Origin of the sequence: Streptomyces sp. NPDC048254 (genome assembly GCF_043201895.1) — a bacterium.
Taxonomy (GTDB): domain Bacteria; phylum Actinomycetota; class Actinomycetes; order Streptomycetales; family Streptomycetaceae; genus Streptomyces.
This window is the reverse complement of record NZ_JBICZJ010000023.1, coordinates 56,033-167,719: the sequence shown is the minus strand read 5'-3', so window position 1 is coordinate 167,719 and position 111,687 is coordinate 56,033. Positions and strand designations below refer to the sequence as shown.

Annotated in this window: 101 protein-coding genes and 5 pseudogenes (2 of these 106 only partly in view); 69 read left to right on the top strand and 37 right to left on the bottom strand. The window is 70.0% G+C overall.

All coding sequences use genetic code 11. The features are described from left to right. Positions 1 to 1,756, top strand: the 3' portion of a protein-coding gene (locus ACGFZQ_RS44200; protein WP_393845218.1) for a tetratricopeptide repeat protein. 527 nt of this gene lie to the left of the window's left edge; 1,756 of the gene's 2,283 nt are visible here — the last part of the coding sequence; its start codon lies beyond the left edge, outside the window; the stop codon is at positions 1,754 to 1,756. A gap of 244 nt (positions 1,757 to 2,000) precedes the next feature. On the opposite strand, the pseudogene ACGFZQ_RS44195 reads toward ACGFZQ_RS44200, so the two are convergent. Beyond that, positions 2,001 to 2,165 (bottom strand): annotated as a pseudogene (locus ACGFZQ_RS44195) (pirin family protein); the annotation flags it as partial. 94 nt (positions 2,166 to 2,259) lie between these two features. Here ACGFZQ_RS44195 and ACGFZQ_RS44190 point away from each other — a divergent pair. Then, positions 2,260 to 3,414 carry a tyrosine-type recombinase/integrase gene (locus ACGFZQ_RS44190; protein WP_393845217.1) on the top strand — a complete coding sequence of 385 codons (1,155 nt, stop codon included), beginning with the start codon at positions 2,260 to 2,262 and terminating at the stop codon, positions 3,412 to 3,414. A gap of 291 nt (positions 3,415 to 3,705) precedes the next feature. On the opposite strand, the gene ACGFZQ_RS44185 is transcribed toward ACGFZQ_RS44190, so the two are convergent. The 3 genes from ACGFZQ_RS44185 to ACGFZQ_RS44175 form a co-directional block, all read right to left on the bottom strand. After that, positions 3,706 to 4,617: a tyrosine-type recombinase/integrase gene (locus ACGFZQ_RS44185; protein WP_393845216.1), complete on the bottom strand. Its 912-nt coding sequence runs from the start codon at positions 4,615 to 4,617 to the stop codon at positions 3,706 to 3,708. Positions 4,618 to 4,942: 325 nt separating this feature from the next. Beyond that, a complete protein-coding gene (locus tag ACGFZQ_RS44180; protein WP_393845229.1) occupies positions 4,943 to 5,113 on the bottom strand; it encodes a helix-turn-helix domain-containing protein in 171 nt (56 codons plus the stop codon). Between the two features lie 590 nt (positions 5,114 to 5,703). After that, positions 5,704 to 5,934: a hypothetical protein gene (locus tag ACGFZQ_RS44175; RefSeq protein ID WP_393845215.1), complete on the bottom strand. Its 231-nt coding sequence runs from the start codon at positions 5,932 to 5,934 to the stop codon at positions 5,704 to 5,706. A gap of 736 nt (positions 5,935 to 6,670) precedes the next feature. Here ACGFZQ_RS44175 and ACGFZQ_RS44170 point away from each other — a divergent pair. Together ACGFZQ_RS44170 and ACGFZQ_RS44165 are read left to right on the top strand one after the other, a co-directional pair. Further along, complete coding sequence (locus tag ACGFZQ_RS44170) at positions 6,671 to 6,838, top strand: hypothetical protein (protein WP_393845214.1); 168 nt, start codon at positions 6,671 to 6,673, stop codon at positions 6,836 to 6,838. 6 nt (positions 6,839 to 6,844) lie between these two features. Next, positions 6,845 to 7,624, top strand: coding sequence for a reverse transcriptase domain-containing protein (locus ACGFZQ_RS44165; RefSeq protein ID WP_393845213.1), 780 nt, complete (start codon positions 6,845 to 6,847; stop codon positions 7,622 to 7,624). Here the strand turns inward: ACGFZQ_RS44165 and ACGFZQ_RS44160 are convergent. Continuing rightward, positions 7,530 to 8,624 (bottom strand): annotated as a pseudogene (locus ACGFZQ_RS44160) (ISAzo13 family transposase); the annotation flags it as partial. The gene ACGFZQ_RS44165 and the pseudogene ACGFZQ_RS44160 overlap by 95 nt on opposite strands. Before the next feature lie 44 nt (positions 8,625 to 8,668). On the opposite strand from ACGFZQ_RS44160, the gene ACGFZQ_RS44155 reads away from it, so the two are divergent. From ACGFZQ_RS44155 to ACGFZQ_RS44135, 5 genes and pseudogenes are all read left to right on the top strand, one after another. Continuing rightward, positions 8,669 to 9,550, top strand: a complete 882-nt coding sequence (locus tag ACGFZQ_RS44155; protein WP_393845212.1) for an IS701 family transposase — start codon at positions 8,669 to 8,671, stop codon at positions 9,548 to 9,550. 358 nt (positions 9,551 to 9,908) lie between these two features. Then, a pseudogene (locus ACGFZQ_RS44150) lies at positions 9,909 to 10,085 on the top strand (aldehyde dehydrogenase family protein); the annotation flags it as partial. After that, positions 10,085 to 11,335 (top strand): 3,4-dihydroxyphenylacetate 2,3-dioxygenase, encoded by a 1,251-nt coding sequence (gene hpaD / locus ACGFZQ_RS44145; RefSeq protein WP_393845211.1) that lies wholly within the window; start codon positions 10,085 to 10,087, stop codon positions 11,333 to 11,335. The pseudogene ACGFZQ_RS44150 and the gene hpaD, both read left to right, overlap by 1 nt. A 227-nt stretch (positions 11,336 to 11,562) precedes the next feature. Further along, positions 11,563 to 11,961, top strand: coding sequence for a 2,4'-dihydroxyacetophenone dioxygenase family protein (locus ACGFZQ_RS44140; RefSeq protein WP_393845210.1), 399 nt, complete (start codon positions 11,563 to 11,565; stop codon positions 11,959 to 11,961). Further along, the gene (locus tag ACGFZQ_RS44135) at positions 11,961 to 12,287 is read left to right on the top strand and encodes a hypothetical protein (protein ID WP_393845209.1); all 327 of its coding nucleotides are present in this window, start codon (positions 11,961 to 11,963) and stop codon (positions 12,285 to 12,287) included. The genes ACGFZQ_RS44140 and ACGFZQ_RS44135 overlap by 1 nt, the downstream gene beginning before the upstream one ends. 40 nt (positions 12,288 to 12,327) lie before the next feature. On the opposite strand, the gene ACGFZQ_RS44130 is transcribed toward ACGFZQ_RS44135, so the two are convergent. The 4 genes and pseudogenes from ACGFZQ_RS44130 to ACGFZQ_RS44115 all read right to left on the bottom strand — a co-directional run bounded on the left by ACGFZQ_RS44130 (position 12,328) and on the right by ACGFZQ_RS44115 (position 17,616). Beyond that, a complete protein-coding gene (locus tag ACGFZQ_RS44130) occupies positions 12,328 to 12,981 on the bottom strand; it encodes a LuxR C-terminal-related transcriptional regulator (RefSeq protein ID WP_393845208.1) in 654 nt (217 codons plus the stop codon). After that, positions 12,969 to 14,120: a histidine kinase gene (locus tag ACGFZQ_RS44125; protein ID WP_393845207.1), complete on the bottom strand. Its 1,152-nt coding sequence runs from the start codon at positions 14,118 to 14,120 to the stop codon at positions 12,969 to 12,971. The genes ACGFZQ_RS44130 and ACGFZQ_RS44125 overlap by 13 nt, the downstream gene beginning before the upstream one ends. Before the next feature lie 395 nt (positions 14,121 to 14,515). Next, a pseudogene (locus ACGFZQ_RS44120) lies at positions 14,516 to 15,269 on the bottom strand (threonine/serine dehydratase); the annotation flags it as partial. A gap of 1,639 nt (positions 15,270 to 16,908) precedes the next feature. Further along, positions 16,909 to 17,616 carry a TetR/AcrR family transcriptional regulator gene (locus ACGFZQ_RS44115; protein ID WP_393845206.1) on the bottom strand — a complete coding sequence of 236 codons (708 nt, stop codon included), beginning with the start codon at positions 17,614 to 17,616 and terminating at the stop codon, positions 16,909 to 16,911. A gap of 777 nt (positions 17,617 to 18,393) precedes the next feature. On the opposite strand from ACGFZQ_RS44115, the gene ACGFZQ_RS44110 reads away from it, so the two are divergent. Next, positions 18,394 to 20,748, top strand: coding sequence for a SpoIIE family protein phosphatase (locus tag ACGFZQ_RS44110; RefSeq protein WP_393845205.1), 2,355 nt, complete (start codon positions 18,394 to 18,396; stop codon positions 20,746 to 20,748). A gap of 661 nt (positions 20,749 to 21,409) precedes the next feature. Beyond that, positions 21,410 to 22,234 carry an SDR family oxidoreductase gene (locus ACGFZQ_RS44105; protein ID WP_393845204.1) on the top strand — a complete coding sequence of 275 codons (825 nt, stop codon included), beginning with the start codon at positions 21,410 to 21,412 and terminating at the stop codon, positions 22,232 to 22,234. 9 nt (positions 22,235 to 22,243) lie between these two features. On the opposite strand, the gene ACGFZQ_RS44100 is transcribed toward ACGFZQ_RS44105, so the two are convergent. Continuing rightward, positions 22,244 to 23,491, bottom strand: a complete 1,248-nt coding sequence (locus ACGFZQ_RS44100; protein ID WP_393845203.1) for an LLM class F420-dependent oxidoreductase — start codon at positions 23,489 to 23,491, stop codon at positions 22,244 to 22,246. A gap of 175 nt (positions 23,492 to 23,666) precedes the next feature. Here ACGFZQ_RS44100 and ACGFZQ_RS44095 point away from each other — a divergent pair, with 175 nt between their 5' ends. The 3 genes from ACGFZQ_RS44095 to ACGFZQ_RS44085 all read left to right on the top strand — a co-directional run bounded on the left by ACGFZQ_RS44095 (position 23,667) and on the right by ACGFZQ_RS44085 (position 26,041). Continuing rightward, the gene (locus ACGFZQ_RS44095) at positions 23,667 to 24,239 is read left to right on the top strand and encodes a DoxX family protein (RefSeq protein ID WP_393845202.1); all 573 of its coding nucleotides are present in this window, start codon (positions 23,667 to 23,669) and stop codon (positions 24,237 to 24,239) included. 162 nt (positions 24,240 to 24,401) lie between these two features. Beyond that, entirely contained in the window at positions 24,402 to 24,683 is a 282-nt protein-coding gene (locus ACGFZQ_RS44090) for a hypothetical protein (RefSeq protein ID WP_393845201.1), read from the top strand. Next, positions 24,683 to 26,041 carry a CoA transferase gene (locus tag ACGFZQ_RS44085; RefSeq protein WP_393845200.1) on the top strand — a complete coding sequence of 453 codons (1,359 nt, stop codon included), beginning with the start codon at positions 24,683 to 24,685 and terminating at the stop codon, positions 26,039 to 26,041. The genes ACGFZQ_RS44090 and ACGFZQ_RS44085 overlap by 1 nt, the downstream gene beginning before the upstream one ends. Here ACGFZQ_RS44085 and ACGFZQ_RS44080 read toward each other — a convergent pair. The 4 genes from ACGFZQ_RS44080 to mftG all read right to left on the bottom strand — a co-directional run bounded on the left by ACGFZQ_RS44080 (position 25,998) and on the right by mftG (position 30,764). Further along, complete coding sequence (locus tag ACGFZQ_RS44080) at positions 25,998 to 27,398, bottom strand: amidohydrolase family protein (protein ID WP_393845199.1); 1,401 nt, start codon at positions 27,396 to 27,398, stop codon at positions 25,998 to 26,000. The genes ACGFZQ_RS44085 and ACGFZQ_RS44080 overlap by 44 nt on opposite strands. Further along, complete coding sequence (locus ACGFZQ_RS44075; protein WP_393845198.1) at positions 27,388 to 28,431, bottom strand: enoyl-CoA hydratase/isomerase family protein; 1,044 nt, start codon at positions 28,429 to 28,431, stop codon at positions 27,388 to 27,390. Before ACGFZQ_RS44075 ends, ACGFZQ_RS44080 begins: the two co-directional genes overlap by 11 nt. Positions 28,432 to 28,512: 81 nt before the next feature. Further along, positions 28,513 to 28,815: a hypothetical protein gene (locus ACGFZQ_RS44070; RefSeq protein ID WP_393845197.1), complete on the bottom strand. Its 303-nt coding sequence runs from the start codon at positions 28,813 to 28,815 to the stop codon at positions 28,513 to 28,515. Positions 28,816 to 29,189: 374 nt separating this feature from the next. Continuing rightward, positions 29,190 to 30,764 (bottom strand): mycofactocin system GMC family oxidoreductase MftG, encoded by a 1,575-nt coding sequence (mftG, locus tag ACGFZQ_RS44065; protein WP_393845196.1) that lies wholly within the window; start codon positions 30,762 to 30,764, stop codon positions 29,190 to 29,192. Positions 30,765 to 30,900: 136 nt separating this feature from the next. Here mftG and mftA point away from each other — a divergent pair, with 136 nt between their 5' ends. From mftA to ACGFZQ_RS44020, 9 genes are all read left to right on the top strand, one after another. Continuing rightward, a complete protein-coding gene (gene mftA, locus ACGFZQ_RS44060; protein ID WP_393845195.1) occupies positions 30,901 to 31,047 on the top strand; it encodes a mycofactocin precursor MftA in 147 nt (48 codons plus the stop codon). 10 nt (positions 31,048 to 31,057) lie between these two features. Further along, positions 31,058 to 31,333: a mycofactocin biosynthesis chaperone MftB gene (mftB, locus tag ACGFZQ_RS44055; protein WP_393845194.1), complete on the top strand. Its 276-nt coding sequence runs from the start codon at positions 31,058 to 31,060 to the stop codon at positions 31,331 to 31,333. Continuing rightward, positions 31,330 to 32,532, top strand: coding sequence for a mycofactocin radical SAM maturase (gene mftC / locus ACGFZQ_RS44050; protein WP_393845193.1), 1,203 nt, complete (start codon positions 31,330 to 31,332; stop codon positions 32,530 to 32,532). The genes mftB and mftC overlap by 4 nt, the downstream gene beginning before the upstream one ends. Next, a complete protein-coding gene (gene mftD, locus ACGFZQ_RS44045) occupies positions 32,525 to 33,724 on the top strand; it encodes a pre-mycofactocin synthase MftD (protein WP_393845192.1) in 1,200 nt (399 codons plus the stop codon). The genes mftC and mftD overlap by 8 nt, the downstream gene beginning before the upstream one ends. Positions 33,725 to 33,732: 8 nt before the next feature. Then, positions 33,733 to 34,449 carry a mycofactocin biosynthesis peptidyl-dipeptidase MftE gene (mftE, locus tag ACGFZQ_RS44040; protein ID WP_393845191.1) on the top strand — a complete coding sequence of 239 codons (717 nt, stop codon included), beginning with the start codon at positions 33,733 to 33,735 and terminating at the stop codon, positions 34,447 to 34,449. Further along, positions 34,446 to 35,831, top strand: coding sequence for a mycofactocin biosynthesis glycosyltransferase MftF (gene mftF / locus ACGFZQ_RS44035; protein ID WP_393845190.1), 1,386 nt, complete (start codon positions 34,446 to 34,448; stop codon positions 35,829 to 35,831). Before mftE ends, mftF begins: the two co-directional genes overlap by 4 nt. 125 nt (positions 35,832 to 35,956) lie before the next feature. Continuing rightward, positions 35,957 to 37,138 carry a hydroxylase gene (locus ACGFZQ_RS44030; RefSeq protein ID WP_393845189.1) on the top strand — a complete coding sequence of 394 codons (1,182 nt, stop codon included), beginning with the start codon at positions 35,957 to 35,959 and terminating at the stop codon, positions 37,136 to 37,138. Beyond that, positions 37,135 to 37,707, top strand: coding sequence for a flavin reductase family protein (locus ACGFZQ_RS44025; protein ID WP_393845188.1), 573 nt, complete (start codon positions 37,135 to 37,137; stop codon positions 37,705 to 37,707). Before ACGFZQ_RS44030 ends, ACGFZQ_RS44025 begins: the two co-directional genes overlap by 4 nt. A gap of 29 nt (positions 37,708 to 37,736) precedes the next feature. After that, positions 37,737 to 38,477 carry a hypothetical protein gene (locus ACGFZQ_RS44020; protein WP_393845187.1) on the top strand — a complete coding sequence of 247 codons (741 nt, stop codon included), beginning with the start codon at positions 37,737 to 37,739 and terminating at the stop codon, positions 38,475 to 38,477. 52 nt (positions 38,478 to 38,529) lie between these two features. On the opposite strand, the gene ACGFZQ_RS44015 is transcribed toward ACGFZQ_RS44020, so the two are convergent. Genes ACGFZQ_RS44015 through ACGFZQ_RS44005 form a run of 3 tightly spaced genes read right to left on the bottom strand, consistent with a single transcriptional unit; the run spans position 38,530 to position 41,200 of the window. Continuing rightward, positions 38,530 to 39,276: an SDR family NAD(P)-dependent oxidoreductase gene (locus ACGFZQ_RS44015; protein WP_393845186.1), complete on the bottom strand. Its 747-nt coding sequence runs from the start codon at positions 39,274 to 39,276 to the stop codon at positions 38,530 to 38,532. 10 nt (positions 39,277 to 39,286) lie between these two features. Beyond that, on the bottom strand, positions 39,287 to 40,051 hold the full coding sequence (locus tag ACGFZQ_RS44010; protein WP_393845185.1) for an SDR family NAD(P)-dependent oxidoreductase: 765 nt from the start codon (positions 40,049 to 40,051) through the stop codon (positions 39,287 to 39,289). Positions 40,052 to 40,075: 24 nt separating this feature from the next. Next, complete coding sequence (locus tag ACGFZQ_RS44005) at positions 40,076 to 41,200, bottom strand: acyl-CoA dehydrogenase family protein (protein ID WP_393845184.1); 1,125 nt, start codon at positions 41,198 to 41,200, stop codon at positions 40,076 to 40,078. 98 nt (positions 41,201 to 41,298) lie between these two features. Here ACGFZQ_RS44005 and ACGFZQ_RS44000 point away from each other — a divergent pair, with 98 nt between their 5' ends. Together ACGFZQ_RS44000 and ACGFZQ_RS43995 are read left to right on the top strand one after the other, a co-directional pair. Continuing rightward, the gene (locus ACGFZQ_RS44000) at positions 41,299 to 42,471 is read left to right on the top strand and encodes a thiolase family protein (RefSeq protein ID WP_393845183.1); all 1,173 of its coding nucleotides are present in this window, start codon (positions 41,299 to 41,301) and stop codon (positions 42,469 to 42,471) included. Positions 42,472 to 42,477: 6 nt separating this feature from the next. Then, entirely contained in the window at positions 42,478 to 43,239 is a 762-nt protein-coding gene (locus ACGFZQ_RS43995; protein WP_393845182.1) for an enoyl-CoA hydratase-related protein, read from the top strand. 14 nt (positions 43,240 to 43,253) lie between these two features. Here ACGFZQ_RS43995 and ACGFZQ_RS43990 read toward each other — a convergent pair whose 3' ends face one another. From ACGFZQ_RS43990 to ACGFZQ_RS43980, 3 genes are read right to left on the bottom strand one after another with little or no spacing between them, the layout of a single operon-like run. Next, positions 43,254 to 43,979, bottom strand: coding sequence for an ABC transporter ATP-binding protein (locus tag ACGFZQ_RS43990; protein WP_393845181.1), 726 nt, complete (start codon positions 43,977 to 43,979; stop codon positions 43,254 to 43,256). Beyond that, positions 43,976 to 44,788, bottom strand: coding sequence for an ABC transporter ATP-binding protein (locus ACGFZQ_RS43985; RefSeq protein WP_393845180.1), 813 nt, complete (start codon positions 44,786 to 44,788; stop codon positions 43,976 to 43,978). The genes ACGFZQ_RS43990 and ACGFZQ_RS43985 overlap by 4 nt, the downstream gene beginning before the upstream one ends. Next, complete coding sequence (locus tag ACGFZQ_RS43980) at positions 44,785 to 46,719, bottom strand: ABC transporter permease (RefSeq protein WP_393845179.1); 1,935 nt, start codon at positions 46,717 to 46,719, stop codon at positions 44,785 to 44,787. The genes ACGFZQ_RS43985 and ACGFZQ_RS43980 overlap by 4 nt, the downstream gene beginning before the upstream one ends. Before the next feature lie 196 nt (positions 46,720 to 46,915). Between ACGFZQ_RS43980 and ACGFZQ_RS43975 the strand changes: the two genes are divergently transcribed. Continuing rightward, complete coding sequence (locus ACGFZQ_RS43975; protein ID WP_393845178.1) at positions 46,916 to 48,169, top strand: ABC transporter substrate-binding protein; 1,254 nt, start codon at positions 46,916 to 46,918, stop codon at positions 48,167 to 48,169. A 19-nt stretch (positions 48,170 to 48,188) separates the two neighbouring features. Here the strand turns inward: ACGFZQ_RS43975 and ACGFZQ_RS43970 are convergent, their stop codons facing one another. Next, positions 48,189 to 49,667 carry an aldehyde dehydrogenase family protein gene (locus tag ACGFZQ_RS43970; protein WP_393845177.1) on the bottom strand — a complete coding sequence of 493 codons (1,479 nt, stop codon included), beginning with the start codon at positions 49,665 to 49,667 and terminating at the stop codon, positions 48,189 to 48,191. 253 nt (positions 49,668 to 49,920) lie between these two features. Between ACGFZQ_RS43970 and ACGFZQ_RS43965 the strand changes: the two genes are divergently transcribed. Next, positions 49,921 to 51,180, top strand: coding sequence for an amidohydrolase family protein (locus ACGFZQ_RS43965; protein ID WP_393845176.1), 1,260 nt, complete (start codon positions 49,921 to 49,923; stop codon positions 51,178 to 51,180). Between the two features lie 84 nt (positions 51,181 to 51,264). Here ACGFZQ_RS43965 and ACGFZQ_RS43960 read toward each other — a convergent pair whose 3' ends face one another. Beyond that, complete coding sequence (locus tag ACGFZQ_RS43960; RefSeq protein ID WP_393845175.1) at positions 51,265 to 52,275, bottom strand: LLM class flavin-dependent oxidoreductase; 1,011 nt, start codon at positions 52,273 to 52,275, stop codon at positions 51,265 to 51,267. A gap of 62 nt (positions 52,276 to 52,337) precedes the next feature. Further along, positions 52,338 to 53,111 (bottom strand): enoyl-CoA hydratase/isomerase family protein, encoded by a 774-nt coding sequence (locus tag ACGFZQ_RS43955; RefSeq protein WP_393845174.1) that lies wholly within the window; start codon positions 53,109 to 53,111, stop codon positions 52,338 to 52,340. Positions 53,112 to 53,224: 113 nt separating this feature from the next. Between ACGFZQ_RS43955 and ACGFZQ_RS43950 the strand changes: the two genes are divergently transcribed. Genes ACGFZQ_RS43950 through ACGFZQ_RS43940 form a run of 3 tightly spaced genes read left to right on the top strand, consistent with a single transcriptional unit; the run spans position 53,225 to position 56,087 of the window. Continuing rightward, positions 53,225 to 53,530, top strand: coding sequence for a hypothetical protein (locus ACGFZQ_RS43950; protein ID WP_393845173.1), 306 nt, complete (start codon positions 53,225 to 53,227; stop codon positions 53,528 to 53,530). Between the two features lie 15 nt (positions 53,531 to 53,545). After that, on the top strand, positions 53,546 to 55,057 hold the full coding sequence (locus ACGFZQ_RS43945; protein ID WP_393845172.1) for a class I adenylate-forming enzyme family protein: 1,512 nt from the start codon (positions 53,546 to 53,548) through the stop codon (positions 55,055 to 55,057). A gap of 4 nt (positions 55,058 to 55,061) precedes the next feature. After that, the gene (locus ACGFZQ_RS43940; protein ID WP_393845171.1) at positions 55,062 to 56,087 is read left to right on the top strand and encodes a phosphotransferase family protein; all 1,026 of its coding nucleotides are present in this window, start codon (positions 55,062 to 55,064) and stop codon (positions 56,085 to 56,087) included. A 40-nt stretch (positions 56,088 to 56,127) separates the two neighbouring features. Here the strand turns inward: ACGFZQ_RS43940 and ACGFZQ_RS43935 are convergent, their stop codons facing one another. After that, on the bottom strand, positions 56,128 to 56,895 hold the full coding sequence (locus ACGFZQ_RS43935) for an SDR family NAD(P)-dependent oxidoreductase (RefSeq protein ID WP_393845170.1): 768 nt from the start codon (positions 56,893 to 56,895) through the stop codon (positions 56,128 to 56,130). Continuing rightward, positions 56,892 to 58,211 (bottom strand): acyl-CoA dehydrogenase family protein, encoded by a 1,320-nt coding sequence (locus ACGFZQ_RS43930; protein ID WP_393845169.1) that lies wholly within the window; start codon positions 58,209 to 58,211, stop codon positions 56,892 to 56,894. The genes ACGFZQ_RS43935 and ACGFZQ_RS43930 overlap by 4 nt, the downstream gene beginning before the upstream one ends. A gap of 104 nt (positions 58,212 to 58,315) precedes the next feature. Between ACGFZQ_RS43930 and ACGFZQ_RS43925 the strand changes: the two genes are divergently transcribed. The 10 genes from ACGFZQ_RS43925 to ACGFZQ_RS43880 all read left to right on the top strand — a co-directional run bounded on the left by ACGFZQ_RS43925 (position 58,316) and on the right by ACGFZQ_RS43880 (position 69,944). Continuing rightward, complete coding sequence (locus ACGFZQ_RS43925; protein ID WP_393845168.1) at positions 58,316 to 59,548, top strand: CaiB/BaiF CoA transferase family protein; 1,233 nt, start codon at positions 58,316 to 58,318, stop codon at positions 59,546 to 59,548. Positions 59,549 to 59,651: 103 nt separating this feature from the next. Further along, positions 59,652 to 60,851, top strand: coding sequence for a cytochrome P450 (locus ACGFZQ_RS43920; RefSeq protein ID WP_393845167.1), 1,200 nt, complete (start codon positions 59,652 to 59,654; stop codon positions 60,849 to 60,851). A 6-nt stretch (positions 60,852 to 60,857) separates the two neighbouring features. Next, on the top strand, positions 60,858 to 61,331 hold the full coding sequence (locus ACGFZQ_RS43915; protein ID WP_393845166.1) for a VOC family protein: 474 nt from the start codon (positions 60,858 to 60,860) through the stop codon (positions 61,329 to 61,331). Next, positions 61,322 to 62,467, top strand: a complete 1,146-nt coding sequence (locus ACGFZQ_RS43910) for an acyl-CoA dehydrogenase family protein (RefSeq protein WP_393845165.1) — start codon at positions 61,322 to 61,324, stop codon at positions 62,465 to 62,467. Before ACGFZQ_RS43915 ends, ACGFZQ_RS43910 begins: the two co-directional genes overlap by 10 nt. A gap of 4 nt (positions 62,468 to 62,471) precedes the next feature. Further along, positions 62,472 to 63,968 carry a class I adenylate-forming enzyme family protein gene (locus tag ACGFZQ_RS43905; RefSeq protein WP_393845164.1) on the top strand — a complete coding sequence of 499 codons (1,497 nt, stop codon included), beginning with the start codon at positions 62,472 to 62,474 and terminating at the stop codon, positions 63,966 to 63,968. After that, positions 63,965 to 65,230 carry a MaoC family dehydratase N-terminal domain-containing protein gene (locus ACGFZQ_RS43900; RefSeq protein ID WP_393845163.1) on the top strand — a complete coding sequence of 422 codons (1,266 nt, stop codon included), beginning with the start codon at positions 63,965 to 63,967 and terminating at the stop codon, positions 65,228 to 65,230. The genes ACGFZQ_RS43905 and ACGFZQ_RS43900 overlap by 4 nt, the downstream gene beginning before the upstream one ends. A gap of 2 nt (positions 65,231 to 65,232) precedes the next feature. Then, a complete protein-coding gene (locus ACGFZQ_RS43895) occupies positions 65,233 to 65,997 on the top strand; it encodes a crotonase/enoyl-CoA hydratase family protein (RefSeq protein ID WP_393845162.1) in 765 nt (254 codons plus the stop codon). A 2-nt stretch (positions 65,998 to 65,999) separates the two neighbouring features. Next, complete coding sequence (locus tag ACGFZQ_RS43890; protein WP_393845161.1) at positions 66,000 to 67,145, top strand: CaiB/BaiF CoA transferase family protein; 1,146 nt, start codon at positions 66,000 to 66,002, stop codon at positions 67,143 to 67,145. Between the two features lie 22 nt (positions 67,146 to 67,167). Continuing rightward, positions 67,168 to 68,313, top strand: coding sequence for a thiolase family protein (locus tag ACGFZQ_RS43885; protein WP_393845160.1), 1,146 nt, complete (start codon positions 67,168 to 67,170; stop codon positions 68,311 to 68,313). After that, positions 68,310 to 69,944 (top strand): OB-fold domain-containing protein, encoded by a 1,635-nt coding sequence (locus ACGFZQ_RS43880; RefSeq protein WP_393845159.1) that lies wholly within the window; start codon positions 68,310 to 68,312, stop codon positions 69,942 to 69,944. Before ACGFZQ_RS43885 ends, ACGFZQ_RS43880 begins: the two co-directional genes overlap by 4 nt. Positions 69,945 to 69,948: 4 nt before the next feature. Here ACGFZQ_RS43880 and ACGFZQ_RS43875 read toward each other — a convergent pair whose 3' ends face one another. From ACGFZQ_RS43875 to ACGFZQ_RS43865, 3 genes are all read right to left on the bottom strand, one after another. Then, positions 69,949 to 70,992, bottom strand: coding sequence for a zinc-binding dehydrogenase (locus ACGFZQ_RS43875; protein ID WP_393845158.1), 1,044 nt, complete (start codon positions 70,990 to 70,992; stop codon positions 69,949 to 69,951). A gap of 28 nt (positions 70,993 to 71,020) precedes the next feature. Further along, complete coding sequence (locus ACGFZQ_RS43870; RefSeq protein WP_393845157.1) at positions 71,021 to 72,262, bottom strand: cytochrome P450; 1,242 nt, start codon at positions 72,260 to 72,262, stop codon at positions 71,021 to 71,023. Positions 72,263 to 72,354: 92 nt separating this feature from the next. Continuing rightward, complete coding sequence (locus ACGFZQ_RS43865; RefSeq protein WP_393845156.1) at positions 72,355 to 73,542, bottom strand: acyl-CoA dehydrogenase family protein; 1,188 nt, start codon at positions 73,540 to 73,542, stop codon at positions 72,355 to 72,357. Positions 73,543 to 73,704: 162 nt separating this feature from the next. Here ACGFZQ_RS43865 and ACGFZQ_RS43860 point away from each other — a divergent pair, with 162 nt between their 5' ends. From ACGFZQ_RS43860 to ACGFZQ_RS43840, 5 genes are all read left to right on the top strand, one after another. Beyond that, positions 73,705 to 75,177, top strand: coding sequence for a FadR/GntR family transcriptional regulator (locus ACGFZQ_RS43860; protein ID WP_393845155.1), 1,473 nt, complete (start codon positions 73,705 to 73,707; stop codon positions 75,175 to 75,177). Positions 75,178 to 75,261: 84 nt separating this feature from the next. Beyond that, entirely contained in the window at positions 75,262 to 76,410 is a 1,149-nt protein-coding gene (locus ACGFZQ_RS43855; protein WP_393845154.1) for an acyl-CoA dehydrogenase family protein, read from the top strand. Between the two features lie 10 nt (positions 76,411 to 76,420). Further along, positions 76,421 to 77,188 carry an SDR family NAD(P)-dependent oxidoreductase gene (locus tag ACGFZQ_RS43850; protein WP_393845153.1) on the top strand — a complete coding sequence of 256 codons (768 nt, stop codon included), beginning with the start codon at positions 76,421 to 76,423 and terminating at the stop codon, positions 77,186 to 77,188. After that, positions 77,185 to 78,363 (top strand): acyl-CoA dehydrogenase family protein, encoded by a 1,179-nt coding sequence (locus ACGFZQ_RS43845; protein WP_393845152.1) that lies wholly within the window; start codon positions 77,185 to 77,187, stop codon positions 78,361 to 78,363. The genes ACGFZQ_RS43850 and ACGFZQ_RS43845 overlap by 4 nt, the downstream gene beginning before the upstream one ends. Beyond that, a complete protein-coding gene (locus tag ACGFZQ_RS43840; protein ID WP_393845151.1) occupies positions 78,360 to 79,343 on the top strand; it encodes an NADPH:quinone oxidoreductase family protein in 984 nt (327 codons plus the stop codon). The genes ACGFZQ_RS43845 and ACGFZQ_RS43840 overlap by 4 nt, the downstream gene beginning before the upstream one ends. A 7-nt stretch (positions 79,344 to 79,350) precedes the next feature. On the opposite strand, the gene ACGFZQ_RS43835 is transcribed toward ACGFZQ_RS43840, so the two are convergent. Continuing rightward, positions 79,351 to 80,214, bottom strand: a complete 864-nt coding sequence (locus tag ACGFZQ_RS43835) for a mycofactocin-coupled SDR family oxidoreductase (RefSeq protein WP_393845150.1) — start codon at positions 80,212 to 80,214, stop codon at positions 79,351 to 79,353. 176 nt (positions 80,215 to 80,390) lie between these two features. Here ACGFZQ_RS43835 and ACGFZQ_RS43830 point away from each other — a divergent pair, with 176 nt between their 5' ends. Genes ACGFZQ_RS43830 through ACGFZQ_RS43815 form a run of 4 tightly spaced genes read left to right on the top strand, consistent with a single transcriptional unit; the run spans position 80,391 to position 82,783 of the window. Continuing rightward, positions 80,391 to 81,536 (top strand): amidohydrolase family protein, encoded by a 1,146-nt coding sequence (locus tag ACGFZQ_RS43830; protein WP_393845149.1) that lies wholly within the window; start codon positions 80,391 to 80,393, stop codon positions 81,534 to 81,536. Further along, a complete protein-coding gene (locus tag ACGFZQ_RS43825; RefSeq protein ID WP_393845148.1) occupies positions 81,533 to 81,760 on the top strand; it encodes a hypothetical protein in 228 nt (75 codons plus the stop codon). The genes ACGFZQ_RS43830 and ACGFZQ_RS43825 overlap by 4 nt, the downstream gene beginning before the upstream one ends. A 6-nt stretch (positions 81,761 to 81,766) precedes the next feature. Continuing rightward, positions 81,767 to 82,579, top strand: a complete 813-nt coding sequence (locus tag ACGFZQ_RS43820; protein ID WP_393845147.1) for a mycofactocin-coupled SDR family oxidoreductase — start codon at positions 81,767 to 81,769, stop codon at positions 82,577 to 82,579. Positions 82,580 to 82,594: 15 nt separating this feature from the next. Beyond that, a complete protein-coding gene (locus tag ACGFZQ_RS43815; RefSeq protein WP_393845146.1) occupies positions 82,595 to 82,783 on the top strand; it encodes a ferredoxin in 189 nt (62 codons plus the stop codon). Between the two features lie 54 nt (positions 82,784 to 82,837). Here ACGFZQ_RS43815 and ACGFZQ_RS43810 read toward each other — a convergent pair whose 3' ends face one another. Continuing rightward, a complete protein-coding gene (locus tag ACGFZQ_RS43810; protein ID WP_393845145.1) occupies positions 82,838 to 83,710 on the bottom strand; it encodes a VOC family protein in 873 nt (290 codons plus the stop codon). Positions 83,711 to 83,874: 164 nt separating this feature from the next. Here ACGFZQ_RS43810 and ACGFZQ_RS43805 point away from each other — a divergent pair, with 164 nt between their 5' ends. Together ACGFZQ_RS43805 and ACGFZQ_RS43800 are read left to right on the top strand one after the other, a co-directional pair. After that, the gene (locus tag ACGFZQ_RS43805; protein WP_393845144.1) at positions 83,875 to 84,735 is read left to right on the top strand and encodes an alpha/beta fold hydrolase; all 861 of its coding nucleotides are present in this window, start codon (positions 83,875 to 83,877) and stop codon (positions 84,733 to 84,735) included. A 39-nt stretch (positions 84,736 to 84,774) separates the two neighbouring features. After that, the gene (locus tag ACGFZQ_RS43800; RefSeq protein WP_393845143.1) at positions 84,775 to 85,383 is read left to right on the top strand and encodes a TetR/AcrR family transcriptional regulator; all 609 of its coding nucleotides are present in this window, start codon (positions 84,775 to 84,777) and stop codon (positions 85,381 to 85,383) included. 53 nt (positions 85,384 to 85,436) lie between these two features. Here the strand turns inward: ACGFZQ_RS43800 and ACGFZQ_RS43795 are convergent, their stop codons facing one another. Beyond that, the gene (locus ACGFZQ_RS43795) at positions 85,437 to 87,035 is read right to left on the bottom strand and encodes an FAD-binding protein (RefSeq protein WP_393845142.1); all 1,599 of its coding nucleotides are present in this window, start codon (positions 87,033 to 87,035) and stop codon (positions 85,437 to 85,439) included. 227 nt (positions 87,036 to 87,262) lie between these two features. Between ACGFZQ_RS43795 and ACGFZQ_RS43790 the strand changes: the two genes are divergently transcribed. The 4 genes from ACGFZQ_RS43790 (at position 87,263) to ACGFZQ_RS43775 (ending at position 91,082) form a co-directional block, all read left to right on the top strand. Continuing rightward, positions 87,263 to 88,096: a 2-keto-4-pentenoate hydratase gene (locus tag ACGFZQ_RS43790; protein ID WP_393845141.1), complete on the top strand. Its 834-nt coding sequence runs from the start codon at positions 87,263 to 87,265 to the stop codon at positions 88,094 to 88,096. After that, positions 88,093 to 89,055: an acetaldehyde dehydrogenase (acetylating) gene (locus tag ACGFZQ_RS43785; RefSeq protein WP_393845140.1), complete on the top strand. Its 963-nt coding sequence runs from the start codon at positions 88,093 to 88,095 to the stop codon at positions 89,053 to 89,055. Before ACGFZQ_RS43790 ends, ACGFZQ_RS43785 begins: the two co-directional genes overlap by 4 nt. After that, the gene (dmpG, locus tag ACGFZQ_RS43780) at positions 89,052 to 90,068 is read left to right on the top strand and encodes a 4-hydroxy-2-oxovalerate aldolase (protein WP_393845139.1); all 1,017 of its coding nucleotides are present in this window, start codon (positions 89,052 to 89,054) and stop codon (positions 90,066 to 90,068) included. The genes ACGFZQ_RS43785 and dmpG overlap by 4 nt, the downstream gene beginning before the upstream one ends. Positions 90,069 to 90,281: 213 nt before the next feature. Then, on the top strand, positions 90,282 to 91,082 hold the full coding sequence (locus tag ACGFZQ_RS43775; RefSeq protein ID WP_393845138.1) for an IclR family transcriptional regulator: 801 nt from the start codon (positions 90,282 to 90,284) through the stop codon (positions 91,080 to 91,082). 84 nt (positions 91,083 to 91,166) lie between these two features. Here ACGFZQ_RS43775 and ACGFZQ_RS43770 read toward each other — a convergent pair whose 3' ends face one another. Beyond that, positions 91,167 to 91,937, bottom strand: a complete 771-nt coding sequence (locus tag ACGFZQ_RS43770) for an SDR family NAD(P)-dependent oxidoreductase (RefSeq protein WP_393845137.1) — start codon at positions 91,935 to 91,937, stop codon at positions 91,167 to 91,169. 3 nt (positions 91,938 to 91,940) lie between these two features. Further along, positions 91,941 to 93,473 (bottom strand): long-chain fatty acid--CoA ligase, encoded by a 1,533-nt coding sequence (locus tag ACGFZQ_RS43765; RefSeq protein ID WP_393845136.1) that lies wholly within the window; start codon positions 93,471 to 93,473, stop codon positions 91,941 to 91,943. Between the two features lie 172 nt (positions 93,474 to 93,645). Between ACGFZQ_RS43765 and ACGFZQ_RS43760 the strand changes: the two genes are divergently transcribed. Genes ACGFZQ_RS43760 through ACGFZQ_RS43750 form a run of 3 tightly spaced genes read left to right on the top strand, consistent with a single transcriptional unit; the run spans position 93,646 to position 96,690 of the window. Further along, positions 93,646 to 94,434, top strand: coding sequence for an enoyl-CoA hydratase/isomerase family protein (locus ACGFZQ_RS43760; protein ID WP_393845135.1), 789 nt, complete (start codon positions 93,646 to 93,648; stop codon positions 94,432 to 94,434). A gap of 41 nt (positions 94,435 to 94,475) precedes the next feature. After that, entirely contained in the window at positions 94,476 to 95,534 is a 1,059-nt protein-coding gene (locus ACGFZQ_RS43755; protein WP_393845134.1) for an alcohol dehydrogenase catalytic domain-containing protein, read from the top strand. Between the two features lies 1 nt (position 95,535). Next, the gene (locus tag ACGFZQ_RS43750; protein ID WP_393845133.1) at positions 95,536 to 96,690 is read left to right on the top strand and encodes an acyl-CoA dehydrogenase family protein; all 1,155 of its coding nucleotides are present in this window, start codon (positions 95,536 to 95,538) and stop codon (positions 96,688 to 96,690) included. 40 nt (positions 96,691 to 96,730) lie between these two features. On the opposite strand, the gene ACGFZQ_RS43745 is transcribed toward ACGFZQ_RS43750, so the two are convergent. Further along, complete coding sequence (locus tag ACGFZQ_RS43745; protein ID WP_393845132.1) at positions 96,731 to 97,438, bottom strand: TetR family transcriptional regulator; 708 nt, start codon at positions 97,436 to 97,438, stop codon at positions 96,731 to 96,733. 108 nt (positions 97,439 to 97,546) lie between these two features. Here ACGFZQ_RS43745 and ACGFZQ_RS43740 point away from each other — a divergent pair, with 108 nt between their 5' ends. Further along, positions 97,547 to 99,547, top strand: a complete 2,001-nt coding sequence (locus tag ACGFZQ_RS43740) for a pyruvate dehydrogenase complex E1 component subunit beta (protein WP_393845131.1) — start codon at positions 97,547 to 97,549, stop codon at positions 99,545 to 99,547. Positions 99,548 to 99,719: 172 nt separating this feature from the next. On the opposite strand, the gene ACGFZQ_RS43735 is transcribed toward ACGFZQ_RS43740, so the two are convergent. Further along, positions 99,720 to 100,769 carry a cyclase family protein gene (locus tag ACGFZQ_RS43735; protein WP_393845130.1) on the bottom strand — a complete coding sequence of 350 codons (1,050 nt, stop codon included), beginning with the start codon at positions 100,767 to 100,769 and terminating at the stop codon, positions 99,720 to 99,722. 160 nt (positions 100,770 to 100,929) lie between these two features. Here ACGFZQ_RS43735 and ACGFZQ_RS43730 point away from each other — a divergent pair, with 160 nt between their 5' ends. Both ACGFZQ_RS43730 and ACGFZQ_RS43725 read left to right on the top strand, forming a co-directional pair. Further along, the gene (locus tag ACGFZQ_RS43730; protein ID WP_393845129.1) at positions 100,930 to 101,328 is read left to right on the top strand and encodes a nuclear transport factor 2 family protein; all 399 of its coding nucleotides are present in this window, start codon (positions 100,930 to 100,932) and stop codon (positions 101,326 to 101,328) included. A gap of 51 nt (positions 101,329 to 101,379) precedes the next feature. Beyond that, positions 101,380 to 101,787: a nuclear transport factor 2 family protein gene (locus ACGFZQ_RS43725; RefSeq protein WP_393845128.1), complete on the top strand. Its 408-nt coding sequence runs from the start codon at positions 101,380 to 101,382 to the stop codon at positions 101,785 to 101,787. A 68-nt stretch (positions 101,788 to 101,855) separates the two neighbouring features. Here ACGFZQ_RS43725 and ACGFZQ_RS43720 read toward each other — a convergent pair whose 3' ends face one another. Then, positions 101,856 to 103,499 carry a flavin-containing monooxygenase gene (locus ACGFZQ_RS43720; RefSeq protein ID WP_393845127.1) on the bottom strand — a complete coding sequence of 548 codons (1,644 nt, stop codon included), beginning with the start codon at positions 103,497 to 103,499 and terminating at the stop codon, positions 101,856 to 101,858. Positions 103,500 to 103,677: 178 nt separating this feature from the next. Here ACGFZQ_RS43720 and ACGFZQ_RS43715 point away from each other — a divergent pair, with 178 nt between their 5' ends. The 6 genes from ACGFZQ_RS43715 to ACGFZQ_RS43690 all read left to right on the top strand — a co-directional run bounded on the left by ACGFZQ_RS43715 (position 103,678) and on the right by ACGFZQ_RS43690 (position 108,682). Then, complete coding sequence (locus tag ACGFZQ_RS43715; protein ID WP_393845126.1) at positions 103,678 to 104,070, top strand: carboxymuconolactone decarboxylase family protein; 393 nt, start codon at positions 103,678 to 103,680, stop codon at positions 104,068 to 104,070. A gap of 63 nt (positions 104,071 to 104,133) precedes the next feature. Next, a complete protein-coding gene (locus tag ACGFZQ_RS43710; RefSeq protein ID WP_393845125.1) occupies positions 104,134 to 104,874 on the top strand; it encodes an SDR family NAD(P)-dependent oxidoreductase in 741 nt (246 codons plus the stop codon). Positions 104,875 to 104,928: 54 nt separating this feature from the next. Further along, positions 104,929 to 106,125 carry an NAD(P)/FAD-dependent oxidoreductase gene (locus ACGFZQ_RS43705; RefSeq protein ID WP_393845124.1) on the top strand — a complete coding sequence of 399 codons (1,197 nt, stop codon included), beginning with the start codon at positions 104,929 to 104,931 and terminating at the stop codon, positions 106,123 to 106,125. Between the two features lie 40 nt (positions 106,126 to 106,165). Continuing rightward, positions 106,166 to 106,360, top strand: a complete 195-nt coding sequence (locus ACGFZQ_RS43700) for a ferredoxin (RefSeq protein WP_393845123.1) — start codon at positions 106,166 to 106,168, stop codon at positions 106,358 to 106,360. 51 nt (positions 106,361 to 106,411) lie between these two features. After that, entirely contained in the window at positions 106,412 to 107,650 is a 1,239-nt protein-coding gene (locus ACGFZQ_RS43695; protein ID WP_393845122.1) for a cytochrome P450, read from the top strand. Positions 107,651 to 107,740: 90 nt separating this feature from the next. Then, positions 107,741 to 108,682 (top strand): SDR family NAD(P)-dependent oxidoreductase, encoded by a 942-nt coding sequence (locus ACGFZQ_RS43690; RefSeq protein ID WP_393845121.1) that lies wholly within the window; start codon positions 107,741 to 107,743, stop codon positions 108,680 to 108,682. 413 nt (positions 108,683 to 109,095) lie between these two features. Here the strand turns inward: ACGFZQ_RS43690 and ACGFZQ_RS43685 are convergent, their stop codons facing one another. Then, positions 109,096 to 110,553: an MFS transporter gene (locus tag ACGFZQ_RS43685; RefSeq protein ID WP_393845120.1), complete on the bottom strand. Its 1,458-nt coding sequence runs from the start codon at positions 110,551 to 110,553 to the stop codon at positions 109,096 to 109,098. A gap of 397 nt (positions 110,554 to 110,950) precedes the next feature. Between ACGFZQ_RS43685 and ACGFZQ_RS43680 the strand changes: the two genes are divergently transcribed. Beyond that, positions 110,951 to 111,190 (top strand): hypothetical protein, encoded by a 240-nt coding sequence (locus ACGFZQ_RS43680; protein WP_393845119.1) that lies wholly within the window; start codon positions 110,951 to 110,953, stop codon positions 111,188 to 111,190. Positions 111,191 to 111,256: 66 nt separating this feature from the next. Next, positions 111,257 to 111,687, top strand: a pseudogene (locus ACGFZQ_RS43675) (dienelactone hydrolase family protein) (its annotated part continues 187 nt past the right edge of the window); the annotation flags it as partial.

The window sequence follows — 111,687 nt, the reverse complement described above, 5'->3', positions numbered from 1 at the left end:
CGCCATGGCCCTGGCGCAGGCACCCGTCGGAGACACCTACACGTCCTTCACCGGCGCCCTGTTGAATGTCCTCGAACGCGGCATCCCGGGCGGTCCCGACCTGCTGGCCGTGGGAGCCGTCTACACAGAGTTGCGCCGACTGTTCAGTTCAGCGGGACTGCCCCTGCCGCAGCAGGCCTCCGAACGTACGGCGGCGATGATCGCAATCAGCCGCAACCGCACGGGGACGGCCGGCACTCCCGCAGACGACGAGAGCTCTCTCGCCTCCGTGGAGGAACTGACCGAACAGATCCGGGAAGCCGGTGCGGCCGATGCCCGCGCTGCCGTCGAGCTGGCCCGCGAAGCCGTATCGCGCCGCACTCTGCGTCTGGGCGCCGACCACGTGGAAACCCTGGACCTGCGGCAGACACTGGCGAACTGGCTGGGACAGGACGACCAATCGGACCCCTCCGTCGCCATCAACCAGTCCCGCGAGGTGGTCGCCGACTGCACCCGCGTGCTCGGCCCCGAGGACTCAGGCACCCTGCGCAGCCGCATCACTCTGGCGCACAACCTCTTCCGCGGTAAGGAGGACGAGGAGGCATTCGCCATCCTGACCGACGTCCACTCCATTCGTGCACGCATCCTGTCCCCCAACCACGAGGACACCCTCCGAGCCAGGGAGAGCCTCGCCTACCTCAAGAGCATGGCAGGACAGATCGACGAATCGAGCGCTCTCTATGAGGAACTCATCGACGGTTACACCCACACGCTCGGCAGAGAATCCTTTCGCGTCCTGGTCTGTCTGAACTCCCTGGCGGGCAACACGCTCGCGAAGGGCGAGGCCTCCACCGCCGCTCACCTGTACCGCCAGGCGGTGGAGGTCGCAGAGCATCTTTTCGGGCCGGACGACCCGGCGACGCTGCGTGAACGCAAGAACCACATGGACGCGATTGGTCAGACAGGGGACTTCACCGCGGCCGCCGAGTTCTCCCGTACACTCCTCGCCGACATGGAGCGCGTCTGCGGTCCGGACGTACCCGAATCCGTGGACGTTCGCCACTACCACGCCTCCCACCTGTCCAACTCGGGCGACAGGACAACGGCCATCAGGCTGTTCCGATCGGTCTGCCAGGCATTGGAAGCCCGAACGGGACGCCGGGACACCAGCACCTTCATCCCTCGAAGAAACCTGGCCTTAACGCTTCACGACGACGGACAGAACCAGGAAGCCGCCAACCTTCTGCAAGGTCTGCTGGAGGACATGACCGACGTCCTGGGGGCCGAGCACAACGACACCCTCAACTGTCACCGGTGGCTGGCCGAGTGGACGGGCGCGTTGGGTCATCCGTCCCGCGCGCATCGGCTCTACCGCGACCTCGTGGAGATCGAGGCGCGAGTCCTGCCTCGCGAGAACCTGGACGCCCTGCAAAGCCGCCTGAACTTCGCCACATACACCAACCAGATCGGTGACCACGCGGCGGCGGCCCAGATCTACTCCGAGGTCGGTGACGACCTCGCCTGGGTACTAGGTCAGGACCACCGCGCCACTCTCAGCGCGCGAGTGGGACATGCCGTCTCCATCGGGCAGTTGGGCGACACCGTCCGGGCCACCAACCTCCTGCACCAGGTCGCGGCCGATCAAGCGCGCAGTCTCGGGGAGGACCACCCCGACACCTCCGACACCCGTGTCAAGATCGCCTACTGGCTCCACTCCATGCCCAAGGGACCCTACGCCCCTCCCCCACCCCCTGGGTGGCTTCCACCGGCCCACTGACAACCGGAACGTACAGCGTCATGTCCCGTGGATGGGCATGTCGGGTCACCAGGGGGGCGGGCGGCGCCGAGGCGGTCTCGACGGCCGGCCGCCACGCCGATCCCGCTGCTGGGCCGGCGCCACACTCCATGGCCCCACGAACAGAGCGCCGGTCCTCGCCGCCTGAGGCAGCCAGGTAATCGAAGCCGGACAATCCCGCCGTCGTCGCGCGAAAACACCAGGTGCTGCTTTGGAAAGTGTCAGCTCAGCGCACTCGACCCCGTGGTTTCAGCGGCACCGGCGGCAGTTCGGGGGCAGGGAGAGGCGCTCCGTCGTAACCCTTCACCTCCCCGAATCGCGACCCGCCCATCCAGTCCTCGCGGGCCTGTTTGATGTCGTCCTGGGTACGTCCGACGAAGTTCCACCACATATCGAACCCCATCGCTGTTCCTGCTGGTCAGGCGGGATCGAGACCCCTGCTGGCCAGCAAAAGGTCAGCATCGGTCGTGGGGAGTCGGTTCGACGTGGCACAGAGTTCGTTGCCCAGGGGGATGGGGTCGTTCTTCAAGGAGTGCGGGCATCCGCAGTTGCGGTGGGCGAAGTGCCCCCACCCCTATGCGATCCGGTACCGGTCGGCCGCCGGTAAACAGGTAGAAGAGTCCGGGTTTGCGAACAAGGACTTGGCCATCGAGCGTTTGACCGAGGTCTACAAAGAGAAGCAGACGGCGAAGCATGGGCAGCCGAGGGCGGAGCGTATCCGCAGGTACGGGGCGATGCGTTTCGCGGACTATGCCGAGGAGTGGAAGGCCGGCCAGCGGCATTTGGCCGTCCAGTCGGTCAAGCACCTCGACTCGCTGCTGGAGCATCACCTCTACCCCGCGCTCGGCAGCCGGCGTATGAACTCCTTCGACCACAAGGTCGTCGACGGATTCATCCGCACCATGGAGCGCAACGGTGCCGGGCTGGCCACCCAGTCCAACGCCTTCGATAAACTGCGCTCCATCCTGCTCGATGCCCAACGTCTCGGTATCTACCCCGAAAACCCCATGGCGGGGGTGAAAGCGCCGCAGTACGACCCGGCCCGGGCTGTCATCCCCTCCCCGGAACAGCTGCGCGCGATACGCACCGCCGGCGACGACGCGTTCATGCTGATCGTCGACTTGATGAGCGGATGCGGCCTGCGCAACGGCGAAGCGGCCGCGGTGAACCTCGACAACATCGTGGCCGACGACGTGTACCGGGTCAGCGAGCAGGTCATCATGGCCACCCGGCAGTACGGGCCGCTCAAACACCGGAAGCCCGGGGAGTACCGCGACGTTCCCCTGCCCGTCCGGGTCAGGGAGACGATCGAGTGGTACGCCGAGAAGCACGGAACGGTCGGCGGCTACCTGCTGCGCCAGGCAACCGATCCCAGCAGGCCGTACCAGCACTACGCGATGGACAATCAGTGGCGGCGGATCAGGGCTGCGGGCACGGTGGACGTTCCGGAGGGGATGGTGCTCTACGGGAACCGTCACTTCTTCGCGTCGAACTGTCTCAGCAACGGCATTCCGATTACGGACGTTGCCGAGTGGATGGGCCACAGGAGCATCGACGTCACCTTCAAGATCTACCGGCATCTCATGCCGGGCTCGATCAGCTCCGCCGCACAGCTCCTCAATGTGGGCCTTGCTGCTTGAGCTTTGTGATGGGGAGGAAGGTGCCGCTGCAGAAGCGCTTGGGCGCATCAGCTGGTTGGGTGATTACCTGTGCGTCTGGGGCCAGATCGAGAACATGCGCTGCACGGACCTGCAGATGCCGATACTGGAGTCTCGGCCCACGTGCCGTTGCTGTCGGGCTCTCGTGAGTTGGTGGGGCGGAGGGTGCTTGCGGATGGCCTCTGGCACAGGTGCATCGTGCTTCGTGTACCTGGGCTGGGGTCGCAGAACGTGGGGGAGTCCCGGGCAAACGTTGGTTCGCCTTGGCCGCGGTCAGGTTGCCAAGACGAGATTCTGGTTGAGGGCCTGGGCGGCGGAGCTGATCGAGCCCGGCATGAGATGCCGGTAGATCTTGAAGGTCACGTCGATGCTCCTATGTCCCATCCACTCGGCGACGTCGGTGATGGGGATCCCCTGGGCCAAACAGTTGGAGGCGAAGAAGTGCCGAAAGCTGTAAAGCACCATCCCTGGGGGGATTTCCACCCGTTCCCGCACTTTAATACGCCTCCATTGGTTGCTGAGGCTGTAATGGGGGAACGGCCGTGAAGGATCGTTAGGGTGGCGCAGTAGATAGCCGTCTGTCGTCCCATACTTCTCGGCGTACCATTCGACCGTCTTCCGGATCACGGCAGGCAGCGGAACGTCGCGGTACTCGCTGGACTTGCGGTGCTTTAGGGGCGCGTAATGGCCAGTGGTCTGGTTCACCTGCTCGCTGATCCGGTAGACATCATCGGCCACGATATTGCGGAGATTCACTGCGGTCGCCTCGGCGTTGCGCAGGCCGCAGCCGCTCATCAAGTCGGCGATCAGCCGGAATTGATCATTGCCGGCGGCGCGTATCGTTTGTAGTTGCCCGGGAGACGGGATCACGGCGCGTTTTGGGTCGTAGAGCGGGGCCTTCACGCCGGCCAGGGGACTCTCGTCGAACAACCCAAGTCTGTGGGCGTCTAGCAGAATTGCCTTGAGTTTATCGAACGCGTTGGACTGAGTTGCCAGACCAGTACCATTTCGCTCCATGGCGTGCATGAAGTTCTCGACGACCTTGTGGTCAAACGTGCTCATCCGCCGACTACCCAGCAGAGGGAAGAGGTGCTGCTGCAGCAATGATTCAAGATGACGCACCGAGGCTGATCCCAGGTTCCTCTGGCCAGATTTCCACTCGATGGCATATTCTTTGAAGCGCATAGTCCCGTACCTTTGGACGCGTTCCGATTTGGACCGTGACCTGTTTGCAGAACGCTTCTCTTTGTATATCTCTGCTAGCCGCCCCAGAGCCTTTTCCTGGGTTGCAAATCCCGATTCCTGTACCTGCTTTCCTGTAGTCGAACGGTAGCGGACCTTGTAGAGGTGGGGGCATTTCGACCATCGAGATTGCGGATGCTCGCAATCCTTGAAGAATGATCCCATGCCGCGAACCGGTGAAGAAGGCAAAAGTGCAAAATCCGTTCAATGTGGCCTGTCTGAATGGCGGTTCCGGTGACCCGAATTCCCGTTTGTCTTCGGTGCGGCCCTAGTGGAGGCGTTGTTGTCGAATCCAAGCCTCGACCTCCGAAACCCTGAATCGAATCTTTGCGTTGGTGCCTGCAGCGAATCTGTAAGGCGTGAGTCCAGAGCGGGTGGCATTTCGGTATATCCAGGAAGTCGATACATTTAGATATTCGGCGGTTTCTTGGACGGTCATAAATTCTCCAGACATTTTCCTCCGGGTGTCGGGCATATTTATTTCGGTTGCTGTTTTTCTGGACCGTCGGCGGCCTCTCGTTGCACCCACAATGGTGCGCATGTTCGCCGGTTTGGCCAACCGTCGATCCTGGGCTATGTTGCGGGCCCTCTTCTCTCGAAGGCTGCTCGTTGGGTGACGGGACGCGAAGGTGCCGAGTGTGCCCCGCTGGCTTGCACACGCCGCTGGTCAGAGCCTCCGCCTCTTCAAGGGGCGAGGCGGGTGACCTGGAGCTCTGCGCTGTCACGGCGCATACACCGCCGCAAGGGCGGTCGACCAGCAGGTTCTTCGTCTGCTGGTGGTACACGCTCACCGTCGCCTCTGACCTACGACAAAGGGTGGATTCATCTGCTGCTGAGCCGACTTGGTCCGCACCTGGTCCGGATCTCGGTCCGTGATCTGTGGTGTTGGCGTGCGAGTCCTGCGGTACGACATGGCACAGGTTGTCCGAAGCGTCTGCTGGCGTCCATGTGGTCTCTAGTATTCCAGTTGCAGTTCGCTATTTCTGCTGGTCAGGGGTGTGTTCGTGAGTGTAGTTGGCTGATGTGTCGTCAGGTGGCGGGAGTTCGTGACTTCGGGTGCGGCGGGCCGTTGTGTTTGTCGTGCAAGATGATGTGCGGCCCGATGTCTGGTCGGCGGAACTGGAAGAGCTGCTGGTGCGGATCGGTCACCGCTTCGGGCGGGTGGATCTTCGGCGGCGGATGCGGGCCTACGTGCACGGCCTGCTCGGACCGGTGGGCCGGAAGAACAGCTGGCAGCTGGCCGAGCACGCCGGTCACCACACCCCCGCAGGGTTGCAGCACCTGCTGAGCCGGCTTGCTGGGATCCCGATGAGGTCCGCGATGACCTGCAGGAATACGTCGCCGAGAAGCTCGGGACACGGCCGGGGTGCTGATCATCGACGACCCCGGGTGTGCGCCACGAGGCGCTGAGGAATCGAGCGGGAGGGAGAACCCGCCGCTGGTCATCGCAGTGACTGGTTGAAGCTGGAGGCAGGCTGAGCCCCGGGTGTGGGGTGAAGCTGGAAGCGGCCTCGACAACGTAGGGGCGAACCGACACCACCAGGCGGTTCGTGCCCGCAAGCGAAGACGGAATGGGTGTAAGGAGACTGAACCGGTGGTTGAAGCCCCGTGAGTCGTCAGCGGTCTGCCGAATCTGGTGGATGGGCCGCGCCGCAGTGCTGGAGAGTGCTCTATCCGGTGGCCTCTCCTCTTCCGGTGTCTTTATCGTGTGGGCGCCGGGAGGCCCGGACCAAGACTGCGATGTGCGGTCCGTGGCGATACTGCCGGGGTAAAGCCGGCCACCGAAGCCGTCGCAGAGATTCTCAGTGAACGTGGGAAGCGATCTGGCATCGCCCTTCCCGTCCGGCAGCCGGCTGGACGGCGGGCAGGCGCGACGCCCGCTGATGACGCCAGATCGTGGCGGAGTTGCCGTAGTACTCAGAGGCCGGGAAAGCCGGTCGCACGGGAAAGGGCGACAGCGTGATAGCAGCAGGGCTGCTGCCGGGGAGGGACGTTGTTGAATAACGACGCGCCGCCGATACCTTGGCCGGGCATCATGACGGCCGAGCGGCGGGTACTCGATCATCAGCTCAAGCTGCACCAATGGGCCAGAAATGAACCGGAGCGCCGGTTCAGCGATGTATTCAACTTGATCTGTGATCGGGCCACCTTGCTGGTGGCCTGAGAACGGGTGTCCGGCAACCGGGGTGCCAGGACAGTGGGTGTGGACGGGGTAACCCGGTACCACATCGAGGAACGTCACGGAGTGATTCCATTCCTGGACGAGATTCGCTCTTCTCTCAAGGTCGGGTCCCTCACGGCACTTCCGGTCAAGCAGGCGGTGATCCCCAAGAAGAACGGAAAGGTTCGCTACTTGGGTATCCCGACCCTGCGCGACCGGATTGTGCAGATGGCCCTCAAGCTGATCCTGGAGCCGATCTTCGAAGTCGATTTCTATCCGTCCAGCTACGGGTATCGGCCTGCTCGGCGGGCTCAGGATGCCATCGCCGAAATCCACCACTGCACGAGCAAGCCGTCGAACTACGAGTGGGTCGTCGAGGGCGACATCAAGGCTTGCTTCGACAACATCGACCACCACGTCCTGATGGACCTGGTGGCCGAACGCATCAAGGACCGCAAGGTCCTGCGGATGGTCAGCGCGTTTCTGCGGGCCGGAGTTGTCGAGCTGCACGGTGGGTTCGCGGAGACCCTCACGGGCACTCCGCAAGGAGGAGTCGCCTCCCCGCTGCTGGCCAACATCTATCTCTCTGTCCTGGACCGGTACTTCTCGCGGATCTGGGACACCGAGATGACCCCAGCCCGGCGTCGGCAGCATCGACGTCAAAAAGGGGCTGCCGAAGTTCCGGCTGGTGCCCCCCGATGGTCAGGCCGGTCCTGGTGGTTGTGGCGGCGATGGTGTCGTGGACGACCTGGTAGCTGGTCAGCGGCCGCCCCCGCCAGTTCGCGGTGATGTGACAGAACATCCAGTGCTCTTCCTTGTTCCACTTCGAAGTCCCCGGCGGTAGGTGACAGACCGTGATCTCCAGGCCGCTGTCTCGTGCGAAGGTGGCGAGGTTGCTTTTCCAGGTCCAGCGGCGGGGGTGGTTGGAGCCGCCGGAGTCGGCGGTGATCAGGAGCCGGGTGGCATTCGGGTGGTCCGCCCGTCCGCGGTGTTGCCACCAGCGTCGGATGGACTCCACTGCGAACTGGGCGGTGTCGTGGTCGGTGCCGACGTTGACCCATCCGCTGTTGTTGGCAATGTCGTAGATCCCGTAGGGGATCGCCATGGGCTGGTCGTTGGTGGTGAACGTGTGGCAGTCCACCTTGATGGCGTTCTTCCCCGGCCGCCCGGTGCGACCGGGCCGGTCCCGGTTGCCGAGCCATTCCTTGGCCTTGGTGTCGACGCTGATCACCGGCTGGGCATCGTCGAGGAACGCGGCGGCGGTGGCATTCAGGTCGGTGAACTGGGCATCGCGGTCCGGATGGCTGATGCCCTCTGTTGTCTTCGCGGTTCCCTGCAGGCTGTAGCCCAGGGTGTGCAGCAGGTGTCCGACGGTCGAAGCGCTGATCGGGTGGCCCTGTGCGGTGAGGGTTGAGGCCAGGGCCCGTAACGACAGCGTGGTCCACCGCAACGGGGAGACGGGGTCGCCTCGGGTATGCGGCTCGATCAGCGACTCCAGCGCAGGCAGCAGACCAGGGTCGGTGTCAGTCAGCCGCTTGCGGCCCGCACCCGGAGCCCGGACCCGCAGGGTCGGCGAGGAGCAGCCGGCCAACTCGGCCATACCTCGCGCGATGGTTGCAGTGCTGGTGCCGGAGGCGGCGGCGACCCGGACGATCCCGCTGCGGCCGAGGGCCGTCGCCTCACTGGCCAGGTACAACCGACGGCGGCGCTCATCGAGGTGCGGCAGGATCTGATCGAACTTGGCCCGCAGAACACGAGCAGCAACGCGGTCTGACAGACACGGGGTCATATCTCAGATTCCCACCAACGCCCCTATGTCGAGCACTTATTGGAATGCGGGCCCCGGGCCGCACGGAGGACTGCCAGATCGGCGTGTTCGCCGCCTATGCCCCCTCCAGGGGCCGCGCGCTGGTGGACCGTGAGCTGTATCTGCCGAAGTCCTGGACCTGCGATCCGGACCGCTGCGCAGAGGCGAAGATTCCCGACGGGCGTGCGTTCGCCACCAAGGGCGATCTCGCGAAGGCCGTCATCATGCGGGCTCTGGCCTCGCCGCTGCCGATCGCCAGGGTGACCGCGGACTCGGCCTACGGCCAGGAGTGGCGGCTGCGCCGCATGCTGGAGGAGGCCGGCGTCGGCTATGTCCTGGCCGTGCCGAAGTCCCAGCACGTACAAGCTGTCGGCCGTATCGACTTCGCCATCGCCCAGGCACCCGAGGATGCCTGGGAACGCCACTCCTGCGGGGCCGGCGCGAAGGGGCCGCGCGTCTACGACTGGGCCGCAGCCCGGCTGCCCGCCATCGACGACTTCGACGGTGATGAGCCCACCCATGACCGGTGGGTGCTGGCCCGCCGCAGCCTGGCCCGCCCGGACGAGATCGCCTACTACCTCGCCTACGCGCCGGCCGGCACTCCCGTCGCCGAGCTGGTACGGATCGCCGGGGCGCGCTGGGCGATCGAAGAGGCATTCCAGGCCGCGAAGAACGAGTGCGGCCTGGATCAGTACGAGGTCCGCCGGTATCCCGGCTGGTACCGGCACATCACCCTGGCCATGCTCGCCCACGCCTTCCTCGCCGCGACGGCCGCCGCCGCGGGGACCGAAGGGGGGGCAGAAACGGTTCCGACGCCCTCGCACCGCTCACCGTGGCGGAAATCCGGCGACTCCTGGCAACTGGCCACCCCACGACGACGCACCTGCGGCACACCGGCCACGCGCTGAACTGGTCCCGCTGGCGCCGCCGTCACCAAGCCACGGCCCGCCGCTGCCACTACCACCGTCGCACCCAAGGTCACGAACTCCCGCCACCTGACGATGCGTCAGCCGAGTACACTCCAAATGAGGGCTCTGAGCAGCGGCGATAGCGAACTGCGACTGGAGTATTAGGCGGGGACGACGGTCTGTACGTACGCGGTCAGGGCCGCGCGGGCGGGACCTCTCCGCACCCCGTTCCGGCGCAACCCGCGGGCGCGGTTCACCTCTGCGTCGGCGGGGAGCACGCCATCATCATCGGCAGCGTCGACCGGCAGATCGAACCACCCCCGCGTCGGCGGGAAGCACTACGCGCGGGACTTCACCGGGAGCTCCGAGGATCAACTCCCACAACGTGCGCGACCTGCGCACCCCCTTCGGCGGAGTGAAGGCGTCCGGCGTCGGCCGCGAGGGCGGCGCCCACTCCATCGACTTCTACACCGAGTCGAAGATCGTCCATGTCGCCCTCGGTGAGGTGCACACCCCCCGCTTCGGAGTCGCCTGATGACCACCGCGCACCCCGACGCCCCGGACGTCATCCGGTCCGCCTACGCCCAACTGGCCGTCACCGACCTCGCCGCATCCCGCTGGTTCTGGGTCGAGATGCTCGGTTTCCACATCCAGCACGAGGACGCCGGCACCCTGTGCCTGCGCGGCACCGACGAGTTGACCCGCCACTCCCTCGTCCTGCGCAAGGGCGAGCCCGCCGCCCTCGACCACATCGCCTACCGAGTTCGCACCCCCGAGGACGTCGACAGGGCGGAGAAGTTCTTCCGCCAACTCGGCCGCCCGGTACGGCGCATCCCGAAGGGGGAGGGCACGCCTGGTGTCGGCGACGCCGTCCGCGTCGTCGACCCGCTCGGCTTCCCCGTCGAGTTCTTCCACGACATCGAGCACGCCGAGCGGTTGATTCAGTGCTACGACCTGCGCCACGGCGCCGAGATGGCCCGCCTGGACCACTTCAACATCTGTACCCCCGACATACCCGCCGCCTACGCCCACTACAAGCCGCTGGGTTTCGGCTGCTCGGAGACCATCGAGGGCGACGAGCACGAGCTGTACGCGGCCTGGATGTACCGCAAGCAGACCGTCCACGACGTCGCCTTCACCTGTAGCTCCGGACCCCGCCTGCACCACCTCGGCATAGCCACCCACGTGTCCCATCAGGTCCTGCGCTGCGCCGACCTGTTCGGCTCGATACGCAAGGAACACCACATCGAACGCGGCCCGGGACGTCACGGCGTCTCCAACGCCTTCTACCTCTACCTGCGCGACCCCGACGGGCACCGCGTGGAGATCTACACCTCCGGCTACTACACCGGTGACCCCGACCACGAGACGTACCGCTGGAACGTCCACGACGACGCCGACGCGACTTCTGGGACAACGCCGTCATCGAGTCCTGGTACAGGAGGCCACGCCCGTCCTCGGCCTCGACGGGAGTCCACAGCTCGTCTCCGACGCCGTACTGGACGAGTCCGCCGTGCAGGTCGGAGCGGACGGCCTCGGCTGACCCGCCGGGCCCCGGTGCGCCATGCCCGGACCAGGACGCCGGGTGGAGAGACCAGCAGCCGACCGTCCGTCACGCTCGTGCAGATCTTGGAGTGTGTACGTCACGGGCCTCGTGATGGGAGAGCCCGCGGACCCTCGCCGCGCCTGGGCAAGGGCAGTTGCAGCAGCGGTGTCCCCGACGACGTACGTACCACCCCGCACTCCTGCAAAGGCGGCAGGTCCTCTTCGTCAAGGCCATGCTGATCTCAATGCCGACGGCACCTCGCACACGGTCGTCACCAGGCCGGACGAGGCTGGACCGCCACGGACACGAGCTCGTACGAGCATGACGGTCATGACGGTGCGAGCCTGGTCGTGCCCACCACGGGCGGATGTCCGGAATCTGCAAACGCTGAGGTCTGCCGCGGGAAAGACGCCACCGGTCCTTCCGGGATTCACTCCGAGAAATCCCGACGAAGGAGGCCGTTCACATGCCCGACATGCCCACCGGAGAGTTCTGGAAGGACCTCAGGCCGATCGAGAACTCCTTCCGCCCCGACGCTCTCCCCGAGGTCCATCTGCCCAAGGTGGCCACGGACGACGACCGCTACTACGTGCCCTTCACCGAGACCGTCAGCTCGCGCCCGCTGTGGATCAACGTCAAGGACAACTCGTGGGCCGACATCCTGCGGGCCAAGGAGGCGGGGCTGGTCAACCGGCACTACCATCCGCACGAGGTGTTCGCGTACACGATCTCCGGCAAGTGGGGCTACCTGGAGCGGCCCTGGACGGCGACCGCGGGCGACTTCGTCTACGAGGCCCCGGGCGAGGGGCACATGCTGGTCGCCTACGACAGCGACGAGCCGATGAATCACGACGGGACGCCTTGATGACGACTCAGCTCCGGACCCTGACCGCCGGACTCCAGCTCGCCTGCGGCACCGGGCGGTCTCGGTGGGAGTCAGTCGTACGGCACGACCACGGTGATCCGGCCGGCTGCGCCCGCTCCGACCGCGACCACTCCGATGTCCGCGACGTCAGATGCACCGGCGCCACCGTCGCCCACCTGACCAGGTCACCCGTGATCCTGCAGTCCGACAGCCGTGACTGCGGCACCCACATGTCCCTCGCGCCATCACCTTCGGGAGAAAGAGCGGCAGCTCAGTCGCGGGTGATGCGGACATCGCTGTGGACGCTCCGGCGGACACCGCAGTGACGTGGTACCGAGTCGGGCAGGTGCCGGACTCGGTACCACGTCATGCGTGCGGTGCGTGGGCCAAGTAGGCCAGGACGGCGAGGACCCTGCGGTGGCCGCTGTCGCTGGGCGGCAGGCCCAGTTTCAGGAAGATGTTGCCGATGTGCTTGTGCACGGCGCGTTCGGTGACCACGAGCGTCTTGGCGATGGTGGCGTTGTCGTGGCCCTCTGCCATGAGTTTCAGCACCTCCCGCTCGCGCGGGGTGAGTGTGTCCAGCGGCGAGTCGCGGCGACGGGTGAGGAGTTCGGTGACCACCTCGGGGTCGAGGGCCGTGCCACCGGCCGCGACGCGTTCCAGCGCGTCGAGGAACTCGTCCACGCGGCCGACCCGGTCCTTGAGCAGATAACCGATCCCGCTGGTCCCGCCGCTGAGCAGCTCGGTGGCGTAGGACTCCTCGACGTACTGCGAGAGCACCAGCACAGGCAGACCGGGAATCTTCTCCCGTGCTTCGAGAGCGGCCCGCAGGCCCTCGTCGCGGAAGCCCGGCGGCATCCGCACATCGAGGACGGCGGCGTCCGGGTGGTGCTCCAGCAGCGCGGGCATGATCTCGGGTCCGCTGCCGACGACGGCTACGACCTCGTGCCCGGCCGAGGTCAGCAGCAGCACGAGCCCTTCCCGCAGCAGGGCGTTGTCCTCAGCGATCACCACACGCATGGCAACTCCACTTCGATCACTGTCGGCCCGCCGACGGGGCTGGACACCTTCATGGTCCCGTCGAGTGCGGCGACCCGTCGCCGCATGCCGAGCAGTCCCGAGCCGGCGGACTCGTCGGCGCCGCCCCGGCCCTGGTCCCCGACCCACACCCGCAGACCGCGGCGGACGCGGACGAGCCGCACCTCGGCCCGCGTCACGCCACTGTACTTGGCGATGTTGGTCAGCGATTCGGCCACCACGAAGTAGGCGGCCGCCTCCACTGCCGCGGGCGCCCGCACCCCCTGGTCGAGGCTGCCGTCGTCCAGGGCCACGTCCAGCCCGCTGCCGCCCGCCAGTGCCCGCACCGCGCCGACGAGGCCACGGTCGGCCAGGATCGGCGGGTGGATGCCGCGCACCACGTGCCGTAGCTCCGTCAGCGCCTTCTCGGCCTGCTCCTGGGCCTCGTCCAGCAGCTTGCGAGCGGTCTCAGGATCACGTTCGTAGGCGCGCTTGGCGAGTCCGATCCGCATGGACAGCGCCACCAGCTGCGCTTGCGCCCCGTCGTGCAGGTCCCGCTCGATACGGCGCAGTTCGGCGCCGTGCGCGGCGATCGCGTCGGCGCGGGTCGCCGCCAACTCCGCGACCCGGGCGGTCAGCTGTGCCTGCGGAGACGGCTTGAGCAGAGCGGTCGACCAGTCGGCCTCCAGGTCCGCGAGCCGCACGATCAGCGGCAGGACGACCGCCTCGCGGCGCAGCAGCCCGCACCACACTCCGTCGATGACCAGACCCACCGGCCACAGCGGCAGCGTGAGGGCGAACAGCGCGCCGTAGAACCAGTAGGCGACCATCCAGCGCACATCGGTGTGGGTGCCGGGGTCGCGCACGGCCTTGACGAACCGCTCGCGCATCGTCCCGGTCAGGGGCTGGTACACCTCGGGGATCTTCACGCCGGTCCACGCGGCGGTCAGGCTCCGCTTGGCCGCCGCGATCCGCCGGATCAGCAGCACCGTCTCGGGCAGCAACCAGGCACCGACGACCGCCACCGTACCGATCGCGGTGATCAGCAGCACGGTGATGAAGATCCACATACCGAACGCCATTGCCGCGGCCACAAAGAGATGGACTGTGGCCCAGGCGGCGCGGCGCACCGTTTTCCACATGCGACAACGCTAGACGGTCTCGGCCCTGGCCATGGTGGAGCATGCTCCCCATTTCAGGTGTAGCGCACTACACCACACCTGCCGCCGGTCGTGGAGCGGCGGTCGAGCACACGGGCGAGTCTGAGGTGGGCGCTCTCCCGTGCACCGTCACCGCTGCCGACGTCAGTCATCGAGTCCCCTCGTGACGCAAGCCGCGTTCAGGCGGCACCCCTACTTGGCGATTTGTGCCAGCTCCGTGAGCTGCGACTTCCCTGACCGCCGGATGCTCCATGGGAAGGGTGCACACGATGTCGACGCCTTGTGCGCACCAATGTGGTGAGCCCTTGAGTGCGCCGCTGGACTTTAAAGGATTGCATGAATTTTGCTTGAGTTACACAATTATTTTACCGTGCGTGCGACGCCTCCTGGACCAGGACGGCGTCGTCAGCGACCAGGAGGAGATCGTGCAGGAAGGCCGGGATGGGACGACGGCCGGCGATGCCGTCAGCGATGGTGTGGGTCGAGTTGGTGGTGACGACGCGGCGTTGGCGCCACGAGTGGGTCATCGCCGGTGCGCCCAGCGGCTGGACGCAGATCACCTCGACTTCGGGTGCCAGTGCCTTCATGACATGGCCCACGCCGGTGGCCCGCGCCCCGCCGCCAAGAGCGATCAGGACGGTGTCGAACGACGGCGCAGTGCCCACCAGTTCCAGGCCGATAGTCGCCGCGCCCTCGCACGGGCTCGATGTCCAGGCTGTCCTCGAGCAGCCGGATGCCGTCGTACCGCGCGATGGCCGCCGCCCGTTCGCGAGCCATCGCGTGGTCGCCGTCCACCAGTTCCAACCTGGCATCCAACGCGCGGATGCGATCAAGCTTGGCCACCGTCGCAGAGCGGGATGCCACGACGGTCACGTCGAACCCCCGGCAGCGGCCGGACCATGCGAGGGCTTGGCCGAGGTTGCCCGCGCTGGCGCACACCACCGCCCGGGGGCCATCGTCGGCGAGCAGGCTCGTGACCACCTCGGTGCCGCGGGCCTTGAAGCTGCGGACCGGGTTCGCCGTTTCGAGCTTGATGCTCACCGTGCACCCGAGTCCGGGTTCCAGCGCCGCGCAGCGGTACAGCGGAGTGTCGAGAAAAATCGGGTCGATCACCTGGCGAGCCGCCCGGATCCGAGCAGTGTCGAGCCGCGTCTCCAGCGCGACCTAGCAGCGTAGCGCCGCCAGCAGCTTTGCCGGGAGGCTCGGGACGACACTGCGCAGCACCAAGCCCTCGCGGTCTGGTGACGTCACTTCTTCGACCGGGAAGGACGGCGGGTCATCTGTCCGCAAGGGCATTGCAGCGGGGCGACATCGAGGGCTCTCTCGAGCAGGGACTACGCTCTGGAGGTCGTCCGCCTCGCGGGCAGGTCGTTTTCGGGGCGGAGTCACGCACCTGAAAGGGCTGTTCACGGAGCCACTGTCGCTCTGCTGAGCCCGTGACACGCCAGGGAGCCTTTGGGCCGGTCGCATCATCGCCTGCGTCGTCGGCGTTGCAGGCGGCGCTCTGTTCGTCGTGCGGGCGACGGTGTTCGACCGCTGACGCCGCCGAAGCCGGACAGGGCATCGGCGGGCCAGGGCGTCGGCTCAAATTCCGTCCAAGCGCGCCACGCTGAACTGCGTCTCCGGTACTCCCGGCCCGAACGCCCGCCCTTGTCGAACTGGGAGCGGACGACGAGGAGGCCGCCCCGGCTGCGCGCGAGCGTGGTCGGAATCTGTAGCGCGGGGTCCGCGACGCTGTGCTCCAAGGTGGGCAGAGCAGCCGTCCGTCGCGAGCCGCCAGCGGCTGACGGTGTTGGTCCTGTTCTGCGCGAAAGCGTCCGAACGCCTCGGTTCCCACCTCAAGCGGGCCGAGCAGGCTCTCAGCGCAACTAAGTCCGCCGTCTTGAAACCGGCGGGCCTGACCGTCGCGCAGTACTCGGCGCTGCTCTGCCTCGCGGGGAGCCCCGGCATCTCGGCGGCGGCCCTGGCCCGGCTGTGCGGGGTCACATTCCCCGACCATGAACACTGTCCTGAAGAACCTTCAGGGCCGCGCCCTGATCGAACGCACCCCCCCACGAATGGCACCGCAACGTCCTGGAGACACGCGTCACGGACCGGGGCCGTGCCGTTCTCGCCGACGCGGACGCCAGGGCTGTACGGACGGAGCGGGCACTGGCCGCCGCGTTCACGGAGGAGGAGCGGGCGACGCTGGTCGCGCTGCTGGGCCGGTGCGTGAGCGTCCTGGAACGGGAGAAGCAGAGCGCCGGGTCATGAGAACCATGACGGCTCCGCCCTGCCACGGGTGCGCGCGCCGATTCAGCCGGGCGGGGGGCACGCCTTCGAGAAGAAGAGGCGGTTCCGTGACGACTTCGAATCCGCCCTGCGGGCGCGGGCCCGCGTGCATGCGGCCGCCGACCGAACGGGCCCGCTCGTTCATGCCAATGAGCCCGTAACCGCCGTCCGTCGCGGTGGAGGCGGTCCGCACCGCGCTGCCGCCGTTGGGGACGGTGAAGAAGCCGTGGTGCAGGCGAGCCGCACCTCGGCGGAGCGAGTGGAGGCGTGCTTGGTCACGTTCGTGGGCGCCTCCTGCGGGACCGTCTCACATCCGATCCGATGCGGCGGCTACGGCTACCTACGGGGGGCGGGTATATCCCTCTCCTGCGCTGATGCCAAGATCCTTGAGGTCCGGGAGGGGATGAACCCGATCCAGCGCTATGTCCAGGCCGGGAAACGGGTCGAGGAGACATGACGAAGGCCCCCGGTGCGCAGTAACGCATCGTGGGCCCGTTCGTCATTCCGCGGCGGAGAGGGACTTCCACTCCGCCTCGGGGTCGAGCGGCCGGTCGGGCCGATCGCGCTTGAACGCCGCAGCCTGTTTCTCTACCTTCGGCAGGGCGTGGTCGGGCGCACCGAATCCGCGGAACAGGGTCGCGCAGTACTCGCGGGACAGGAATGCCGCGTCCCACTGCCCATCCTGTCGCACCCATTGATAGGTGTGATTGTGGAGGTTGAGGAACTGCAGGGTGGCCAGCCGCGGTGGCATCGCACGGAAGGTGCCCTGCTCGACGGCCTCCGCGAGCAGCCCCGAGATCAACTGTTCGAATTCGGAACGCTGGCCCAGCAGGGTCTTCAGCTCCGCACCGCTCAGACTGCGGTAGTCGTGCTCGTAGACCCAGATGTGATCGAGCCTGCGGATGATGATGGTAAGCAGCGACTCGGACAGCAGGCGCAGCCGCAGCAGGGGATCCGTGTCGAGGTCCGCGATCTGCCGGGCGCGGGACAATAGCGGCCCCAGCACGCGCGACTGGATCTCGACGAGCAGGTTCTCCTTGGAGCCGATGTAGTAGTACAGGGCTCCCTTGGCGAGCCCGACCGCGTGGCCCAGGTCGTTGATGGAGGTCGCCGCGTATCCGTGCCGGGCGAACAGAGCTGCCGCGACGTCGATGATTTTCTGGCGTCTGACCTCGAAGCCCGGTCCGTGGCCCGGCGGTCGTGGCATGGGTCCTCTCCCCGCTTGACGTGACGACGTGTGGATTTGGGAGCGACTCCCGGGACCGCGTCGGATGGCCTTCGGCATATCCGGGGGAAGCGGGCTCCGGGGCATCGCTTGGTTTTACTGGACCAGACGGTACGTCAAAAGACTCAGGCGGTGCGGTCGCGTGCCGTCCGTGCGAACAAGGCCGGGACGCGCACGATGACTGGCACCGCAGTAGTCCACGACCGGATCCGCCCGCGGACGACCTCGGGACAGCCGTGCCGCCTTCGAGGACGTGGCTGGGGTGAAGCTTCCCCTTGATCGTGGACACCTGGAGACTGGGACGTGAGCCCAGAGGGAGCGGTGCCAGGTGGGAAGCAAGTACATGAATCGGTACTCGGACGGGACACCATCAAGGACGAGACGGGTTGCTTCATGCCCTCTGACCGAGTATGGCCCAGCGCATTCCTCACCATCAGCTCCAGCGGAGCGCGGATTCCGCGGCCTCGTGAGTGGTGCCGACCGACGGTGAGGCCCTCGCCGAAAGCGGCCCGGTCGTCGGCCGTCACAGCGGCTCGGGAAAGAGTCACACTGGGCGGGACAGCCTTGGAGCGCGAGCTGGCAGCGGCCGCGCGGTCGGCTTCGTGGAGGTGGAGGATGCGTCGGGAGACCTCCCGGTAGGCGCCGCTTCTGTGACCCTGGCTCACTGCGGGCGCATGGTGGGGGCTGGCCGGGATGTTGCCTGCAAGCCCTGGCGCCCACGGCTTGATACAGCAAGACAAGCGGCTCATCATGTGCCATATGGTGCATGTCGACTCGGTGGCGATCGTCGACCAGGGTGGCATCGTTATCGGGTGGAGCGACGGGGCCCGAGAGCTGACAGGCTACGCGCCTGAGGAGGTCGTAGGACGGGAAGCGAGGAAGCTGCTCGCGGATAACCCTCCAGGCGATGCGGTGACCGCGCTGCACGGTGTGGTCGGCGTCCGGCACAGGGACGGACATACTGTGGAGCTGGCCTTGCGAGCCTGCCCTCTGCGGGACGACGGAGCCGGGGTGACGGCTTTTCTGGTCACCGCGTCGGTGCCCGCCCTGCTGGAGCCTTCGGTGGCGGAGCAGACCTTCCAGCAGGCGTCGGTGGCACTGTGCGCCTTCGACACCGAGGGACGCATTCTGCGTCTCAACGCCACGGCCGGCCGGGAGGTGGGACGTGCGGAGGACAAGCTGGTGGGGCGGGACGTCACCGAGGGGGCCCCTGACGTCGATTACGAGCTCTACCTGCGTCATCAGGCTGAGGTGGTCCGAACCGGGGCCCCAGTGCACTTCGAGGGCTACGGCTCTCCCGAGCCCGGCGGCCGGGAACACGCCTGGAACGTGGAGATGTGGCCGATACGGGACGCATCCGGCGAGGTGGTCGCGGTCGGCACTGCATCGTTCGACAGCAGCGAACAGCACTGGGCCCGGCAGCGGCTGGCCCAGCTGAACGAGGCAGCAGAGACCATCGGGACCACCCTGGACGTTGTGCAGACCGCTGAGGAACTCGTAGGACTGGTTGTGCCGCGCTTCGCCGATTTCGCGAGTGTGGACCTGTTCGATTGGGTCCTGAGGCCGCAGGAACCGGATCCAGGCGCGGGGCAACCCGGCGTCGTTCTGCGCCGGGTCGCGCACCGGTCCGGCACCGCGGGGACGCCGGAGGCTGTCGTGGGCCTCGGTTCGGTGGATACGTATCCGCCCTTCTCGCCGCCTGTCCGGGCCCTGACGGACGGGCTCCCGGTGCTCAGCGGAGCCGGAGATCCGGACTTCGACCGATGGGTCAGCGGGCACGACGCACGCAGCGCCAGGGTCCAGGAGTATGGCGTGGCCGTCCACTCGTTGCTGGCGGCGCCGCTGCGGGCCAGGGGCACGACGCTGGGCGTCGCAGTCCTGGTCCGCGCCCTGCGCCCGGATGCATACTCTGCGGACGATGTGGCCCTCGCCGAGGAGCTGGCCAGCCGTGCCGCGGTCTATGTCGACAACGCCCGCAGGTACGCCCGTGAGCGGGCGACCGCACTGACCCTCCAGCGCAGCTTGCTGCCGCAGCGACTGCCCGGTCAGGCGGCTGTGGAGGTGGCTCACCGCTATCTCCCGGCCGGCTCCGGGGCCGGGGTCGGTGGCGACTGGTTCGACGTGATTTCACTGTCGGGCGGCCGAGTCGCTCTGGTCGTTGGGGACGTGGTGGGGCACGGCCTGCACTCCTCGGCGACCATGGGCAGGCTGCGTACCGCCGTGCGGACCCTCGCTGACGTAGACCTGCCACCCGACGAACTCATGACCCACCTGGACGATCTGGTCGTTCACCTGGCGACGGAAAAGAGTGATGGCGAGGATATCGCGGAACTGTGTGCGACCTGTCTGTATGCGGTGTACGACCCGGTGTCGCGGTGTCTATCGCTGGCTGCCGCCGGGCATCCGCCGCCGGTATTGCGGCGTCCCGACGGCGCAGTGGAACTCGTCGCGATGTCCGCAGGGCCCCCGCTGGGGATCGGCGGTCTACCCTTCGAGGCGAGGGAACTCGAGCTCGACGAGGGCTCGGTGATCGCCCTGTACACGGACGGACTGATCGAGGATCGCGACCGGGATGCCGATCAGGGCACCGCGGAACTGCGCCGAGCCCTGAGGGCCCCAAGCCGCTCTCTGGAGGCCACGTGTGACGCGGTGCTGAAGTCCCTGCTGCCCGAGCGGCCCAGTGACGACGTGGCTCTGCTGCTGGCCCGTACCCGTGCTCTGGGTGCGGACCAGGCGGTCACCTGGGACCTGCCACCGGATCCCGAACACGTCGCCGTCGCCCGCAAGAACGCCACCGAGCAGCTGGTGCGGTGGGGGCTGGACGACGAGGTCTTCGTCACCGAACTGATCGTCAGCGAACTCGTCACCAACGCGATCCGCTACGGTGGTCCCCCCATCCGCCTGAGGCTGATTCGCGACCGCGCACTGATCTGCGAGGTGTCCGACGGCAGCTCCACCTCACCGCATCTGCGCCGTGCGCACGTCTACGACGAAGGCGGACGTGGCCTGATGCTGGTCGCCCAGCTCACGCAGCGGTGGGGCAGCCGGCAGACCTCCGCGGGGAAGACGATCTGGGCCGAGCAGCCGCTGCCGCCGGGACGTTACGAGAGGTGATCCCTTGACCGCTGATCTTCGTGATGACGGAGCTTCGAGTGGTCCGATCGGCTGCCCGCACTCGCTCAGCTGCTCAAACGCCACGGCGCTGCCGATAGAGACTCATCCGCGATTCCGGCGGCGGCACCCATGAGTTCGCCAGGCGGCCGGTCGCGCGAGACGGTTGCCGGGGACCCTTCACCCGCCAACGAGATGTGATCTGAGTCATGCCCCGGCTGGGTGGGCGACTCAGGGTGGCACTCGCGCGGGGTGCTTTCCTGTATGGATCGAAGCCCCCGCGTGGCAGCTTCACCCTAGGTAATCAGCCAAAACGTCTTCGCGACCGGCATGATCGAGCCACAGGCCGACCGGGTTCTCCGAGGTCCATGGCGCGGTCAGGGACCAGGATTGCGCCTGCGGCACCATGGGGACTCGGCCGTCGGCTTCGTGTACGACATTGCCGCGGCGGGCTTCCCCGGCCCCCCACAGCCGCCCGCGAGAGCAAGACCAGCAGACAGCCGTTGGCGAGGTCGGTGCCGACGCGGCTGTGACGCCCCTCGGGGCCGCAATGGGGGAGGCGCCTCCGCGACAGGCGTAAGTCGGAGGGCACCCGGACAGGCCCGGACGCCGCCACCCGCGAGACACTCATCCTGTGACGAGTGTCTCCAGTGAGGAGTAACGCATGACCACGGTAGGTATCGCCACCGGCGCCGGTCGCGGGACGGGAGAGGCGTGCGCGAGGCGCCTTGCCGACATGGTGGACGTGCTGTTGCTCGCGGACCGGAACGAAGCGGCCGCGGCCGCGGTGGCGAAGGACTTGTCCGGCTACGGCGGGAAGGCCGTCGCCGAGCCGTTCGGTGTGGACGTCACCGACCGGGAGGACCTTGACCGACTGGCCGAGCGGGTCAGTGAGCTCGGCACGCTCCGGGCAGTCACGCACGCCGAGAGCGTCGCGCCGGAGGAAGCCCACTGGCGCCGAATCCTCGAGGTCGACTTCGTCGGAACCGCACTGCTCGCCGAGGCCCTCCGCCCGCTTGCCACCGTCGGCACGGCGTTCGTTTACTGCGCCTCGGTGTCCCCGCTGATCGCTCACATCGTCCCCGACCCGTCGGTCGCGGCCGTTCTGGACGATCCACTGCAGGAGGGAATCCTCGACCGGATCCGCGATGCGATCGGCCCGGCCGTCGAGGATCCCGCGTGGGCGTACCCGTGGGCCACGTACGGCGTGCACCGCTTCGCCCGCGCCGAGGCGGTACGGCTCGGGCCGGTGGGTGCTCGCGCGTGTTCCCTGTCGCCCGGCGCCATCGACACCCCGGAAACCCGGCTGGAGGCGGCGCGGCACGAGTCGGTACGGCAGCTCATACAGTGCACGCCTCTGGGCCGCGTCGGCCAGTACGAGGAGGTCGCCGCTGTCGCCGCGTTCCTGGTGTCGGAGGAGGCGAGCTTCGTGAACGGCGTCGACATCGTCGTCGACGGTGGCCTGTGCGCCGCCGTGCAGGACGACTGACAGTGAGGATCAGGCACGGCACCGCTCGGGGTCTGACTCTCCGACTGGCTGACGCTTCGGCTGTACTTGGCGTGAAAGGGCGGCCTGCCGGGTGGTGCCGCCTGGCGCGTGGCGGGTCGGGCGGCACCGGCTGCTGAACAGGCGCCGCCCCCTCACCCGCGCGCCGACCTCCTCGGGAAGGGGCCATGAGGTCACTCGAGTCCGTAGAACCGGCTCAGGAGGCATGGCCTTGAGCGCCTCGATGTCGGCCAGGCGCTGTGCCGTGCCGTGGGCCAGGGGGCGGACCTGGAGGGTGGTGACCCTGGCGGCTCTGAAGGCCGCGATCCGTTCGGCGACGTAGGAGGCCGGGCCGATCAGCGAGGTCGCCCGCAGCAGGTCGGCGGGCACGGCGGCCGCGGCCTCGTCCTTGCGGCCGGAGAGGTAGAGGTCCTGGATGGTGGCCGCCTCGGCCTCGTAGCCGTAGCCGTAGCGGCGGGCGAGGTCGTAGGAGAAGTTGTGGCCGCGGGCCCCCATCCCGCCGATGTACAGGGCGAGTTGGGGCTGGGCCAGAGCGATCAGGTCGTCGGTGCTCTCGCCGATGGCCAATGGAGGGGAGACCACGACGTCGAGTGGCCCGAGGGCAGGGTCCCGCAGTGCCGATCCCTCGGCCAGCGCCGGGCCCGACGCCTCGTCCGCCTTCTCCGGGTGGAAGAACATCGGCATCCAGCCCTCGGCGATCTCGGCGGCCAGGGCCACGTTCTGCGGTCCGATGGCGGCCGACACGATGGGGACCCGTTCGCGCACCGGGTGGCTGATGAGCTTGAGCGGTCTGCCCAGCCCAGTGCCCTGGTCGGGCGGGAGAGGGATCGGGTAGTGACGGCCCGAGTGCACGACCTTCTCCTGGCGCCAGACCGACCGGCAGATCTCCACGATCTCACGGGTGCGGGCCAGGGGAGCGGTGTACGGCTGCCCGTGGAAACCCTCGATCACCTGTGGTCCCGAGGCGCCGATGCCCAGGGTGAACCGGCTGTCGGAGACGTAGTCCAGGCCGGCGGCCGTCATCGCGGTCAGAGTGGGCGTGCGGGTGTAGATCTGGAGGACGGAGGCGATCTCGAGGCGTTCGGTGTGAGCGGCGATGAAGCCGAGCTGGCTGATCGCGTCGAAGGAGCAGGCCTCGGGGACGAAGACGATGTCCAGCCTGGCCTTCTCGTAGTCGCGGAGCACGGCGACGGTCTCCTTGAAACCGCCGCTGTAGCTCAGGGGCATTCCGATGCGCATCCCGACCTCCATCCCTCCCATGTACGGCAAATAAAGTACACTCTATAAGTCGCCCTTGATGAAGGTGGCGCCGTGAACTCGTTCCGTCAGCACGCCCGACGCCGTCCGCGTCGTAGGCCCGTACGTGGCGAAGTGGCGCACCGTCGGCCCGAAACAGGAGAGGAGACCGCAACTGATGAATGGCGTCGATGTGGCGCGTTACGCGCTGCGCGCGGTGATCGGCGGCACGATGATCGCGCACGGGGTGCGGCACGGCCGCACGCTCGACGGCACGGCGGGATGGTTCGGATCCGTGGGGTTCCGCAGGCCGCGGCTGCAGGCGGCGGCCAGCTCGGTCGTCGAGGTTGGGGCGGGCGCCGCCCTGCTGGCCGGAGCGGCGACCCCGTTTGCGGCGTCGGCGGTCGTCGGAACGATGGGCGTCGCCGCGCGGTCTGTGCACCTGCCCAACGGGTTCTTCGTGGTGAACGAGGGCTACGAGTTCGTACTCAATCTGGGCACCGCATCCGTGGCGCTCGCCGGGCTCGGGCCGGGTCGGTTCAGCGTGGACCGGGCGCTCGGGCTGGATGCAAGGCTCAGTGGCCCGCGGAGCGCCGCCCTCGCGGCCGGACTGGGCCTCGCCGCCGCGGCGGCGCAGCTCGCGGCCTTCTGGCGGCGTCCGGAGCCCGAGCGGGGCGCGGAGCAGAGGGTGTCGGAGCCCTACGGCTCTGACGCGCCGGCTTCCTTGAAGTCGCTCCCGGCGGCCGATTAACCGTATACTCTTTTCATGTCAGGGGGAGCTTGGCAGCACCGGCCGGAAGCTGCGCTGAAGTGACGCCAGGGCGGAAGTGATGGCCCACCTGGCGCTCGACGGCCTGGGGTCCTGGTGGCGGACGCGCTGCTTGCCCCAGTGCGCCGCGGCTACCCTCGGAACATGACTGGGGGCACCACCGATCCGCGGGGACCCGCGGCCTCTCTGACGGCACTGGAGCCGGCCGCAGCGTCGGAGCGGCCGGGACACGGGTGGCCGCTGAGCGCGGCGGACATCGACGGGGTCTTCGAACAGCGGCGGGTCGCTCCGGACCTGGACCTGGTCCGCTTCCGCTTCGCTCACTGTCCGGACGATCCCGCCTGCGGTGCCGGTGGACTCCCAGCGGGGGCCGTCCGGAGGCAGCCGGTTCGCCGCCTGCTGCCCGGGATCGGCAGGTGGGAGTGATGGCGGACGTTTCTGCCGAGTCCGTACGGCGGTGGCTGCACACCTTGGGGGATCTTCCGGGCCCGCCTGCTGCCGCGCCTGCCACCGGATGTCCGCTCCTGGACTGGGCGGCCTCTGGTGCCATGGAGCTGACCGGCGAGGCTGACGGTCCGCCGGTCCTGTCGCCCGGACCGATGACGGACCTCCTGCGGGAGGCTGGGGCCGCGCTGGCGCACCTCGCCGGCCGCCCGCTCCCCTTCGATCCCGCCCTCGTGCTCAGCGGCCGGGCAGGCGCGATGAACCTCACCCGGCGCGGCCGTATCTCCGCGGGTGGCGCGACCCGGCTGCTTCGGGCTTCGGACGGATGGTGCGCGGTGACCCTGAGCCGCCCGGACGACGTCGAACTCGTCCCGGCGATGCTGGGCGGGGAGACGGTCACAGCCCCCTGGCAGCAGCTCGCCGCGACCGTACGCGGCGCCGAGGCGAGAGAGTTCGCCGACCGCATCCGAATGTTCGGTGTTCCCGCCGCGGCCCTGCCACTCGAGCCACGCCTCGTGGACGTGCCCTGGCAGGTGTCCATGATCGCCGCACCCGACAGGGACGCACGGCTGGCGGGTGCCCTCGTCGTGGACCTCTCCTCGCTCTGGGCAGGACCCCTGTGCGCCCGCCTGCTCGGACTGGCCGGAGCCAGAGTGGTCAAGGTGGAGAGCACCCGGCGCCCCGACGGCGCCCGCGCCGGGAACCAGCTGTTCTACGACTGGCTGCACGCCGGGCACGAGAGCATCGCTGTCGACTTCACCCGGCCCGAGGGGCAAGGCGCACTCGCCGACCTGATCCGGGCCGCCGACGTGGTGATCGAGGCGTCCCGGCCGCGTGCGCTCGCGCACTTGGGGCTGGCTCCGGAACGGCTCAACCATCGGGCGGGCAAGGTGTGGGTGAGCATCACCGGGTACGGACGAAGGCACCCCGACCGGGTCGCCTTCGGCGACGACGCGGCCGTCGCCGGCGGGCTGGTCGGCCGGTCGGCGGACGGTGAGCCGGTGTTCTGCGCCGACGCGGTCGCCGATCCGTTGACGGGGGTCGTCGCCGCACTGGGCGCGATGGGTGCCCTGGCGTGCGGCGGGGGACAGCTGATCGACGTCTCGATGCGGAACGTGGCGGCGGCGTTCGCCGGGGCTCCTCGGGCCGATCATGGTCCGCATCCGATTCGGACATCCGCGGCCGGGGCGGTGGTGGAGTGCCCGGCGCTCGGCCGGACGCAGGAGGTTCTACCGCCGCGCGCGCCGGTACCGGAAGGGGCGGCGGGCACGATGGGCACCGACACGATCCGGAACCTCAGCCGAGGTACTGAGCTCCGTGGACGATCCGCCCCTCGATGAAGGTGGCGCGCACGTGGTCGGCGTCCGGAGCCCGCAACGCCTCCCTCAACGGCCGGTCCAGCAGAACGAGGTCAGCCGGTCGCCCCACCGCGACCCGCCGTGCCAGGCCTCCGGGATCATCCAGGGGCGAGAGCATGCCCCGCAGGGCCACCTCCGCCGGAATCCGCTCGTCGGCCCCGAGCACACGCCCGGACGGCGTCAGCCGTTCGGACGCGGCCCGCAGGCACGCCCAAGGGTCGGGATCGCCGTACGGGGCATCGCTGCTCGCGGCCACCCGGACTCCGGCACGCAGCAGGCCGGCGTATCGCCACAGGTCCGCCCGGTCCCCGGGATCGACGCGCTCCCAGTAGTCGTCGCCCCGCAGGGCGACCAGCGTCGGCTGTGTGACGACCCGGATCCGTCGGGCGGCCAGCTCATCGGCAGCGGCACGGTCGGCGACGGCGCAGTGCTCCACGCGGTCCCCGTCCAGGCCGCCCGCTCGGTCGAGCGCGGCCACGGTCAGCGCAAGAGCCGTACGGGTCACGCAGTGCACAGCGACGGGACGGCCGTCCGCATGGGCCCGACGGATCCGCCCGACGAGGTCGTCGACGTCCGGGAGAGCGTGGTCCGCGACCACCAGCTTCAGCGGACCGACGCTCAGCCGCGGATGGGGCGGGGGATCGGATCCGGCGGCCATCACCATGACGCGCTGGGGGAGTTCCGCCCGCCGCACAGCCGCCTGGACGACCCCGGCGGCACCCCCGTCCGGTGTCGCGTCGGCGACATGGGTGACACCGAGGGCGGCCAGTCGTGTGCCCACCGCCCGGAGGGACGGAGGCCGCCCGCCGACGACCTCGCGCAGCCAGGCGTCGGCGCGCCACAGCCGCCCGGTCGGTCGGCCTGCCGTATCACGCTCGATGCCGTCGTGGGCGGCGGACAGAGCCCCGAGCCGTTCCAGACCGGGGGAGTTGACGAGCCACAGCGCTCCTGACCGGTGCTGGACGCGCACCGGCAGCACGCGGTTCCATGAGTCCAGGACGGTCCGGTCCAGATCGCCGTGGACCACGTCGTCGTACCCGACCGCTCGCACCCAGCCGTCCTCACCCGCCACGGCTTGTGCGATGGAGGACTCGAGAGCCTCCCGGGAGAGGGCGGACACGTCGAGCGAGGCACGCTGTGCGGCCATGGCCGCGAGGTGAATATGGTGGTCGGCCAGACCGGGCAGCAGCGCGCCGCCGTCGCAGCGTGCGACGAACTCGTCCGACCGCGGCCGCAGTCGACGGCCCAACTCGGCGACGACACCGCGCCGGATCCGGCAGTCGACCGGACCCTGGCGCGGGTGCAGTTCCACGCCGCGCAGGAGCACCTCACCGCTCATGGCCGTCGTTGATCTCGTCGGCCAACCCCCACTGCCGGGCGGTGACGGCGTCGACCCGGGCCCCGCTCAGCATCATCCACGCCGCCCGCCACCGGCCGATCCGTCGCGGCACACTCACCGTGCCGCCGGCGCCGGGTACCAGCCCCATCGCGATCTCGGGGAGTTGGAAGAGCGTCCCGGGGGAGGCCACCACGTGTCCCGCGAAGGCGGCCATCTCCACCCCGGCGCCCACCGCCGCGCCCTGCACCCGGACCGTCACACGGTCCCGCATCCGGTCCATCAGCCGCCAGGGTGCCCGGTCCAGCCGTACCAGATAGGCCGCCACGAGGTCCGTCGCCGTCCCGAATTCGGCCAGGTCGCCGCCACTGCAGAACACCGGCCCGGCACCGGCCAGTTCGACCCGCGCGACAGTGTCATCGAGAAGGGCGAGTTCCAGGGCCTCGAACAGTTCCTCCCGCATCCGGAAGCTGAGCGCGTTCCGCCGATGCGGGCGGTCCAGCAGGACAGACAGCCGATCGTTGTCCCTCCGGACGCGGACCAGTTCCCCGTCCTCCCGAGAGACCCGGGGCGTGCCCCGGTCGGCGAGCCAGGACGCGAACTCCGTCCCGCCGAGGAGCATCGAGTACGTCGCCGCCTCGGCCGCCAGGCCTTGAACGGTGCTGAGGTGCGCCGTTTGCCGCAGTAACTGCCCCAGAGCCAGGCTCGCCAGAGGCCGACGCGTGACGAGCCGTGCCAGTTCCTCGAACGAAACCGGCGGATCGTCGACGGGTACCCATTCCGGTGCGTCGGTGCTGACACAGCGTGCCACCAAGGTCAGCGTCGCTGCCTTCAACAGCGGTCGCAGCCGGTCCGGCGGCTGCCGGGTCGCGATACCGAACGTCAGGGGCAAGGAGTCGGCCAGCCGGGCGGCTTCGGCCTCGACCTGGCTTGCATCGGCGTCGTGCCAGTCGTCGAGAACCAGGCACCGCACGGGGTTCTCCACCCGCCCGTCGGATCGGAGCATCAGTCCTTCGTCGCTGTACACCAGGCTCATCGGTCCAGTCTGAGGGACAGGACCGCCGTGGTCACAGATCCCTGAACGGTTGGCGCCAGAGGCCTCGATCTCGTCGGTGAACTACGGGACGACATCGAAGAGGTCGCCGACGACGCCGTAGTCGACGGAGTCGAAGACCGAGGCATCGGAGTCCTTGTGGGCGACTTGCCGAGCGTCCCCCTCCGGCACGACCTGGTGGCCGACGCGGGATTTCGGCGGGCGACCACGGAGCAGGCCCATGCCTGCCCCGAGGGAGACCACGCCCATGCCGGCGCTGGTCAGGTAGCCCTGGGTGCCGTCGACGACGAGGGGCGCCGCCACTGCGACGGTGAGGTTGAACAGGAAGAGGGACCACAGCACGGGCCGGGAGGACAGCAGCTTCACGGGGGTTTCCTTTCGGGGAGAGCGATGTGGGGCTTCCCGGACGGGGAGCCGTTGACCTTGTGGGTTCAACGATCCCGTCACCAGCCCGTCGCCGCGAGGTAGTGCCCTCCCCGATCCGGGGTGTAGTCGGCTACACCATCCCGGCGTCCGGTCCCGGGGCGAGTGACCGGCGCCGAACCATCGGTCGGCTGCCGGGCTCCGCCGGACTGGTCACCGGGGGCGGCACTGACCTGCCCGCATGCGTCGCCGCGTATCAGCGGTGGCTGATCGGTGAGGGCGCCGACCTGAGCGGCCTGCTCGCCATGGCCATCCGGCACAGCTCGCGGCCGGATACGGTGAACTGGCTCCCGGCGGGTAGCGCCGCCGCGACTGGTTCACGTCAGCCCGCGCCGCATGGCGTCGGCGACGAGTTCGCCGATGAGGACGGCGGTGGCCGCCGGGCCTCGCAACGGGGGCGTCGGCAAGATCGACGTGTCCGCGACACGCAGACCGTTGACACCGTGCACCCTTCCGCAGGGGTCGACGGCTGCCCCGGGATCGTCTGCGGGGCCCATGGGAACCGTGCCACACGTGTGCTGGGACGTGCCGAGATGCCCCAGGATCCACTCGTCGAGCAGTCGGTCGTCGTCCAGCACCTCCGCCGATGGTTCCGTGAGCCCGCCGGAGACCGCGGCGAAGTCGGTTGTGCCGACCAATTCGGCGGTGGCACGGACCGCTTCACGCATGCGCCGCCGGTCCTCCGCGGTCGACAAATAGCCGTAGTCGAGGCTCGGAGGCGTCGCGGGATCGGCGGAAAGGATGCGCATCCGACCGCTGAGTCGTGGTGTCTGGACGGAGACCAGGAACGCGAGCGGTGCGCCGGGAACGGCCACCCTCCCGCCCGCCAGCCCGGCCACGGGGACCAGGGACTGCAGGATTTCCAGATCGCCCGGGTGACACCCGTCCGACGAGGACAGGTGCAGGACTCCACCGAGCCACGAGCAGGCGGGCTCCGGCATCGACCGATGGGGCAGCCACTCCAGCACCACCTGCGGATGATCGCCGAACCCGGCTCCGACAGCGGGAGCGTCCCTGACCACGGGAACGCCGAGGGCCTCCAGCTCGCGGCGTGGCCCGACACCCGACAGATGCAGCAGGTGGGCGGAGCCGAACGCCCCCGCGCAGAGCACGACTTCGCCGCCGTGCACAATCCTGCGGTGTCCGTTCCGCTCGACTTCCACACCGGTCGCGCGGCCGCGCTCGACGATGACCTTGAGGACCGTGCTGTCCCCTTCCACCAGGAGGTTGGGACGGCCGGACGCGCCCAGGAGATGGCTGATGCCGGTGTTGACGCGCACCCCGTCCACAACGTTGGACGGCACTGGACCGAACCCCGGCGCGTCCTGGGCGTTCTTGTCCGGTTCCTCGGGAAAGCCCAGTCGGCGAGCGGCAGCCCGGAACGCGTCAACTGCGGGGTGGTGATGCTTCGCGCGCCGGACGCGCACCGGTCCGCGGTCGCCGTGCAGCGGGTCGGCACCATAATCGAGGTCGGTCTCAAGAGCGCGGAGAAACGGCAGCACCCGGTCGTACGACCAGGCCGCGCCGCCCACAGCCGACCAGCGGTCGAAGTCGTCCCGCCGGGCACGGACGAAGTACCCGCCGTTGACGGTGGTCGAGCCGCCGAGCCAGCGCCCCCGGACGACCGTGTACGGACGCGTCGGAGTGAGGTGCACGGCGTACGGCTGGACGGCCCGGTGTCCGGGTTGTGCGCCGGGTACGAGCCGTGCGTTCAGCAACTCGGGTGCGAACGCCGACGGGTGACGCGGCGCCGGGCCCGCCTCCAGCACCAGCACGGTGCGGCCGGGGTCCTCACTGAGCCGCGCCGCGAGGACGGCACCGCTGCCCCCGGCGCCCACCACGATGACGTCCGGGCGGCGTACCCGGCTGTGCCCGTGCTCGGTGTGTTCCATGGGCAAGCGATTGAAAACGCCGTGACCGTCCCGCGTGGCGACTCGTCCCGGTAGCCGGGACCGGCCCTCGTACTCGCTGTCCCGGTGACCTACCGTCAGCCGTGTTCGACCAAGTGGGATGCCTAGGGAGAGTCGCATGAACGAACTCCGCTCCGTCCTGTCCGAACAGGCCGCCACGGAGGCCGAGCCCGAGCCCGACCTCGCCGCAGCCTCGGCGCCGCTGATCGAAGGCGAGGATCTGTTGGAGGAGATCTCCATCGACGGCATGTGCGGCGTCTACTAGGCGCCGCCCTATGACAGAGATGGACCTCGACCGTGCCTGGGACCTGCATCCGCAGGTCTCGGTGCGGCCGGAACCCTTCGGCGCGCTGCTCTACCACTTCGGCACCCGCCGACTCTCGTTCCTCAAGGACCGACGGCTCCTGGCCGCCGTCCAGGCCCTCGGGGGCGCGCCCACAGCTCGTGCCGCCTGCCGGTCCGCGGGCCTCGGGGAGGACGAGCTGCCTCGCTACGGCCGGGCCCTCGCGGTCCTGGTCCAGTCGTCGATGCTGGTCGGAAGGACCCCATGACCACCTCGCCCCGGCTGGTCGACCTGTTCGAGCTCGGGCTCGACGCGCCGATCTGCCTCACCTGGGAACTGACCTACGCCTGCAACCTGAGCTGCGCCCACTGTCTGTCCAGCTCCGGCCGACGCGACCCCCGCGAACTGAGCACCGCACAGGCCAAGGCCGTCATTGACGAACTGGAGGCCATGCAGGTCTTCTACGTCAACATCGGCGGCGGAGAGCCCACCGTCCGCACCGACTTCTGGGACCTTCTGGACTACGCCACGGCACACCACGTGGGGGTGAAGTTCTCCACCAACGGCGTCCGGATCACGCCCGAAGCCGCCGAGCTCCTCGTCCGCAACGACTACGTCGACGTCCAGCTCTCGCTCGACGGCGCCACGGCCGACGTCAACGACGCCGTGCGCGGGAGTGGTTCGTACGCGGCGGCGCTGCGGGCGCTGGAGAACCTCGCCGCCGCCGGCATGAAGAACTTTAAAATTTCCGTCGTCTGCACCCGCCACAACATTCCGCAATTGGACGACTTCGAAGCACTCGCAGACCGCTACGGCGCCCAGCTGCGCCTCACCCGGCTGCGCCCCTCCGGACGCGGCGCCGACGTCTGGGACAAGCTGCATCCGACGGCCGCGCAGCAACGCGAGCTGTACGACTGGCTGTTGGCGCACGGCGAGAACGTGCTGACCGGGGACTCCTTCTTTCACCTCTCCGCTTACGGCCAGGCCCTGCCCGGTCTCAACCTGTGCGGCGCCGGACGGGTCGTCTGCCTGATCGACCCGGTGGGCGACGTGTACGCCTGCCCGTTCGCCATCCACGAGGAGTTCCTGGCCGGCAACGTCCGCGAGCCGGGCGGCTTCTCGGGAGTGTGGCGCGACTCCGAGCTGTTCCGGCGGCTGCGCACCCCGCAGCACGGCGGGGCCTGCGCCTCCTGCGCCTTCTACGACACCTGCAAGGGCGGCTGCATGGCCGCGAAGTTCTTCACCGGCCTGCCGCTGGACGGCCCGGACCCCGAGTGCGTGCAGGGATACGGGGAGGAGCTGCTGGCACACCGCGACGGAACCCCGGTGCCCAAGCCGGCCGGCGACCATTCGCGCACAACCGTGGACCTCGTCCTCACCCGCCGCCCTCCGGTGAGCGACTGCGCCGAGGACCCGCTGGCCGGGCTCGATCTGACACCGACGGGAAAGGGCGGGGCGCATGCCTAGGAACCCCTGGTTCGAGACGGTCGCCGAGGCTCAGCGCAGAGCCAAGAAGCAACTGCCCAGCTCGGTCTACGGCGCGCTCGTGGCCGGTTCGGAGCGCGGCCGCACGATCGACCACAACGTCGCCGCCTTCGCCGAACTGGGCTTCGCCCCGCGCGTCGTGGGCCACCACGCCGAGCGTGACCTGTCCACGACCGTCCTGGGCGTGCCCACCAAACTGCCCGTGCTCATCTCGCCGACCGGCGTGCAGGCGGTCGACCCGGACGGTGAGGTGGCCGTGGCCCGTGCCGCGGCCAGCCGGGGCGTGATCATGGGCCTCAGCTCGTTCGCGAGCAAGCCGGTGGAGGAGGTCTCCGATGCCCAGCCGGACTTCTTCTTCCAGCTGTACTGGAGCGGCACGCGCGACACGATGGTGCAGCGCATGGACCGGGCCAGGGCCGCAGGCGCCAAGGCGCTCATCGTCACCCTGGACTGGTCCTTCTCCCACGGACGCGACTGGGGCAGCCCCGACATCCCGGAGAAGCTCGACCTCAGCACCATGCTGCGGTTCGCCCCCGACGTACTGCCCCACCCCGGGTGGCTGTGGAAGTTCGCCAGGTCCGGCCGCGTCCCCGATCTCACCGTGCCCAACCTGCGGGCACCCGGCGGTGCGGCCCCGACCTTCTTCGGCGCCTACGGCGAGTGGATGCAGACCCCGCCACCCACCTGGGAGGACGTCAAATGGCTGCGTGAGGAGTGGGGCGGCTCCTTCCTCCTCAAGGGCGTGACCCGGGTCGACGACGCCAAGCGGGCGGTCGACGCCGGGGTGTCGGCCCTGGCCGTGTCCAACCACGGCGGCAACAACCTGGACACCACTCCCGCCACCATCCGGATCCTCCCCTCCGTCGCCGAAGCTGTCGGCGACCAGGTCGAGGTCCTGCTGGACGGCGGTGTCCGCCGTGGCGGCGACGTGGCCAAGGCACTCGCCCTCGGCGCCCGTGCCGTCCTGATCGGCCGCGCCTACCTCTGGGGCCTGGCGGCGAACGGACAGGCTGGTGTCGAGAACGTCCTGGACATCCTGCGCGGCGGCCTCGACTCGGCCGTCCTGGGTCTCGGGCACTCCTCCGTCCACGAGCTGACGCCCGAGGACCTGGTGATACCCCCCGGCTTTCCGCTGACCCTGGGAGGCGGGGAGCACCTCGCCTCGGCCGGCTGAACACGGCCGTGCGCCGAGCCCTGGGCGACACCGTCTGGCCGGCCGTGCCGTCCGGCGCGCTTGTGCTGGTCCCGGTCGGCTCCACCGAACAGCACGGCCCGCACCTGCCGTTCGACACCGACACCACGGTCGCCCTCGTCGTCGCACAACGGACGGCCGACGCCCTGCCCCGGGGCTCGTGCCTGGTGGCGCCTGCACTGGTGTACGGCGCGAGCGGGGAACACGCGGACTTCCCCGGGACCATTTCCGTCGGGCACGAGGCGCTGCGCGAGGTGATCGTGGAGCTGGCCCGCTCGCTGTCCCTGTGGGCGGGCCGCGTCCTGTTCGTCAACGGCCACGGCGGCAACGCGGCCACCCTCGACACCGGCCTCGCCCTGTTGCGCGCCGAGGGTCACGAGGCCGCCTGGACCGGCTGCGAGACACCGGGCGGCGACGCGCACGCGGGCCGTACGGAGACCTCCTTGATGCTGCACCTGGCACCGGAGCGGGTACGGCTCGACGCCGCCGTCGCCGGTGACACACGACCGCTGGCCGTCCTCCTGCCGGACCTCATGGCCCACGGTGTCCGCGCGGTCTCGCCCTCCGGGGTGCTCGGCGATCCCGCCGGGGCCTCGGCCGAGGAGGGGCGCCGGACAATGGACGCGATGGTGTCCGCCACGGTCCGTCGGATCACGGCATGGGCCGTCGACGGCCGCGGCCGCCTCGCGGAGGCCGAACGCCGATGACGCTTCCCCTGGGCTTCGTCGTCCGACTCGACCGGCACACCCGGGTGGTGGACGGCGGCCGGGCCCTCCTCGGCGGATTCCCGACCCGGCTGCTGAGGCTGACCCCGAAGGCCCGGCGGCTCCTCGTCGGCAGGACGCTGCCCGTGCGCGACGCGTCGAGCGCGCTCCTCGCGGACCGGCTCCTCGACACCGGCATGGCCCATCCCGTCGCCGGCTCGCTCCCGTCGCCCGCCGACGCCCGGTACACCGTCGTCGTACCGGTTCGCGACCGTCCACGCCAACTCGAGCGTCTCCTGGGGAGCATCGGCACGGAGACCCCCGTGATCGTGGTCGACGACGCCTCGCGACGCCCGGCCGCCGTGGCCGAGGTCGCCGCCAAGTACCGCGCCCGGCTGGTCACCCTGGCCGAGAACGTGGGACCTGCCGGCGCGCGCAACGCCGGGCTTTGCCTGGTCACCACCCCGTACGTGGTCTTCGCCGACTCCGACATCGTGCTGGACCCCGACACGGTTCCGACCCTGCTCCGGCACTTCGCCGACCCCCGGGTCGCCATGGCCGTACCCCGCATCACGGGCCTGCCCAACGCCGCCACGACCTGGATCGAACGGTACGAGAACGCCCGGTCCTCCCTCGACCTCGGCGACCGCCCGGCCGCCGTGCGCCCCGGCACCCCTGTGTCCTGGGCGTCCTCGGCCTGCGTGGTGGCACGGGTGGACGCGCTGGGGGAGGGCTTCGACGAAGGGATGCGGGTCGGCGAGGACGTCGACCTGTGCTGGCGGCTGATCGAAGCCGGCCGACGCGTGCGGTACGAGCCCGCTGTCCGGGCCGCCCACGAGCACCGCGTGCGACTGGGGGACTGGTTCCTGCGCAAGGCGGTGTACGGCACCGGGGCCCAGCCCCTGGCCCGGCGGCACCCGGCGTACATTGCCCCTGCCGTGTTCGCCCCGTGGAGCATGGCGTTCGCCGGCGCGCTGCTCGCACAGCGGCGCTGGTCGGTCCCGGCCGCGGGGGCGGTCCTCGGCGTCGTCACGGTACGGATCGCCCGCAGGCTCGACGGCACCCGGTATCCGTACCGGCTGGCCGTGCCGCTCGCCGGGAACGGAGCCCTCGCCACCCTGGCGCAGACCTCCGCGCTGCTGACCCGCCACTGGTGGCCGCTCACGGCAGTCGGCTGCGCGGTCTCCCGCCGGGTGCGCCGGGCCACGGCGGTCGCCGCTCTGGCCGACATCGTCCTTGAGTACCGGCGAGATCAGGCCACTCTCGATCCCCTGCGGTACGGCCTCGCCCGTCGCCTGGACGACCTCGCCTACGGTGCCGGCGTGTGGTTCTCGGCTCTCAAGGGCCGTTCCACCGCCGCACTGCGCCCGCGCGTCACGCGCTGAAGCGGCCGAGTCCCGGTCAGCGGAAACCGCTCAGCGGGTGCTGGTCCCGGCCCCCGACACTGAGGCCGTCTGGCCGCCGGGACGCGCGGCACATGCGAGGGATCAGTCACCAGGAGGTGTGCGGCGTGACGCATGAAGTGGTCGGCCGTGTCGAGGAGCTGGGCGGCGAACTGGCCGGGCTCGCCGACGAGAACGAGTCACTCGGAAAGCTGAGCGACCGGACCGTCGAACTGCTCCGTTCCGCGGGGGTCATACGGCTTCTGCAGCCCAAGGAGTTCGGCGGGTTCGGCGCCCATCCCCGGGACTTCGCGGAAGCGGTGATGGCGGTCGCCCGGCACGACGGGGCCGCCGGCTGGGTGTGCGGTGTGGTCGGGGTGCACCCGTGGGAGCTGGCCCAGATGGACCCGCGGCTCGCCCACGAGGTGTGGGACGACGATCCGGACACCTGGATCGCCTCGCCGTACATGCCCAACGGCATCGCCGACCCGGTGGACGGCGGCTACGTACTGAGCGGGCGCTGGCCGTTCTCCTCCGGCAGCGACCACTGCCGCTGGGACTTCCTCGGCGCGCTTCTCGGCGACGGCAAGGGCAAGCCCGCCGGTCCCATCACCGTGCTGCACGTCGTCCTGCCCCGCGACGACTACGAGATCATCGACGGGACCTGGAACGTCGTAGGACTGTCCGGCACCGGCAGCAAGGACGTCGTGGTCGACAAGGCGTTCATCCCCGAATACCGCACCATCAGGCAGGAAGCGGTGCAGGAGGGGACGGCCGCCGAGGCGGTCGGACTGACCGACACGCTGTACAAGCTGCCGTTCAGCTCGATGTTCCCGCTCGGCATCACGGCCGCGGTCATCGGCATCTGCGAGGGCGCCCTCGCCGTCCACCTGGCCCAGCAGAAGGACCGGGTCGCCGTGACTGGCGTTCAGGTCCGTGACGACCCGTATGTCCTCTACGCCGCCGGGGAGGCTGCAGCCGAGATCGCCGCCTCGCGGGTCCAACTGATCGACGGCATCAGCCGGTTGTACGACCAGGTCGAGGCCGGCAAGCCCATCAGCGTCGAGGACCGGGCCAACGTACGGCGCAATCAGGTCCGTTGCGCCTGGCGTGCCGTCTCCGCGCTGGACGAGATCTTCGCCCGGTCCGGCGGCAATGCGATCCGGCGGGGCAATCCGATGCAGCGGTTCTGGCGGGACGCCCACGTCGGACTCCAGCACATGATCCACGTGCCCGGCACCGCGTACCACGCCAACGCCCTGGCACAGATGGGACTTGAGCTGCCCGAGTCGATGCGCATCCTGATATGAGCGACGGTGCGACGCATTCCCGGACGGTGGACGTGGACGCGATCGACGGCCGACGCTTCCGTGACGTGCTGGGCAACTTCCCCACGAGCGTGGTCGCGATCACCACCACGGATCCCGAGGAACGGCCGCATGGCATGATCGTCGGCACCTTCACCTCCGTGTCACTCGACCCGCCTTTGGTGTCCTTCCTGGCGGACCGCTCCTCCATGACCCTGCGGACGATCAGGGCCGCGGGCCACTTCTGCGCCAACGCCCTCGCGGGCAACCAGGAACGGCTGTCACGGAAGCTGGCGACCGGTCCGGCCGCGCAGCGGTTCGAGGGCACGCCCTGGCAGGCCTCGCCCCTGGGCAATCCGGTGCTGGACGCGATCGTCGCGTGGGTGGACTGCGCGGTGGAGCAGGTCGTCGAGATCGGTGATCACCTGTTGGTCGTCGGGCGGGTCCGGGACCTGCGTGTCGAGTCGCCCCAGACCCCGCTGCTGTTCTTCCGGGGCGGCTACGGCGACTACCTGTCGAGTGCGGGCCTGCTGCTGGACAGGCTCGTGGGCTGGGACGAGATCGGTCGGTAGACACCGGCAGGCACACAAGGGAGCCGCACATGAAGCAAGACCTCTACTTCAGACTGCAACGCGTTTCGGCATGGTGCGGAGTCATCCTGTTCGTGGGATTCTTCGCCGCCTTCGCCGTGGGGCAGCTCACCCCTCCGATGAGTCCGACGGAGAGCCCCGACGACATCGTCACGTTCCTCAAGGACCACCGCACGGGGATCCTCACCTGTGTCGCCCTAATGGTCCTGCTCGTCCCGTTCGAGTACCCGTACGTCGTCGTGACGAGCATGCAGATGCGCCGGGTCGAGGGCGGCTGGGGCCTGCTCTCCATGATCCAACTCACCACGGGCGTGGTGGCCCCGCTCGGCTTCTTCTTCCCGCTCGCGATCCTCGCCGCCGCGGCCTGGCGGCCGGAGATCCACTCCGCCGACGTCCTGTCCGCGATGACCGACACCTTCTGGCTCATGTTCGTGGGCAACGCCTGTATCTTCGTGCTCCAGGTCTGGTCGATCGGGTACATGGCGTTCATCGACCACCGCCGCGCCAAGCCGGTCTTCCCGCGCTGGTACGGGTGGCTCAGCATGGTGCTGGGGGTGCTGCTCATCCCGGGCGCCTTCGTCTTCCTCAACAAGACCGGACCGCTCGCCTGGAACGGACTGCTCGCGTACCTGCTCCCCTCGATCGCGTACGTCTTCTGGAAGATCGCCACGCCGTACGTGCTGCTGAAGGCGATCACGTCCGAGGAGACGGAACTGGCCGAACGGCCGGAGGCCGAACCGGCCACCGTGTAGGACAGCTGTGGCCCCGCGACGGTCGTCGCGGGGCCACCTGCGTGTGCGGGTTCTAGACGGAGAGTGCGAACCCGCCCGTCACGCGCAGGGTCTCGCCTGTGACGAAGGCCGCCTTCGACGAGACCAGGTAGAGCAGCGCCTCGACGATGTCCTGCTCCTGCCCCTCCCGTCGCAGGATCTGCTCCCCGAGGACCCGCTCCGCCTCGGCGGGGGTCAGCTGAGCCCGTACGGTGTCGGTGAGGATGAGGCCCGGTGCGATCGCGTTGACGCGGATGCCGTCGGCGGCGAACTCCCGCGCGAATGACACCGTCAGGCCCCGTACGGCGAGTTTGGAGACGCCGTAGATGCTCCGGTTCGCGTAGGCCGCCGACGAGGAGATGTTGACGATGCTCGCGCCGGGCCGCCCTCGCATGGCCTCGTGGGCTGCGAGGGAGCAGATGATGACGCCCATGACATTGACATCGAGCACGCGACGCACGTTGGCGAGGCCCAGTTCGGTGAACGGCTTGTTGTAGGCGGCGTGCAGGCCCGCGTTGTTGACCAGGATGTCGAGTCCGCTGTGGCGTTCGGTGATCTCGCCTACGACGGCGCCGACTTGTTCTTCGTCGGCCACGTCGCAGGTGACTCCGGTCGCGCGCAGGCCCTTGGCGGCGAATTCCGCCGCTGCATCGGCCGCTGTCGCCCCGTCGATGTCGGCCAGCACGACATGTGCGCCCAAGGCTGACAGCGCCTCGCCGAACGCCTTGCCGAAGCCGCGGCCGCCGCCGGTGATCAGCGCCACTCTGCCGTGATGTTCCATCAGCACATCCTCACTTCGGGCCGAACCGCTGGCCCGCGTCGAGACGCAGGCACTGGCCGTTGAGCATCGGGTTGTCGACGACGGCGAGAGCGAGCTTGGCGTACTCCGCGGGGTGCCCCAGCCGCCTGGGGAACGCGGCGTCCTTCACCAGCGCGGCCCGCGTCTCGGCGGGGATCTTCTCGGTGGCGCCCGTCTCGAACAGGCTGGGCGCGATGGCGACGACGCGGATGCCCAGCGAGCCGAGGTCGCGGGCCATGGTCAGGCTCATCCCGGCGATCGCCGCCTTGGCGGCCGAGTAGGCGACCTGCCCGATCTGCCCCTCGAAGGCGGCGATCGAGGAGGTGTTGACGATGACTCCCCGTTCGCCGTCGGGCTCCTCGGGCTCGTTGTGGCTCATGTGCGCCGCGGCCAGCCGGCTGATGTTGAAGGTGGCCACGGCGTTCAGGTCGAGCACCCGGCGGAAGGTCTCCAGGTCGTGCGGACCCGCTTTGCCGAGGGTGCGCCGTACGCTGCCGCCGCCCGCCGTGGTGACCGATACGTGCAACCCGCCGAGCGCCTCCACGGCGGCGTCCAGCGCGCCTTCCGTCGCCTCGAAGTCGGTCACGTCGACGGGATGGAAGCTCGCGCCGAACGCGGCGGCGACCTCGGCACCGGCCGACGTCGGACGGTCGAGTACGGCGACCTCGGCGCCGCGGGCCGCGAGCAGCTCGGCGGTGGCCCGGCCCATGCCGGAGGCGCCGCCGAACACCACGGCCTTCTTGCCCTTGATCTCCATCGGGAACCTTTCGGATCGTTCGGCTCAGGTGGACGGGGGAGACCGCCGCAGGAGGGTGCACAGCCGGTCGCGGTGCACGGCGGCGTCGCCGTACAGCACGCTGTCGGCCCGGGCGCGGCGCAGCAGGAGGTGGAGGTCGTGCTCCCAGGTGAAACCGATGCCGCCGTGCAGCTGGAGCGCCCGGGCGGCGATCTCGCTGGCCCCGGCCGCGACGTACGAGGCGGCGGCGCAGGCCGCGCGGTCCGCGTCGTCGGCGCCCGCGTCGGCGGCCATCGCCGCGTAGGAGGTGGCGGCCCGGGCGCCGTGCACCAGCAGCGCCATGTCGGCGCACGCGTGCTTGACGGCCTGGAACGTGCCGATCGGCCGCCCGAACTGCACACGGGACTTGGTGTGTTCGACGGTGAGCTCCAGCATGCGCTCCATCGCCCCGAGCGCGTCGGCGCACCGCAGCACCGACGCCTCGTCGAGCAGCCGCTGGATCCCGTCGGGCCCGGCGGCCAGGCGGCGCTCGTGCGGGACGCGCACCCCCTCGAAGCGGACCTCGTAGAACGAGCGGGTCAGGTCCAGGACCTGCTGCCGGCGGACGGCGACACCGGGGGCCGTCCGGTCGACGAGGTACGACGCCGGGACCCCCTCGTGGCGTGCGGTGACGAGCAGCCAGTGGGCGCCGCCCGCGTCCTGCACCGCCGTCTTGACCCCGTCGAGGACGATCGCGTCCCCGTCGGGCCGGGCGGTGGCGTGGACGCCGTCGAGGGACCACGGGGCGTGTGGTTCGGCGAAGGCCCAGGTGGCCCAGCCCGATCCCGCGGCGAGCTCGGGCAGTACCTCGGCCCGTAGCTCGGGCGACCCCGCGGCGGAGACCGCCCTCCCGACCATCGCCGTGGGCGTGAACGGACCCCGCCCCAGCGCACGCCCCATCTCCTCGGCGACCAGGGCGAGTTCCACCATGCCCTGGCCGGCTCCGCCGTACTCCTCGGGCAGGCCCAGACCGGGCCAGCCGAGGTCGGCCGTCAGCCGCCACACCTCGGGATCGACGTCCTCGTCGCGATCCGTCCACGCCCGCACGTGCTCGATCGGGGCCCGGTCCGACAGCAGGTCGCGCGAGGCCTCGCGGAGCATGTCCTGCTCCTCGCTGAGCTCGAAGTTCACCAGAGCAAGGTATCCTCTTTTATTGACCTGGTCGAGATACTTGCGCGATCTCGCGAGACATCTGCCGGTCTGGCGCTTATTTAAGTACTCTGAATTCCATGGTTGATGCCGTTCTTCTTTCCGCGTGTCGCACCGCGATCGGAACCGCCCGCCGAGGAACCCTGCGGGACACCGACGCCTTCGAACTCGCCACGCTCGTCGTCCGCGAGGCCGCGCACCGCAGCGGGCTGCCCCCCGAGTTGATCGACGACGTGGTCCTCGGCGAATCCCTCGCAGGAGGCGGGGACATCGCCCGGTACGCGGCGATCGAGGCCGGGCTGACGCACGTCCCCGGCCTGGCGCACAATCGGCACTGCGCCTCCGGACTCGCGAGCGTGGCGACCGCCGCGGCGAGCGTGCGGGCCGGGATGGACCGGGCGGTGATCGCGGGCGGGACGCACTCATCGTCGACGGCGCCGGTGGCCCGGCGGCGCATTCCGGGCACCGACGACTGGCAGGACCCCTGGATGGCGCCGACCCATGTCCCGACGCCCGAGGCACCCAACAACGACATGGGGGTCCTCGTAGGCTGGAACACGGCCCGGCTGTCCGATCTCACCCGCCAGGAGATGGACGCCTGGGCGTTGCGGTCGCACGAGCGGGCCGTACGGGCCATCGACGAAGGCCGGTTCACCGACGAGATCCTGCCCGTCAAGGTCACCGGCCGGGACGGCGCGACCTCGGTCTTCGACACCGACGAGCATCCGCGCCGCGACACCAGCGCGGAGAAGCTGGCCGCGCTGAAGGTGCTGCGCCCCGAGATCGAGGGGTTCTCCATCACCGCGGGCAACTCCAGCGGCATCAACGACGGCGCGGCCGCGGTCGTCGTCGCCGGTTCGGACGTGGCCGCCGCGCACGGACTCACCCCCATCGCGACCCTGCGGTCCTGGGCGAGCGTGGGAGTCGACCCCATCGAGACGGGGCTCGCTCCGATCGCCGCGATCCGCAAGGCACTCGACCGCGCCGGGCTCGGCGTCCAGGACGTCGACCTGTTCGAGGTCAACGAGGCCTTCGCCGCCGTGGCCGTGGCCACCACCCGCGAGTTGGGCCTCGATCCGGAGCGGGTCAACCCGTTCGGCAGCGGGTGCAGCCTCGGCCACCCGATCGCGACCACCGGCACGCGCATGGTCGTGACCCTGGCGCACGAGCTGCGCCGCCGGGGCGGTGGGACCGCGGTCGCGGCCATGTGCGCGGGCGGCGGCATGGGCTCGGCCATGGTCCTGACGGTGTGAACGCCGGTGATCGAGGCCGGAGCCGAGGGACTGGACGGCCGTTGGGCGGACGGCGTGCTGTGGCTGACGTTCGCCCGGCCGCGGGCGCGCAACGCATTGACGATCGCGATGCGGCGCGGGCTGATCGAGGCGGTGCGGGCGGCCGACGCCGACGCGGAGACCCGGCTGGTCGTCCTCACGGGCGCCGATCCCGCGTTCTCGGCCGGCATCGACCTCAAGGAGGCGCTGGGCAACGGCACGGGCTCCCCGCGGGGTGCCCGCACCGACCCGGCAGAGGTGGTACGGGCCGCGCGCACACCGGTGCTCGGGGTGATCAACGGCCTCTGCTACACGGGGGCGTTGGAGCTGGCGCTGTCGTGCTCGTTCCTCATGGCCTCCGAGCGGGCCACTTTCGCCGACACCCACGCCGCGATCGGACTGACCGCGGGCTGGGGGATGAGCGCGCTGCTGCCGCGAGCGGTCGGCACGCGCCTCGCGCGCCGGATGATGCTGACGGGCGAGCCGATCGACGCCGAACGGGCGCTCGCGGCAGGCCTGGTGACCGAGGTCGTACCGCACGACTGTCTGCTCGACCGGGCGCGCGAGATCGCCGACCTGGTACGGGCCGCGCATCCCGGGGCCGTGGCGGAGACGCTCGGGCTGCTGGCGGCCGGGGAGGACACCAGCCTCGCCCACGCCCTCGCGCTGGAGGCGCAGGCGAAGCTACGGCGGCGTCACGACGTGGCCGATGTGGCGCGCCGGTTCTCGGAGCGCACGGACACCGCGTGACCGCTCGGACAAGCTCAGGCCGCTGTGGCCTCTCCGAGGTAGCGGCGCAGCAGTTCCGGTCCGGCCAGGTCCGCGTCGCCCGCCCACACGATCCGGCCGCGCCGCATGACAAGGCAGTGGTCGGCGAAGTCGAGCGCCCGGTTCGCGAACTGCTCGATCATGAGCACCGCCACGCCGGCGCACCGGGCCCGCCGCAGGCTCGCGAACACCACGTCGACCATCTTCGGCGCGAGGCCCAGGGACAGTTCGTCGGCGATCACGAGTCGCGGGTCGACCATCAGGGCCCGCGCGAGGGACAGCATCTGCTGCTCGCCGCCCGACAGCGTCCCCGCCGCCTGCCGCTGCCGTTCCCGCAGCACGGGAAAGATCTCGAAGGCCCTCTCGAGGGCCGCGGACCTCCCGCGCCGGTCGCGGGCGGTGGCCATCCGGAGGTTCTCCAGGACCGTCAGTGTGGGGAACACCCCGCGGCCCTCGGGGAGATGGACGATCCCGGCCCGCCGGATCGCGTCGGGAGCCTGCCCCGTGAGATCCCGGCCGTCGAGCCGGACGGTTCCGGCGACGGGCGGCACGAGCCCCGAAAGAGCCCTGGCCAGCGTGCTCTTGCCCGCTCCGTTCGGCCCCAGCACGGCGAGCGCGCTGTTCGACGGCATGTCGAAGGCCAAGTCCCGCAACGCCAGAGCGGTTCCGTAGCGGACGGTCAGATCGCGGACGGAGAGCAGGGGAGAAGCGGCGGTGGTCATGCGGAAGTCCTTTCCTCGCCGTGACCCGCGCCCAGGTACGCGGCGCGTACGGCGGGGTCCTCCCGTACCTGGGCGGGAGAGCCCTCGCTGATCTTGACGCCGAAGTCGAGGACGTGGACCACGTCGCTCATCCCCAGCACAAGCTCGACGTCGTGCTCCACCAGGAGCAGGGACACCCCGTGGTCGGCCACGACGCGCGAGAGCGTCGCCGCCAGTTCGTCGGTCTCGTGGGCGTCCAGCCCCGAGGACGGCTCGTCCAGGAGCAGCACGCCCGGGTCGACGGCGAGCGCCCGGGCGATCTCCAGCAGCCTGCTCGTGCCCAACGGCAGCCCGGAGACCGGCCGGTGCGCCTGATCGGTCAGCCGCAGTGCCGCGAGAAGCGCGTCGACCCGCCGGTCCTCGTCGACCGGCGCCCGCCGGAAGCCGCCCCCGGTGACGAGGTCGGTCCAGATCCGGTGGCGCATGTGCCGCAGCCGGTACGCCAGCACCACGTGCTCGCGGACCGTCAGCCCCGGGAACAGTTCGGGATGCTGGAAGGTGCGCGCGAGCCCCCGCCTGGCCCGTCGCTGCGCGCTGGCCCGGGTGACGTCGAGACCGTCCATCACAACCGTCCCGGCACTGGGCGCCAGCAGCCCGGAGAGTACGGCGAACAGGGTGCTCTTGCCTGCTCCGTTGGGGCCGACCAGCCCGACCACCGAGGCCGGCGGCACCGCCAGGTCGACCTCGCTGAGGGCGACGAGACCGCCGAAGCGGACGGTGACACCGCCGGCCTCGATGCGGGCAGGTGTCGTAACGGAGGCGGTGCTCATACGAGTTCTCCCTGAGGCGTCGAAGGCTCCTCGGCGGGAGCGCGCCGTCCCTGCCGCCACCGGCTCAGCTCGCGCAGCTGCCGGGCGTGCATAGCGATGATGCCCTCGGGGTTGCGGGCGAGCATGACCGCGCCGAACCCGAAGAGGATGACCGGGATCTCGGCCCAGCGCGTCGGCAGATACGTCTGGAACACACTCGGCAGCACGGCGAACGCCACACCGGCGACGAGGGCGCCGACGACCGGCCGCGCTCCCACGGTGACCAGGACCGCGAGCCAGACCAGCCCGGTGAAGGGGTTGAAGGAGTCCGGCAGTGCCGACTGGTAGGCGAGGGCCAGGAGACCGCCGCCGACCGCGGCGACGAAGGTGGCGACGGCGGAGACGAGCACCTTGACCGGCACGATGCCGAGGCCCAGCGTGCGCGAACCGGTCTCGCTCCAGCGGACCGCCGTCACGGCCAGCCCCGCCGTGGAGCGCCGCAGGTTGACGACGAACAGGCCGAGTACGGCGAACACCGCCAGGGCGAGCAGGGCGAAGGTCCGGTTGTCCAGGGCCCATTCGGGGCGGGGCATGTAGATGCCCTGCCCCGAGTTGTAGAAGCGGTCCCGCATGAAGACCAGGTTCTGCGCGAGGAGCCCGAAGGTCAGGGTCACCAGGGCGACGTACAGGTTGCCCAGCCGGATCGTCAGCAGGCCGAGCACCACCCCGATCGGGACGACGCACACCGCGCTCACCAGGACCGCCGCCAGCGGTGGCCACCCGGAGTTCGTGGTGAGGTCGGCGGCGAGCAGGGCGCCGAATCCCGCGAAGGTGATCTGACACAGCCAGATCATGCCGCCCTCACCGGTGACGAGCGTGCAGGACAGCAGCGTGGTGGCCAGGGCGATGCCGGTTGCCGTCTGCCCGGTCCAGAAGTCGTCGAGGATCAGGGGCAGGCAGGCGACGACGGCGAGTACCGCGAGGGGAGCGAGGTACCCCGACCGGGTCATGGCGGCGGGGGCACCCGCGTTCTCCGCGCGAACCGCGCGGTCCAGCACCCCGCCGGCGGGCGCGTCGCCGGCCCGGCCGCGCACCGCGTGGGCGAGCAGGAAGACGAGCATGAACAGGAACGGCACGCTGGGCACGATCTGCGCGGCCAGCGCACTCTGCGGATCGAGATAGCGCTGGATCACGCTGGTGACGATGCCCATGGCGAGAGCGACCGCGACGGCCGTCGGCAGGCTGCGCAGCCGGGCCGCGACCACGGCCGCGAAGGCGGCCGCCATCAGGAAGGTCATCCCGTCCACCGACAGTCCGGCGGTGGGCGCCACAAGCACCCCGGCCAGACCTGCCAGCAGCGCGCTGAACGCCCACACCCCGACCGACACCCGCGCGGGGCTGACCCCCGACATCGCGGTGAGCGCCTCGGAGTCGACCAGCGCGCGGACCTTGAGGCCGAGGTCGGTGTACCGCAGCAGGACGGTGCCGACGATCAGGACCACGGCAAGGCCCGCGTACGTGATCAGCTGGTTCATGTCGACCACCGCCCCGAACGGTCGGTAGACGGCGACCGGTTGAGGTGCCAGGCCCGGAGCGGTGACGTTCACCAGCTGCCCGAGCACGAGGTTGACCAAGGGTGGCAGCGCGACCGACAGGCCTATCGTGGCGACGATCTTCACCAGGGGCGAGCGCAGCCGCAGATGCCGGAAGAGCACCGCGTACAGGAGCACGCCCAGCGCGGGGCCGAACAACCCGATCGCGACGAACGCGGCGAGCGGCAGCGGCCAGCCCTGCTCGATGTACAGGAAGTAGTAGAAGCGGGCCACGGCGAACGCCATGGCCCCGAACGCGAAGTTGAACACGCCCGACGACACATGGGTGACGACCAGTGAGGCCGCGGCGATGGCGTAGACGGCCCCGAGAGCGAGGCCGGCGACAACGTAGGAGAGCAACGACGGCCTCCTGGAAGGTCGTGCTCGGGAGAACAGCGGGTACGGATTAAAGTGCGCTCATAAGGACTTCACGTCAACCCTCAGGGGGCATTTCGCCGCGCTAGCCGGTGACAAAGGATACTTAATATGCTCCACTGTGCCTCGCGTACCACCTGTCGGAACCGTCGTTCGACGGGCCGGGGACGGAGGAGAGCACATGAGAAGAGTCGGTGCCATCGCAACCTGGACCAGCGCCGCGGCACTGCTGCTCGCCGCTTGCGGCAGCGGCGGCTCCGCCGGCGCGAGCAGCACGAGCGGACCGGTGAAGGTCGGCGTGCTGACCTCGCTGAGCGGCGCGGCCGCCGCGCACTACGCCGACACCGAGAGCGGGGTGAAGGCCCGCCTCGCGGCCTACAAGGCGGCGGGCGGAAAGTGCGCCTCGCGCGGCTTCGACGTGGTCATGGGCGACGACCAGTCCACCCCGCAGGGAGCACTCACCGCGGCTCAGCGCCTGGTGCAGCAGAAGCAGGTTTACGCCGTACTGCCGGTGAGCACGTACTTCTACGGCGCCGGGCAGTACGCCGGCACCCAGGCCGGCGGCACACCCTTCCTCGGGGGCGCCTTCGACGGCGGCGAGCAGTGGTTCGACCCGAAGTACGACAACCTCTTCCCGGCGATGTCCGGTACCGACTACGACCGCGCCGCGACCACGCTCGGCGCGTACTGGAAGAAGCTCGGCGGCACCAAGGTCGCGGTCGTCGCCTACAACACCCCGAGCTCCGCCAAGGCGGCCGAGGGAGCCGCGGTGTCGGCCGAACACGCCGGACTGGACCGGGGCTACGTCAACGAGCGCATCCCCTTCGGCAGCAGTGACGTCGGCCCGATCGTCCTGGGCATCAAGAAGTCCGGCGCTGACGTGCTGTACGCCCCGGTGATCCCCGAGACCGGCTTCGCGCTCGCGACCGGCCTGCGCCGGGCCGGGGTGAAGATGAAGTCGATCCTGCTGGCCACCGGCTACGGGGCCGACCTCCTGAAGTCGCCGCCGACGCTGAAGGTCGCCCAGGGGGTGGGCTTCATGACGTCGTACGCACCGGTGGAGAAGAACACCGAGGCGACCCGCACCTGGTCCGAGGCGCTCAAGAAGTACGCCAAGTCGGCCTCCGGCATCCCCTCGTTCTCCCAGGCGGTCGGCTGGATCAGCGCGGACCTGCTGCTGCACGGGCTGGAGAAGGCGGGCTGCAGCGCGAGCCAGAACGAGCTGATGGCCGCACTGCGCGCCGACAAGAGCTGGACCGCCGGGGGGTTGTTCCCGCAGCCGGCCGACTTCAGGAACAAGGGATCCTACTCGGTAGGCGGCCCGGGCGACTGCACCTTCATCTCCCTTCTGAAGGGCGAGAAGTTCGTGCCGGATCCGGCGGGGGCACCGGCCTGTGGGGAGCAGATATCCGGTGTGAAGGTCACCGTCAAGTAGGGGACGGGCGGCACGCGCCTCAGCGTGCCGCCCAGCTCACCGTTTTGGTCTGCAGATACTCGTCCAGTCCGAACTCGCCCCACTCCCGGCCCAGTCCGCTCTGCTTGTACCCGCCGAAGGCGGCCCGCGGATTCACGCCGGCGCTGCCGCCGTTGATCGTGACACCGCCGGCCCGGATGCGGGACGCCATGTCGTACGCGGCCACGGTGTCGGCGCTCCAGACGGCGCCGGCGAGGCCGTACGGGCTGTCGTTCGCGATCCGCACCGCCTCCTCGTCCGTGCGGAACGGGATGACGACACCGACCGGTCCGAAGAACTCGGTGCGCGCGATGGTCATGTCGTTGTCGACGCCGGCGAAGAGGGTCGGTTCCACGAAGTAGCCCCGGTCGAGGCCGGCCGGACGCCTGCCGCCGCAGACGAGTCGCGCCCCCTCCTTCTCGCCGACCCGGATCAGCTTCTCGACCTTGTCCCGCTGTGCCTCGCTGATCAGCGGGCCCATGGTGGTGGCCGCGTCGGCCGGATCGCCGACCCTGACCGCGGCGAGGGCCGCGCTCAGCCGGTCGACCAGCTCGTCATGGACGGACTCGTGCACGAGCGTGCGGGTGAGCAGGGAACAGCCCTGGCCGGCGTGGGTGGTGATGCCCGACAGGGCCGACCGGACGGCGCCGTCGAGATCGCCGTCGGCGCGGACGATGCCCGCCGACTTGCCGCCGAGTTCGAGGACGACCTTCTTCAAGGAGGCCGCGGCCTGGGCGTAGACCGTACGCCCGACTGTGTCGGAACCGGTGAAACTGACGAGGTCGACCATGGGGTGGGTGGTCAGCTCGCGCCCGGCCTCCGCATCACCGGTCACGATGTTGAGCACGCCCCGCGGCAGTCCGGCGGCATCGGCGAAGTCGCCGATCAGCAGGGATTCCAGGGGTGTTGCGGGTGCCGGCTTGAGTACGGCGGTACAGCCCGCGGCGAGGGCGGGGATCACCTTCATCATGCTGAGGAAGAACGGGAAGTTGTAGGCGGAGATCAGCGCGCACACGCCGAACGCCTCACGGCGCAGCACTCCTTGGGAGATGCCGATGCCCGGGGCGATCGTCGGGTCCATCGGACGCTCCCAGGCGAAGGCCGGCATCACGCGTTCGGCCATGTCGCGCAGGTGCGCCACCGGGACCCGGGTCTGCAGCGTCTCGGCCAGCGCGCGGACCGAGCCCGCCTCGGCCATGTTGACGGCCACCAGTTCCGGCAGCCGACGCTCCATCGCCTCCGCCATACGCAGCAGGACGGCGGCCCGTTCCGCGGGCCTCATCCGCGGCCACGGGCCCTCGTCGAAGGCGCGCCGGGCCGCCTCGACGGCCTGCCGTACATCCGTCGGCGACGAGCCCGGGACCTCCGCCACCGACTCCTCGGTAGCCGGATTGCGGACGAGTATCGGGGTGTCCGACCGGCCCTGGATCCGGCGCCCGTCGATGTAGAGCTGCGAAGAGAACGAGAACGCAGTCGTCATGTGCCGTCTCCTGATCGCCTGCAGTCGTATCGATTTGAGTGTACTGATTTACGCCGCCCGGGGAAGGTGGAGTGTGTCGTCAGCTTCGGGGCAGCGATCTGTCAGCCTTCGCAGCTGCGGGATTCGTTATTCCGTGTGCTGAATCATTGACTGGACCGGTCGGTACAGCTAACTTCGGCCTCATCTGCGGGTTGGGTTCTGCCACGAACGACGAGGTTCGAAAGAGGTACCGCCTGTGTTCAAGGAATTTGTCGTGTCCGGGGATTCGCACATCATCGAGCCCGTCGACCTGTTCAAGACCCGGCTTCCCAGGAGCCTCAGGGAACGGGCTCTGTGGGAGGAGGAGTTCACGCTCGATGAGCCGATCGTTCCGGGCGGGCACACGGAGTTCAAGAAACTGCACACGATCGGGTTCGACGGCTGGACCATCTCCAAGTACCGGCAGACCGGCGGGGAGACCCCGGACGGCGATCCGGAACACATCCTCCGGGACATGAACTTCGACGGCGTCGACGCCTCGGTGATGTTCCCGAACCTCTCGCTGTTCGTCCTGTTCACGGACGACCACGAACTCTCCATGGCGCATGCCAGGGTGTGGAACGACTACCTCGTCGAGCGCTACCTCCCCTACAAGGACCGGCTGCGCCCGACGGCCGCGATCCCGCTCACCGACGTGCCCGAGGCCGTTGCGGAGATCGAGCGGTGCGCGCGGCTGGGGCTCGGCGCGATCCTCATCCCGGAGATCCCGCCGCTGCCGTACTACTCCCGGGAGTACGACCCGGTGTGGGCGGCTGCGCAGGCGCACGGGATGCCCGTGTTCATCCACGTGGCTACCGGCGGGGTGCGGGTCAGGGAGGACGTGTCCGAGACGGCGGTGACCGTGCGGGGCCTGATGACGGCCATGAACATGGGCAAGGGCAACCTGACCGACGACATGGTGGCGGGCCGGACCATGGGCAGCGCGGTCGGGTCGGCCGTGGCCGGTCCGCAGGGCATCATCGCGAGCCTGGTCGGCGGCGGTGTGTGCGAGCGTTTCCCCGACCTGCACTTCAACCTGATCGAGTACACGGCCGGCTGGCTGGTCTCGTTCATGGGCTACATGGACAAGGCGTGGAAGACGGGTACCGGTCAGGACCCCGACTGGTGGCTCGGCTTCTGGGACGACAACCGTGCGCCGAACGAACAGCCCTCCATGGGGCGGCTGTTCGCGATCAACGACCAGTGGCCCTATCCGCTCAAGCCGACCGAGTACGTCCGGCGCCAGATCCACGTGCAGTTCGCGGACGACCCGACGGCCGTCAAGGCGCGCCACATCACCGGCCTGTCGACCGTCATGTGGGGCAACGACTACCCGCACGCGGAGGGCACCTTCCGCAGCAGCGCCGACTGCATCGCGGAGAACTTCGAGGGCGTGAACGACGAGGACCGAGCCGCCATCCTCGGCGGCACCCTGGCCGACATCGTGGGATTCGACAAGACCAAGAAGCTCGCACCGCTTCCCCAGGACGTCTGAAGCGGGACGCCTGAGCCAGTGGCACACCGGCCCCGGAGCGCTGCCGTCCTCCGGGGCCGGTCGCCGTACGCGTGTTGGTGGCGGTCAGGCCGCTTCCGGTACGGCACCTACGAGCACGAGGGACGCCTGGGCGTAGGCGGCCTTGTGTCTACGGCTCACCATGAAGCTCGGCGGCGCGAAGTAGCCGACGTCGCGGGGGAGCGAGCCGGCGCGGCGCGCGAGGGCGTCCTTCGCCTCGGCGGTCGTCCCGCAGACGGCGATCTCGGTGAGCATCTCGTCGGTGACCGCCCGTGCCATGCCGTCAGTGTCGCCTGCCCGGAACGCGGCACGCAGCTGCGCGACGGGCTCTTCCCAGCCGTGGTGGGCGACGAACGGGTCGTATGTCTTGACGGTGAGGTAGAAGGCGATCATCCGGCGGGCATCGGCGACGGCGCGTTCGGGTGCCGTGTCGTCGATCGCCGTGATGATCCAGCCGTGTTCGAGAGGACGTGCGGTGGTGTCGTCGCGGGCGGTCGCGCCGCGCTCGACGGAGGGCCGTACGACGTCGTTCCACCAGGAGCCCGTGAAAAGCCCGTGCCCGATGACCCCGTCGGCGGTCCGGCCCGCGGTGGTGGCCATGCGGGTGTTGAACGCGGCGAGCAGGACGGGGATGTCGAGCCTGCCGAGCACCGGGGCGCGGACGTCGGCGTCGAGCTCGTAGAACTTGCCGGAGTAGTGGACGCGTTCGCCGTTCTCCGCGTGCAGCCAGGCCCGTACGGCACCGACGGTCTCGGCGATCTGGGCCACGGGGCGTTCGGGCGGCACGCCCAGCCAGTCCCGGTTGATCCGGAACGCCGCACTGCCGAGGCCGAGGAACAGCCGGCCCGGCGCCTCGGCGTGCAGATGGCGCAGGGCGGTGGCGTGCGCGTAGGGGGTGCGGGCGAACGCGTACGCGATGGCGGGGCCCGCCAGGGCGTGTTCGGTGTGCGCCACGATGTCGGCCACCGTGAGGTAGGCGTCGTGGTCGGCGAACTCCCCGGCGCAGAAGGCGCCGACGCCGGCCCGCTCGGCCTCCCGTCCGACGTCCCGGCCGGGCCAGGGCATGCCGAACCGCATGAGTGCCTCCCGATCGCTGAATTTTAAAAAAGTACACTTATTTCAAGGAGGGTAGGGGAGTGTCACCGCAGTGTCCACTGTCCCCGGGGCACCGTGGAGCGGTCGATCTCCGCCTTCCCGATCGGGTTCCCGATCTGGGTGTACGACAGTCCGGTGCGCAGCGCCTGGGTGCGGGTCGAGTCCAGCGACTCCCAGATCGCCCGGACGGAACCCTGGATCGCGGCAGGCGGCTTGGCGGCGATGATGCGGGCGATCTCGTCGGCCCGGTCCCACAGTTGCTCACGCGGGAGCACCTCGCTGACCAGGCCGATCTGCAGGGCGCGCGCTGCCGACACGCGCTCGTTGAGGCCGAGCAGGGCGATGCGCAGCGCCTCCCCCAGCGGGATGCGCCGGGCGAGGCCGATCGGCTCCAGGGCCGCGGTGAGGCCGTAGCTGACGTGCGGGTCGAAGAAGGTGGCGTCCTCGGAGCAGATGAGGATGTCGGCCTCGTTGAGCCAGTAGAAGGCGCCGCCGGCCGCCATGCCGTGCACCGCGCACACCAGGGGTTTCCAGACCTGGTTGAGCTTCGGCGAGAGGTGCTCCCCGGGGTCGGTCTGCGACCAGACGTTGGGGTGGCGGTCGATGCCCTCCTTGACGTCCATGCCGGTGCAGAACGCCCGGTCACCCGCTCCGCGCAGCACGACGACGCGGATGTCGTCGTCGGACTTGACGGTTTCCCAGAGAGTGGCGAACTCCTCCAGCATCCGCTGGTTGAAGCCGTTCATGGCCTCGGGTCGGTTGAGGGTGACCGTGGCGACGTGGTCGGTCACCTCGAACAGGACGGTTTCGAGTTCCATCCGGCAGCTCCGTTCGCGACGTGATCTCGACGTGATCGAGGTAAGTAGTATACTTTTCTCTGGTTATTCGGTACCCCTTACTCGGTACCACGAGAGCCGCGGAGGACACTGCGATGAGGCCACGCGTGGGGCAGATGCTCGCCAGTACGGTCGACACGACGGCGGTGGTCGTCGTGCGGTGCCCGGACGAGGACCTGGAGGTCACGTGCGGCGGGGCCGCCATGGTCGAGGGGAACGGGCCGGCTGCCTCTGGGGAGCCCGACCCCGATCTGATGGGCGGCACGCTGCTGGGCAAGCGGTACGCCGACGAGGACCTCGGTCTTGAGCTGCTGTGCACGAAGCCCGGGCCGGGCACGCTGGCCGTGGGCGGCGTCCCGATGCCGATGAAGAGCGCCAAGCCGCTCCCGGCCTCGGACTGAGCGGACGGGCGGCCCGTGAACATATCGATGCTGTTGGACATGGCCGCCGAGGGATTCGGCGACCGGGTCGTCATCGGGCGCGCGGACGACGGCCTGACCGCCGGCCGACTGCGTGAACTGGCACTCGGCGGGACGGAGTTGGTGCGCGCGGCCGACGCCGACGCGATCGTGTACCTCGCGGTGAACGGCCCGGCCCTTCCGGTCGCGCTGTTCGCCGCGGCCCGCGCCGGAGTGCCGCTGGTCCCGGTCAACTACCGCCTGGGCGACGCGCAACTCGACGCGCTGCTGGCGAACCACCCCCGCGCGCTGGGCATCGCCGACCCGGAGCACGGCGAGGCGCTGCGCCGCGCCGGTCTGCCCGTGCGCAGCCCGGCCGACTGGCTGGCCCAGGCCGCCGAGCACCCCGCCGGCGACGATCCGGGGCCCACTGACGCACCCGCCGTCCTCATCTACACGAGCGGGACGACCTCCGCGCCCAAGGGCGTGGTCCTGCGCCACCACAATCTGGTGTCGTACGTGCTCGGCACGGTGGAGTTCGCCGGAGCCGACCCCGACGAGGCAGCCCTGGTGAGCGTGCCGCCGTACCACATCGCCGCCGTCTCCAACGTGCTGACGAACCTGTACGCGGGGCGCCGGTCCCTCACCCTGGAGCAGTTCACGCCGGACGGCTGGCTCGGCCTCGTACGCGAGCAGCGGATCACCAACGCGATGGTGGTGCCGACGATGCTCGCCCGCATCATGGACACGGACGGCCTGGACCGCTCGGTGCCCTCGCTGCGCGCGCTCGCCTACGGTGGGGCCCGGATGCCGGTGCGGGTCATCGAGACCGCGCTGAGCGAGTGGCCGCACGTGGACTTCGTCAACGCCTACGGACTCACCGAGACCTCGTCCACGATCACCGTCCTGGGGCCGCGGGAACACCGGACGGCCGTGGCGAGCGACGACCCCGTCGTGCGGGTCCGGCTCGGCTCGGCCGGACTGCCCGTGCCAGGCGTCGAGCTGGAGGTCCGTGACGTGTCCGGCGTGGTCGTCGGCCCGGGTGCGACCGGGCAGATCTGGGTGCGCGGCGAGCAGGTGTCGGGGGAGTACGCCGGACAGGGCTCCGTCGTCGACGAGCGGGGCTTCTTCCACACCCGCGACCAGGGCCACGTCGACGCCGACGGCTATCTCCACATCGAGGGCCGCGCCGACGACACGATCATCCGAGGCGCCGAGAACATCGCGCCCGCCGAGATCGAGGACGTCCTGCTCGGCCACCCGGACGTCCTCGACGCGGTCGTCGTCGGCGTCCCGGACGAGGAGTGGGGCCAGCGGATCGAGGCGGTCGTCGTCCTGCGCGACGGTGTGACGGTCGACGCGGATGCCCTGCGCGCGCAGGTGCGCGGGACGCTGCGCGGCTCGAAGACACCGGACCGAATCACCAACTGGCGTGAACTTCCCCGTACGCCGACCGGCAAGCTCGTACGCCGCGACATCGTCGAGGCGCTGACCGCCGAAGGCCGTGAGGCCGTCGGCCGACAGGGATGAGGCCATGACCGTCATCGCCAACAGTGCCGATCCGATCGCGGAGTTGACGCAGCGCACGGCCGTCGCGCTGCGCGGGTGGGCTCCCGAGGCCACGGTGGAGTCGGTCGAGACGCTCGCCGGCGGCACGTCGAGCCTCACATACGTGGCCGCGCTCGCGGGTGTCCCCGCCGGATACGAACGCGTCGTCCTCAAGGTGGCCCCGCCCGGCCTGGAACCGGTCCGCAACCGGGACGTGCTGCGCCAGGCGCGGCTCATGCAGGTGCTGGCGGGCGTGCCAGGGGTACGGGTGCCGAAGGTGCTCTTCTGCGACAAGGGCGAGCCGACGGCCCGCCAGCCCTTCGTCGCCATGGAGCTGGTGCCCGGGGCCTGCGTGGAGCCGGTGCTCGTGCCCCGGGGAACCGTTCCCCCGGGGGAGGTACGGGCCCGTGCCCTCGACGCGGCCCGGATGCTCGCCCGTCTGCACCGGGCGGATCCCAGGCGAACGGCCCTGGCCGTGGAGCCGGTTGTCACGCTCGGCGCCGAGATCGACCGCTGGACCCGGGCGTTCACGACCGTGCCCGAGGACCTGCGCACCGGCTACGAGGCGGTCGCGGACCGGCTGCACGCCACGATGCCGACCGCGATGATGCCGGTGTTCACCCACGGCGACTACCGGCTCGGCAACACGTTGTGCGACGCGGACTCCGTCAACGCGATCATCGACTGGGAGATCTGGGCGCTTGGCGATCCTCGGGTCGACATCACGTGGCTGACGTTCTTCACGGACGAGGCCCGGCACCCCGCGGCCCCGTCGCAGGAGCCGACCGGGATGCCGGGGAAGGCGGAGCTGATCGACGCGTACCAGGAGACGCGGGGGCAGTCGCTGCCGGACCTGGCGTGGTTCGAGGCGCTGACCAAGTACAAGGAGTCCGCGGCGACCGCCCTGCTGATCAAGCGGGGGCGGAAGGCCGGGCGGCTGACGGACATGCATCGGCGGATGCGGCCGGCGCTGCCGGTGTTGCTGGAAGAGGCGACTGCGTTGCTGGGCTAGTGGTTCGACCAGCCCACCAAGGCCCGTGCTCCAAGAACGCTCAGTACAGTCCACCGTCCACCCTGATCAGCGACCCCGTCGTATAACTGGACGCATCGCTCGCCAGATACAGTGCCGTGCTGATGATCTCCTCCGGCCGTCCCGGCCGGCCGACCGCGCTGCGCGTCGTCTGACGCTTCTCCTCCGTCCAGGCCTTGGAGATGTCGGTGAGGAACGGGCCGGCCGAGATCGTGTTGACGCGCACCGTCGGCCCGTACTCCAGGGCGAACACCGTGGTGAGCGCATTGAGCGCGGCCTTGGCGCCGGCGTACGGGCCGAACCGGGGCTGCGGGAACAGCGCGCCCGAGGAGGAGATGTTGATGATCGAGCCGCCGTCGCCCTCGGACATCCGCTGCCCGATCAGCGAGGCGAGCCGGAACGGGCCCTTGAAGTTGACCCCGATCACCTTGTCGAATAGCTCCTCGCTGGTCTCCGCCGACGAGGGCGCCAGCGGTGACATCCCCGCGTTGTTGACGAGGACGTCGACCTTCCCGAACTCCTCGTACGCGGTGTCGGCGAGCCGGCCGAGGTCGTTCCAGCGCCCCACGTGCGCGGCGACCGGCAGGGCGCGCCGGCCGAGGTCGCGGACCTCCGCCGCGACCGTCTCGCACGCGTCGAGCTTGCGGCTGGCGATCACCACGTCGGCGCCCGCTGTGGCGAAGGCCCGCACCATCTCCAGGCCCAGGCCCCGGCTGCCGCCGGTGACGAGCGCGACCTTGCCGGACAGGTCGAACAGGTCGATGGACTTGTCGTCGCGCCCGTTCGTCACGCCTCCGCCCGCCCCGACAGGCTGTCGTCCTCGATGATGTGCGCGTACCGCTTGCGGGCGGCATCCAGCTTCGGCGGGATGTGCTCGCTGGGGAACAGCCCCTCGGCCGGCCGGTAGTTCTTCAGCAGCTGCTTGGCGATCGTGGTGCGGTGCACCTCGGTCGGGCCGTCGGCCAGGGCCAGGTTCGGAGCGGCCATCCACCACTTGGCGAGCGGGAGTTCGCCCGTGGTGCCGAGCGAGCCGTGCACGTGCACCGCCCGCTGGATGATGTCGTGCAGCACCTTGGCCGTCTGGACCTTGCACATGGCTATCTGGGTGCGGGCGGCGCCGTGCGGCTGGGTGTCGATGATCCACGCGGTGTTGAGGACGAGCAGCCGGAACTGCTGCAACTCCACCCAGGAGTCCGCGATGAACTGCTGCACCGCCTGTTTCTCCGCCAGCAGCGTGCCCTGCGTACGGCGGGACAGTGCGCGCTCGCACATCATGTCGAAGGCACGGGTGCACTTGCCCACCGTACGCATCGCGTGATGCACCCGGCCGCCGCCGAGGCGGGCCTGGGCTACCTCGAAGCCCTCACCGGGGCCGCCGAGCATGGCGTCCAGCGGCACGCGGACCTGGTGGTAGCGGATGTAGGCGTGGATGCCCTCGTCGAGGTTCTCGCGCTCGTCCATCGTGCCGACGTTGCGCTTGATCTCGATGCCCGGTGTCTCGGACGGGACGATGAACATCGACATGCGCCTGTGCGGCGGCGCGTCCGGATCCGTGACGGCCATGACGATCAGGAAGGCCGCGTACCGGGCGTTGGAGGAGAACCACTTCTCCCCGTCGATGACCCACTCGTCCCCGTCGCGGTGGGCGCCGCACACGAACTCCTTGGGATCCGCGCCCGCCTGCGGCTCGGTCATGGAGAACGTGGAGACGATCTCGCCGTCGAGCAGGGGCCGCAGGTACCGCGCCTTCTGTTCCTCCGTGCCGAACATGGCCAGGATCTCGGCGTTCCCGGTGTCCGGCGCCGCGGTGCCGAACACCGTCGGCGCCCAGTAGGAGCGGCCGAGAATCTCGTTGAGGAGGGCCAGCTTCACCTGGCCGTAGCCGGGGCCGTCCAGATCGGGGCCGAGGTGGCACGCCCACAGGCCCTGCTCCCTGACCCGTTGCTGCAGTGGCCTCAGAATCGCGCGGGCCTTCTCGTTGCGGGTGTCGTACGGGTCGCCGCCGTGCGGGAAGAGGAGGTCGAGTGGTTCGACCTCCTCGCGCACGAAGGCCGCTGCCCAGTCGAGCTTGGCCTGGAAGTCAGGTTCGATCGTGAAATCCAGCATGGCGAAAACAGTATACTTTTTGTTGCCCTCGGTCCATACTCTGGGGCAGACTTGGCGCATTGGGTATGCGCAATAGCAAGTTGAGCCGCGGAGGAGTTGGTCCGATGCAGAGGCCCATGGAGGGCGTGCGGGTGCTCGAAGTCGCCCAGTTCACCTTCGTCCCGGCGGCGGGTGCCGTGCTCGCCGACTGGGGTGCCGATGTGATCAAGATCGAGCACGCCGAACGCGGGGACGCCCAGCGCGGGCTGGTCCGGGTGCTCGGGTACGAGGCCGTCAGCAAGGGGTCGTCGTTCTTCCCGATCATGGAGGGACCCAACCGCGGGAAACGCAGCGTCGGCCTCGCGCTGGAGAAGCCTTCCGCCCGCCCGGTGCTGGAGGAACTGATCCGCAACAGCGACGTGTTCCTCACGAACTTCCTGCCCGAGGCGCGGGCGAAGCTGCGGATCGACGTGGAAGACGTCCGGGCGATCAACCCCGACATCATCTACGTCCGCGGCAGCGGCTTCGGTGTCCGGGGCGAGGAAGCGGGCAAGGGCGGCTACGACAGCACGGCGTTCTGGGCGCGCGGCGGAAGCGCCGCCGGTGTCACCCCGCCCGACGCGGACCGGATGACCCGGATGCCGGCCGGCGCCTACGGCGACGCGATGGGCGGCATGACCATCGCGGGCGGCATCGCCGCCGCCCTCTTCTCCCGCTCCACGACCGGTGAACCCTCCGTCGTGGACGTGTCATTGGTGGGGGTCGGTGCCTGGGCCACGCAGTTCACGGTCAACATGGCGCTGATGGCCGGCGGCCCGCTCCCGGTCAAGACCCAGCCCCGGTACGGCTCGGCCACCAATCCGCTCGTCGGCGCCTACCGCACCTCGGACGGCCGCTGGATCGAACTGTCGATGCTGCAACCCGGCCGGTACTGGGCGGAGTTCTGCAAGCTGGCGGGCCGTGAGGAGCTCGGCGCCGACGAACGCTTCGACAGCACCGAGAAGCTGATGGCGAACGCCGCCGAGGCCGCCGGGATCGTAGCCGGTCTCCTCGCCTCCCGCCCCTATGCGGAGTGGGTCGAGATCCTCTCCCGGGGCGAGGGCCAGTGGGCGGCCGTACAGAACGCCTGGGAGGTCGGCCAGGATCCGTCCCTGCGTGCCAACGGTCTGATCGCCCCGGTCGTGGACGCCGACGGCGTCGACCGCGAACTGGTCACGAACCCCGTCCAGTTCGACGAGACCCCGGCCGGACTGACCCGAGCACCCCAGTTCGCGGAACACACCGACGAGATTCTGCGCTCCCTCGGCCTGAGCGAGGACGAGCTGATCGCCCTCAAGATCGACGGCGCGGCGACCTGACGGACGTACGAGAACCCTGACGGACGTAGGACAAACCCTGATGGACGTACGACAAACCCGACGGACGCACGAGACCTGGCGGACGTTCGAGAAAGGAGCCGTGATGAGTACGACGCTCGAACCCGACGGAACGTACGACGACCTGCCCGCCTACCACTTCGACAACCGGCTCGGCGGCCCGGTCCTCAGCCATCAGGAGCGCTGGGACGAGATGGCCGGCAGCCACTCCGGTTTCCGCAGCACCATGGCCCGCGGCTACTGGGTCGTCACGGACGGCCCGGCGGTACAGGAGGCGCTCCAGGACTGGCGGACCTTCTCCAACAAGTCGGTGACCGCGCTCGAACCGGACCCGAAGTTCCTGTGGATCCCCGAGATGCTGGACCCGCCCACGCACTCCGTGTGGCGCCGCCTCCTCGGCCGCTACTTCTCCCCGAGCACCGTCGCCGCCCGGGAGCCGGAGGTCCGCCAGGTCGCGGGGGTGATGATCGACGAGCTCAGGGGCCGCGACGGCGCCGACGTGCTCGACGAGTTCGCGCGCCGCTTCCCCACCCTGATCTTCATGCGCCTGATGGGCCTGCCCGAGGAGGACCTGCCCACCTTCCTCGGGTGGACCCACGAGCTGCTGCACCTCTCCCACGGCGAGGACCCGGACGGTGCCCGGCAGATGACCGCCATGCGGGAGGTGTCGGCCTACTTCGAGGAACAGATCGCGCTGCGCCGCAAGACACCGCGCGACGATCTGCTCTCCCACGCCATGGCCTGGACGATCGACGGCGAGCCGATCGACGACCGGGACATGCACGCCTTCTGCATCCTGATGTTCCAGGCGGGCTTCGACACCGTCCCCATCTCCATCGGCTGGGCGCTCTACCACTTCGCCACGCATCCCGAGCAACGGGCGGAGATCCTCGCCGACCCCTCCCTCATCCCGACCGCGGTCGAGGAGATCCTCCGCGTCTACTCGTTCGTCGTCCCGGCCCGCAAGGCGACCAAGGACGTCGAGATCGGCGGCTGCCCGGTCAAGTCGGGCGAGATGGTGATGCTCCCGCTCGCGGTCACCAACCGCGACCCCGAGCGGTACGACAACCCGTTGGAGGTGGACCTGCACCGCAAGGCCACCAACCACATCGCGTTCGGCTCGGGCCCGCACCGTTGCCTCGGCTCCCACCTGGCCCGCCTCGAACTCAACGTGGCGGTCGAGGAGTGGCACCGGCGGATCTCCGACTACCGGGTCGCCCCCGGCCAGGAGCTGTGGCAGCACGGAAACATGTACGGCATCAAGTCGCTGCGTCTGGAGTGGTGACCGGGAATGACCCCTCCTCTCAGCGCGACGGATCTCTACCACACCGGGATCGTGGTCCCGGACATCGAGGCGTGGAAGTCCCGGATGGCCGAGATCGCCGGCTACCGCTGGACCGAGACCATGACCGGCGACCTACAGGCCCGCCTGGCCGACGGCGACCGCGCACTGCGACTGAGGTACGCGTACTCGCTCGACGCACCGCACATCGAACTCGTCCAGGAGGTCCCGGGAACCCCCTGGACCGCGGCCGAACGCATCGCGACCCACCACCTCGGCTACTTCTGCGACGACGTCCCGACGACCTCCAAGCGGCTCGAGGAGGCGGGATTCCCCCTGGAGGCGTGCGCGATCGTCGACGGCGCCCCGTCGGTCTTCGCCTACCACCTGGATCCTTCCGGCGTACGGATCGAGATCGTCGACCGCGCCCGGATCCCCGACTTCGACGCCTACCTCCGCTCGAAGGCGCCGACGTGGCACTGACGTTCACCGAGGAACAGGACGAACTCCGCGCGACCCTGCGCCGCTTCCTGGCCGACAAGGCTCCGAGCGAGGCAGTGCGCCGCTGGATGGAGTCCGACGAGGGCCACGATCCACGGCTGTGGCAGCGGATGGCCGGTCAACTCGGCCTGCACGGACTGGCGTTGCCACAGGAGTACGGCGGTTTCGGCGGCGGGCCCGTCGAGTTGGGGATCGTCCTGGAGGAACTCGGCCGGGTGCTGCTGCCGTCGCCCTACTTCTCCACCGTGGCCCTCGCCGGACAGGCCCTCGCCGCGTCCGGCGACGACACGGCGAAGGCACGCTGGCTGCCCGCGATCGCAGACGGCTCGCTGACCGGCACGCTGGCGCTGGCCGAGGAGAGCGGGTCGTGGAACGTCGAGGACGTGGCGGCCGAGGCCGTCCGTGCCGACGGCGCCGGCCACTGGCGGGTGTCGGGCACGAAGATGTTCGTCGTCGACGGTCACAGCGCCGACCTGCTCCTCGTCGTGGCCCGCGGCGACACCGGCCCCGCACTGTTCGCCGTCGACAGCGGCGCGAGCGGAGTGACCCGCACCCGCCTGGAGACGCTCGACCCCACGCGGCGGCTGGCGCGCATCGACCTCGACGGCGCCCCGGCGCTGCGGGTCGGCCCGGAGGGGGACGCCACCGCGTATCTGCGCACGGTGCTCGACCTCGCGGTCGTGGCACTGGCCGCCGAACAGGTCGGCGGGGCGCAGGCCTGTCTGGACGCGGCCGTGGAATACGCGAAGGTGCGGGTGCAGTTCGGCCGCCCCATCGGGTCCTTCCAGGCGGTCAAGCACAAGTGCGCGGACATGCTGCTGAAAGTCGAGGGCGCCCGGTCGGCGGCGTACCACGCGATGACCGCCGCGGCTGAAGGCGCGGGTGATCTGCCGGTGTCGGCGGCCCTCGCCGCGGCCTACTGCGCGGACGCCTTCACCCACGCGGCCAAGGAGAACATCCAGATCCACGGCGGCATCGGCTACACGTGGGAGCACGACGCGCACCTCCACCTCAAGCGCGCGAAGTCGTCCGAGCAGCTCTTCGGCAGCCCGGCGACACACCGGGGGCGGCTGGCCGACCTGGTCGGAATCTCTGTAGCCACGGCGAAAGAAGGCTGAGCACGTGGGAATTCGCGACCGCCTGTCCCGGCTGCTGGCCGAAGCGGCCGCCGACGCCGAGGCGATCGAGCACGACGGCGAGTGGTGGACATGGGGGCAGGTCCAGGAGACCGCCCGGCAGGTCGGCGAGGCGCTGGACGCGGCGGGCCTGCCGGACGGCGCCCGCGTCGGTGTCGTACTCGAGAACCGGCCCGAGCACGTCGCCGTGGTCGCCGCGGTGATCGCCTCCGGACGCTGCCTGGTGATGCTGAGCCCCTTGCAGCCGGCCGCGCGGCTCGCCGCCGACATCGCAGGCTGTGAGCTGCCCGTCGTCGTCTGTGGCGCCGACGCCCTCGCCCGCGAGGGCGTCCTGGCCACGGTGACCGCGCATGGAGCGGCCCTGGAGCTGGGCACGGACGGCACCCTGCGCCCCGCGGGCGGCACACCGTCCGTCGCGGCGCCGGCCAACCCCGGAGTCGTGGTGGAGATGCTCACCTCCGGCACCACCGGCCCCCCGAAACGCGTCCACCTGCGCACCGGCCAGCTCGACCAGGCGCTCGTCTCCGGCGGTCAGACCCCGAAGCCGGACCGGCTCCTGTCGCGGTCGGCGGCGCTCGTGGCCACACCGCTCGTGCACATCGGCGGGCTGTGGCGGGCGCTCGCCTGCCTGGCGACCGGGCGCCGCATGCTGCTGATGCCGAAGTTCGCCGTCGAACCGTGGGTGAGCGTGGTGGAACGGCACCGGCTGCGGGCGGCGAGCCTGGTGCCGGCGGCCATCCGCGCCGTGCTCGACGCGGCCGTGCCGAAGGAGCGGCTGGCGAGCCTGCAGGTCATCACCTCCGGCACCGCGCCCTGCCCGGCCGAACTGGCCGACGGGTTCTTCCGGACGTACGGCATCCCCGTCCTGATGACCTACGGGGCCACGGAGTTCGCCGGAGCGGTGGTCGGGTGGACGCTGCCGCTGCACGAGCGGTGGTGGCAGCGCAAGGCGGGCAGCGCCGGGCGCGCCTTCGACGGAGTCGAACTGCGCGTGACCGGCGAGGACGGAGCCGAGCAGCCTGTCGGCAGGACCGGCCGGCTGGAGGTGCGCACCGAGCAGAGCACCCGGGGCGGCCGGGCGTGGGTGCGCACCAGCGATCTGGCGCGGATCGACGCCGACCTGTTCGTCTGGATCGAGGGGCGCGCGGACGACGCCATCATCCGCGGCGGCTTCAAGGTGCAGCCCGAGACGGTCAAACGTGTGCTGGAGACGCACCCGGCCGTGCGGGAGGCGGCCGTGGCGGGGTTGCCGGACGCGCGGCTGGGCGAGGTGCCGGTCGCGGCGGTGGAGGTCGAGCCGGACCAGCCCACTCCGGAGATCGCCGAGCTCGTGGCCCTCTGCCGCGGCCGGCTCACCCCGTACGAGGTCCCGGTGCACATCGTCGTCCTGGACGCTCTGCCCCGAACCCCGTCGAGCAAGGTGAGCCGCGTCGAATTCCTCGAACTGGTCCGTGCCGGACTCACCAGGGAGAACCAGCGATGACGACCACCGACGAGCGCTTCGGCGTGCTCACCGACGAGGCCGTCGAGCGCTCCCGCCGCCGCCTCGGCGTCCCGCAGCCCCAGCGCAACCCCCCGCACAACTACGAAGTGACCTGGGACGGCGTACGCCACTTCGCGTACGGCTACGGCGACGACAACCCCCTCTACTGCGACCCGGACCACGCGTCCGGCACCCGCTGGGGCTCGCTCGTCGCCCCGCCCACCTTCCTGTACACGATGGGCGAGGACGCTGCCCCCGCTCCGGACCCGGAGACCAAGGCGCTGCTGAAGGGCGACCCCTTCGCCGGACTCGGGTCCTACCAGGCGGTCATGGAGTTCGAGTGGTGGCGCCCGCTCCAACTCGGCGACCGCTGTCGGGTGTTGCAGGCCCAGGTGGGCGTGCACCTCAAGCCCAGCCGCTTCGGCGGGCGCACCGCGCATGTGGTCCGTGACTACCTCTACGCCAACGGGCGCGGCGAGATGCACGCCCTCAGGCGCGGCACGTGGATCAACGCCGAGCGGCACACCTCGAAGAAGCGGGCCAAGGAACAACTCGCCCAACCGCCCTACACGCCCGGCCAGCTCGCCGAGATCGACGCGGCGTACGCGGCCGAGAGCCGCCGCGGTGCCCAGCCGCGGTACTGGGAGGACGTCGAGATCGGCGAGGAGCTCCAACCCCGGGTGAAGGGGCCGCTGACCACCACCGACGTGGTCGTCTGGCACCTGGGCTGGGGCATGCAGCTCACCCCGCCCGGCGCGTTCGGGATCGCCGCGAAGGTCCGGCGCAAGGCGCCCGGCCTCTACCCGCCGAACCCGCTGAACGTCCCCGACACCGTGCAGCGCCTGCACTGGGAGCCGGAACGGGCAAGGGAGTTGGGCCTGCCCGGCCCCTACGACTACGGGGGCATGCGCGAGACCTGGCTGTGCCATCTGCTCACCGACTGGATCGGCGACGACGGCTGGCTGTGGAAACTCCGCTGCGAGCACCGGAAGTTCAACTACCACGGCGACACCACCTGGGTGCACGGCACGGTCGTCGACAAACGGCAGGTGGACGGGCGGGCCGAGGTGCACATCGAGGTGCGGTGCGAGAACCAGCGGGGCGAGGTCACCACCCCCGGTACGGCCGTCGTCCTCCTGCCGACCCGCGACCGCGCCGTCGAACTCCCGGCACCGCCCGCGGACGACCTGGACGGCATGGTCGCCCATGAACTGGCCCAATTCGCCGTGACCGGCGATCAATCGCACGATTCGAGGAGGTAGGCGTGTCCGACGAGGTGCTGGTGGAACGCCGCGGCGCGGTCCAGGTCATCACGATCAACCGCCCGGCGAAGAAGAACGCGTTGGACGCCGGAGTGGCCGCCGGAGTCGCGGCCGCGGTGGACGAGCTCGACGAGTCGGACGAGCTGCGGGTGGGTGTCCTGACCGGGGCGGGCGGCACCTTCTCGGCGGGCATGGACCTCAAGGCGTGGCTGAAGGGCGAGACGCCCGCCATCGAGGGCCGCGGCCTGTGCGGGATCAGTATGACCCCGCCCCGCAAGCCACTGATCGCCGCGGTCGAGGGCTGGGCCCTGGCCGGCGGCTTCGAACTCCTGCTGGCCTGCGATCTCGTCGTGGCCGCCCGCACGGCACGGCTCGGCGTGCCGGAGGTGACCCGGTCGCTGGTCGCGCGGGCGGGTGCCGCTCTCCATCTGCCGCGCCGGATCCCGTACGCCATCGCCCTGGAGCTGCTGCTCACCGGTCAGCCGATCGACGCCGAGCGAGCTGCCGCGTACGGTCTGGTCAACCGGGTCACCGACGAGGGCGGGGCTCTCGACGGCGCACTCGAACTCGCCGGGACCATCGCGAGGAACGGCCCCCTGGCGGTCGCGGCGACCAAGGAGGTCGCCCGCTCCACCGCCGACTGGACCCTGGACGAGGCGTGGGGCAGGCAGTTCGACATCGCCGAGCCGGTGTTCCGGTCGCAGGACGCCCGGGAAGGGGCGGCGGCCTTCGCGGAGAAGCGGGCGCCGGTCTGGAAGGGGCGTTGACCGTGACGGCGGGAGCCGCGAGCGACGGGGCGCCGACCGTCCCGGCAGGACCTCTCGCCGGCTGCCGTGTCGTCGAACTCGGCGGCATCGGACCGGGACCGTTCGCCGGGATGCTCCTGGCCGACCTCGGCGCGGAGGTCGTCCGCGTGGACCGGCCCGGGCGGGCGGACGAACCGGACGCGGGGGGCCCGGCGGACGTACTCAACCGGGGCAAGCGGTCGGTCGTACTCGACCTGAAGGACCCGGTCGCGACCGCCGCCCTCCTCCAACTCGTCGAGCGCTCCGACGTGTTGATCGAGGGGTTCCGCCCCGGCGTCACCGAACGCCTCGGCATCGGCCCGCACGACTGCCTGGCCCGCAACCCCCGTCTCGTGTACGGCCGGATGACCGGCTGGGGCCAGGACGGACCCCTCGCGGCCGCGGCCGGTCACGACATCACCTACATCGCGCTGACCGGCGCGCTCGGTGCCATCGGCGACCCGGACGGCCCGCCGCAGATCCCGCTGAACCTCGTCGGCGACTTCGGAGGCGGCGGCTGCTACCTGGTGATCGGTGTACTGGCCGCCCTGCACGCGGCCGCCCGCACCGGGCACGGTCAGGTCGTCGACGCGGCCATCGTCGACGGCACCGCCCACCTCCTCGCCAGCACCTTCGCCAAGCTCGCGCGCGACGAGTGGAGCGACGAACGGGGCGTCAACCGCTTCGACGGCGGCTGGCCCTTCTACGCCGTGTACGAGACCAGGGACGGCCGCCATGTGGCCGTCGGCGCGCTGGAGCGCAAGTTCTACCGGAGCCTGGTGGAGCTGCTCGGCCTGGACGTGGACCCGGACCGGCAGCACGACCGCTCGGCCTGGCCGGAGCTGCGGCAGCTGCTGACGAAGCGGTTCGCGGAGCGCACCCGGGACGAGTGGGCGGCGGTCTTCGAGGGCACCGACGCCTGCGTGGCGCCCGTCCTGACCCTCACGGAGGCGGCCGCCCACCCGCATCTCGCCGCGCGCGGCAGCCTGTTCACCCGCGACGGCGTGGTCCAGCCCGCCGCCGCGCCCCGGTTCTCGGCGACCCCGTCGAGCGCGGGGCGTACGGCACCGACGGTCGGTGCCGACACCGAGGCCGTGTTCCGCGACTTGGGTGTGCGGTTTTCCGAATGACCTGACCGACCAAGGAGTTGTCATGCGAGACGCCGTCATCGTGGACGCCGTACGCACACCCATCGGCAAGCGCAACGGCTCGCTCGCCCCGGTGCACGCGGCGGATCTGTCGGCCGAGGTGCTGAAGGCCCTCGCCGAGCGCACCGGCATCGACCCCGGCACCGTGGACGACGTGATCTGGGGTTGTGTCACCCAGATCGGCGACCAGTCCAGCAACGTCGGCCGGTTCGCGGTGCTCGCCGCCGGCTGGCCCGAACACGTCCCGGCCGTCACGGTCAACCGGGCCTGCGGCTCCAGCCAGCAGGCGGTCGACCAGGCCGCGCACGCCGTCATGGCGGGCCAGTACGACCTCGTGGTCGCGGGCGGCGTCGAGACCATGAGCCGGGTGCCGCTCGGCTCGCACCGGACCACCGGTCAGCCGTACGGCCCCGCCGCGATCGCCCGCTACGACGGCTTCGAGTTCAGCCAGGGCGTCGGCGCCGAACTCATCGCCGAACGCTGGGGGTTGAGCCGTACACGACTCGACGAGTTCGCCTCCGAGTCGCATGCCAAGGCCGCCGCGGCGATCGACGCCGGCGCCTTCGACGACCACGTCGTGCCGATCGAGGTCGACGGCACCAAGTTCGCCGTGGACGAGGGGCTGCGACGCGGCACCTCGGTGGAGAAACTCGCCGGTCTCAAGCCGTCGTTCAAGGAGGACGGCGTGATCCACGCCGGGAACTCCTCCCAGATCTCCGACGGCGCGGCCGCCCTGCTCATCACCACCCCGGAGCGCGCCCGCGAACTGGGCCTGACCCCCATCGCCCGCTACCACTCCGGAGCGGTCAGCGGCGCGGACCCGATCACGATGCTGCTCGGCCCGATCCCCGCGACCGAGAAGGTGCTGCGCCGCTGCGGACTCTCCATCGACGACATCGGCGTGTACGAGGTCAACGAGGCCTTCGCACCGGTGCCGTTGGCCTGGCTGGCCGAGACCGGCGCCGACCCCGAGCGGCTCAACCCGCTGGGAGGGGCCATCGCGGTCGGCCACCCGCTCGGCGGCTCCGGCGCCATCTTGATGACACGCCTGCTGGCCCGGATGCGGCGCGAGGATCTCCGCTACGGACTCCAGACCATGTGCGAGGGCGGCGGCACCGCGAACGCCACCATCATCGAGCTGGTGCGATGACCCGGCCCCTGCCCCAACCCACGCTCGCCAGCGCCGAGTTCTGGCGGTCGGGCGCCGACGGGGTGCTCAGGATCCCGCACTGCGCGGACTGCGACCGCCACTTCCACCCGCCGCTGCCGGCGTGCCCCTCGTGCCGCAGCCGTGCCGTGGCACTCGCCCCCGTCTCGGGAGAGGCGGTGGTCGTCGGCTTCAGCGTCAACCACCAGACCTGGCTGCCGAAGTTCCCGCCGCCGTACGTCGTCGCCGTGGTCGCACTCGCCGAGGACGACCGGGCGCGGCTCACCACGAACATCGTGGGCTGCGACCCGGACGAGGTACGTGTCGGCATGCGGGTGCGCGTCCTCTTCGAGCAGCTCGAAGAGGACGTGTACATCCCCCTGTTCGAGCCGGACCCGGAAACCACCGAAGGCCCCCTGCCCGAACCACGCGAAGTCCGGGCACGCCCCATGGCCTCCCCGCGGAAGTACGAGGACAGGGTCGCGCTCACCGGCGTGGGGCAGTCACGAGTGGGCCGCCGCCTGATGGTCGATCCGCTGTCCCTGACCGTCGACGCCTGCCTGGCCGCGGTCGCGGACGCGGGGCTCGATCTCGACGACGTCGACGGGCTCTCCACGTACCCCGGCCCACGCCCCGACGGCATGAGCGAAGGCGGCGTCACCGCCCTCACCGAGGCCCTGCAACTGAGCCCCACCTGGGTCAACGGCGCGGGTGAGGTGCCGGGCCAGATCGGCTCGATCACCGCGGGCATGCTGGCGGTTGCGGCCGGCCTGTGCCGCCATGTGCTGTGCTTCCGTACGGTCTGGGAGTCCTCCCACGCCGCCATGGTCCGGTCCGGCCGGTGGGAGACCTCCGGTGCTCGCGCCACCGGCATGTTCGAGTTCCGTGCGCCCTTCGGAGCCATGTCGGCCGCCCAGTGGATCGGTTGCAACGCCTCGCACTACATGCACCGTTACGGCGTCGGCCGCGAGGCCCTCGGCGCGATCGCCGTCACCGCCCGGGCGGGCGCCGCCCGCAACCCCGAAGCCGTGCACCGCGACCCGCTGACGCTCGACGACTACTTCGACGCCCGTATGATCACGACCCCGTTCGGCCTCTACGACTGCGACGTCCCGTGCGACGGAGCGGTGGCCGTCGTGGTGTCGGCGATCGAGACGGCGTACGATCGCCCCCGCCCGCCCGTACTGGTCGAGTCCGTCGGGACGGCCGTCCTCGAACGGCTCAGCTGGGACCAGGACACCCTGACCCGGACGCCCCAGTCCCTGGGGCCCTCCGCCCATCTGTGGACCCGCACCGGCCTCACCCTCGCCGATGTCGACGTGGCGCTTCTCTACGACGGGTTCACCTTCAACGCCCTGTCCTGGATCGAGGGCCTCGGCTTCTGCCGACCGGGCGAGGCGACCGACTTCATCGCCGGCGGCAAGACCATCGCCCTGGACGGCGACCTCCCGCTGAACCCGCACGGCGGCCAGCTCTCGGCCGGCCGTCTGCATGGCTACGGCTTCGTCCGCGAGGCCATGCTGCAACTGCGCGGCGACGCGCACGGGCGCCAGGTCGACGACGCCCGGGTCGCGGTGGTGACGGCGGGCGGGGGAGTGCCGTCCGGGGCGATGCTGCTGAGGAAGGCGGAGTAGTCGCTCAGGCGGGGCCGAAGGTGACGACGACCTTCTCCGCGGCCCCGGGCGTCAGCGCGAGCGCGAAGGCCCGGTCGACCTCGTCGAACGGCACCCGGTGGCTGATGAGCTTGGCGAACCGGTCCTTGTACGTGGCGAGTTCGGCGGTGATCTCGAAGATCTCGGTGGGATAGCCCTGCGAGGCGATGAGCGTGAGCTCGCTGCGGAGCATCCCGCCGAGGTCGATCGCGTCGGACTTCTTCTGTACGGCGACCATGACCAGCTTCGCCTTCCACTTCGCGGCGTCGACGACTGCCTGGAAGACGGCCGGGGCGCCGGCGGCGTCGATGTAGATGTCGGTGCCCGCGCGCGCTTGCCCGAGCGCGTTGGCCGCCTCGCCGTGCAGCTCGGTCAGCCGGGCGATGACGTCCTCGGTCCTGGAGTTGACGACGGCGTCGGCGCCGACCGCCAGCGCGGTTTCCAGGCGCTCGGGGATGATGTCGACGACCACCACGTGCTCGACGCCGCGCAGCTTGAGCCAGATGGCGGCGCCCAGCCCGATGGGCCCGGCGCCGAAGATGGCGACCTTGTCGGTGGGCTTCGCCGCGGAGCGGTTCACACAGTGCCGGGCGACGGCCATGGGTTCGTTGAGCGCGGCCACGTCGAAGGGCAGCTCGTCGGGGAACACCGCCACGCTCTCGCCCGGTACGGCGTTCTCGATGAGCAGGTACTCGTTCATCCCGCCCAGCGAACCGCCGCAGCCGATGATGCCGGACGGCGCCCCCTGTGGGTTGACGACCACCCGGTCGCCGACCTTCAGGCCGGTGACCTCGGCGCCCACCTCGACGACCTCGCCGGCGGGTTCGTGGCCGAGTGGCAGCGGGACCACCGAGCCGTCGGGGTTGTTGTAGGGGGTGCCGCCCATCTGGACGAAGAACGTGTCGGTGCCGCAGATGCCACAGGCGCGGATCCGGACGAGCGCGTCCTTGGGGCCGGGCGCGGGGCGCTCGACCTCCACGACCTCGATCTCGTTCTTCGCGCCGCTCAGGACGGACTTCATGGTGGTCATGGAGGTGACTCCTTGTGCGGGTGGTCGGTTACCAGGTGACGGGCAGCTCGTAGATGCCGTACGCCTGCGAGTCCTCCTTGAACCTCAGCTCCGAGACGTCGACCGCGAGGCGCAGGGTCGGCACCCGGCGGAACAGGGTGCTGAAGACGACATGCAGTTCGATGCGGGCCAGCTGCTGGCCGACGCACTGGTGCGGGCCCCAGCCGAACGCGTGGTGATGCGCCGCGGCGCGGGTGAGATCGAGCTTCTCGGGCTCGGGGAACGCCTGCGGGTCCCAGTTGGCCGCGGGCAGCGACGCGATGACTCCCTCGCCCGCGCGGATGGTCTCACCCTCGAACTCGATGTCGTCCAGCACCGCCCGCCGGGCCAGCAGATGCGGGATGGTGAGGTACCGCAGCAGTTCCTCGACGGCGTTCTGCACGTACTTCGGGTCGTCGTCGTGCTCCCGCAGCCCTGCGAGCTGCTCGGGGTTCTCCAGCAGCAGCGCGGTGCCCAGCGTGATCATGTTGGCGCTGGTGTCGTGGCCGGCCACCAGCAGGATGTGCCCGAGCGCGGCGGCGTCGGGCATGGTGAGTACGCCCTCCTGCACCTTGGCACCGAGGTCGGACAGCACGTCCTCGCCGGGATCGGCCGTCTTGGCCTCGATCAGGCCGGTGATGTAGTGGCGCAGATCGGCCGTCGACCGAGCGGCTTCCTCAGGCGTCTTGAAGCGCGCGTTGGTGACGCCGGCGTGCTTCTGGAAGAAGTCGTGGTCCTCGTACGGCACCCCGAGCAGCGCGCAGATCATCAGCGACGGCAGCGGCAGGGACAGGGCCTCGTTGAGGTCGACCGGCTTCGGTCCCGCCAGCATCCTGTCGATCAGGTCGTCGGTGATCTGCTGGATCTCCGGGCGGAGCTTCTCCATCCGATGGCGGGTGAAGGAGTTCGACAGCATCCGGCGCCAGCGCGTGTGCTCGGCCCCGTCGGCGTTGTTGATCATCGGCTGCGTCTGGGCGGCGTGCGCCTTCATGGCCTCGGTCGTGTGCGGGTAGCCGGGCGCGCCGATGTTGGCGCTGAGCCGAGGGTCGGTCATCAACTGGCGCTGCGCGGCGTGGGACGTGACGACCCACGGAGCGGTGCCGTCCCAGGTCCTGGCGCGCTGCACGGATTTACCCGAGTCGTGCAGCTCGAGCAGGCCTGGCGGCGGCGCGAACGGGCACTGGCCCGACCGGGGGGAGGGGAATTCCGGAAGTTCCTCGGCGATGTCGGTTCCGGACACGTTCTCAGCCATGGTTCCTCGCCTTCGCGTTGCGTCGGCGAAACATTACGCCGACCGGTCGGTACAATCAATGAAACCGTCCGGGCGGGACGGACGGACGAAGGTCAACGGGACTCGCGTGGCAGACCCAGGCCCCGCTCGGCGATCTGGGTCCGCAGGACCTCGTTGGCTCCGCCCGCGATCGTGTACGCGCGCGAGTACAGATGGGCGTCCTGCCACCAGCCGTCGGCCGTCGCCCCCGGGTCCTCCTCGGTGAGCAGGCCGTCGGTGCCCTGCAGGCGCAGGCCGAAGTCGGCGAGGTCGTGGTTGAGTTCGCTGAAGAAGATCTTGCCGAGGAGGGCGTCGGCCGGCTGTTCCGTGCCGTGCAGCATCCGTGACTGGGCGAGGCCGATCATCGCGGCGTTCACGTGGACCCGGGCGGCGAGTTCGCCGAGAGTCTGCCGGGTGGCGGAGTCGTCGAGCGTGACCGGTGTCCGCTCCGCGAGCCGCACCAGGTCGTCCAGTACGGCGGCCAGTTCGGCGCCGCGCGCGGCCACCCCGGAGCGTTCCCGGCCGAGGCTGCTCATCGCCACCCGCCAGCCGTCGTTCACCCGGCCGATCACGTTCGCGGCCGGGATCCGGACGGCGTCGAGGAAGACCTCGTTGAAGTCGGTGGTCCCGGTGATCTCCCTCAGGGGCCGCACGTCGACCCCCGGGCTGCGCATGTCCAGTGCGAACGCCGTGATGCCCTTGTGCTTCGGGGCGTCGGCGTCGGTGCGGGCGAGCAGGTACCCCATGTCGGCGTGCTGGCCGTTGGTCGTCCACACCTTCTGGCCGTCCACGACGAACACCGCCTTCTCTCCCTCGCCCTCAAGGCGTGCCCGGGTGCGCAGCGCCGCCAGGTCGCTGCCTGCCTCGGGCTCGCTGAAGAGCTGGCACCACACGTCTGCGCACCTGCGGATGCGGGGCAGGAATCGCGCCCGCTGTCCGTCGGTGCCGAATTCGATGAGGGCCGCCGAGGCCAGGGAGGCCGCGCCGACGGGCGGCCAGGTGCGGGCGCGGGCGATCTCCTCGGCGACGACGGACGGTTCGAGCGGATGGGCGTCGGGCCGGCCGCCGTACTCGACGGGCCAGTCGATGCCGAGGAGGCCCGCCTCGTAGAGCCTCGCGGTCCACTCCCGGATCGCCGGCATCAGCTCGGGCTCCGGGGCGCGCACCCCGGAGTGTGCCTTGACGCCGGGCGCGTGCTCCGTCACGAAGGCGCGCACCTTCCGGCGGAACACCTCCAGCTCGGGCGTGGACTCCAGTCGCATCGCTGTCGGCTCCTTGTCGTCCTGCGGCCACGGGGCGGGTCATCCTGCGACCATGGCGCGAAATGAGTATACTTTAACCATGGTGTTGGCCCGTCTGCCAGTGCCCGGTGTCCGTGGCGAATAGACTGGGGATCCGCAATATCCCCGCAGAGGAGTTGGCCCATGGCGACTGCCGTCGACCGCGAGCCCGCCGACGGCGAGACCGGTATTCCGGTCGGGAAGCTGGCCGCGCAGACCGCGCGGCGCATCGAGGCGACCGTGATCCGTCAGGGCTGGCCCGTGGGTGATTCGCTGGGCTCCGAGGTGGACCTGCGGGAGCAGCTCGGGGTGAGCCGTGCGGTGCTGCGCGAGGCCGTACGGCTGGTCGAGCACCACCAGGTCGCCAGAATGCGGCGCGGCCCGAACGGCGGCCTGATCGTCTGCGCCCCCGACGCGGGACCGGCGACCCGGGCCATGGTGATCTACCTCGAATACGTCGGCACCAGCGTCACCGACCTGCTCCAGGCCCGCCAGCTCCTCGAACCGATCGCCGCGGGCCTCGCCGCCGACCGGATCACCGAAGAGGGCATCACCACCCTGCGCGCCACCCTCGACTCCGAACTCGCCCACTGGGACGACCCGTCGGTCCATTCCCAGGACCCCCTGCACCCGGTGCTCGGGCAGCTGTCGGGCAACCCGGTGCTGCACCTGTTCATCGACGTGCTCACCCGACTCACCGCCCGGTACGCGCACACCTCCCGACGCATCTCCAAAGCGGAGATGCACATGGCGAAGGAGACCTCGCACCGCGAGCACCAAGCCGTCGTCGACGCCGTCGTCGCCGACGACGGGGCCCGCGCGCAGACCGAGCTGACCGCCCATCTGGAGTCGGTGGCCGGCTGGATCGAGAAGCACCGGGTGCGCCGCGGGCAGCGGATCTCGGGGAGTGTGGTCGAGCCGGAACTGGTCGAGGGGCCGCGGGCCAAGCTCGCCGAGGTGGTGGCCGCCCGCATCCATGACGACATCGCCGCGCGGGGCTGGCAGGTCGGCATGGTCCTCGGTTCGGAGACGGATCTGCTGTCCCGCTACGAGATCAGCCGGGCCGTCCTGCGGGAGGCCGTACGGCTGCTGGAGTACCACCAGGTCGCCCGGATGCGCCGCGGCCCCGGCGGCGGACTCGTCGTTACCGAGCCCGAACCGCAGGCCAGCATCGACACGATGGCGCTCTTCCTGGAGTACCAGGGCGTCGCGGCGGACGACCTGCGGATCGTCCGCAACGCCATCGAGCTCGGCATCGTGGCCCGGGTGACCGCGCGGCACGCCGGAGGCGACGCCGTGGTCGCCGAGCGCCTGGCGAAGGCCGTCCGGTGGGCCACCGAGGGCCCGGCCGACGACCCGCGCAAGGCGGACCTGTTCCACTCCGAACTGGCGGCCCTGGCCGACAACCCGGTGCTGTCGCTCTTCCTCGCCATCATCACCGAGCTGTTCCGCCGGCACGCATCCGGCCATGACCAGCCGCTGCCCGGAGACACGGCCGCCGACGAGGTCCAGCACGTGCACCAGCGCATCCTCGACGCGATCGTGCAGGGCGACGCGGGGGTCGCCCGCCACCGGATGCGGCGCCATTTGGATGCACTCATTCCCTGGTGGCACTGATCATGCGCCGGTAAAACGCTGAATCTCCTGGACCGCGTCGCCTAATTCCGTATACTCAATAGGGTCCCGATCGAAGGAGATTCGATGCGCCGGACCCTGTACGCGCAGGACCACGAGGATTTCCGCCTCCTGGTCCGCGACTTCCTCGCCCGCGAGGTGCTTCCGGTCTACGAGGACTGGCGACGCGCCGGTCTCGTCCCCCGCGAGCTGTTCACCGCGATGGGCAAGCTCGGCATCATCGGCACGGCCGTACCCGAGGAGTACGGCGGAGGCGGCCAGGACGACTACCGCTTCAACGTCGTCATCCAGGAGGAGTGCGCCCGCGCGGGCGTCACACTGGGCGGCCTGCGTACCCATCTCGACATCGTGGTCCCGTACTTCACGGGTCTCGCGAACGCCGAGCAGCGGGCCCGCTGGTTGCCGGGACTGGCCTCGGGCGACCTGTACACCGCGATCGCGATGAGCGAACCGGGTACGGGCTCCGACCTGGCCGGTGTCACGACAAAGGCGGTCCGCGACGGCGACCACTACCTTCTCAACGGTGCCAAGACCTTCATCACCGGCGGTCACCACGCCGACCTGATGATCGTCGTGGCCCGCACCGCCACCGACGCGGACAACCGGCGCGCCGGACTGTCCCTGCTCGTGGTGGAGAAGGGCACGCCCGGATTCACCGTCGGGCGCACGCTGGAGAAGATCGGCCTCGCCGTGCAGGACACGGTGGAGCTGGCCTTCGACGACGTCCGTGTGCCCGTCGCCAACCTCCTCGGTGAGGAAGGCGCCGCCTTCACCCTCCTCGGCCAGAACCTCGCCCAGGAGCGGCTGGCCATCGCGGTCGGTGCCGTCGCCCAGACGCGTGCCGCGATCGACCTGACCATCACCTACGTCCGCGACCGCACCGTGTTCGGCAAACCGGTCGCCCACTTCCAGAACACCAAGTTCGAACTCGCCGCCATGGCGACCGAGCTGGAAGCCTCCCAGACCCTGCTGGACGCGGCGGTCACCGCGCTCGTCGCCGGCGAACTGAGCCCGGCCGACGCTGCCAAGACCAAGCTGTTCTGCACCGAGGCACAGGGCCGCGTGGTCGACCGCTGTCTGCAACTGCACGGCGGATACGGCTACATCCTCGAGTCTCCGATCGCCCGGCTGTACGCCGACGCGCGAGTGACGCGCATCTACGGCGGCACCAGCGAGGTCCTGAAGACCATCATCAGCAAGTCCCTGGGCTTGTAAGGAGTTTGATGTGAACATCGACGGATCGTCGACGCTGGTCACCGGCGGCGCCTCCGGCCTGGGACTGGCCACCGCGCGCCGCGTCGTCGACCGCGGCGGCCGTGTCGTCCTGGCCGACATCTCCGAGGAACAGGGCGTCAAGGCGGTCGCCGACCTCGGCGACGCCGCCCGCTTCGTGGCCGCCGACGTCACCGACGAGGCCTCGATCACGGCCGCCCTCGACACCGCACAGGACCTCGGTCCGCTGCGCTTCGTCGTGCACTGCGCCGGGCGCGGCGGCGACCGCACCCGGATCATCGACCGCGACCGCACCCCGGGCGAACTCGACACCTTCGCCGAGGTCATACGGGTCAACCTGATCGGCACCTACAACGTGCTGCGCCTGGCCGCCGCCCGCCTCTCCGGCAACGAGGTCGTCGACGGCGACCGCGGAGCCGTGGTCCTCACCGCCTCGGTAGCCGCCTTCGACGGCCAGATCGGCCAGACCTCCTACACCGCCGCCAAGGCGGGCGTGCACGGCATGACCCTCGTCGCCGCCCGCGACCTGGCCAGCTGGCAGATCCGCGTGAACACCATCGCCCCCGGCATCATGGACACCCCCATGCTCGGCCGACTGCGCGAGGACATCCGCGACGGCCTCGCCGCGACCGTGCCCCACCCCAAGCGCCTCGGCGACCCCGACGACTTCGGCCGCCTCGCCGTCGAGATGCTGGAGAACCCCTACCTCAACGGCCAGACGATCCGCCTCGACGGCGCCATCCGCATGGCCCCGCGATGACAGCGGAGGAGACCGACGCGCAGTTCCGCACCCGCCTGCGGGCCTTCCTGACCGAGCAGCACCCCGGCCGACGCCCGAAGGAGGCCGCCGAGCGCCTCGCGTGGCAGCGGAAATGGCTGGCCGCGCTGTACGACGCCGGATACGCCGGTCCGAGCTGGCCGCGCGAGTACGGTGGCATGGACCTGTCTTTCGCCCGGCAGGTGATCTACCAGGAGGAGTACGCACGCGCCCGCGTTCCCGGACCACTGGGCACGGGACTCGGCATCGCCGCGCCCACCCTCATCAAGTACGGCACGCCCGAGCAGAAGGAACGCTCCCTGCGCCCCATGCTGCGCGGCGACTCGGTGTGGGCGCAGGGCTACTCCGAACCGGAGGCGGGCTCGGACCTCCCCGCGCTGCGCACCACGGCACGTAGAGAAGGCGCGGAGTACGTCGTCAACGGCCAGAAGGTGTGGAACAGTTCGGCCGACATCGCCGACGTCCTCTTCACCCTCGTCCGCACCGGACCGCCCGACTCCCGGCAGGACGGTATCAGTTACCTCCTGATCGACGCCCACGCCCCCGGCGTGACCGTCCGCCCGCTGCGGGACCTCACCGGTGACGCGCACTTCTGCGAGATCTTCTTCGACGACGTACGCGTCCCGGTCGCCGACCGGATCGGACCCGAGAACGGCGGCTGGCCACTGGTCCGCACGAGCCTCGGCCACGAACGCGCCGCCGGAGCGATGAACCAGGCAGCCCTGTACCGGCGCGTGCTCGACGAGTTGATCGAGCTGGCCCACGAACGAGGGGCGAGTGCCGACCCCCTGGTCCGCGACCGCCTCGCGGACTTCGAGATCCGCGTGACGATCATGCGTCTCACCGGGATGCGGACCATCGCGGACATCATGGCGAAGGGCGAACCGGGGCCCGCCTCCTCGACGTCACGGCTGTTCATCGTGACCTTCGAGCAGGAACTGCACGAGTTCGCCCTGGAGTTGTTGGGGCCCTACGGCGTCCTCGGCCGGCGCGACCCGCACGCCGTCCAGCGCGGACGCTGGGTGTGGGGCTTCCTGCGCACCCGCGCCTCGACCATCGGGGCGGGCACCGCCGAGATCCAGCGCAACACCATCGCCGAACAGGTTCTGGGCCTGCCCCGCGACCCGGCGATGCCGACCACCGGAAGGGCACGATGAGAGCCGCACGCTGTACGCAGTACGGGCCTCCGAACGGTCTGGAGGTCGTCGAACTGGACGCCCCCGAACCCGGCCCCGGCGAGGTCCTGGTCCGTGTGCACGCCGCCGCGGTCAACTTCCCGGACGTCCTGCTCGTCGCGAACCACTACCAGGTGCCGGCACCGCTGCCGTTCACCCCCGGCAGCGAGTTCGCCGGCGTCGTGGCCGCGCTGGGGCCCGGGGTGACCGGGCCCCCGGTCGGGAGGCCGGTGGCCGGGGCGGTGCTGACGGGCGCGTTCGCCGAGCAGGTCGTCGTACCCGTCGTGGGTCTGCGCCCCGTCCCCGACGGGCTCGACATGGTCCATGCCGCCGCCTTCCACGTGACGTACGCGACCGCCTACCACTCCCTGGTCACCGTCGGGCAGGGCGCGGCGGGGGAGTGGACAGCGGTCCTCGGGGCCGCGGGCGGGGTCGGCTCCGCGGCCGTCGACATCGCGACCCGGCTCGGGATGCGCGTCGTCGCGGCGGCGTCGAGTCAGGAGCGGCTCGCGGTCGCCCGCAAGCTCGGCGCGGAGGCCGCCGTCGACTACGTCCACGAGGACCTGAAGACCCGGATCCGTGAGCTGACCGGCGGCGAGGGCGCCCACCTCGTCGTCGACCCCGTGGGCGGCGACCACGCGGAAGCCGCCCTGCGCGCACTGCGGCGGGGTGGCCGGTTCGTCACGGTAGGGTACGCCGACGGGAAGATCCCCCGGATCCCGCTCAACCTCGTGCTGCTCAAGGACGCGGTCGTACGGGGCTTCGAGATCCGCATGCTGCGCCAGTACGCCCCGGACGCGGTGGCCGCCGGCGACCGGGCGCTCGCCCGGATGGTCCGGGACGGGATGCGCCCGCTCGTCTCCCGCGTCCACCCCCTCGCCGAGGTGGCGTCCGCCCTGACGGACGTGGCGCAACGGCGCACCACCGGCAAGGTGGTCATCGACATGACCGCGCAGGTCTGAACCCCGCTCAGAAGGCGGGCAGTTGGGGGCGGCGCTTGACGTAGCCCCCGGCGTCCACCCGCATCTGCATGCCGGTGACGTACTTCGACTCGTCCGACACCAGGAACAGCACCATGTCGGCGATGTTCTCCGGCTCGACATAAGGGATGCCGAACCCGGTCGTCGCGGGGAAGGAGGGCAGCGCGTCCTCGCGCGTGGGATTCTCCAGGTCGGGCCGGAACGACCGGTACATGAGGTCGCTGTTGAGCATGTCGGTGTTGACGTTCGTGGGATGCAGCGCGTTGACCCGGATCTGCCGGGACGTGAGGACCGTCGCCAAGTCGTGCACGAAAGCGGCCACTTGACGCTTGGCGAACGAATAGCCCAGCCCGCCGGGCCCGTTGGCCGGGTTGTCGGTGGTCGCCGGGATCAGCCCCGCGATCGATCCGGTCGCGACGATCGAGGCGCCGTCGGGAAGATGGGGCAGGGCCGCGTCGACCGCGTGGACCACGCCGTTGAAGTCGACGGTGACGGCGTCGAGGAAGGCCTGCGCGGTCTGCCCGGGACCCAGCGGGCAGATGCCGGCCTGGGCGACGACGGCGTCGAGCCGCCCCAGCTCGGCCACCCCCTCCGAGACGGCCGCCTTGAGCGCGGCCGGATCCCGTACGTCGGCCTTGCGCGCGACGATGCGCCGCCCGGCCTTCTCGACCTGCCGGACCGTCTCCTCCAGGTCCTCGTCGGTGGCCAGCGGGTAGCCGTTGGTGGCGATGTCCTCGCACAGGTCCACGGCGATGATGTCGGCTCCCTCCGCGGCGAGCCGGATCGCCTGCGCCCGGCCCTGTCCGCGGGCGGCGCCGGTGATGAAGACGACCTTGTCCTGCACTCGACCCATGGGGTCTCCTTCCGTCGAATAAAAGAGTAGCCTGAATACTGGTGCAGTAAGCCTGAGCGTCTCGATGATCGCCGAATCATGCGGGATATTGGTGATCGCTTCCGCTGAGTGGGACGTGTTCAGTGCACACAATGTGCCCGGTGCTAGAGAGTCCCCGAGACCGAGGGAGCGCAAGGATGCCGTTGCAGCCGTGGATGAAGTTGCTGTCGACCGACGACCATCTGATCGAGCCGCCACACCTGTGGGCGGACCGTCTGCCGGCCAGGTACCGGCAGGCGGGGCCGCGGATCGTGGAGCAGCCGCGGGGAGAGGGACAGACGCCGGCCGAGGTGTGGGTCTACGAGGGCCGGATCTATCCCTACATCGGCCTCAACGCCGTCGCGGGCAAGGACCCCGAGGAGTTCGGCCTGGAACCGACGCGCTACGACGAGATGATCCCCGGCTGCTACGACCCGAAAGCCCGGATCCGCGACATGGACCTGGACGGCGTGTGGGGTGCGCTGTGCTTCCCGTCGTTCCCGGGATTCTCGGGCCATGTCTTCCTGGACGGCAAGAACCGCGACCTGGCCCTGCTGTGCGTGCAGGCCTGGAACGACTTCGTGCTGGACGAGTGGTGCGCCAGTGCGCCGGGCCGGCTGATCCCGCTGGTCATCATGCCGCTGTGGGACGTCGACGCCTGTGTCGCCGAGATCCACCGGACGGCCGCCAAGGGCGCCAAGGCGATCTCCTTCCCGGAGAACCCGGCCCCGCGCGGTCTGCCCTCCTTCCACACCGACTACTGGGACCCCATGTTCTCGGCGGCCGAGGAGACCGACCTGCCCCTGTGCCTGCACTTCGGCACCTCGGGCAAGCCGCCGAAGACGGCCGAGGAAGCCCCGTTCGCGGTGACGATCGCCCTGTTCGGCTGCAACGCCATGTACGCCACCGCCGACCTGCTCTTCTCCCCGGTGCTGCACAAGCACCCCAAGCTGAAGATAGGCCTCTCCGAGGGCGGCATCGGCTGGATCCCGTACCTGCTGGAGCGCAGCGACGGCACCTGGGAGCGGCACCGCTTCTACCAGAACGTCAACCAGAGCGTGCGGCCCTCGGAGCTGTTCCACAAGCACTTCCACGGCTGCTTCATCGACGACCGGTTCGGCATCGAGAACCGCCACCACGTGGGCATCGACAAGATCACCTGGGAATGCGACTACCCGCACTCCGACTCCTACTGGCCCAAGAGCCGCGCGTACGCGGCCGAGGTCCTCGCCGACGTGCCGGACGACGAGGTCCACCAGATCGTGGAGCTGAACACCCGCCGCCTCTACAACCTCCCCGCATGAGCCGTCGCCCGGAGACCGAGCGCTCCGACTGGACCGACCTCGACCTGCTCACCCGCGAGGAGGCCCACGGCCGCCTCCTCGCCGAGATCGCCGACACGGACGCACGCCTGGCCGAACTCGGCGACGGCGAGTCCGACGCGGCCGAGCGCGAACTCCTCCAGTCCCGGCTGCGCGCCCTGCGCGAGGCCGCCGAGGACCTGATCGACCACTCGAAGAAGGGCTGAGGCCGCATGGGACGTGTGGAGGGCAAGGTCGCGCTCATCACGGGAGCGGCGCGAGGACAGGGCCGCTCGCATGCCGTACGACTGGCCGAGGAGGGGGCGGACGTCGTCGTCACCGACGTCTGCCACAACATCAGCGAGGAGCTGCCGTACTCGCTGGCGACGAAGGAACAGCTCGAAGAAACGGCCGAGTTGGTCAGGAAGACCGGCCGGCGGTGCGTCGCCGTACAGGCCGACGTCCGCTCGATCGCCGAGATGCGGGCCGCCGTCGACGCGGCGCGCGAGGAGCTCGGGCGGCTCGACGTGGTCGTCGCCAACGCCGGCGTCATGAGCATCGGCGCGGCCTGGGAACTGTCGGAGGAGGCGTGGGGGGTCGTCGTCGACGTCAACCTCAAGGGCGCCTGGAACACGGCGCGGGCCGCGATCCCCTGGATGATCGAGGCGGGGGAGGGCGGTTCGATCGTCATCACCAGCTCGGCCGCCGGTATCCGCGGCCATGTGCCGTACGCCCACTACGTGGCCGCCAAGCACGGAGTGGTGGGCCTGATGAAGGCCCTGTCCAACGAACTCGCCCCGCACCGCATCCGGGTGAACACCGTCCACCCCACCGGCGTCAGCGAGACAGGTATCACCGTCGGCCTGCCGGTGGAGGAACTCGCCGCGCGCGAACCGCTGTTCGCCCTCGCCGCGATGAACCCCCTCGCCCCCTACGTCGAACCGCGGGACGTGTCCAACGCCGTCCTGTTCCTGGCCTCGGAGGAGGCGCGGTACGTCACCGGTCTGCAGTTCACCGTCGACGCGGGCTCGACCAACAAGCCGTAGAACAGGAGTGGTTACGTGAAGATCACCATCGATACGTCGTCCTGCTCGGGGCACGCACGGTGCGCGGCGGCGGCACCCGGGCTTTTCCGCCTGGACGAGGACGGCTACGCGCTGCCCTTCGACGGAGAAGTCCCGGAGGGTCTCGAACAGGACGCCCGCGACGGGGAGTTGGCCTGCCCGGAGCGGGCGATCACCGTCGAGTGACGCGACTGAGCCCCACGGCCTGGGACCGTGGGGCTCAGTCGTTTCCCGATGCGCTCAGCCGGCCGGCTGCGGCGGCGGGGTGAAGTGGTGGCCCCAGAACGCGCCGTCCGTGATCTCGTAGACGGGCACGGGCTCGGGCACCTTCAGGCCGTTCCAGCCGAACTCGACGGCGTAGTTCTCCGGCGACCAGACGTAGAACGACACCATGTGGTCGTTGGTGTGCTTGCCGAGCGAGTGCATCATCGGCACCTCGTACTTGGCGGCCCGGTCCAGGGCCCGCCCCACGTCGTCCAGGGACGCGCCCTCGACCATGAAGTGCAGCAGCCGCCCGGGACCCGGCATCGGCGTGACACCGAGGGTGTGGTGGCGGGGGTTGCAGCCCATGAACCAGGTCGTGCCGCCCGGGGAGCGCATGGTGTTGCGCTCGATGAAGCCCAGGACGGTGACGTAGAAGTCGAACGTGGCCCGCGCGTCCTCGGCCGAGATGATGGCGTGCCCGAAGCCCATGTCGCCGGTGACGAACTCCGAGACCAGCGGGGTCTGCACCGGCACATGGTCGAGGGTCGTGCCGTAGAACAGCTCGACCGGGTTGCCGCCCGGGTCGTTGAACTTGACGAAGCCGGTGACCTTCCGCTCCGCCGCCTCGGCCTCGGTGCCGGCCGTCACCTTGATCCCGGCCTTCTCGACGTCCGCGACCAGACTCGCCAGCTCCCGCTCGTCGAGGACCTCGAAGCCGAGCGCCGTCATCGTGGGCTGGGCGCCCGGAGAGACCACGATCCGGGCCGGATAATCGTCCATCCGGAAGGACAGCGACTCCGAGTCGCCGCCCTCGACAGGCATCAGACCGAGGAAGTCGGCTCCGAACGTCTTCCACTTGTCGAGGTCGTTGGACTCCAGACGCAGGTACCCGAGTGAGCGAACACCCATCAGGCCCTCCCCTCACATTTGGTCAGATCCGGGGCGGCCCGTCGGGCCCCCGGCAATCGGTACGTTCGCGACGTTAGACAGCCCGGCCCGTCCGTCGCCGGGACCGTCCCACTGATCGGGAGACGTACGACGACGAGCCCCTCACGGGTGCGACGGTGACCGTCATGACTCTCAGCTACGAGGACACCCTGCGCGAACTCCCCACCGACGAAGGCACCTTGCGCTACCACGAGGCGGGCGACGGACCCCCGTTGCTCCTGCTGCACGGGTCGGGGCCGGGCGTCACCGGCTGGCGCAACTACCGCGGCAACCTTCCCGTGCTCGCGCAGCACTTCCGCTGCCTGGCGCTGGAGTTCCCCGGCTTCGGGGTGAGCGACCCGACGGCCGAGAACCCGATGGCGGCCGGCCCCAAGGCCGTGCTGCGCTTCCTCGACGGTCTCGGCCTCGACCGCGTCGACGTCATCGGCAACTCCATGGGCGGGTTCATCGCCGTGGGGCTCGCGGTCGCCCACAAGGACCTGTTCCGCAGGGTCGTGACCATCGGCGGCGTGGGCCGCAACATTCTCTCCCCGGCGCCCAGCGAAGGACTCAACCTGCTGGTCGAGTTCGCCGAGAACCCCACCAAGGACAACCTCCTCCAGTGGCTGCGGGCGATGGTCCACGACCCGGCCCTGCTCACCGACGAGCTGATCGAGGAGCGCTGGGTCAGCGCCACCGAGCCTCAGACACTGGAGGCGTCCCGCCGGATCTACGGTCGTCAGGCCATGGCCGCGATCCAGGCCGCCCAGTCCCAGTCCGACCAGCCGATCTGGGCCGCACTCCACAAGGTCACCGCGCCCACCCTGCTGACCTGGGGCAGGGACGACCGGGTCACGCCGCTGGAGAGCGCGCTGCTGCCGATGCGCACCATCCCCAAGGCCGAACTGCACGTGCTTCCGGACTGCGGGCACTGGGCGATGATCGAGCAGAAGGCTGCCTGGGAGAGCGCGGTGCTGGCCTTCCTGACCCGCCCGGAGGCCGGCTGAGTGCCGAAGGCGGGAGCAGCCGACGACATGGGGGACGACGTGGCGAGACCCGCAGAGGTACGGCAACCAGCTGCTCCGACGTCGAGCCGGCAGGCCGCCCGCAAAGTCCGCATCCTGGGCGCGGCCGCCGAACTCGGCGCGCGCGAGGGGCTGGCGAGCGTGCAGATGCACGACGTGGCCAAGGAGGCGGACGTCGCGATCGGCACGCTCTACCGCTACTTCCCCTCCAAGCCCTACCTGTTCCTCTCGGTCCTCGAATGGCACATCGACCAGTTCCTCGGGGGCCGCGACACCGGACCGGCGGGCGGCGAGGTGACGGACCCCGCGGGCGAGGTGGCTCAGACGCTCATCGACCTGAGCGGGAAGCTGCTGGGCAGTCCGCTGCTGGCCTCGGCGGTGGCGCTGTCGTCGTTCACGGAGTACGCGAGCGTCGTCCCGACCCAGATCGACATCGTGGAGAGATCGCTGGGACAGCGGCTCCTGCGCCTGCTCGGGGACCGTGCGGACGCGGAGACGGGACGCAGCCGCATACGGCTGCTCGTCTACAGCTGGTGGGGGGTGTTCGTGGCCATGCTGACCCAGGAGATCTCCACCGAGCAGGGCGAGGCGGACCTGCGGCTGGCCGCGCGGCTGATCGCGGCGCCATGAACACGCGACTGTGACCCAGGACACCGTGAGTGTCCTGGGTCACAGTCGCATGTTCAGTCCGTCGGCCCGACGATGTCCAGGACGGCGAGGTAGGCGAAGACGATGCTGGAACCGATCGGGGTCCCCGCGCCCGGGTAGACGTGTCCCGACATCGCGGCCGCGGTGTTGCCGCTCGCGTAGAGACGGGGGATCGGCTGCCCGTCCGGGCGCAGCACGCGCGCGTGCCGGTCGGTCTTGAGGCCGCCCTTGGTGCCGATGTCGGCCGGGAGGATGGTCGCCGCGTAGAACGGCGGCGTGTCGATCGGCAGGAGCAGCGGGTTGGGCCACTCGGTCTCCGGCTTCGCCGGGAAGTTCTGCCGGGGGTCGGCCGCGAAGGGGACGATGTGGTGGAACATCTGGTCCCACACGCTCTCGCCGCGGTGGAACCTCTCGTCGACGCCGGTGTGCGCGTACCCGTTGAACTCCTTGACGCTCCGGCTCAGGGCGTCGAACGGGACACCGATCAGCCGCGCCAGCTCCTCGAGCGTGTCGGCCTTCTTCAGCGCGCCCGACTCCAGCCACTCCGGGCGCACCGGCTCGTCGGGCGGTCCGCCGAAGCTGTCCCGGTCCATCAGACGCTGGTCGAAGATCCAGTGGGCGGGGATGTGGCTGACGCCCGTGCTCCGGTGCAGGCGGAGGATCTCGTGCCCGACCTGGTCGTACGGCCGGGTCTCATTGACGAAGCGGTCGCCCGCGCCGTTGACCCAGATGCCGCCCCGGGTGCCCGTGTGGAAGACGGGCCGGCCGTCCGGCTGGACCAGCCCCGCCACGAACCAGGCCTCGTCGAGCAGGTCGGTGGCCGCGCCCACGGCGACGCCCGCTCGCAGCGCGTCACCCGTGTTGGACTCGACGCCGTTCGACCACTCGCCGGTGAGGGGCGACTGGTGCTTCTCGCGCAGTTCACGGTTGTGCTCGAAACCGCCGGCCGCGAGGATCACGCCCCGTGCGGCCCGGATCCGGACCGGTACGCCGTCGCTGACGGCCTCGATCCCGGCGACCGTGCCGTCCTCGACGAGCAGGTTCTCCAGCGCGGTGTTCAGCCGGAGCGTGCCGTTGCCGGTCTCCAGGAACGCCGCCAGCGCCCGGCCGGCCAGCGCCCGGCCGCCCGAGACGACCGGGCCCTCGTCGAAGCCCCACCGCTCGGTGGGAAGCGACCCGCGGACGATCCCGGTGTGCTCCTTGAGCTGCGCCAGTTCGAGGGGCGGTGGGAAGATGGTGTGCCCGGTGGGCGAGGCTCCCGGGACCGACGTGAAGTAGTCCGGAACCGGCCCGTGCACGAACTCCTGGAACCAGGTGTTCTGTTCGAGCTCGTCGATCAGCCGCGGCCCGGCCGCCAGATACGCGTCCTGCAGCGCTTCCCGCGATGGGTCCGCGACGATCTCCCGCAGATAGGCCCGGACGTCCTCCACGTCGTCCCCGAGGCCGGCCCGGCTCAGTGGCGCGGAGCCGGGAAACCACACGCCCGCGCCGGAGTAGGCCATCGTGCCGCCGACCCGGTCACTCTTCTCGATGACGAGTGTGCGCAGGCCGCGTGACGCCGCCACGTACGCCCCGACCAGGCCTCCACCGGACCCCACGACGATCACGTCGTAGGCATCCTCGTTGATGCTCATCCGAACCTCCTCATGAGTGCCGACCGTGCTGGGTGGGGCGTGGGGGGGAACGAACGGGGCGCGCCCAGCGGTTCGCCGGACGACGCTAACGAGGCGGTGTGGGCCCGTCGTTGTGCCATCTCGCTCATCGAGACCCACGCGTCGGCAAGTCCCGGTGAGCGGAACGCTCTCGGCTGCCCTCCGGCACGGCGGATCAGGCTGAAGGCCGACACGAGTTGAGGATGGCAATGACAGACGTTTGGGAACCGACGGCCGTCGCGAACCGTGAAGCCGCGGTGGCCGAGGCGGCCGTACGACTCACCAGGGCAGCCCATGACCGCCAGCCCTGTGCGCCCGTACGGGACCTGCTCGGCGCGAGCGACATCAGCCTCGCGTACGCCGTTCAGCGGCGCGTCATCGGCGACCGGATCGCCGCCGGAGCGCGGGTCGTCGGCCGTAAGATCGGACTGACGTCGGAGTCGGTGCAACGCCAAGTAGGGGTGGACCGGCCCGACTTCGGTGTCCTGCTGGACGACATGGACGTCACCGGACTGCCAGCCGTCCCCAGCGACCGGCTGCTCCAGCCCAGGGTCGAGGCGGAGATCGCCTTCGTGCTCGCCGAGGACCTGGACGACGACGACCTCGACGTCGAGCGGGTCCGGGCGGCGGTCGGGCACGCCGTGGCCGCGCTGGAGATCGTGGACAGCCGGGTGGCCGACTGGGACATCGCGATCACGGACACGGTCGCCGACAACGCCTCCAGCGGCCTCTTCGTTCTCGGTCAACAGCAGGTCGGTGTGGGGGAGTTCGAGCCCCGGGGCGTGACCATGCGGCTGTATGCCGACGGCAAGCTCGCGTCCGAGGGCGACGGCGCGGCCTGTCTGGGCGATCCGTTCGCCGCGCTGCTGTGGCTGGCGCGCACCGCCCGGGAGTTCGGCGATCCGCTGCGCGCCGGACAGGTCGTGCTCTCCGGTGCGCTCGGTCCGCTCGTCCCCACTCCGCCAGGCATCACCGTACGGGCCGAGATGTCGGGCCTGGGTTCGGTGACCGCGACCTTCTCACCCAAGGAACGACAAGGATGACGAAGACCAAGGTGGCCGTAATAGGCTCCGGCAACATCGGCACCGACCTGATGATCAAGGTTCTGCGCCTGTCCGACACCCTGGAGATGGCCGCGATGGTGGGCATCGACCCGGCCTCGGACGGTCTGGCGCGCGCCGCCCGCCTGAAGGTCCCCACGACCCATGAGGGCGTCGACGGCCTGATCGGCATGGACGGCTTCGACGACATCGAGATCGTCTTCGACGCCACTTCCGCGAAAGCGCATGTCGAGAACGCCAAGAAGCTCGCCCCGTACGGCAAGCGGCTCGTCGACCTCACTCCGGCGGCCCTGGGCCCGTTCGTGGTGCCCACGGTGAACCTGGACGAGCACCTGACCGGCGCCGACAACGCTGTCGACAACTTCAACATGGTCACCTGTGGTGGCCAGGCCACCATCCCGATCGTCCACGCGGTCAGCCGTGTCACCCCTGTGCCCTACGCCGAGATCGTCGCCTCGATCTCCTCCAGGTCGGCCGGACCCGGCACCCGGGCCAACATCGACGAGTTCACCGAGACCACCTCCGGCGCCATCGAGAAGGTGGGCGGTGCCCGGCGCGGCAAGGCGATCATCGTCCTGAACCCGGCCGAGCCGCCGCTGATCATGCGGGACACGGTGTACTGCCTGATCGGCGCCGCGGACCACGACGCGGTCCGGAACTCGGTCGAGGAGATGGTGGCCGCGGTCGCCGAGTACGTGCCCGGCTACCGGCTCAAGCAGCAGGTGCAGTTCACGCCGGTCCCCGCCGAGGACCCGATCCACACGCTGCTGCCCGACGACGTCTCCGAGAAGCCGGCCACCAAGGTCTCCGTCTTCCTGGAGGTCGAGGGCGCCGCCCACTACCTGCCCGCCTACGCCGGCAACCTCGACATCATGACCTCGGCCGCCCTGCGCGTCGCCGAGCGCATCGCCCAGCGAGCCATCACCGAGGTGACCAAGTGACCGACTCCTCAACGCTCTACGTGCAGGACGTGACCCTCCGGGACGGCATGCACGCCATCCGGCACCGGATCACGCCCGAGTTCGTGTCCAAGATCTCCGCGGCACTGGACCGGGCGGGTGTGGACGCGATCGAGGTCGCCCACGGCGACGGCCTGGCCGGCGGCAGCCTCAACTACGGGCCCGGCAGCAACACCGACTGGGAGTGGATCGAGGCGGCCGCGGACGCCATCGACCGCGCGGTCCTCACCTCGCTGCTCCTGCCCGGCATCGGCACCATCGTCGAACTGAAGCGGGCCTACACCCTCGGCGTCCGCTCGGTGCGCATCGCCACCCACTGCACCGAGGCGGACGTGGCGGCCCAGCACATCTCCACCGCCCGCGAACTCGGCATGGACGTCTCCGGGTTCCTGATGATGGCCCACATGGCACCCCCTCAGGCCCTCGCGGAGCAGGCCAAACTGATGGAGTCCTACGGCGCGCACTGCGTGTACGTCACCGACTCCGGCGGCCGGCTCACGATGGACGGCGTACGCGACCGCATCCGCGCCTACCGGGACGTCCTCGACCCGGCGACCCAGATCGGCATCCACGCCCACGAGAACCTCTCCCTGTCGGTCGCCAACTCCGTGGTGGCCGTGGAGGAGGGGGTGACCCGGGTCGACGCCTCGCTCGCGGGACAGGGTGCGGGAGCGGGCAACTGCCCGATCGAACCGTTCGTCGCCGTCGCCAACCTCTACGGCTGGAAGCACGACTGTGACCTGTACGCCCTCCAGGACGCCGCCGAGGACCTGGTCCGCCCGCTCCAGGACCGGCCGGTGCGCGTCGACCGGGAGACCCTCACCCTCGGCTACGCGGGCGCCTACTCCAGCTTCCTGCGGCACGCCGAGACCGCGGCCGAGCAGTACGGCCTCGACGCCCGCACGATCCTGGAGGAGGTCGGCAGGCGCGGCCTCGTCGGCGGACAGGAGGACATGATCGTGGACATCGCCCTGGACCTCACCGCCCGCGGCTGACGCCGACCGGACGTGCCGCTCCCCGGAAGTGTTCTTCCGGGAAGCGGTACATTTTTGCGTCCGTCATCAAATAGACCGAACGTCCCAATTAATCGGTGCACGACTCTATCTCTGCGGTCCGAGGCGTTGGTACCTTGACGCCGGCGCCGAACTAGAATTGATTTCAGTTTGAGCAGAGAGGCACCGACGATGACGTCTGCCCTTCGCCTGAGCATGCGATCCCCCGAGGTCGACGGGGCTGCGCTGCCTCCGTCGATGATGGAGCGCGTGACGTTGATCATGGACCTTTTCGAGAGTCCGCAGACCCACCTGACTCTTGAATCGGTTTCCCGCCGGACGCACCTGCCCCGCTCGACCACGCACCGGATACTCGACCAGCTGGTCCGACTGGACTGGCTGTGTCACACGGTGGCCGGGTACACGCTGGGCACCCGGGCTCTCGGCCTGGGAGGCCGGGAGATCGGACGCAGCGCGCTGCGGGCCGCCGCCGCACCGCACCTGCTGGATCTGGCCGTGCGCACCAGGATGGTCGTCCACCTGGCCGTGCTGGACGGGCCGGAGATCTACTACCTGGACAAGGTGGGAGGACGCGCGGCGGTGGACATCCCGTCGCGGGTCGGCGGCCGGGCGGTCGCCCACTGCACGGGGCTCGGCAAGGCCATGCTCGCCTGGCTGAGTCCGGAGGAGATCGACGCGCGGTACGCGCAGGTGATCGAGCGCCGCACCCACCACAGCATCGGCCGTCTCGACCAACTGCACCGCGAGCTCGGCCTGGTGCGCCGCCGCAACGGTCTGGCGATCGACCGGGGAGAGTGCTTCCCCGATCTCGGCTGCGTCGGCCTCGCGCTGCGCGGGCCAGAAGGACCGGTCGGGGCTATCTCGGTGGTCGGGGACGGCCGCTCCTCGCTGGAGCTCGTGGCCCCGCTGGTGGTCAACGTGGTGCGTTCCGTCTCCGAGGAGCTCTTCGGCGCGTCGGAGTCGTACCGCCGGGACGTGCCGTCCGTCGTCGGGTAGGCCGGGCGGCAGGAAGCCGCCCCAGCGAGACCTGGGGCGGCTTGACTCGGTTCCGGCCACGTCAGCCGGCCGGCCGCGGCGCGTTCACCACGCCGTCCAGCCCCCGTCCACGGTGACGGTCGTCCCCGTCACGAAGCGGGAGGCGTCCGAGGTGAGGAATACCGCGGCGCCGCCCAGTTCCTCGACGTTGCCCACCCGGCCCAGGGGGGTGCCGCCCACGATCCGCTCGCCCCAGCGGCTGTCGAGCAGGCCTGAGCTGAGGTCCGTACGGAAGTAGCCGGGTGCGAGGGCGTTGACCCGCACGCCACGGCCGGCCCACTCGACGGCAAGGGACTTGGTGAGCGCCTCGACGCCGCCCTTGCTGGCGGCGTACGCGGCGATCCGCTCGAAGCCGGTGCTCGCGTGCACCGACGAGACGTTGACGATCGACCCGGACCCCTGCTCCAGCATGACCTTCCCGGCCTCACGGCAGCAGGAGAAGGTGCCCTGGAGGTTGATGTCGAGCACTCGCCGGAAGTCCTCGTCAGTGACGAACTCGCTGCGGGTGAAGTGCGGGCTGATGCCGGCGCAGTTGACGACGGCGTCCAGCCGTCCCGTCGCCTGGGTGATCTGTTCGACCGTCGTGCGGACCGCGTCGGAGTCGGCGACGGAGCCGGGCAGCACCAGCACCTTGCCGCCGTGCCCGGCGAGTTCGGCCTCCAGGCTCTCCAGGTCCGCGGCCGTACGGGCGGTCACCGCCACGTCGGCCCCGGCCTGGGACAGGGCGACCGCGACCGCCCGGCCGAGGCCCTTGCCCGCGCCGGTCACCCAGGCGGTCCTGCCGTCGAGGCGCAGGTCGGTGTTGACGTCAGCCATGGGTCAGCCCTCCACGGGGATGTCGCGCAGGGTCCGCTTGAGGACCTTGCCCGAGGGGGTACGGGGAAGCTCGTCGACGACGTCGAAGCGGACCGGCACCTTGAACTTGGCCAGCCGCTCCAGGCAGAACTCCCGCAACTCGTCCGGTCCGGCGCCCGCTCCGGGCCGGAACACCACGAAGGCGCGCGGGACTTCGCCCCAGCGGGGGTGGGGCAGGCCGACCACTGCGGCCTCCAGGACGGCGGGGTGTTCGTACAGCACCCGCTCGACCTCGGGCGTGGCGATGTTCTCCCCGCCGGAGACGATCATGTCCTTCTTGCGGTCGTCGATGAAGAGGAAGCCGTCCTCGTCGACGTGCCCGATGTCCCCGGTGTGGAACCAGCCGTCCTTGAGGGCGGCGGCGGTGGCCTTCTCGTCACGCCAGTAGCCGGCGAAGACCTTCGGGCCGCGCACCGTGATCTCGCCCAGCTCGCCGGCCGGGACCTCCTCGCCGGTGTCGTCGACGATCCGCACGCGCGTGTGCGGCACGGGACGGCCGACCGAGCCGAGCTTGGACAGCGCGTGCTGCCGGTCGAGGAAGGTGTCGCCCGAGACGGTCTCGGTCAGTCCGTAGGCGTCGGCGAACCAGGCGTTGGGGAAGGCGTTCATGATGCGCCGCAGGACCGGCTCGGGGGTCTTCTCGCCGCCGCCGAGGATGAAGCGCATCGAGCTGGTGTCGTACGACTCCCGGTCCGGCACCTCCAGGACCGCGTTGACCATCGCGGGGGCCAGCCAGGCATTCGTCACCCGGTGCTCCTGGATCGCGCGCAGGGCGCCCTGAGGGTCGAACTTCCGCTGGAGCACCACGTTTCCGCCCGCGTACAGGACCCCGAGGGCGGGCATGTCCAGTCCACCCACGTGGTACAGCGGCCCGCAGACCAGCGTGGTGTCGTCCGCGGTCAGGCCGAAGTGGACGATGTGGGCAAGGTTCTTGGCCTGCACGTTCCCGTACGTGATGCGCACGCCCTTGGGCCGTGAGGTGGTGCCGGAGGTGTACATCAGCCGCTGGAGGTCATCCGCTGCGACGTCCACCGGCTCCACCCGGGCGCCCCGGTGCCGGTCGAGGAGGGCCTCGTAACCAGTCCACTGGTCGGACGGGGTCCCGCCGTCCACCAGGACGCGGTGCTCGAGGCCGACCGGTTTCCCTGCCATGCGGTCTGTGGCGCCCACGAACTCCGGCTCGGTGACGATCACCTTCGCCTGGGCGTTGTCCAGGATGTACGCCCATTCCTCTTCGGACAGGCGATAGTTCAGCGGCAGGAAGACCGCCCCGACGCGGCTCGTGGCGTAGAGCAGTTCCAGGAACTCGGGCCGGTTGTAGAGGAGCAGGGCCACGACGTCGCCGCGCCCGACGCCCAGCTCCGTCAGGCCCGCGGCCAGCTGGTTCACCCGTTCATGGAGTTCGCGCACCGTCAGGCGGCGCTCCTCCTGCGTCACGGCCACAGCGTCGGGCCGCTGGGCCAGGTGGTAATCGAGGATGCTCGAGAAATTGTGCACGGCGACTCTTCCGGCTCTGCGGCCGGGATTATCCCGACCGGTCGGTTGCCCGCTACCAAGATTTAGTGTACCTCTTGGTCTATAAAACGTTGAGCCGCACTTTACGACGGAGCCCACTGGTCGACAACCATCCAGGCGGGCTCCATGTCGCTCCCACACCGAGGAGGGCCTCATGCCTCGCATCCGTCTCGACACCGACGGACCCGTCGTCACGGTCCGTCTCGAACACCCGCCGATGAACGCCTTCGACACCGCCCAGCGCGCGGAGCTGGCCGCCGCCGTGCGCGAGCTGGCGGACGATCGCGCGGTGCGGGCCGTGGTGCTCTACGGCGGTGAACGGCTCTTCGCCGCGGGAGCGGACGTCAAGGCGCTGGCCCTGATGGGACCCGAAGAGGTCCGGGGCTGGAACCGGGCGCTGCAGCGGACCTTCGACGAGGTTGCCCGGCTGCCCGTGCCTGTCGTCGCCGCGATCACCGGGTACGCCCTCGGCGGCGGCCTCGAACTGGCCCTCGCCGCCGACTACCGGGTGGCGGCCGGCGACGCGCTCCTCGGCCAGCCCGAAGTGCAGCTCGGCATCATCCCGGGGTCGGGCGGCACCCAGCGGCTGACCCGGCTGATCGGGCCGTCGCGGGCCAAGAACCTACTGATGACCGGCCGTCGGGTGGGCGCCGAGGAGGCGCTGCGCCTCGGACTGGTGGACGAGGTTGTGCCCGCCGACGAGGTGTACGACACGGCCCTGCGGTACGCCCGGCGGCTCGCCGAGGGGCCCGCCGCGGCTCTGGAGGCGATCAAGGAGGCCGTGGACCACGGTGCCGACAGCGGTCTGTCCGCCGGGCTCGCGCTCGAACGGTCCCTGTTCACCGGGGTGTTCGGGACGGCGGACGCCGCCACCGGCCTGCGGTCCTTCCTCGAACACGGCCCGGGCAAGGCGCGCTTCGAAGGACCCGAGCGGGACAACTAGGCGCGCTGGGACGGTCGTACGACAAGAAAGGGGTGGAGAGGATGAAGGCACTGCGCTGGCACGGCGCACGCGATCTGCGGCTGGAGGATGTCCCCGGCCCACCGGAGCCCGGAGCGCACGAGGCGGTGGTCGAGGTCTCCTGGTGCGGGGTGTGCGGTACCGACCTGCACGAGTTCCTCGAAGGACCGCACATGATCCGCAGCGATCCGCACCCGCTCACCGGTGCCAGGCCGCCCCTCGCCCTCGGCCACGAACTGAGCGGCACCGTGGTCGCGTTGGGCAGGGCGGTACCCGGCATCGCGATCGGCGACCGGGTGACCGCCGACCCCGTGTGGCGGTGCGGTGTCTGTTTCTGGTGCGTGCGCGGTGAGTACCACATATGCCCCAAGAGCGGCTCGGTGGGCCTTGCCTCGCCCGGTGCCTTCGCCGATCGCGTCACCGTGCCGATCGCGGGCCTCACCCGGCTGCCCGACAACGTGAGCGACGAGATGGCGGCCGCCGCCGAACCTCTCGCGGTGGGCCTGCACGCCGTCACCCGGGCCGGTGTCCGGCCCGGCGACAACGTCCTGGTCGTCGGCGGCGGTCCCATCGGTTTCGCCGTCGTCCTTGCGGCCCGCCTCGCGGGCGCCGCCGGTCTCTATGTCAGCGAACCCCTGAAGGAACGCCGGGAGAAGCTCCTCGACATCGGTGTCACCGAAGCCTTCGACCCGCGCGAGACCGACGTACGCCGTGAGGTGTTCCTGAAGACCGGCCGCATCGGCCCGGACGTCGTCATCGACGCCACCGGTGTCCCCGCGCTCGCGGCCCAGGCGGTGGCCACCGTCCGGCGCGGCGGACGGGTCGTGCTCGCCGGCGTCGGCCATGGCAGCGTCGAGTTCGACATGGGCCAACTCGTCTTCTACGAGCGGTCCGTGGTCGGCACGCTCGGCTACAACTTCGACATCCCCCGGGTGATCGACCTGATGAGCACCGGGCGCCTGGACGCCTCGCCCCTGATCACCGGACGTTTCTCGCTCTCGGAAGGAGCCGGGGTCTTCGCGGACCTGGCAGCCGACCGCGCAAGGCACCTGAAGGTGCTGCTGACCCCGAAGGGACTGTGACATGGATTTCGACCTGCCGGAGGAGACGCGGGACCTGCAGGACATGGTCCGCGAGTTCGCGGCCAAGGAGATCACCCCGAACGCGGCCGAGTGGTCTGAGAACGAGCAGTTCCCGACCCACATCTTCACCAAGCTCGGCGAACTCGGCCTGATGGGCATGCTCGTGCCCGAGGTGTACGAAGGCGCGGGTTCCGACACCGTCTCCTACGTCGCCGTCATGGAGGAACTCGGCGCCGCCGACCAGTCGGTGGCCTCCTCCTGGAACGCGCACTCGACCATCGCCACCCTCCCGCTGCTGGCCTACGGCACCGAGGAGCAGAAGCAGCGCTGGCTGGCCCCGCTGGCCCGGGGCGAGGCCATCGGCGCGTTCGGCCTGACCGAGCCCGGTGCCGGTTCCGACGCCGCGGGCATCACCACCACGGCACAGCGGCGCGACGGCGGCTGGGTGATCAACGGCACCAAGATGTTCATCACCAACGCCGGTACCGACATCAGCCAGGGCGTCACTCTGCTGGCCACCACGGGCAAGAACGAGGACGGGCGGAAACGCTTCGCCACCTTCTACGTCCCGACCGGCACCCCCGGCTACACCTACGGGGCCAAGCTGAAGAAGCTCGGCTGGCACGCCATGGACACCCGGGAACTGGTCTTCGACGACTGCTGGATCTCCGACGACCACCTCATCGGCGACGAGGGGGGCGGGCTACGCCAGTTCCTCTCCGTCCTCGACAAGGGCCGTATCAGCGTCGCCGCCCTGGGCCTGTCCCTGGCCAAAGCCGCGCTCGCACTGGCCGTCAAACACGCCACGGAGCGGCACCAGTTCGACCGGCCGCTGTCCTCGTTCCAGGCGGTGGCGCACAAGATCGCCGATATCGGTACCGAGTACGAGGCCGCCCGGTGGATGGTCTACCGCGCCGCCTGGCTCGCCGACCAGGGCCGCCCGTACAGCAAGGAAGCCGCCATGGCGAAGCTGTACACCTCCGAGGTCGCCAACCGGGCCGCGTCCCAGGCCTTGCAGATTCACGGCGGCTACGGCTACGTGCGAGAGTCGGAGATCTCGCGGTTCTACGCCGACGCCAAGATCCTCGAGATCGGCGAGGGCACGAACGAGATCCAGCGCGACGTCATCGCCCGGGCGCTGGTGAAGGAGGCGTAAGAGGAGAAGGGGCCCGCGGTGTGCGCTGCGGGCCCCTCGGTCACCCGGTCGCCTCGGCGGACTGCCACTCGGCTTCGGGATCGAGCGGCAGATCGGGGCGGTCGCGCTTGAACGCGTCCGCCTCCTCCTCCACGTCCGGCAGGACCGCGCCCGGCGCGCCGAAACCGCGCAGCAGGGTGCCGCAGTACTCACGCGACAGCTGGGCCGCGTCCCAGCGGCCGTCCGGCTTCACCCACTGGTAGGTGTGGTTGTGCAGGTTCAGGAACTGCAGGGTGGCCAGTCGCGGCGGCATCGTACGGAAGCGGCCCTGCTCGACGGCCTCGGTGAGCAGTCCTCTGACCAGCCGTTCGAACTCGGAGCGCTGGCCGAGCAGCGTCTGCAGGTAGTCGCCGGTGAGACTGCGGTAGTCGTGCTCGTAGACCCAGATGTGGTCGAGCCTGCGGAGGATGGTCGTCAGCAGCGCCTCCGACAGCAGCCGCAGCCGCACCAGCGGATCCGCGTCGAGGGCCGCGATCTCCCGGGCCCGGGACAGCAGCGGGGTCATCACCCGGGACTGGATCTCGATCAGCAGATTCTCCTTGGAGCCGATGTAGTAGTACAGAGCTCCCTTGGCGAGCCCCACCGCCCGGCCCAGGTCGTTGACGGAGGTCGCCGCGTAGCCCTGGCGGGCGAACAGCTCGGCGGCCGCGTCGATGATCTTCTGCCGCCGGACCTCGTAGTCCGGCCCGTGGCCCGGTGGTCTGGGCATTTCGTCTCTCCCCGCCGACGAACAGTTTGTTAGACCAGACGGTACATTAAAAGTAGGAGTCAGGCGGTGCGGTCGCGTGCCGCCCACGCGAGCAATGCGAGGACGCGCATGACGACTGAGGCACCACAGCAGACCACGACAGGAGCCACGCACGCGGATCAGCTCCTGGAGATGTACCGGCGGATGCGCCGTATCCGGCGCTTCGAGGAGCGGGCGTCCGACCTGTACAAGGCGACGGAGATTCCCGGCTTCCTCCATCTGTCGATCGGTCAGGAGGCCAGTGCCGTCGGCGCCTGCTGGCCCCTCGGACCCCGGGACGGCATCACCTCCACCCACCGCGGCCACGGCCACGTGCTGGCCAAGGGCCTGGACTCGGCGTCCATGATGGCCGAGCTGATGGGCAAGGAGGCGGGCACCTGCCACGGCCGCGGCGGCTCGATGCACATCGCCGACCCGGGTCTCGGCATCTACGGCGCCAACGGCATCGTCGGCGCCGGACTCCCCATCGCCGCCGGAGTGGCGACCGCGGCCAAGCTGCGCGAGGCCGGCGACGTGGTGGTGGCCTTCTTCGGGGACGGGGCGGTCGCCCAGGGGATGTTCCACGAGGCCGTGAACCTGGCCGCCGTATGGGACCTGCCGGTCGTCTTCCTGTGCGAGAACAACCACTACTCGGAGTTCTCGCCCGCCTCCGAGCAGCACCGGGCCACCTTGTCGGCCCGCGCGGCGGGTTACGGGATCGGGTACGCGCATGTCGACGGCAACGACGTGCTCGCGGTGGCGGGGATGATGACCGACGTGGTGGCGCGGCTTCGCGGCGGTGGCGGCCCGGTCCTGGTGGAGGCGGAGACCTATCGCTGGCACGGCCACTACGAAGGCGACCCCGAGCGCTACCGCAGCGCCGAGGAGGTCGCCGCGGCCAAGGAGCGCGACCCGCTGCTGGTGGCGCGCCGGCACCTGGCGGCCGCCGGAGTGCCGACGGCCGAGGCCGACGCGGTCGACGAGGAGATCGACAAGGAGATCGACTCGGCGGTGCAGTGGGCCAGGAGCCTGCCCGAGCCGGCTCCCGAGACCCTGTACGACTTCGTCTCGGCGCCCCGCCCCGCCCTGCCGGAGCCGGCCGCCCCGCCCGCCGGCGGCGAGGTCTTCCGCTCCATGGACGCCGTCAGGCTCGCGCTGGAACACGAACTCACCGCCGATCCCACCGTGTTCGTCGCCGGCATCGACGTCGGCGCGGGCGGCAACGTCTTCGGGCTCACCCGGGGTCTGGCCCACGCGTTCCCGGGCCGGGTCCGTGACACGCCGATCAGTGAGAGCGCGATCCTCGGTACGGCCGTGGGAGCGGCGATGGCCGGGATGAAGCCGGTGGTCGAGATCATGTACATGGACTTCATCGGCGTCGCCCTGGACATGCTGCTCAACCAGGCCGCCAAGCTGCGCTTCATGACCGGCGGCCGGGCCTCGATGCCGCTGGTGGTGCGCACCCAGTTCGGCGCCGGGCGCTCCTCGGGCAGTCAGCACTCGCAGAGCCTGGAGGCGCTGCTCGCGCACATCCCCGGGCTGACCGTGGTGATGCCGTCCAACCCGGCCGACACCTACGGCCTCCTGCGCGCCGCCATCCAGGACCCCAACCCGGTCGTCTTCGTCGAGAACCGGCTGCAGTATGGCTTGAAGGGCCCGCAGCCGCCGGTCGACCACCTGATCCCGCTGGGCCGGGCCAAAGTGGTCCGTGAGGGCACCGACATCACGCTCGTCTCCTGGTCGCGGATGGTCCAGGAGGCCCTGGCCGCCTCCGAGTCGCTCGCCGCGGAGGGTGTGAGCGTGGAAGTGATCGACCTGCGCACGATCGCCCCACTGGACCGGGAGACGGTTCTCGCCTCCCTCGCCAAGACCAACCGGCTGGTCATCGCGCACGAGGCGGTAAAGGATTTCGGTGTCGGCGCCGAACTGTCCGCCCTCGCCGTCGACGAGGGCTTCTGGCACCTGGACGCGCCCGTCACCCGGGTCGCGGCGCCGGCGATGCCCGCTCCGTACGCCCCGTCGCTGGAACGGCTGTGGCTGCCGTCGCGCGACACCATCGCCGACACCCTGCGGCGGATCGCTGCGGTGTGAGCCATAGACCGGTGGGCCTGCCCGGGGTGGGCGCGCCCACCGGTCAATGGCCGTAGGACGAAGAGATGCCCCAGGACAAGGTCCTGGGGCATCTCCTGTGTGGTCCGCCGCCGGCCCCGCCTCATCGGCAGGACCAGTCAGGGCCGGTGACGGATCCGGTCCCGCCCGTCCGTCAGACGGTCGCGACCGGAGTGAGCGGGCAGCCCTGGGTGCCGGGCAGGTTGAGCGGGGGAGCGGTGAGGAGGAAGCGGCTGCGGCCGTGCTCGCGCAGCCAGGCGGCGAGGTCGTTCAGGTACCACAGCTCGCCCATCGGCACACCCAGCTTGAACAGGCACAGATGATGGAGCGGGAGCAGGGTGTGCGGGCCCTGGGCCTGGGTGACGCCCACGGCCTCGATCGCGTAGTTGTCCGACGCGATCGCGGAGATCTGCGACTCGGCGACCCATTCGAGCAGCTTCGGGTCGTCCGCGTCGAGGTAGGCCGCCGTCTGGTGGATGGCGACCGGGTCGGGGTTCTTCTCCCAGGCGAGGACCTGGGTGGCGAAGCCCGTGTGCAGCAGGAGGATGTCGCCGGGCTCGACCACGACGTTGTCCGCCGCCATGATCTCCTGGAGCTGCTGGAAGTTGACCGCCTGGTAGCCGGTGCCCAGGTGGTGGGCGATGTCGATGAGGACACCGCGGCCCTGCACCCCGTGTTGGGCCATGTGCTCCAGGCCGAGGTGCCGCGCGAAACTCAGGCTTCCGCTGCCGTCGCCCTTGGCGTCCTCGGCGGGTCCGACGAGGTCGCTGTCCGCCCGGTAGCCGTTGTAGTAGACCGCCTCGGCGACCCCGTCGCCGTCGGCGTCGAACTCGGCGCCCTGGTGGGCGAGGGCGTCCCACTGGGTGGAGTACTGCAGCCACAGGGTGACCACGTCGTCCGACCACACGTCGATGAGGTCGGGCGAGAAGTGCTCCCTGGCCTTGATGTTGTAGAAGACGTCCTGCTTGTGCTGGAGGTCCTCGGTGGGGCGCAGGATCGGCGGGTAGCGGCGCTGGTTCAGCGACGTGCCGCCCGGATAGTCCAGCGGCAGGCTCAGGCTGAAGCTGATCCCGTGCTCGACCTCCCGGACACCCTGCAGGACCTTCTCGGGGGTGAGCAGGTTGATGCGCCCCAGCTCGTCGTCCTCACCGAAATCGCCCCACGTCGAACCAGGCGGCCGCTGCTTCCAACGCTTCGTCATCATAAACGCCTCCTTAGGCGACAGTCCCCGTCGACAGTCGTCCGCATGCTATTTGGATTGTACCGGGCGGTCAACAAATCTGTACGTTTGGGCGCGGGTCTTCATATTGCCAGATACTGAGTAATAGACTGGGCGGTCGAAACGTCAACATCTTGGAGAAGTGATGAGCGAATCCACACAGGCGTGGGTCGCGGCGGGTGTGCGTGCCGTGATCGGGTCGCACACCCAGGCCCAGGACGCCGGCCGCACCGACGACATCGTCGCGCTGTACACATCCGACGCGGTACTGGAGCTTCCGGGCACGGACCCCCTCCAGGGGCACGACGCGCTGCGCGCTGCTTTCAAGGGCTGGGAGCCCACCCGGCCCCAACTGCACCTGGTGAGCAACACGGTCGTCACCTCCTCCGGGCCCGACGAGGCGACCGCGGTGAGCGACGTGGTCTTCCTGCAGCGCGGCGACTCGGGCTGGGCGCCGCAGGTCGTGGGGCGCTACGACGACACCCTGCGCCGGGTCGACGGCACCTGGCTGCTGCAGCGCAGGAAGACGACGTACCAGGTCTAGACGGCGTACCAGGTCCAGCGGCACCCCCACCCCCATCGACTTTGGAGAGACATGAGTACGACTTCTGCTGACATCGAGGCGTTGGTCGCGGCCGGCGTGCAGGCCGCCATCGGCGCCTACGCGCAGGCGCTGGACGCCGGCCGCACCGACGACATCGCCGAGCTCTTCGCGCCGGACGGCGTCGCCGAGATAGCCGGCATGGCCACGTTCGAGGGCCGGGACGCGATCAGGAAGGGCTTCGCGGCCTTCGCACCGGCCCAGCCGCAGCTGCATCTGGTCGCCAACACGGTGGTCACCTCATTCACCGAGGAGGAGGCCACGGCGGTCAGCAACCTGGCGTTCTTCCAGCGCGGCGAGTCGGGCTGGGCCGTACAGCTCGTCGGACGCTACGACGACACCCTGCGCCGGACGGGCGGCAAGTGGCTCTTCCAGCACAGGGTCACGACGTTCCTGCCGTAGGACTTCCGTAGCAACGGATCCGGACGCCCGTGCCACCCACGTCCAGGGCGGCACGGGCGTCCGGGCGTTCAGGCGTCGGGCGCTTCGGCCTTGGAGAAGACGAACGTCGCGTACTCGTTCCCCTTGATGGCGGTGATCGCCTCCTGCAGCGCCCACCGGCCCGTCGGGTTCAGCAGCTGCTTGACCGGCTTGCCGGGGATGTTGCCCCCGTAGAAGTAGCTGCTCTCGAGGAACGAAGACATCTTGCTGTTGTTCATGTTGTCCGTCCATTCCGTCTCGGCGGTCTCGGACACCTCGACGGCGTCGTATCCGTTGTCGCGCGCGTGGACGAGCGCGTCCGTGACGATCTCCACCTGGTCGCCGGCGTACCGCGGATTGTTGCCCGTCGCTCCGTGCGGCCCGCCGGGGAAGAAGAAGTTCGGGAAGCCGGCCGTCGCCACCCCGAGGTAGGTGCGCGGGCCGTCCGACCAGTACTCCTTCAGCGGAAGTCCCTGGCGGCCTTGTACACCGAGCCTGTTGAGGGCGCCGGTGCCGAAGTCGTAGCCGGTCGCCCAGATGATGATGTCGAACTCCTCGACACCGGCGGCGGTTTCGATGCCGTCCTCGGTGATGCGGGTGATCGGCGTCGTGTTGATGTCGACGAGGGAGACGTTCGGCTTGTTGTACGTCTCGTAGTAGCCGGTGCCGAAGGGGGGCCGACGTCCGCCGTAGCCGTGGCCCTTGGGGATCAGCTTGTCCGCCGTCTTGGGGTCATTGACGATGCTGCGGATCTTCTTGGCCATGAACGCGCACCACTCCGCGTTCACGGTTTCGTTGAACAGCATGTCCATGTAGTGCTCGGTCAGCTTCGTGAAGCCGGGCCCGTTCCACCGTTCCTCGTAGAACGCCTGGCGTTCCTCCGGGCTGTCGTCGAGGCCCGAACGCATGGCGATCTGGTGGAGGAACCCGCTCGGCGAGGTGTTCAGTGTCTCGCGGATGGACTCGAAGTTCGCCTTGAGCTCGGCCTGTTCCTCGGGCGTGATCGGCCCGTTGTTGAGCGGCGTGAGCCAGTCGGCGTCCTTCTGGAAGACCGTCAGCTGGGCCACGTCGTCCGCGATCGCGGAGATGATCTGCACACCGCTGGATCCGGTGCCGATCTGGGCCACCCGCTTGCCGGTGAAGTCGACGGGGACCTTCGGCCAGCGGGAGGTGTGGTGCTGCGCGCCGCGGAAGTCCTCGCGTCCCGGGATCCCCGGGATGAACGGCACCGACAGGTTGCCGGTCGCCGCGACGACGAACCGTGCCCGGACCGCGGTGCCGTCCGTGGTGGTCACGGTCCAGGTGCCGGTCGTCTCGTCCCAGACCGCCGAGGCCACCTTCGCTCCGAACGAGATGTGGCGCCGCAGGTCGAACCGGTCGACCACGTAGTTGAAGTAGCGCTCGATCTCCGGCTGACCGGCGAAGCGCTCCGACCACTCCCACTCCTCCCACAGCTCCTTGGAGAACAGGTAGCCGTAGGTGTAGCTCTCGGAGTCGAAGCGCGCCTCCGGGTAGCGGTTCCAGTACCAGGTGCCGCCCACACCGCTGCCGGCTTCGAGCAGCTTCGTCGAGAACCCGGCTTCCTGGGCCCGGTACAGCTGGTAGATGCCGGTGACGCCGGCGCCGATGACCAGAACGTCAACGAGGCCTTCGAGGCCCTGGTCCGCCGGGCCGGTCTTCGTCGTTTCGCTCATGTGCTCTCCCGCGTGAGCCTTGATTCATATGTCGACCGGTCAGTCGAATATTGAGGTGAGAGTAGAGGAGGGGTTGGATTCATTCAATGGATGTGAATCTCGCCTGAGAGATTGATTGTACCGACCGTCTGGTCTAACTTTCGCTCAGGGACGCGAAGCAGCGCAACGGGAGTCAGTCATGAGTGACAAGACCGTCGAAGAAACCACCGATCTGCGGGCCGCGGGCTGGAAGGCCATGCGGGCCGCCCTGCCGGGAGTGTTTCCCGAGGGGGACGTCGACCTGCGGGACGGCCGCCTCGGGGAGGAGCTCGTCGACATCGGTCTCACCAGTGTCTGGGGGGCGCTGTGGGGCCGGGAGGGCCTCGCCCCGCGTGATCGCAGCCTGGTCACGCTCGGCATCCTCATCGCCCTCGGGGCGGAGACCGAGCTGAAGACGCACGTCCGCATCGCGCTGACGAACGGTCTCACCCAGGACGAGATCGCCGAGGTCATCTACCACTCCAGCGGCTACACCGGCTTCCCGCGGGCCGTCGCCGCGCGCACTGCCGCCCGCGAGGCGCTCGAGGGCTGAGCACGGCCATCGGCCGGGACGTCGGTCGCCGGCACCGCACACCAAAGCACACGAGGAGCGCACATGTCACTGCAGGGAAAGGTCGCGGTCGTCACGGGCGGCGCGCGGGGAATCGGACGCGGGATCGCGATCGTGCTCGCGGCGAAGGGGGCCGCCGTGGCGGTCTGGGACCTGAACACCGAGGGCGCCGAGAAGACCGCCGCGGAGATCCAGGCGGCAGGCGGCACGGCCGTCGCGGTCGCCGGTGACGCGGCCGACGCCGCGGCCGTGGCTCGGTCCGCGGCGCGCACCCGCGAGGAGCTCGGACCGGTCACGATCCTGGTCAACAACGCGGGGACGACCGCCTACGAGCCCTTCACCAGCATCAGCGAGGCGTCCTGGGACCGCATGATCGGGATCAACCTCAAGGGCCCGTTCCTGGTCACCCAGGAGCTGGTCCCCGACATGCTCGAGGCCGGCTGGGGCCGGATCATCAACATCTCCTCCTCGTCCGCCCAGACCGGCGCACCGGCCATGGCGCACTACGCGTCCTCCAAGGGCGGCGTCATCGGCCTCACCAGGGCGCTGGCGGTTGAGTACATCGAGAAGGGGATCACGGTCAACCACGTCCCGCCGGGGTTCATCGACACCCCGCTGGTGCGCCAAGGCCCCATCGACGTGGAGGCCGCCGCGGCCACGATGCCGATGAAGCGGGCCGGCACGCCCGCGGACGTGGCCCACGCGGTCGCCTACCTCGCCTCGGAGGAGGCGGGCTACGTGACCGGCCAGACGTTCAGCGTCAACGGCGGGCGCTACGTCTACTGACCACTCCGTCCCTCTCGCACCGAACACCGCACCAACGCTGCACTGGAGCCACGAATGAGCATCGAGGACGACGTCAGGGCCCCCGGCCACGTCCTGGTGGTGGGCGCCTCCGCGTCCGGACTGACCACCGTGGAGGCACTGCGCCGCAAGGGCTACAAGGGCCGGATCACGGTGCTCGGCGATGAAACGCACGCACCGTACGACCGGCCGCCGCTGTCCAAGCAGGTGCTCTCCGGAGCCTGGGAACCGGACCGGGCCGCCCTGCGCACGCAGGACGTGCTCGACGGTCTGGACGCCGAGTTCGTCCTCGGCGACCCGGCGGTCTCCCTGGACACGGCGACCCGCACGGTGGTGACCGCCTCCGGGCGTGAGCTGCAGGCCGACGCGATCGTGATCGCCACCGGTGTACGGCCGCGCACCTTGCCCGGCCAGAAAGGCCTGTCCGGCGTGCACGTCCTGCGCACCCTCGACGACTCCCTCACCCTGCGCAAGGAGCTGCTCGGCGCCTCCCGCGTCGTGGTCGTCGGTGAGGGCGTCCTCGGCTCCGAGATCGCCGCCACCGCCCGCACCCAGGGCCTGGACGTCACCCTCACCGGTCCGCTGGCGGCGCCGATGGCCCTCCAGGTGGGCCCGCTGGTCGCGGGCGTGCTGGGCGAGCTGCACAGCGAGCGCGGGGTACAACTGCGACTGGGCACCGGAGTCGCGGGCTTCACCTCCGAGGCGGGGCGGGTCACCGGTGTGCGGCTGACCACCGACGAAGAGCTGCCGGCCGACGTCGTGGTCGTCGCCATCGGCGCCGCCCCGGCCACCGAGTGGCTGGCGGACAGCGGCCTCGAACTCGACAACGGCGTGGTGTGCGACTCGCGTTGCCGCGCAGCGGAGTGCATCTACGCCGTGGGCGACGTGGCCCGCTGGCACCACGAGCATCTCGGCCGCCTCCTGCGACTGGAGAACCGGACCAACGCCACCGAGCAGGCCATAGCGGTCGCCACCAACATCCTCGGCGACGACCAGCCGTACGTGCCGGTGCCGTACTTCTGGACCGACCAGTTCGACGCCAAGCTCCAGGTCCACGGCTTCCTGCCCGCCGACGCCGAAGTAGACGTCGTAGAGGGAGAGTTGGCCGCCCGGCGCTTCGTCGCCCAGTATCGCAGCGAGGGCCGGGTCACCGGCGTCCTCGGCTGGAACATGCCCAAGCAGACCCGCCTGCGCCGACAGGAGATCGTCGACGCCCTCGCTACCGCCCCCTGAACCACCCCACCCCCCACCCCGGAACCACCAGGAGTGAACCATGAAGGTCATCGTCGACGAAGAGAAGTGCGTTGCCGCAGGACAGTGCGTGGCCGCCGCCGTGGACGTGTTCGACCAGCGCGAGGAAGACGGCATCGTCATCCTCCTCGACGAGAACCCGCCGGCCGAGCTGGCCGATGACGTCCGCAACGCCGCAGCGGTGTGCCCCGCCCTGGCCATCCGTATTGGGGAATAGCGCCCCCGAACGTCATCCCTTCCCCCCATCCCATCACCGGAGGAACAATCCATGGCCGAGGAAGACACCCGGCACGCCAACGACGAGCCGACGTACTTCTACCAGGACGACCGGGACGCCAAGTGCCCGTTCGCGCCGCCACGCGGGCTGCGCGCCCTGAACGAGAAGGGTCCCGTGACCAGGGCCCGGATCTGGGACGGCAGCACCCCGTGGCTGGTCACGGGCCATGCGGCGCAGCGTGCCATCCTGTCCGATCCCCGGGTGAGCTCGGACGACAAACGGGCGGGATTCCCGTACCCGAACAAGGCCATGGCGGCGACCGCCCATCACCACCCGCTGACGATCTTCAACGCCGACGGCGCCGACCACACCCGCATCCGCCGCATGATGACCCGACCGTTCACCCGCCCCCGCATGGAGGCCCTGCGGCCGGACATCCAGCGGTTCACCGACGAGCTCATCGACAAGATGCTCGCCGGCCCCAAGCCTGTGGACCTGGTGACGGCGCTGTCGCTGCCGCTGCCCTCGCTGATGATCTGCGCGCTGCTCGGTGTGCCCTACGAGGACCACGACTTCTTCCAGGAGCACGCCTCCTTCGCCACCCGCAGCGACAAGACGGCCGAGCAGCAGAACGCGGCGAACCAGGCGCTCGGCGGCTATCTGGCCGGACTGCTGCAGAAGAAGATGGACGAGCCGGCCGAGGACGTGCTTTCGGACTTCGCGGCGCGGATCAAGGAGGGCGATCTCACCCTTCCCGAGGCCACCCTTCTCTCTATGATCCTGCTGATCGCCGGTCACGAGACCAGCGCCAACATGATCACGCTGGGCACCGCGCTACTGCTGGAGAACCCCGACGAGATCGCGCGGCTGCGTGAGACAGAGGACACCCGGAAGGCCGCGAACGCGGTCGACGAGATCCTTCGCTATCTGACCGTCGCGACCTTCGGACAGCGGCGCATCGCCGCCGAGGACTTCGAGTTCGAGGGCGCGCAGATCAAGGCCGGCGACGGCATCGTCGTCCCACTGCCCGCCGGCAACTGGGACCCGGAGGCGTTCCCCGAGCCGGAGAAGCTCGACCTCACCCGCAAGGCGAACCACCACCACGCCTTCGGCTGGGGCGTCCACCAGTGCCTGGGCCAGCAGTTGGCCCGGATCGAGCTCCAAGTCGTCTACGGCACCCTCTACCGGCGCATCCCGACCCTGCGCCTCGCGGTCGACCGCGACGAGCTCGCGTTCCGTCCGGCCGACGCGCTCGCCTTCGGCATCGGCGAGCTGCCGGTGACCTGGTGACAGGGACGCCCCGCCATTGACCCGCGGGTCCCTTCCGTAGGGGCGGGGCCCGCATCCCTAACCACACCTGCAGTACAACAGGAGTCAGGCATGAGCGAGTTCAGCTTCGAAGAACGCGTCGCGGTCATCACCGGCGCCGGCCGGGGGATCGGCCGGGCCCATGCCCGCCTTCTCGCGGCGCGCGGGGCGAAGGTCGTCGTCAACGACCTGGGTGGGTCCATGGAGGGCGACGGCTCGGACGTCAGCCCCGCGCAGAAGGTCGTCGAGGAGATCACCGCAGCGGGTGGTGAGGCCGTGGCCGACACCAACGACGTTTCGACGACGACCGGCGGACAGGCCATCATCGACACCGCGATCGAGCACTTCGGCCGCATCGACATCCTCGTCAACAACGCTGGGATCATCCGATGGGCAGGCCTGCCCGAGGTCGACGCGGAGAACCTGGAGCACCACCTCGCCGTGCACCTCGTGGGCTCGTTCAACACGATGCGCGCCGCCTGGCCGCACTTCGTGGAGCAGAGCTATGGCCGGGTCGTCCTGACGACGTCGAGCGGTGTGTTCGGACTGCCCAACAACCTGTCGTACGCGGCGGCCAAGGGCGGCACGATCGGACTCGCCCGCAGCGCGAAGCTGGCGGGCGAGCCGCACAACATCAAGGTCAACCTGATCGCGCCGGCGGCCATGACCCGCATGGGCGGCGGGCCCGAGGAGGAGCCCGCGGAGGCGGTCCCCGGTCAGCCGTACATGCCGTCCGACGCGGTCGCCCCGATGGTGGCGTATCTCGCCCACGAGAGCTGCCCGGTCAGCGGCGAGATCTACACGGCCGGCGCCGGCCGCTTCGCGCGCCTCTTCATCGCCTCGACCGAGGGATACGTCCATCAGGGCGGCCCCGCCACCATCGAGGACGTGGCGGGCAACTGGGACGCCGTCAACGACGAGAAGGGCTACTACGTGCCGTCGGATCTGATGGCGTGGTCGGGCGCGTTCCTGCAGCACCAGTTCGCGCCAGCCGCGGATTCCGCGAACTCGTAGGCGGGTGGCGGCGACACGCCGAGGGGGCGTGTCGCCGCGGCGCCGTGGCATGGAGGGTGATGGCCGAAGGCCGGGCGGAGCGCCCGGCCTTCGGGCTGTGTGATCGAAGGGTTGTCGCTCGAAGGAGGGCGTCCCGCAGAAGGGGGTTCGGGAACGGCCGGTGCGAACCGGCGTTCCGGCGCGAGCCGGTCGGGAAGCATGGCTGCTCGGTCGCCGGTGAAGCCGGTCTGATCAGGGCCACGGTCCGTGCTCCGCATGCCGTGCGGCATCGGCCGTGGAGCGGTGGGGGAGCGGTACGCGGCGAGGGAAAGCGGCACGGGACCGGCCCCGTGTTCCGTCCTCCCCGCCTGACGGGGCACGGAGGGCGAAGCGGGCGGAGCCGGTCCCGTGCGGTGCGCGCCGAGGCCGTGGGGTCAGGCCGCCTGGCCGACCTCGACCTCGTCGAGGCGCTTGCTCCTGGGGATGAGGAGGACGAGCAGGGCGCCCAGGGCGCAGCACCCGACCACGAGCCACAGACCGTTGGTGAAACCGGTGTCGAGGTAGAACTGGGTGCTGTGCATGACCGCCCCGTGCTGGGCCATCACCACGAAGGCCAGCTGGGAGACCACGATCTGGGCGACGCCCTGGCCGAGAGTCTGGGCACCGTTGGCCAGGGCCTGTTCCTCGGGCGTTACCGCCTCGATGATCATGATTGGCACGATGGCCATGACCATGCCCGTGCCCAGCCCGGCGATCAGACCCATGCCCACGATCTGTGGGGCGCTGTGGTGCAGTTGGGTGCCGATGCCGTAGCCGAGGACCGTGAGGGTGGAGCCGGCACCGAGCAGGACGCGCGCGTCCACCCGGCGGGCCAGCCAGCCGGTGCCGACGGCCGCAATGATGATCATTGCGCTGATGGGGCTGGTGACGATGGCGTTGTGGGTGCCGGACCAGCCCAGGCCCTCGGAGACGCTCGGGATCTTCGGCATCAGGATCAGCATCTGGATCACGACGCCGACGGCGCTGAGCGATCCCGCCGCCACCGACGTGGCCAGCAGGACGGTCCACACCTGGCGGCGCCGGGTCATGGCCAGCGGGAACAGGGGCTCGGCGACCCGTCGCTCGATGAGCACGAAGGCGATCAGGGCGATCAGCGCCCCGACGATGTACGCGGCGAACTTTCCGCTGCTCCAGCCCCAGTGCGAGCCCTGGCCGACGGCGTAGACGATCGCCGTGACCGCTCCGCCGAGGAGGAGTCCGCCGATCCAGTCCATCCGGCCGCCCCTCTCACGGACCGGGCTCTCGGGCACGAAGGCAGCCACCAGGGCGAAGCTCACGGCGGTGCTGATGGCCATGAACCACAGCACGCCGCGGAATCCGTAGTCGTCCAGGAGCCAGCCGGACAGGAACGGCCCGCCGAAGGCGACGAGACCGACGCCACCGGCGAGGATGCCGCTGGCGATTCCGACCCAGCGGCGCGGGAAGACGTCACGGGTGATCGCATAGGCCAGCGGCGCGGTGGCCACGTAGACGCCCGCGATGCCGCGCCCGATCAGCAGAGTGCGGTAGTCGGTGGCGACGGCGGCGATGAGGTCGCCGACGAAGCCGAGCCCGGTGGCGACGAGCAGGACCTTCTTCTTGCCGAACAGGGCTGCTGCCTTGACCGCGAACGGCAGAACGAATGTGCCGGTCAGCAAGGTCATCAGGGTGAACCACGCGATCTCCGTGGTCCGGAAGTGGATTGCCACGTCGGCCTGTGCGACGCCGGACAACGCGGCTATCAGCGCGACCAGTTGGACGGTCCACACGAGCGCGACGACGACGAGCGCGTTGCGCGTGGTCGACCGGGATCTCTCGGGCGCAGGCAGGGGAGTGGTTTGTGTCTGGGACATCGGTGGCCTTCCGTGGGTGTGCGGAGGTGCCAGAGAGCGGCTCTGGCCCAGGTGGGTGAGTGGGGATGTGCGGCACGATGTCGGCTGCCCGAAAGATAGACCTGCCGGTCGGTACAATCAATGCGGCTGCGGAATAATGGGGCCTTGGGGTCCGTGGCTGGCGCGCGGCAGCTCACGTCACCGCTGCGACCTGCGCTGTCGCTGCCGCGGACGGACGAACTGAACTGTCGGCGCGGCTGTCATGTGTCCCGGTCAGCGGGACGGCTGGGCCCCGGGATGCGTCCGGATGCCGTCGTGCGGCAAGAGCCTCCTCAAGCCCAGGCCGTCACCGACTGCAACGGGTGCCCATGAGCTGGAAAACAGCTCAGCCAGCCATAGGGCCATGGGGAGAGGCGGAGTGCACAGGATCGTCGAGGTGTCCCTGCCCGGCGACCCCGACCTGGACGACGCGCTCGCCGCCTGTGCCACCCGCGACCACCGGCCCCGCGTCCCCTTCTGGACCCTGCTGTTCAACAACGTCATCCTGCGCCTGCCTGGCAGCGACGACTTCTCCGCCGAAGCGAAACGCAAGGCGGCCCGCGATCTCACCGCTGCGGCCGCCATCGGCTTCCTCATGGCCAAGGTCGCGGACCTGTAGCCGCTGGACAAGATCGCCGAAGTCCACAACAGAGTCGATGTGGGCGGGTGGGGTGCGTCCTGGTGACGGTTGCGCGGTGGTTTCTACGGCGTCACCCGGTTGCGGGTGCAGGCGAGAGCGGCGCGTACCGCGACCGTTTTGGCGTACCAGCAGGAGGTGTCCGGCCAGCCACGTCAACCCGGCCGGCGCCCGGAGATCATCCAGAGCCTCCGCCCGGCCGCGGAGACACTCACCCCCGAGGCGGCCATGCGGGACGCCGGTACCCACCTAGACCGGCTGGCCGCCTCCCCCCTGGCGACCGACGGCCCGGCGGGCCTCACCGGCTACTGCATGCGTGCCGCTCTGGCCCTGCGTACCGCCGGTGCTCACCCGGATCGGGTCGCTGCCGCGGCCTGCTTCCACGGCGCGTACCTGGCGACCGAGGCACTGGACAGCCCTCACCTGCTTGCCGACCGCATCACCGCGGAGCTCTACTTCGGCCACACCGACCATGACTC

Excerpts from the sequence above, each read along its gene's own strand:
- ACGFZQ_RS44185 (WP_393845216.1), bottom strand. The coding sequence starts at position 4,617 with ATGCGCTTCAAAGAATATGCCATCGAGTGGAAATCTGGCCAGAGGAAC.
- ACGFZQ_RS44180 (WP_393845229.1), bottom strand. The coding sequence starts at position 5,113 with ATGACCGTCCAAGAAACCGCCGAATATCTAAATGTATCGACTTCCTGG.
- ACGFZQ_RS44155 (WP_393845212.1), top strand. The coding sequence starts at position 8,669 with ATGCGGGCCCCGGGCCGCACGGAGGACTGCCAGATCGGCGTGTTCGCC.
- hpaD (WP_393845211.1), top strand. The coding sequence starts at position 10,085 with ATGACCACCGCGCACCCCGACGCCCCGGACGTCATCCGGTCCGCCTAC.
- ACGFZQ_RS44140 (WP_393845210.1), top strand. The coding sequence starts at position 11,563 with ATGCCCGACATGCCCACCGGAGAGTTCTGGAAGGACCTCAGGCCGATC.
- ACGFZQ_RS44135 (WP_393845209.1), top strand. The coding sequence starts at position 11,961 with ATGACGACTCAGCTCCGGACCCTGACCGCCGGACTCCAGCTCGCCTGC.
- ACGFZQ_RS44130 (WP_393845208.1), bottom strand. The coding sequence starts at position 12,981 with ATGCGTGTGGTGATCGCTGAGGACAACGCCCTGCTGCGGGAAGGGCTC.
- ACGFZQ_RS44125 (WP_393845207.1), bottom strand. The coding sequence starts at position 14,120 with ATGTGGAAAACGGTGCGCCGCGCCGCCTGGGCCACAGTCCATCTCTTT.
- ACGFZQ_RS44115 (WP_393845206.1), bottom strand. The coding sequence starts at position 17,616 with ATGCCACGACCGCCGGGCCACGGACCGGGCTTCGAGGTCAGACGCCAG.
- ACGFZQ_RS44110 (WP_393845205.1), top strand. The coding sequence starts at position 18,394 with ATGGTGCATGTCGACTCGGTGGCGATCGTCGACCAGGGTGGCATCGTT.
- ACGFZQ_RS44105 (WP_393845204.1), top strand. The coding sequence starts at position 21,410 with ATGACCACGGTAGGTATCGCCACCGGCGCCGGTCGCGGGACGGGAGAG.
- ACGFZQ_RS44100 (WP_393845203.1), bottom strand. The coding sequence starts at position 23,491 with ATGCGCATCGGAATGCCCCTGAGCTACAGCGGCGGTTTCAAGGAGACC.
- ACGFZQ_RS44095 (WP_393845202.1), top strand. The coding sequence starts at position 23,667 with ATGAATGGCGTCGATGTGGCGCGTTACGCGCTGCGCGCGGTGATCGGC.
- ACGFZQ_RS44090 (WP_393845201.1), top strand. The coding sequence starts at position 24,402 with ATGACTGGGGGCACCACCGATCCGCGGGGACCCGCGGCCTCTCTGACG.
- ACGFZQ_RS44085 (WP_393845200.1), top strand. The coding sequence starts at position 24,683 with ATGGCGGACGTTTCTGCCGAGTCCGTACGGCGGTGGCTGCACACCTTG.
- ACGFZQ_RS44080 (WP_393845199.1), bottom strand. The coding sequence starts at position 27,398 with ATGAGCGGTGAGGTGCTCCTGCGCGGCGTGGAACTGCACCCGCGCCAG.
- ACGFZQ_RS44075 (WP_393845198.1), bottom strand. The coding sequence starts at position 28,431 with ATGAGCCTGGTGTACAGCGACGAAGGACTGATGCTCCGATCCGACGGG.
- mftG (WP_393845196.1), bottom strand. The coding sequence starts at position 30,764 with ATGGAACACACCGAGCACGGGCACAGCCGGGTACGCCGCCCGGACGTC.
- mftA (WP_393845195.1), top strand. The coding sequence starts at position 30,901 with ATGAACGAACTCCGCTCCGTCCTGTCCGAACAGGCCGCCACGGAGGCC.
- mftB (WP_393845194.1), top strand. The coding sequence starts at position 31,058 with ATGACAGAGATGGACCTCGACCGTGCCTGGGACCTGCATCCGCAGGTC.
- mftC (WP_393845193.1), top strand. The coding sequence starts at position 31,330 with ATGACCACCTCGCCCCGGCTGGTCGACCTGTTCGAGCTCGGGCTCGAC.
- mftD (WP_393845192.1), top strand. The coding sequence starts at position 32,525 with ATGCCTAGGAACCCCTGGTTCGAGACGGTCGCCGAGGCTCAGCGCAGA.
- mftF (WP_393845190.1), top strand. The coding sequence starts at position 34,446 with ATGACGCTTCCCCTGGGCTTCGTCGTCCGACTCGACCGGCACACCCGG.
- ACGFZQ_RS44025 (WP_393845188.1), top strand. The coding sequence starts at position 37,135 with ATGAGCGACGGTGCGACGCATTCCCGGACGGTGGACGTGGACGCGATC.
- ACGFZQ_RS44020 (WP_393845187.1), top strand. The coding sequence starts at position 37,737 with ATGAAGCAAGACCTCTACTTCAGACTGCAACGCGTTTCGGCATGGTGC.
- ACGFZQ_RS44015 (WP_393845186.1), bottom strand. The coding sequence starts at position 39,276 with ATGGAACATCACGGCAGAGTGGCGCTGATCACCGGCGGCGGCCGCGGC.
- ACGFZQ_RS44010 (WP_393845185.1), bottom strand. The coding sequence starts at position 40,051 with ATGGAGATCAAGGGCAAGAAGGCCGTGGTGTTCGGCGGCGCCTCCGGC.
- ACGFZQ_RS44000 (WP_393845183.1), top strand. The coding sequence starts at position 41,299 with ATGGTTGATGCCGTTCTTCTTTCCGCGTGTCGCACCGCGATCGGAACC.
- ACGFZQ_RS43990 (WP_393845181.1), bottom strand. The coding sequence starts at position 43,979 with ATGACCACCGCCGCTTCTCCCCTGCTCTCCGTCCGCGATCTGACCGTC.
- ACGFZQ_RS43985 (WP_393845180.1), bottom strand. The coding sequence starts at position 44,788 with ATGAGCACCGCCTCCGTTACGACACCTGCCCGCATCGAGGCCGGCGGT.
- ACGFZQ_RS43975 (WP_393845178.1), top strand. The coding sequence starts at position 46,916 with ATGAGAAGAGTCGGTGCCATCGCAACCTGGACCAGCGCCGCGGCACTG.
- ACGFZQ_RS43970 (WP_393845177.1), bottom strand. The coding sequence starts at position 49,667 with ATGACGACTGCGTTCTCGTTCTCTTCGCAGCTCTACATCGACGGGCGC.
- ACGFZQ_RS43960 (WP_393845175.1), bottom strand. The coding sequence starts at position 52,275 with ATGCGGTTCGGCATGCCCTGGCCCGGCCGGGACGTCGGACGGGAGGCC.
- ACGFZQ_RS43955 (WP_393845174.1), bottom strand. The coding sequence starts at position 53,111 with ATGGAACTCGAAACCGTCCTGTTCGAGGTGACCGACCACGTCGCCACG.
- ACGFZQ_RS43950 (WP_393845173.1), top strand. The coding sequence starts at position 53,225 with ATGAGGCCACGCGTGGGGCAGATGCTCGCCAGTACGGTCGACACGACG.
- ACGFZQ_RS43940 (WP_393845171.1), top strand. The coding sequence starts at position 55,062 with ATGACCGTCATCGCCAACAGTGCCGATCCGATCGCGGAGTTGACGCAG.
- ACGFZQ_RS43930 (WP_393845169.1), bottom strand. The coding sequence starts at position 58,211 with ATGCTGGATTTCACGATCGAACCTGACTTCCAGGCCAAGCTCGACTGG.
- ACGFZQ_RS43925 (WP_393845168.1), top strand. The coding sequence starts at position 58,316 with ATGCAGAGGCCCATGGAGGGCGTGCGGGTGCTCGAAGTCGCCCAGTTC.
- ACGFZQ_RS43920 (WP_393845167.1), top strand. The coding sequence starts at position 59,652 with ATGAGTACGACGCTCGAACCCGACGGAACGTACGACGACCTGCCCGCC.
- ACGFZQ_RS43915 (WP_393845166.1), top strand. The coding sequence starts at position 60,858 with ATGACCCCTCCTCTCAGCGCGACGGATCTCTACCACACCGGGATCGTG.
- ACGFZQ_RS43900 (WP_393845163.1), top strand. The coding sequence starts at position 63,965 with ATGACGACCACCGACGAGCGCTTCGGCGTGCTCACCGACGAGGCCGTC.
- ACGFZQ_RS43885 (WP_393845160.1), top strand. The coding sequence starts at position 67,168 with ATGCGAGACGCCGTCATCGTGGACGCCGTACGCACACCCATCGGCAAG.
- ACGFZQ_RS43880 (WP_393845159.1), top strand. The coding sequence starts at position 68,310 with ATGACCCGGCCCCTGCCCCAACCCACGCTCGCCAGCGCCGAGTTCTGG.
- ACGFZQ_RS43875 (WP_393845158.1), bottom strand. The coding sequence starts at position 70,992 with ATGACCACCATGAAGTCCGTCCTGAGCGGCGCGAAGAACGAGATCGAG.
- ACGFZQ_RS43870 (WP_393845157.1), bottom strand. The coding sequence starts at position 72,262 with ATGGCTGAGAACGTGTCCGGAACCGACATCGCCGAGGAACTTCCGGAA.
- ACGFZQ_RS43865 (WP_393845156.1), bottom strand. The coding sequence starts at position 73,542 with ATGCGACTGGAGTCCACGCCCGAGCTGGAGGTGTTCCGCCGGAAGGTG.
- ACGFZQ_RS43860 (WP_393845155.1), top strand. The coding sequence starts at position 73,705 with ATGGCGACTGCCGTCGACCGCGAGCCCGCCGACGGCGAGACCGGTATT.
- ACGFZQ_RS43855 (WP_393845154.1), top strand. The coding sequence starts at position 75,262 with ATGCGCCGGACCCTGTACGCGCAGGACCACGAGGATTTCCGCCTCCTG.
- ACGFZQ_RS43845 (WP_393845152.1), top strand. The coding sequence starts at position 77,185 with ATGACAGCGGAGGAGACCGACGCGCAGTTCCGCACCCGCCTGCGGGCC.
- ACGFZQ_RS43840 (WP_393845151.1), top strand. The coding sequence starts at position 78,360 with ATGAGAGCCGCACGCTGTACGCAGTACGGGCCTCCGAACGGTCTGGAG.
- ACGFZQ_RS43835 (WP_393845150.1), bottom strand. The coding sequence starts at position 80,214 with ATGGGTCGAGTGCAGGACAAGGTCGTCTTCATCACCGGCGCCGCCCGC.
- ACGFZQ_RS43830 (WP_393845149.1), top strand. The coding sequence starts at position 80,391 with ATGCCGTTGCAGCCGTGGATGAAGTTGCTGTCGACCGACGACCATCTG.
- ACGFZQ_RS43825 (WP_393845148.1), top strand. The coding sequence starts at position 81,533 with ATGAGCCGTCGCCCGGAGACCGAGCGCTCCGACTGGACCGACCTCGAC.
- ACGFZQ_RS43820 (WP_393845147.1), top strand. The coding sequence starts at position 81,767 with ATGGGACGTGTGGAGGGCAAGGTCGCGCTCATCACGGGAGCGGCGCGA.
- ACGFZQ_RS43810 (WP_393845145.1), bottom strand. The coding sequence starts at position 83,710 with ATGGGTGTTCGCTCACTCGGGTACCTGCGTCTGGAGTCCAACGACCTC.
- ACGFZQ_RS43805 (WP_393845144.1), top strand. The coding sequence starts at position 83,875 with ATGACTCTCAGCTACGAGGACACCCTGCGCGAACTCCCCACCGACGAA.
- ACGFZQ_RS43795 (WP_393845142.1), bottom strand. The coding sequence starts at position 87,035 with ATGAGCATCAACGAGGATGCCTACGACGTGATCGTCGTGGGGTCCGGT.
- ACGFZQ_RS43790 (WP_393845141.1), top strand. The coding sequence starts at position 87,263 with ATGACAGACGTTTGGGAACCGACGGCCGTCGCGAACCGTGAAGCCGCG.
- ACGFZQ_RS43785 (WP_393845140.1), top strand. The coding sequence starts at position 88,093 with ATGACGAAGACCAAGGTGGCCGTAATAGGCTCCGGCAACATCGGCACC.
- ACGFZQ_RS43775 (WP_393845138.1), top strand. The coding sequence starts at position 90,282 with ATGCGATCCCCCGAGGTCGACGGGGCTGCGCTGCCTCCGTCGATGATG.
- ACGFZQ_RS43770 (WP_393845137.1), bottom strand. The coding sequence starts at position 91,937 with ATGGCTGACGTCAACACCGACCTGCGCCTCGACGGCAGGACCGCCTGG.
- ACGFZQ_RS43760 (WP_393845135.1), top strand. The coding sequence starts at position 93,646 with ATGCCTCGCATCCGTCTCGACACCGACGGACCCGTCGTCACGGTCCGT.
- ACGFZQ_RS43755 (WP_393845134.1), top strand. The coding sequence starts at position 94,476 with ATGAAGGCACTGCGCTGGCACGGCGCACGCGATCTGCGGCTGGAGGAT.
- ACGFZQ_RS43750 (WP_393845133.1), top strand. The coding sequence starts at position 95,536 with ATGGATTTCGACCTGCCGGAGGAGACGCGGGACCTGCAGGACATGGTC.
- ACGFZQ_RS43745 (WP_393845132.1), bottom strand. The coding sequence starts at position 97,438 with ATGCCCAGACCACCGGGCCACGGGCCGGACTACGAGGTCCGGCGGCAG.
- ACGFZQ_RS43740 (WP_393845131.1), top strand. The coding sequence starts at position 97,547 with ATGACGACTGAGGCACCACAGCAGACCACGACAGGAGCCACGCACGCG.
- ACGFZQ_RS43735 (WP_393845130.1), bottom strand. The coding sequence starts at position 100,769 with ATGATGACGAAGCGTTGGAAGCAGCGGCCGCCTGGTTCGACGTGGGGC.
- ACGFZQ_RS43730 (WP_393845129.1), top strand. The coding sequence starts at position 100,930 with ATGAGCGAATCCACACAGGCGTGGGTCGCGGCGGGTGTGCGTGCCGTG.
- ACGFZQ_RS43725 (WP_393845128.1), top strand. The coding sequence starts at position 101,380 with ATGAGTACGACTTCTGCTGACATCGAGGCGTTGGTCGCGGCCGGCGTG.
- ACGFZQ_RS43720 (WP_393845127.1), bottom strand. The coding sequence starts at position 103,499 with ATGAGCGAAACGACGAAGACCGGCCCGGCGGACCAGGGCCTCGAAGGC.
- ACGFZQ_RS43715 (WP_393845126.1), top strand. The coding sequence starts at position 103,678 with ATGAGTGACAAGACCGTCGAAGAAACCACCGATCTGCGGGCCGCGGGC.
- ACGFZQ_RS43710 (WP_393845125.1), top strand. The coding sequence starts at position 104,134 with ATGTCACTGCAGGGAAAGGTCGCGGTCGTCACGGGCGGCGCGCGGGGA.
- ACGFZQ_RS43705 (WP_393845124.1), top strand. The coding sequence starts at position 104,929 with ATGAGCATCGAGGACGACGTCAGGGCCCCCGGCCACGTCCTGGTGGTG.
- ACGFZQ_RS43700 (WP_393845123.1), top strand. The coding sequence starts at position 106,166 with ATGAAGGTCATCGTCGACGAAGAGAAGTGCGTTGCCGCAGGACAGTGC.
- ACGFZQ_RS43695 (WP_393845122.1), top strand. The coding sequence starts at position 106,412 with ATGGCCGAGGAAGACACCCGGCACGCCAACGACGAGCCGACGTACTTC.
- ACGFZQ_RS43690 (WP_393845121.1), top strand. The coding sequence starts at position 107,741 with ATGAGCGAGTTCAGCTTCGAAGAACGCGTCGCGGTCATCACCGGCGCC.
- ACGFZQ_RS43685 (WP_393845120.1), bottom strand. The coding sequence starts at position 110,553 with ATGTCCCAGACACAAACCACTCCCCTGCCTGCGCCCGAGAGATCCCGG.